Raw genomic sequence first — 115,343 nt, forward strand, 5'->3', positions numbered from 1 at the left:
GGAAGACAGCTTTATTTTGGTCGTTGCAGTCCTTGGACAATCTCAATTGCCACAAAACCATCTGCGATAATTATCACACCCTAGCGTATTGAGTTAGGGTGCAATCTTGATTGGTAAACTAACGCCCAATTAAGTGGTGAACAACGCACTGGCCAAGCTGCCGCATTGCACCGTAAAACACTTTACCTAACGCATAGTAAAACTGCCATGCGTTGAGAATCCACTTGAATTGTTTGTTATGCAAATTCAATAAGATAAGCTGAATTTACTCGATCAAAAACCACAATTGCAATAGTTGAGTGATTCAAGAATCAACCCAAGCAAAAGCCGTGATAAATAAGCCGCAAAAATGAAGTCTGCCTTTCAGCGACAAACTAGGCTTTTAAACCAAACTAACTCAACGAGCAAAGCCTTCAACAAATACAAAATGATCGATTAACTTGCACTTTCCACACTTTGCGCCCGCTAAACTGACAACACCTCAATGCTAAAACCAATTGAGGCAAACAAAGAAATTTGCCTGTTTTACGGTTTGAGTTAACCAAGGATTTGAGGGTAAAAACGCTCATTTGCCGACAACACAAAACGAATAGCCCGAGAAATCCCAAAAGATTGAACCCTTAAATTTACCTGAGTTGCATAACGCCCGGCTAAGGGGTTGACAACGCATAGCCGAACTCAAAAAACACACTGTAAACGCTGAACTTCAATTTTGCACCAAAGCCGCCAAGCGTTGGCAATCCCTCTTGAGCCGTTTGTTATGAAAATTCAATAAGATAAACTGACTTTACTCGATCAAAAGCCACGATTGCAATGGTTGAGTGATTCAAGAACCAACCCAAGTAAGAACCTTGATAAATAAGCAGCCAAAACAAAGCCCACCTTTCAGCAACCAACCAAGCTTTTGAATCAGACAAACTCAACAAGCAAGACTTTCAGCAAGTGCAAAATGCTCGAATAACTTGCTCTTTCCACACTTTGCGCACGCTGAATTGGCAACAAACCAGCACCAAAACTCATTGAGGCAAACAAAGAACCTTGCCTGTTTTACGGTTTGAGTTAACCACGAATTTGAGGGTGAAAGTGCTCATTTGCCGACAACACAAAACGAATGGTCAGAGAAATCCCAAAAGATTGAATCCCTAAATTTACCTGAGTTGCATAACGCCCGGCTAAGGGGTTGACAACGCACTGCCGAACTTAAAAAACACACTGTAAACACTGAACTTAAATTTTGCACTAAAGCCGCCACGCGTTGGCAATCCCTCTTGAGCCGTTTGTTATACAAAATTAGCTTCGAACTTATTACACTTAATTTCAGTTTCTCGCGACAAAACTTTTGCGATTTCAGACGGTTCATAGAAATGCTTTGTATTAAAGCGCACCAATGGATGATGTCCATCTAGGACTTCATTTACATACTGATCGCGTTCCTGCCTTTTTTTCCAATTATGCGTAGAATCATCGAGTTCGATAACTGCTAGAATTTTTGTGGTCTTATCTGTTATGACAAAGTCCATTCGCTTTGCCCACGTTCGAGAATTATGCTTAAAATCAACAGGTTTAACCAAAGCCATTAGTGATACTTGGCTATGAATTACATACTCCGAAGGAAGAGCTTTTTGTAATGCAAAATAGAGTTTCCGCTCATTTTCAGTTGCTAAATGGCTTTGCTTTTTATGCTCAATTTTTACATTAGATGGAATAGGTACGTCAGTTAATTCAAATTTAGCTTTACGCTTGCTCGCAGTTTGATTTGGCGAATCCCATGAAGCTGGCTTCGGCGTATTATTTCCTTTAAGTTTCCATACAATGTAGCCAAACGCTACGATGATAATTATTTCAAACATCTACGCCTATTTCTCCTTTTTGTATAACGCCCGCCTAAGGGGCTGGCAACGCATTACCACTAAACTCAAACACAACAACTGCAACCACCGCGGCTCATTGGGACTGGAAACGCCACGCGTTGACAGTCCCTCTTGAGGCGTTTGTTATGCGCGTGCTTCAGACCAAACAGCAAATTCATTACCACTTGGCTCTGCAAAATGAAAACGACAACCACCAGGAAACTCAAAGATAGGACGGATGATATGACCGCCATTTTTCACGACTTTTTCTAAAGTAGCTTCAATGTCTGAACTATAGAAAATTAACAGTGCGCCACCATTTTCAGTCCGGCCAGAAAGCTCAGCTTTGAAAAAACCACCATCTAAGCCTTCATTTGAGAAAGCTGCATATTCAGGCCCATAGTCAACAAAGCTCCAACCAAAAACCTTTGAAAAGAACGCTTTCGTTGACTCTAAGTCTTTCGCTGCAAACTCCACATAATTGAGCTTTTCATGCTGGTTCATTGTTAACTCCTGTCAATTTTTCCAATTAGCGCATAACGCTGCGTTAAGGGGTGAATGCCGCATAAACCAAGCTTCCGCATACCACTTTCACCACCAAAACTCACTGCAAACCAGAAATGCCACGCGGCATGAATCCCGCTTAAACGCCTTGTTATGCTTAAGCTTCAATGGGTTACGTTTGACCAGAACCAAGATTAACTCGACTTTGATTTACACACAAAAGCCAAAACGTAGAAAACCGAAATGAATCATAGTTTTGATAATCAGGCTCGGAATTTTGGCAAATCTGGTTTGAAGTTTGAAAACCTAGAAATGGATTTCTGATTGAGCCAACCGCCCTAACCTCGCGCTTGCCCGAGAATTGATTGAGGCAATTCTCAGAGTTTTTAGCGCCAAAGAATAAGTGTCCGGAAAACAGCGCCCACTGGAGCCGACTTGCCGAAAAACTCGAAACAAACAAGCCTGGGGAACAAAGAAAAATCATAAACCACTGATTTTACGTGATTAAGCATAACGCCCGGCTAAGGGGTTGACAACGCACCGCCGGATTCAAAAAACACGCTGTAAACACTGAACTTCAATTTTGCACTAAAGTCGCCACGCGTTGGCAATCCCTCTTGAGCCGTTTGTTAGGCCAACCGATTGACAATGATACTTTCAAAAACAAAGAACAGGCTTTTTTGCAAACTTAAAACTAACTAACCGATTCATTTATAAACCAAAATTCTGAATCAGCAAAGAAACCAAAAAAACTCAAATTAAGCGATTTGGAAGAAAAGTGACGAGCGTAGCATGCTCGGCGGACGTTTGGATGCTGAAGGTTATTTTGCCGCTAAACTCACAACGATAAACAACCCAACGCGATCAAGAAACAACAAATATGTGATGATTATTTATTGTTTAAATTCAGCCATGAAAACATGGAATTTACTGTTCAATTCAAACTCGATTTAGCTGATAAAAACTCACTTTGCCTAACGCCCGCTTAAGGGGCAGACAACGCTACTACCAACTTACCGCATAGCACCGTAACCACACAAACCAACGCATAGTAAAAATGCCACGCGTTGGCTGTCCCTCTTGAAGCGTTTGTTAGCTGAATTTCTCCATAACAAAGTTGCGCAGCTTTTTACCGCGAACTTCTATGGTTTGTTCTTGTATCACCTTGAAACCAAATCTCTCGTAAAACGGACGAGCTGTAATACTCACCTCAGAATAAAACTTAGTAATTCCTTGTAATTCACCCATTCTGAGTACATGTTCCATTAACTGTCGTCCGACTCCTTGACCTTGATGTTCATGGTGACAAAAGAAATGATCAATTAATCCATTTTCTTGAAGATCACTATAACCAACAATTTTTCCATCAATTTCAGCAACAAAAGGTGATAGCGAGTTCATTTTTTGTTGCCAAATCTCAGAAGAAAAACCATCTGGAGCCCATGCTTCAACTTGGTCTTGCGAATAATCACGTAAGTTCACATTACGAACCGTATGATAAAAAATAGCCCATAAATCAAGTGCATCTGATTCTTGATACTTTCTAATTTCGATCATGCTGATATTTACCACCATTCAGCTAACGCCGCGTTAAGTAGTGAGCAACGCTAACCACGAAACCTAACCATACCACCTTAAACACAAAACCCAACGATGGAATGAAAAATGCCATGCGTTGGGAATCTGTCTTAAACGCTTTGTTATATTTTTGGCCTAAATGAAGTACCAGAATCATTTTTTCTGTCTTCTTCTAATTTCTGTTTATAGATAAGGTATTGGTCATATGCTTCCTGATACTTTAACTTCGCATCTTCATCAATCGATAAAGAGAATACACTAGCTAACTCATCTTCTTGAATGTTGCTAAGGATTGCTCGAAGTGCTGAAACCCGATCCTTGAAAGTTATATAATTAGTTGTATTTACCATCACATCTAAAAGGAAAGTCGATAAGGATAATACATCGTCTACAGCACTTGTTTTCTTAGGCTCACCATACACTGCGATATCTTTGACATTTTTAACAGCTGGAATTCTCGGGTTAGAATTTGTTTTTTGAGTATTGCAATTATAAAAAATATAAACTGAATTTAAATTTTTAGCTTGTAAGACACGAAATTGATAACCAGTATTTTCATTATACTGTGATATATCACCTTCCACCGTAGTCACTCTTTTAGCCTGAAAGTAAATTGGGCATATTATTAGGTCATCATTATCATCTTTCCATTCAAGTAGTAACGCAAAATCTGCACCAGTGACTTTTTCTCGATTTTGAACTTGCAGCTCAACCTCACTCAAATTGATGTGTGTTCCATCAAGATATAAGTGTTCTTCGTACTGTTCCTGAACCTTAGATGCACAATGGTCAATATTAGCTGTTAGCTTACCTGTCAACGAAGTCTCAGTTCTAGGTGTTTTACATTGCTCAATTAGCTTTAATTCAGCGTTTTGCAAAGATTGATACATAGCCCAAATACCAAAGCTTTTCATCGATGTCGGGTTTGAAAGGAATAGATGGTGGTATTGCTTAAAGTCTGCATTGTCTCTAGACAACATAACAAGAGTAATTTGACCGTTACTGCGAGAAATACTAGAGCAGGAATTAAATACTTGTCTAGTTTTATCCCACCATTTCGGATATTGATTGTATGTTTCGTTGATAGCTGAAGAGCAAATATTTTGCTCAAAACCATTGATTACATTAAGTCGTTCATCTGCACTTTCCATCATTGTGAAAGAGCTTCCATCAAAGTAATTGTTCATATGTCCTCGTAATAAATATAACGCCCGGCTAAGGGGTTGACAACGCACTGCCGAACTTAAAAAACACACCGTAAACACTGAATTTCAATTTTGTACTAAAGCCGCCACGCGTTGGCAATCCCTCTTGAGCCGCTTGTTAGCTGCTGCACTTTAGCCGGAGATTGACTACCCAACGGCCTAATTTAAAACACATTATTATTTTCAAACGACAAAGTAAAACGGACAACTGAGAAACTAAAACCTAATCCACGAAACGCACTTGGCAAAGAAGAAATAACCGAGAAACTGACGAGCTTCTAGGACTTGAATTTACAAAGAATTCTTTCGAAGAAGCCAACAACCAAGTGCGCGAAATCAACTTAAGCGCGAAAGAGCTTCAAAACCAAAGAAGCCACACCAAAGAAATAAACAAACACACCACTTCCCGTAAACAGACTTCGGTTAGTTCAACCGCTTCACGAACAGTGCCACTGGCGAGATACGCGGAAAAGTGCTGACTTTCAGGTGTAAAGCTAGAGCCTCAGACTAAGAAAAATAAACGCTTAATTTTATGGTTTTTCTTAACCTCAGCTAACGCCGCGTTAAGGGGTGAGTGCCGCATAAACCAACCTTCCGCAAACCACTTTCACCACCGAAACTCACCGCATACCAAAAATGCCACGCGGCACGAATCCCTCTTTAACGCTTTGTTATGTTTAAGCTTCAAGGGCTTACGTTTTACCAAAACCAAGATTAACTCAGCGTTGATTCACAAACAAAAGCCAAAACCTAAAAAACTGAAATGACTCATAGATTTGAAAAACAGACTTCGAATTTTGGCAATTCAAGCCCGAAAACTTGTAGTCAAAATACTGATTGAGCCAGCCGCACCTACCTCGCGCTTACTCGAAAATTGACTGAGGCAACTCTCTGAATTTCCAGCGCCAAAGAACAAGTGTCCGGAAAACAGCGCCAAACGAAACCAACTTGCGACAAGCACAAAACCAACAAGCCGAGGGAGCAAAGAAAAGATACAACCAACTGATTTGACGTGATTAAACATAACGCCCGGCTAAGGGGTTGACAACGCCTCACCGAACTCAAAAAACACACTGTAAACACTAAACTTCAATTTTGCACTAAAGTCGCCACGCGTTGGCAATCCCTCTTGAGCCGTTTGTTATATTCGATTCACTTAACCATGATAGGCTACATATCTAACCCTGATTGCCATAATGATCCACGGCGAAACTAAACATGACTTTAATCAAAAAGAACGTGCTGGTGATTAAGAACCAAGTGGGTAACGGTAAAAACATAAGTAATAACAAACCACTACACATTAGATTTGCAGAAATGAACAGTTGGATACGATTGTCCTTTAAAGCATTTACCACTAAGGCGGATATTATTGTGTAGGCCCAGATTAGAAACGCATACTCGAAGGGTGCAGAAAGAAGCCACGCTATTGCTAAGATATGAATATGTATAGCAATAAAAAGAAAGCGTCCCTTGCTCCTTTCTGCGTAGAACTTATTTGTGCCTCGGCTAAAATTTGCAATGCACCCAGCCAGCACATCACCAATTAGAATGAAACCTAACACTGTCAACCAACCATTTTCATGGGCTATAGGACGATAAAGCTGGGAATAAATTAGAAAACTACCAAATAAGGCAAATATTGCCGTACAAGTAATTTCAATTAAAGATTGCTTTTCACCAAAGACCTCATGAAGATACTTGGGGATTTCAATATATTTCATCCTTTGTCCTTAAAAAGTTCACCGATCAGCTTGTGGAATATAACGCCCTGCTAAGGGGTGAGCAACGCAATACCGAAGCCGCCGCACACCACCTTAATCACTAAATTCAACGCATAATAAAAATGCCACGCGTTGCGAATCCCTCTTGAGCAGTTTATTAGCCAGAAAACACCACATATAGTGCTTGCAATCAAAACAACGCACTACATATGGTTAAGTCACATTTCCAGATGAAACCCAATGAAATAACCACAAACTTAATAATGTTACATTGCAACACATACCATAAGTGATAATGTGACATCGAGCCAATAACTTGAGGATTTTGAATGCCTACATTAAGTGTGTCTGAGTTTTCTTTAATCGTTGTAACTTCGGGAAGGCCAAAGCAGACAAGGGTAAAAAACATCGCTAACCGCGAGCCTTATGCTGCATTTCGTGACTACTATGGTCCATTACGAAACTCGATTAAACGTCTTTTCATTGCAAAGCGACATATTTCTCACCTTTACACAATATGCAACCGTCAAGAGGGAACTAAAAAGCAAAAATATGAAATGATCGTCAATACTTTTAAAGATTGGCAATCTGGTAAAAATATTAAGGCTTTTGATCCACCAAGAGAACACTACAACTTTTCACAAACGAGCATCACTTGTAACCCTGAACTCCATGTTGTGTTAAACGGTCAACCACGCCTAGTTAAGCTCCATTTCAGTAGTAGTGACAAAATGACTCAGGAAAGAGCAAATATCATCTGTGCTTTGATGGAGGAGTCAATTAATGACAGTGGTTTTGAATATTCAGTCCTAGATTTAACTTCTGGCAAAGAGTACTTCTTCAATGGTAACTACGAAAAAATCTATGACAGAATAAATAACGAGATCAAGGAACTTGAGAAATTTTGGCTAGAGGTAGCTTAAAATGTGTGGCATGGATGCCCATTTTTTTGGCTAACGCCCGGCTAAGGGGTTGACAACGCACCACCGAACTCAAAAAACACACTGTAAACACTGAACTTCAATTTTGCACTAAAACCGCCACGCGTTGGCAATCCCTCTTGAGCCGTTTGTTAAATTACAATTGCTTGTAGAAGTAAACTGTTGCTTCTAACTTTCCGCTAGAACTACGCGCAAACTCTGGAATTTGACCAGCTTCGATGTAGCCAATCGAACGATATAGTAAAGAAGCCACATCACCTAAGCGAGTATCCAAAACGAGTAACTGCAAACTAAGCTCTAATGCCGTTTTTTCCATCAGTGACATTAATTTCTTACTGACACCTTGGCCACGAGCACTTGTTTTAACCATCAATTTTTCAACTTCCCCTCGATGTAAACCATTTGCTTTAGAGCATAGAGAAAGTTGAACTGCACCGATGATGGCATTTTCATCTTGAGCAATAAATAAACGACGCTTTCCTGACTTTAAATCCGATTCTACCTCACTCCAGTATGACTTGATTTCTTCTCTGTCGATCGGAGTTAAAAAACCGACTGAAGCACCACTCTCAACACAATCTATAAGCAATGAATTTAACTGAACTGAGACGCTAGAGGTTGAATTAATTTCCTTTATTTCCACTGAACTATCCTTGTAATTTAACGCCCGGCTAAGGGGTTGACAACGCACCGCCGAACTCAAAAAACCACTGTAAACACTAAACTTCAATTTTGCACTAAAGCCGCCACGCGTTGGCAATCCCTCTTGAGCCGTTTGTTATGCAAATTCAATAAGATAAACTGACTTTACTCGATCAAAAGCCACGATTGCAATGGTTGAGTGATTCAAGAAACAACCCAAGTAGGAGCCGTGATAAATTAGCCGCCAAAACAAAGTCCACCCTTCAACAACAAACCAAGCTTTTGAACCAGGAAAACTCAACAAGCAAGACTTTCAGAAAATGCGAAATGCTCGATTAACTTGCCCTTTCCACACTTTGCGCCCGCTAAATTCACAACAAACAAGCACCAAAACTCATTGAGGCAAACAAAGAACCTTGCCTGTTTTACGGCTTGAGTAAACCACGAATTTTAGGGTAAAAATACTCATTTGCCGACAACACAAAACGAATGGCCGGAGAAATCCCACAAGATTGAACCCCTAATTTTACCTGAGTTGCATAACGCCCGGCTAAGGGGTTGACAACGCACCACCGAACTCAAAAAACACACTGTAAACACTGAACTTAAATTTTGCACTAAAGCCGCCACGCGTTGGCAATCCCTCTTGAGCCGTTTGTTATGTGAATTTTTTCAAGCACCCAAAAGAGGAAAGTTTTTACGCTGCTGATAGGTTAAAGCTAGCTCTAAACAGGATTTGATTGCTGCTTCTGGCAACGGTTTCGATAAGGACAGCACTATTGCTCTGTTTCCCTGAAACTCCAGTTCTTCACAATACAATTCCCGAAATGTATCGACTAGCTTAGTTTGGCAATTAAAAAACAGGTAATAATTATTAGGAGACTTCAGCTTCCAATCCATTCTTAGTGGACTGCCTGTTTTTACGCTGTAGCTTGGCTCACCCCATTTTAGAGATTCATCGACATCACCCAGATCCAATTCAGATACGATTTGAAAGACTAGATTTCGCAGTTCCTCTAATCTAATACGAACATTTTCCGGATATTCATCGAAGCGATCTTTGACTATCTTGTCCATTGAAATCTCCCATTCACATAACGCCCGGCTAAGGGGTTGACAACGCACTGCCGAACTTAAAAAACACACTGTAAACACTGAACTTCAATTTGGCACTAAAGTCGCCATGCGTTGGCAATCCCTCTTGAGCCGTTTGTTAGCTGCTGCACTTTAGCCGGAGATTGACTACCCAACGGCCTAATTTAAAACACATTATTGCTTTCAAGCGACAAAGTAAAACGGACAACTGAGAAACTAATACCTAATCCACGAAACGCACTTGGCAAAGAAGAAATAACAGGAAAACTTGACGAGCTTTTAGAACTTAAATTTACAAAGGATTCTTTCGAAGAAGCCAACGGCCAAGTGCGCGAAATCCATTTAAGCGCGAAAAAGCTTCAAAACCAAAGAAGCCACACCAAAGAAATAAACAAACACACCACTTCCCGTAAACAGACTTCGGTTAGTTCAACCGCTTCACGAACAGTGCCACTGGCGAGATACGCGGAAAAGTGCTGACGTTCAGGTGTAAAGCTAGAGCCTCAGACTAAGAAAAATAAACGCTTAATTTTATGGTTTTTCTTAACCTCAGCTAACGCCCGGCTAAGGGGTTGACAACGCACCGCCGAACTTAAAAAACACACCGTAAACACTGAACTTCAATTTTGAACTAAAGCCGCCATGCGTTGGCAATCCCTCTTGAGCCGTTTGTTAGGTTTTTGAGCTGAAGCTCATGTGATAATAACCACCAAATTCATCATCTACTTGCGACACAATTGCAAAACCTTGTGACAAATAGAACTCAAGTGCCTTTTGATTTTGAACCATACATTTAAGACTCAAATAGCCATATTTTGCTTTCGCACCGTTAAGTAATATTGAGCCAATACCTTGACTCTGATATTCGCTGGAAACATACAGATGATGAACAAATTTGTCAGGTTCCCAAATCGAGATGAAACCTGCAACTTTACCTAAAGCCTCAACTAGCCAAATTCGTTCACCTTGAGTATCACGATCAAAGTCTTCTAATCGAAAGCTGTCCGTCTTGAGCCATGTAAAACCATCTCTTCTAGAGTGAAGATAGATCTTCCTTAATGATTCCAGATTACAAACACTAAACTCTTTGATTTCCATGTATAACCTTAAACCTAACGCCCGGCTAAGGGGTTGACAACGCATAGCCGAACTAAAAAAACACACCGTAAACACTGAACTTTAGTTTTGTACTAAAGCCGCCACGCGTTGGCAATCCCTCTTGAGCCGTTTGTTAGGCCAACCGATTGACAACGATACTTTCAAAACCAAAGAACGAGCTTTTTTGTAAACTTAAAACAAACTAACCCATTCATTTATAAACCAAAACCCTAAATCAGCAAAGAAACAAAAAATTCAAATTAAGCGATTTGGAAGAAAAGTGACGAGCGTAGCATGCTCGGCGGACGTTTGGATGCTGAAGGTTATTTTGCCGCTAAATTCACAACGATAAACAACCCAACGCGATCAATAAACAACAAATATGTGATGACGATTTATTGCTTAAGTTCAGTCCGAGAACATGGAATTTACCGTTCAATTCAAACTCGTTTTAGCTGATAAAAACTCACTTTGCCTAACGCCCGGCTAAGGGGTTGACAACGCATAGCCGAACTCAAAAAACACACTGTAAACACTGAACTTCAATTTTGCACTAAAGTCGCCAAGCGTTGGCAATCCCTCTTGAGCCGTTTGTTAGGCCAACCGATTGACAATGATACTTTCAAAACCAAAGAACAAGGTTTGTTTGAAAACTGAAAACCAACTAAGTGATTTATTTATAAAGCAAAATCTCAAATCAGCAAAGAAACCAAAAAGCTCAAATTGAGCGATTTGGAAGAAAAGTGACGAGCGTAGCATGCTCGGCGGACGTTTGGATGCTGAAGGTTATTTTGCCGCTAAATTCACAACGATAAACAACCCAACGCGATCAAAAAACAACAAATATGTGATGACGATTTATTGCTTAAGTCCAGCCATGAGAACATGGAATCCACCGTTCAATTCAAACCCAATCTAGCAGATAAAAACTCACTTTGCCTAACGCCCGGCTAAGGGGTTGACAACGCACCGCCGAACTTAAAAAACACACTTAAACACTGGACTGCAATTTTGCACTAAAGTCGCCACGCGTTGGCAATCCCTCTTGAGCCGTTTGTTATGCAAATTCAATAAGATAAACTGACTTTACTCGATCAAAAGCCACGATTGCAATGGTTGAGTGATTCAAGAATCAACCCAAGCAGGAGCCGTGATAAATAAGCCGCCAAAACAAAGTCCACCGTTCAACAACAAACCAAGCTTTTGAATGAGACAAACTCAACAAGCAAGACTTTCAGCAAGTACAAAATGCTCGATAAACTTGCCCTTTCCACACTTTGCGCACGCTGAATTGGCAACAAACCAACACAAAAACTCATTGAGACAAACAAAGAACCTTACCTGTTTTACGGCTTGAGTGAACCACGAATTTGAGGGTAAAAAAGCTGATTTGCCGACGGCACAAAACGAATGGCCGGAGAAATCTAAAAAGATTGAACCTCTAAATTTACCTGAGTTGCATAACGCCCGGCTAAGGGGTTGACAACGCACTGCCAAACCCAAAAAACACACTGTAAACACTGAACTTCAATTTTGAACTAAAGCAGCGACGCGTTGGCAATCCCTCTTAAGCCGTTTGTTAGGCCAACTGATTGACGCCGACACTTTTAAAACTAAAGAACGAGCTTTTTTTGTAAACTTAAAACAAACTAACCGATTCATTTATAAACCAAAATGCTAAATCAGCAAAGAAACAAAAAATTCAAACTGAGCGATTTGGAAGAAAAATGACGAGCGTAGCATTCTCGGCGGACGTTTGGATGCTGAAGGTTATTTTACCGATGAATTCACAGCGTTAAACAACCCAACACGCTCAAGAAACGACAAATATGTGATGATTATTTATGGCTTAAGTTAAGCCACAAAACATGGAATTTACTGCTCAATTCCAACGCTATTTAGCTGATAACAACTCACTTTGCCTAACGCCCGCTTAAGGGGCAGCCAACGCCACGACCAACTTTCCGCATAACACCGTAACCACAATGACCAACGCATAGTAAAAATGCCGCGCGTTGGCTGTCCCTCTTGAAGCGTTTGTTAGTTGCACAGCGCGCGCTGAATTTTGTGCTTGTTAGTTTCGATGTAATCTATGTCATTAAGGTAAGATTGTAGATGCCCTTCCTCAATGTTTGTCGCAAATTGCTCGTCGCCACTATCTGCTTCTTTTCGCATAAAGTTCACAAGGGCATTTAATCGCCGAACCATTGCATCCGCAAGCTGCTCTCTTTGACTATATGTAGCATCGTAGCTATCGCAGAATAACCTTGCTCTTAAAAGTTGTTCTTCCATTGTGCCAAGGCCATCAATGCTGTCCGTTTTAAAAGGTGCCCAACAATATATTGAATAAGCTAAGTCCCACACTCTTGAAGCGGGGTGTGCTGTGTCAAAATCAAACACACCAACTACTGAATTTCCTGAAAGTGCTACATTGTACGGCGTGAAATCACCATGACATATAACTTCGAATGGCTCTCGTGGGTCGAGCATCCACGGTAAATTTACGATGTCGTTATTACTGACAAACGATGCTGTTGAGTCATGAATTTTTCTAAGCAATTTAGCTGCTGATCTCAAAGCTTCTGACGTTGCAATAGCACCAACTAATGGATAATTATAAGTATCACCAACAACGAAACTTAATTTTTCTTGTTTCCCTTCAATGCCAAGAAATCTAGGCGACTCTGTTAAGCCTGAGCTTTGTAAATGCGTTAACAGCTTATGAATTGTTGGGCTCCATAACTGTAATGGTCGATAAATAATTTCACCATCACGGTAAATTGCAGACTCTCGCCCACCTGATAATTCTTCCATATTTCTCCTTTAGCAACTAACGCTGCGTTAAGGTGTGACAAGCGCTTGCCATACTGTGAGCGAAGCGAAACCGGCAAGCGTTTGGAATCACTCTTAAACGCTTTGTTATGCGATTTTTGCGCACATTATGTATTGAGGACCCGCTAGACCACCCAAATACTGTTCAAAACCGTTTTCAAAGCCACCTTTTTCGTAACACACTTTTGCTCCTGGATTTTTGCAATTAACTGTCAGGTAAATCCAATTGAATGCTGAGTAGTGGGCTTTTAAGTAGGGAAAGAGAGCTTTGACCGCCTTCGTGCCTAACCCTTTACCTTGCTGACTAGTGTCAATAGCAAAAGCTCTTAATCCTAGCCCATCTGACGGACAAAACTTATAGTTAGAAGAATAAGCAACATCCAATTTGAAGAAACCGACTACTGAACCGTTGTTTTTTATGACATGCAAATGAGTTGTCTCACTTGCACTTGATATGAATTCATCAGCTGTACCAGCAAACTTAACTTGTTCATCAGCTAAACGTATAAGCTTAATTGCCCCAATATTTGATTCGTTAATCTTCTCTATTTCTACCATTTTGCTTCCATACAATTGAATCGCATAACGCCGCGTTAAGTGGTGAGCAACGCCGACCACCACACCTAAAATATTGTGCCGTAAACACTAAATTCAAATCAAACCGAAAATGCCGAGCGTTGCGAATCTGCCTTAAACGCTTTGTTATGCGTGCGGCTTAAATTTCTTCGTCATTCCTTGGCTGGATGGAGAAACAAGCTTGTACCCTAATTTCTCGTAAAACACTGGCTCATCTGCGATCATTGAAACATAAGAGCCTTCAAGAGCAACCGACGACAAATAGTTATCTATATGCTCCATGACCTTCCGGCCTAACCCTTGGCCTTGATAGTTCGGATCAACTGCAACATCCACGACTTCAAAGTTACATGCGCCGTCTCCAACTACCCGCCCCATAGCAATTAGCACATCATCATCTCGAACCGAGATAGCGTACAAGCTATTTGGCAAAGCAATAGTGGCAGCTTTTAACGACTTTGGAGACAGCCCTGCCTTCACTCTCATTTCACAAAATTCTGACGGGCTAGGGACTTTTGCTTCGTATGTTATTGTCATGATGTACATCTCCTTTTATTACATTCGGAGTATACACAAGACAACTGTATAAATAAACATGTAAAGTGAGTTTTTGATTAGTACGCATAACGCCGCGTTAAGGTGTGACAAGCGCTTGCCATACTTGAGCGAAGCGAAACCGGCAAGCGTTTGGAATCACTCTTAAACGCCTTGTTAGGCAAATTTTATAGATATGCACCGACTACTGACATGCAGTGCTGAACTGTGCTTTCTTTTTCACCGACTGGCGCAACATAATGAATTGCCGATTCAGCGTCCGCCCTACCTGATAACTTGCTAATTACCCACGCAGCCAAGTACTTTGATGACAAACAACCACCCGCTGTCGCAAGATTACCTTTAGCATAAAAGGGTTGCTCTAAAACAGTAACTCCTGATTCTACAACCCAAGGTTTCGTTGTTAAATCGGTACAAGCTGGTATTTGATGCAGTAAACCAAGTACTGACATGAGCAACGTACCTGAACATTGTCCACCAATTAACTGAGTATCAGGGTTTAGCTTTAGCCTCGAAAGTATATCTCTGTCTTGAGCGACATCACGTGTTAGCACACCGCTGCCAAATAATACGACGTTGGCACTATTAGCAAACTCAAGAGGTTGTTGGGATTGGATTGTAACTCCGTTCATTGAAGTGACGTATTGAGATGGACTCGTTATTTGTACATTCCAACCAGCGTCTTTCATGCGGTTCAAAATACCCGCTGCTATAAATGAATCCAGTTCATTAAATCCGTCAAAAGTTAGTACAGCAATGTCCATATTTACTCCTATTTGCCTAACGCCCTAATAATGGGCAAAAAATTGTTGGCTAAAATGTTGAGGAACGAAAACAGCCAACTGTTTTTTGTCCTTATTAATTAGCTTGTTAGGTACTTTTTACGCCCATAACTTCACTACGATATTTATTGCGTGCATCTTCACTCAATACTTTAACTGAACTCGGGCGTGATTTCCCTGAGTTTAAATATTCATCCCAGTAATTAGGTTTGAACATAGTATTCCATGGAATTAAGCCAAAACATGCAGCTAAGAACTCCGAATATAAGCCTGAGTCAGATGTCACGGCACCAATATAGTCATCTTCTGCAAATGCTTCATTCGGGAAATCTGCTTTCCTTACGATAGGTTCACACTTAGCTATTGACGCCCATGTTCCGTTATTTAAGTCTTGTTTCCATGTTGCGCCAAGAGACAAAATATCGCTTCGTTTTAATGTTGGAATAGTCTCAGGTAGCTCTTTAAATTGATAAGAAAAAACTGCGATATATACGACATTAGGCATCATTAAATCTATCGCTTGGCAAATACCAAAACTTCCGTCTTCCAATGGAATTCCATACACGCTTCCTTGTTCCCACCGAACTCGTTTAAAACTCATAATTTTGATAAGTACCTAACGCTCGGCTAAGGGGTTGACAACGCACCGCCGAACTTAAAAAACACACCGTAAACACTGAACTTTAATTTTGTACTAAAGCCGCCACGCGTTGGCAATCCCTCTTGAGCCGTTTGTTATGTGAATTTTTTCAAGCACCCAAAAGAGGAAAGTTTTTGCGCTGCTGATAGGTTAAAGCTAACTCTAAACAGGATTTGATTGCTGTTTCTGGCAACGGTTTCGATAAGGACAGCACTATTGCTCTGTTTCCCTGAAACTCCAGCTCTTCACAATACAATTCCCGAAATGTATCGACTAGCTTAGTTTGGCAATTAAAAAACAGGTAATAATTATTAGGAGACTTCAGCTTCCAATCCATTCTTAGTGGACTGCCTGTTTTTACGCTGTAGCTTGGCTCACCCCATTTTAGAGATTCATCAACATCACCCAGATCCAATTCAGATACGATTTGAAAGACTAGATTTCGCAGTTCCTCTAGCCTAATACGAACATTTTCCGGATATTCATCGAAGCGATCTTTGACTACCTTGTCCATTGGAATCTCCCATTCACATAACGCCCGGCTAAGGGGTTGACAACGCACCGCCGAACTTAAAAAACACACTGTAAACACTGAATTTCAATTTTGCACTAAAGTCGCCACGCGTTGGCAATCCCTCTTGAGCCGTTTGTTATGTTTTGTGTCCGAACCTCTTTACCAAACCAGAGCAAATGACAGCCAGCTTAGCATCACTATTTACTACGTGTTGACGCGCGTCTTCGAATAAGCAATACACTTCACCCTCTTCGCAAACCTTACCTTTCTCCAAAACATCTAACACTTGCATGTTCCACAAGTAGTAATCGTTCGGATCAAAACCTGAGTTTTGAAAATATAGACCTACGATTAACTCCATTTGACGAATATTAGCCATCAACCGCCGTCTGCGCTCTCGACTTACTGTCGGATAATCACCTCTTTGGCTCTGTATATCATCTAAGATCTCGGTACATAGATCTGTGTATTCAATTGATAATTGAGCTAGTTCTTCAATCTTCTTTAGCAAGTACTCTTGGCGCGCTCTGCGCTGAGAAAAATACTGATTTGTGAGCAATACGCCAACGGCCAATAATGCAGAGAATGCAAAAGTAACCAACTTAACTTGGTCTTCCTTAGCCGAAAATAGTTCTATTAAGTACATTTCATCCTCGAAAAACATAACGCCCGGCTAAGGGGTTGACAACGCATAGCCGAACTCAAAAAACACACTGTAAACACTGAACTTCAATTTTGTACTAAAGCCGCCACGCGTTGACAATCCCTCTTGAGCCGTTTGTTAGGCCAACCAATTGACACCGAGACTTTCACAACCAAAGAACGAGCTTTTTTGTAAACTTGAAACAAACTAACCGATTAATTTATAAACCAAAATGCTGAATCAGCAAAGAAACAAAAAACTCAAATTGAGCGGTTTGGAAGAAAAGTGACGAGCGTAGCATGCTCGGCGGACGTTTGAATGCTGAAGGTTATTTTGCCGCTAAATTCACAACGAAAAGCAACCCAACGCGATCAAGAAACAGCAAATATGTGATGATTATTTATTGTTTAAATTCAGCCATGAAAACATGGAATTTACTGTTCAATTCAAACTCGATTTAGCTGATAAAAACTCACTTTGCCTAACGCCCGGCTAAGGGGTTGACAACGCACCGCCGAATTCAAAAAACACACTGTAAACACTGAACTTCAATTTTGCACTAAAGTCGCCAAGCGTTGGCAATCCCTCTTGAGCCGTTTGTTAGGCCAATAGATTGACAACGATACTTTAAAAACTCAAGAACAAGGCTTGTTTGAAAACTGAAAACCAACTAACCGATTCATTTATAAACCAAAATTTCAAATCAGCAAAGAAACCAAAAAACTCAAATTTAACGGTTTGGAAGAAAAATGACGAGCGTAGCATGCTCGGCGGACGTTTGGATGCTGAAGGTTATTTTGCCGCTAAATTCACAACGAAAAGCAACCCAACACGATCAAGAAACAACAAATATGTGATGACGATTTATTGCTTAAGTCCAGCCATGAGAACATGGAATTCGCCGTTCAATTCAAACCCGATTTAGCTGATAAAAACTCACTTTGCCTAACGCCCGCTTAAGGGGCTGACAACGCAAAGCACTGAACTTAAATTAACAGCCGTAATCACAAATGTTAATTTGAACTGAGAGCACCACGCGTTGGCTGTCCCTCTTGAAGCGTTTGTTATGCTACCTTTTTGCCATTGGATGGCTTGGATTCAATTGAAGAAGATCCCACAAGTTTCCATACAAGTCTTCAAACACTGCTACCGTTCCATAGTCTTCTTCTGTTGGCTCGCGGACGAAGTTAATACCAATCGATTTCATACGCTTAAAGTCACGCCAGAAATCATCAGTATTTAGGAACAGGAATACTCGACCACCTGCTTGATTCCCAATGAAATCATGCTGCTCTGGCTTCGAAGCTCTGGCAAGTAACAACGTAACACCATGAGAATTTGGTGGAGCCACAACCACCCAACGTTTGTCTTGTTCAGGTTGATGAGTATCTTCAATAAGTTCAAATTTGAGTTTGTTTACATAAAAATCAATGGCTTCATCATAATCTTTTACAACTAAAGCAATATGGACAATGTTCTGTTTCATAGTATTCCTTATTGAAGATTTCGACTGGTAGCATAACGCCCGGCTAAGGGGTTGACAACGCATAGCTGAACTCAAAAAACACACCGTAAACACTGAACTTCAATTTTGTACTAAAGCCGCCACGCGTTGACAATCCCTCTTGAGCCGTTTGTTAGGCCAACCAATTGACACCGAGACTTTCAAAACCAAAGAACGAGCTTTTTTGTAAACTTAAAACAAACTAACCCATTCATTTATAAACCAAAATGCCAAATCAGAAAAGAAACAAAAAAACTCAAATTGAGCGATTTGGAAGAAAAGTGACGAGCGTAGCATGCTCGGCGGACGTTTGGATGCTGAAGGTTATTTTGCCGCTAAATTCACAACGAAAAGCAACCCAACACGATCAAGAAACAACAAATATGTGATGACGATTTATTGCTTAAGTCCAGCCATGAGAACATGGAATTCGCCGTTCAATTCAAACCCGATTTAGCTGATAAAAACTCACTTTGCCTAACGCCCAATTAAGGGGTGAGCAACGCTACCACCCAACTTAAAGCATTGTGCCATAAACACTAAATTTGAAGTAGAACCAAAAATGCCAAGCGTTGGGAATCCCTCTTAAATTGTTTGTTATATGCGTGCTACAATGAAGCAACCAAAGCATTTGTTGAAACCACTTGAGCAAACGGAACACTAAGCGCCGCCATATAAGCAGCCTGGACGTCAGAAGCCAAGACTTGCTTACCGTCAAACTCTAAGCTCTTCGTTGCACAACCATCTGATATGACTGTGCATTTATAACCCAAATCAAATGCTGCTCTTGTCGTTGTATCAATACACATATGTGTCATTGCACCGCAGATTACAAGCTCATCAACCCCTTGTGAGTTAAGAAGTTCATTTAAATTAGTTTCTCTAAATGAACTAGGATAATTTTTAACAATCACTGGCTCACTCTCCATCGGCTCAACTAGTTCGTGTATTTTGCAACCAAAGGTATTTGGTATGAAGAAGGTTGCACCTTCACGCGTTGCTATGTGCTGAATATGAAAAACTGGTAACTCTTGCTCTCGAAAGTAAGAAAGCAGTCGAGCACAATTGCGAGCTGCATCTTCCATACCCTCCAATTCCATAGCACCACCTAAGAAGTAGTCGTTCTGTATATCGATTAGCAATAATCCTTTACTCATAATTTTTCCTAGCCTATTTACTGATTTATAGTTGAAAGCATATAACGCCCGCTTAAGTGGTGAGAAACGCTACCACGACACTTAATTATTACACCGTAAACGCAAAAGCCAAATCAAACCAAAACCGCCACGCGTTGCGAATCCGTCTTAAAGCGTTTGTTAACTGTATTTTTCGACCATGTGCAGTTCGATCATATATAGAGCTACCAAAGAGATTGTCACAACGTTACACATATGCAAGTATCTAGAATATGAGATATTTCGCTCAGCTCCAGTACCACCACTTTTAAACATTACTACCTCTCCATCTCGCCAAATTGAGGCATGATGAGAACCATTTCTGAGGCTAGAATCTAGCTGTTCAGAAAAAGCTGCAAACTCCGCTGTATCTTTAAAAGGGTTATCTCGCTTAGCCTTTTCGACATCTTTTATATACTTGGCTAAAGTCATTTGCTTGAATTCATCAAACTGCCGATCAGCATGTAAATTATTAAGGCACGCAAACACAGTAAAGTTACTGGTTAGAGCCTCATACACTTCACCATAATAAAGCTTAATTTCATCAAAGTTCTTTGAACCAACCATCATATCGTCAACGTCTTCGTTCCAAATTCTAGCTCTATCAACAAGTTGCCCTAAAATGTCCCGATATCGAAAGAAACTAGTTAGGGTAGAAATGTAACGGTTTTGATTTTCTTTCTTAAGGTTATCACTGTAGTACTTATAAAAATCATCTAACTTACCTTGTTCAAATAGACTATCAATTATGCCCAAAATAGGTTTTGAAATATCATTTACTCTTGGGTAATAAAGAGAGTCGAAAAATTCGTTTAGAACATCATTGGCACTTTTACATTCACAGCCACCAAACTTGTGTTTTTTCCGCTCTTTATTGTAACCCACGATTAGTTTGTCAATATGCTTTTCTTTCCCCTCGCTCTCAGAAAGATTTACAATCGCTTTAACTTTATTCCAAAGATTAGCTGCATTCGGAATGTCAAACTGAGTTGCAATATCTTGAAATTTTCCCGGAACAGCACGAACATGACGAGCAATTAAGTTTACCGCCTGAAGCGAAGGGAAACTCATACGTTCATGATATTTATCGACAGGAAAACAGCAGTTTGGGTGTAGGTTAATCACAGTTTTAGAATCGTCGATGTCTACAAATGTACAATTTTCGACGACTTCTATATGTGCATTTGGTGCCTTGGCTCTGACAGCCACTCCAATTGGTTGCAAGCACTCTAAGCAGTCAAAGCTATGTTTTTGATATGAGTCATAACCGACTCCTATTCGAACGAAATACTCGCTAGCACATATAGCGCAAATTACATTTTGTGAAATTACCATCTTACTCCTCGATACAGTTAACGCCCGGCTAAGGGGTTGACAACGCATAACCGAACTCAAAAAACACACTGTAAACACTGAGCTTCAATTTTGTACTAAAGCCGCCACGCGTTGACAATCCCTCTTGAGCCGTTTGTTAGGCCAACCAATTGACACCGACACTTTTACAACCAAAGAACGAGCTTTTTTGTAAACTTAAAACAAACTAACCCATTAATTTATAAACCAAAACCCTAAATCAGCAAAGAAACCAAAAAAACTCAAATTGAGCGATTTGGAAGAAAAGTGACGAGCGTAGCATACTCGGCGGACGTTTGGATGCTGAAGGTTATTTTGCCGATGAATTCACAGTGATAAACAACCCAACGCGATCAAGAAACAGCAAATATGTGATGATTATTTATTGCTTAAGTTAAGCCACAAAACATGGAATTTACTGCTCAATTTCAACTCGATTTAGCTGATAAAAACTCACCTTGCCTAACGCCCGCCTAAGGGGCTGGCAACGCATTACCACAAAACTCAAACACAACAGCCGAAACCACCGCGGCTCAATGGGACTGGAAACGCCACGCGTTGACAGTCCCTCTTGAGGCGTTTGTTATACGCCTATTTCAGTACACCCGATTGAACTGCGTCATTGAGCCTAGACTCGACTTCTCGCCACAACAAATTACTACCTTTGGAAATGCGTTCGCCATTAAAAGCAAAAACTTTTTCTTTGGATATATTGTGTTTTTTCCAGCCATGACCTTCACCATGAATGTTGTGAAGTAAAGGTGGAACTCGGTCGATTGCCTTAGCAAAGCTTGCTTCGGGGCTTACACCTTCTTCAAACTCGTCCCAAAGATTAGAAAACTCTTCTCGGCTTGCTTCTGGTAAAAGTTGAAATAACTTCTGTATGCATGACCTTTCTAGTTGTTTGTTTTCTTCTGTTTCAGCAGAGTAAATAACCGTATCACCTGCCTCAATTTCAGCCAAGTCATGGATGAGTAGCATTTTCATGACACGAACAATATCAACTGGTTCATTAGCAAAATCTTTGAGTAAAAGAGCACCCAGGCAAACATGCCAGCTATGTTCTGCTGAGTTCTCATATCTATCTAACCCTACAGGTTTAGTTTGTCGTTCTATCGATTTAAGCTTCTCGACCTCTATCATAAAGTCGATTATTCCCTTAATTTCTTCCACGCTAAGTCCTTTTTGATGCTCAATATTTGATTGGCGTATAACGCCCGGCTAAGGGGTTGACAACGCACCACCGAACTTAAAAAACACACCGTAAACCCTGAACTTCAATTTTGTACTAAAGCCGCCACGCGTTGGCAATCCCTCTTGAGCCGTTTGTTATGTGAATTACCTACCGAAGCCTGTTGTTTTTGTTAAAGCGCCTAACTTTGGCTCGCATATTCTTCATTGGTGATGACGTGTTGAACTGGATCATTCGACCAAATGTCCATTGTTCATACCACGTCGTTTCATACAATTCTTCATTGCTTAAACTTGCGACTAACAAGATCAGCTTGTTTATTGTTGAGTCTAACTCCTTAAGTAAGTCCTCGTATTGCCAATCACGGTACTGATCGTGAAAACTGACCGCCAACAATCCAAGCTGATTCCACTTATAACCCGTGTCAGGAAAATCGACTGGCAAACCTTGTGACTTCAAACTGTGCCATTTCAAGACCAAGTTTCCCCAACCAACAAGATAAGCGACAGTGTCACAAACGCTAATTTGTGTTCCTTTTAAGTTACCTTCAATTTCACACTTACGTGCCATTGATGCAGGAACACTCAGATAATCGTCCATAAGTTTCGGGAATATAGAATTTATAGCTGTGAGCAACTCATCTTTTGATTCTGGAACTGAAGACATTATTTTCCCCCATTCACATAACGCCCAATTAAGTGGTGAACAACGCACTGGCCAAGCCGCTGCATTGCACCGTAAAACACTTTACCTGACGCATAGTAAAACTGCCACGCGTTGAGAATCCACTTGAATTGCTTGTTATGTGAATTTAGCTATGAATTCAAAGTAAACCACCGTAGAAATGAAGAGATTTGAATAAGTTACGTGAAAAACCAATCCTTACCAAAACCTAAATTTCACAGCGATCTTAGCCGAAGAAAGCCACTTACAGAATCAACAACAAAGAAAGCACCCTTTCAGCCACAACAAAACCTTTTGCTTCACCAGGCTTTCAGAGCTGAACTTCAGCAAGTGAATCAGTCAAAAAAGCATTTCAATTTAAGCGATTTGAAACTGACGAAACTCAACACAAACCAGATCCAAAACTTAATTGAGGCAACCCAAGAACCTTGAAAATGATCAATCTCAGATTGTTCAAGAATCCATTTCGACCAAGCCAACTTGCCGAAAACACGGAACGAATTCTCAATGAAATCGTAGCTTTGACCTTAAAAACTCATCAAACACATAACGCCCGGCTAAGGGGTTGACAACGCACTGCCGAACTTAAAAAACACACCGTAAACACTGAACTTCAATTTTGTACTAAAGCCGCCACGCGTTGACAATCCCTCTTGAGCCGTTTGTTAGGCCAACCGATTGACAACAATACTTTCAAAACCAAAGAACAGGGCTTTTTTACAAACTTAAAACAAACTAACCGATTCATTTATAAACCAAAACCCTAATTCAGCAAAGAAACCAAAAAACTAAAACTGAGCGGTTTTGAAGAAAAGTGACGAGCGTAGCATGCTCGGCGGACGTTTGGATGTTGAAGGTTATTTTGCCGCTAAATTCACAACGATAAGTAACCCAACGCGATCAAGAAACAGCAAATATGTGATGATTATTTATTGCTTAAGTTTAGGCACAAAACATGGAATTTACCGTTCAATTCAAACTCGATTTAGCTGATAAAAACTCACTTTGCCTAACGCCCTAATAACTGGCGCGTAGGTTGGTGTTGTTTTTGCCATGTTTTTCTTTTGCAAAAACAATGACAACCGTTATGCGTCCAGTTGATTAGCTTGTTAGCACAGTGCTATTGCAAAGTGTCGAAAAGTGCTTATTCCTCTAGAAAAGCAAACGTGTTAATGTTAATAGAGAAGAACAAACTATTCAGTGGCGTATTATGAATTATCAAGAAATACCTTTCGAGATTCTTAAAAAAAATAAATCACCAAAGATATGGGATGATTATATTTTAGAAACATACAAGCTTACCAATAGATTTTCAGAAATTAAGGAAGGACACAAACTCCTTAATGAATTAAATTTAGCTCATGCGTATAAAGAAATAGCGAAAACTCTTTACGCATCTAGTATTGAACCTAACTTAATTCCCCAATTTCATGAGTATTCAACTGTAATTGGAGCTGCTGGTGAAGCATTAATAGAGTTACTCATTCCTGACAATGAACTGCCTGTTAACAATAACGGGTTTGATGTTGATTTCAAAGGAAATTATATTGAAATTAAGAGCACTTTAGTAGAAAAAGTTTCAATGTCTCCATCTCAGTATAATACATCGGATTACTTGGTAATAATTAAGTTTCACAAAGGAAGCGGGAAGTTTAACTGTGCTTGGTTAGCACCAATGTTAATAGTTAAAGCATATAAAAATAAACGATCCCCTGATAGTGACCAACTTGCTACTGTTAATACCGAAAGAAGTACATGGGTCCGAGGGTTAAAAATCACACTCCCTAGGATTCGTCGATTTTTTATTGAACAAGATGAGATTTTGTCAACATTCAAACCTTGTGATAAATGTTATAAAGCGATAGTTCAACCTGATAATTCAATAAATTTTAGAGCGATGGCCGATCCGTGTGGAACCTGCGCTTGGGAAGAAAGATACATCTACTTTACGAAGAGTACCCCTTACTCAGAACTGAAGGAAAATATATTTATCAATAAAAGACAACAAATCCGAAAAAAAACACAGGAACCTCATGTTAGACCTAACTTCACATTATCTGAGCTAAAGAGCAAAACTTTTATTGAACGATCGTGCTCAATCAGAGCGATTATCAAAAACGATCGAGTTGGATTGTATTTTGGCAGATATTCGTTACCTAAAACTACAGGGTGTGTCAAAGGAACAGAAGTTTATCGGTTTAATGAACTATATGACTATATGTTTGAATTTTTAAATGTCGATGAACAAATTAATGAATTCTCCATAATGTATAAAAGCAATGGAAAAATTGATTGCTTAGTTCGAACTGGTTTGGCGCCAGTAAAACCAGGATTTATTAAAAAGTCCTTTTTACCAGAAGATTTACCAAAACCATTGCGAGATGCCTTAACTCTAACACAAAGAGTTTTATATACTCTGACTAATGGCACTCAAGAAGAAAGTAATAAACTATATAACAAACTGATGGCTATTCAACTGTAGCTGAAGGCACTTGCTAACGCCAAATTAAGCTGCTACCAACGCACAATGTTACTTTCAGTAATGCACCGTAAACACAAAACTCATTGGAACTAATAAAGCCACGCGTTGGTAGTCAGGCTTGAATTTTTTGTTAGGTATTACTATTTCGCATTTTCTTGCTTGGCAAAGAATCACTAGATTAACGCATTGTGATAAATACAACCCAAGCCTTTTACTCATTTTCACAGCCAAATGTGATGAACTTAAAACAAGTAACTTATTCATTCAATTGAGAAAACCAAAGCGCTTTTGAGCCAGTGAAACATTCAACCAACCTGCTTCATTTTTCAATGAAGCAACCCACGAATTTTGACATGAGAAACCGCTGAAGAAACTCGATGATTTGGGCAGACGAAGCTGATTTGCTGACATCCGTAAACGAATGGCTAGAGAAATCCCCAAATCTTTTCCCCAATAATTACGCTTTTCTCTTCGTAAACCTAACGCCCAATTAAGGGGTGAACAACGCCCCCACCCAAACCTAAAGCATTGTGCCATAAACACTAAAACTGAAGTAGAAGCAAAAGTGCCAAGCGTTGAGAATCCCTCTTAAATTGCTTGTTATGTAAATTCTAAAGTTGAATGATTGCCGTTCCAACACCCGTACTTCTAGCATTAGTAAATAGTTGATTATGGTCACCTATATACAAGTTTGCTACTGCGTCATATGTGGATTTGCTCTCAATCGTCAGTGGCTCTAGGACTACTGTATACTCATAACTATTGCGCCCAGAAATGACTTCATATTCCTCACCATTGGTTATCAATTGCGAAATAAGGAAGTTATTTGAGTTCAGTCTAATTTTACCTTTGAACTGCGGGTCTGAGTGATAATAGATTTTGACCGATAACTTACGTTCCAGCTTGGCATTTAGCAACTCGATTGACTTAACAATACGCTCTTGTTGAGCTTTTATAAGGGCGAGCTTCTCTGATTGTTTAGTTATTAAACTTTGGTTTCGATTCTCGCTGGCGGCAGCTCGTATGCCAACTTCATTCTCGAACTCTTCTAACTGAGAGCTCAATACGTATTCTTGAGCTTTAAGCTTAAGTAGGACTTCGGCGTTAACAACATGATTTGAGTTAAAGGATTTCTCTGTGGTTACAACGTATTGTCCCAGCCTCAAATCTTCACTGAGATGTCCTTGTTCTTTTATTTGGGCTATTACAGTTGGTGTAATAAGTGAGCCAATGATGGCATCCTTAAAAAACGCAGCAATGCCCAAAGCTGCTGATATGACTAAGCCAACTATTACTTCTTTCGAAATCTCTTTCATTTTCCACCATTTACATAACGCTGCGTTAAGGGGTGCAGGCCCGCAATACAATGTTTCTGCATTACACCTTAATCACGAAACTTAACGCAAACCAAAAAAGCCACGCGGGCCAAATCCCACTTTAATGCCTTGTTATGATTACGGTTTAAGAAAACTTCCATGACAAAGAACCGCCGATTTTACGGCATTGCTCAAAACCATTACCAAGTCTTTAAGCTAACTTGACCGACAAATGCGATCAACTTAAAGCTCGTGATTTTGCTAATCCTAAGCCATCTAATCAAAGCGCCTTTGAACCAGTAAAACCTTCAAACGATATTTCCACAGTCCTGTAATGAAGCAACCCACGAACTTAGTTCGCGCGATGCCAGAGATAACAAAGAATTTTGGATAGTTGAACTCAAATTGCTGAAAATCGATAAAGCTAAAAAGCAGGAGAAATCCCCAATCTTTTCCTCAAGATAGCCGTTTTGCTTTTGTAAACATAACGCCCGGCTAAGGGGTTGACAACGCACCGCCGAACTTAAAAAACACACTTAAACACTGAACTGCAATTTTGCACTAAAGTCGCCACGCGTTGGCAATCCCTCTTGAGCCGTTTGTTATGCAAATTCAATGACATAAACTGACTTTACACGACCAAAAGCCACAATTGCAATGGTTGAGTGATTCAAGAACCAACCCAAGCCAGAGCCATGATAAATAAGCTGCCAAAACAAAGTTCACCTTTCAGCAACAAACCAAGCTTTTGAATCAGACAAACTCAACAAGCAAGGCTTTCAGCAAGTACAAAATGCTCGATAAACTTGCCCTTTCCACACTTTACGCCCACAAAATTCGCAACGCGCCAACGTTAAAACTGATTGAGGCAAACAAAGAACCTTGTCTGTTTTACGGCTTGAGTGAACCACGAATTTTAAGGTCAAAAAGCTCATTTGCCGACAATACCAAACGAATGGCCGGAGAAATCCCAAAAGATTGAGCCCTAAATTTACCTGAGTTGCATAACGCCCGGCTAAGGGGTTGACAACGCACCGCCGAACTCAAAAAACACACTTAAACACTGAACTTCAATTTTGCACTAAAGCCGCCACGCGTTGGCAATCCCTCTTGAGCCGTTTGTTAGGCATGATTTCCAATATGTGCATAATATTCATCATGGCACTTATCTCGCTCAAGAATTGCGTCACGTACATGTTCAGGGTACTTGCTTAATGCATTACAATAGACGCTGATTTCATAGTCTTTACGACTTAGTGCACCTTTTTCAATTGTTGAATTTATTTCTTCGCCTGATAAACAAGTAGCATTCGCGACAGCTTCTCTTGCATTGCTATATTGGAGTTCCCCTTTACTAACGAGCTTAGTAAGGGGATCTAAGGTTAAACTTAAACTTGGAAGCTCATGCCACTGCAATACATCGAACCTACCGTCCCCAGCTTTGATAAAACGAATGACATCGGTTTGAAACATGTATAGCTCGTCACCGTAGTTACTTGGATGAGCATAGCCAAGAGTGCTACTACGCCACTCACTATATTCTTCTTTCTTTTCTGAGGGGCTGAAAGCTTGTACGCGCTCAATATTTACACAAAGGTCAAGATCTCCTACTTTTGACTCACTGCGCGCTAGACTTCCCAATAAAACCACATCTGAAACACGATAATATTTTGAGTAGTTAGCATTCCAATATTCAACTCTATCAAGAAATTGTTGGAGCTTATTTAGAGCTGTCGAAAATGACAATTTAGTTTTATATTTCTTTGGCAAAATCTTCCTCCTCATGCCTAACGCCCAATTAAGGGGTGAGCAACGCTACCACCCAACCTAACGCATGTACCGTAACCACTAAAATTGAAGTAGAAGCAAAAATGCCAAGCGTTGGGAATCCCTCTTAAATTGTTTGTTATGTGTAATTTTCTATGTACTTCTTTAATGACTCTATCGATTCAAACAAAGGACTAATTGGAAGGTTAAGATTTAGCTTTTCAATTTCGACTGCCGAAGGTCCATAGCATTTCTCAAAGTCACTCCAACTGCTCTTGCGAACCCGCTTTACGACTTGAAAGTCTAGTAGCAACTGAGAAAGCGCTTCGGGACTATACCCCTCAGTCTCAGCAATAAAATGTTGTGTAGCCGGACGTTTACCTTGAACCAGTGCCAAATAAAATCGAGCGATGTCATTAACATGGATATATTGATTGTAACCTTGAGATGGTATCGCTACTTGGAGAGTTTGGTCAGATAAGGAGTCTACAATTCGCTTTAGCTGACAGCTTTTACCACCATAAACCAAACTAGGACAGTAAACGACATGCCACTTCTTTTTGATAGCGCAACCTATTGTAACTGTGTCCGGTTCCACCGCGGCTAGAGGCTTAAGCCTAAATTCTTTGAGGTCATTGTTAGACGCATTGCCAAATAGCCAAACGCCCGATGTGTGGATTTTTGTCGCACCTTCAGCCGCTAGTCTATCCAACTGCGTTAACAGCTTGGACTCTATATCAGCTATTTCATCCGGCGAAAATTCTGACCAATGTGGGCGAGCACAATTTATAACGATATCAAAGTAACCAGAGAAATCTGATGGCACCTTGGTAAGCTTCCGAGCAGGAGGTAAGACACCACTAAACCTGCTGTAAGTTGAAACCTCAAAGCCACTTTCGACAAACATCTTAGTCACGTGGCTACCAATATACCCATTGGATCCTGATATAAGTACTTTCATTCTTTCCCTGAACTCTCGATTACACATAACGCCCGCTTAAGGGGCAGACAACGCTACTACCAACTTACCGCATAACACCGTAACCACAAAAGCCAACGCATAGTAAAAATGCCACGCGTTGGCTGTCCCTCTTGAAGCGTTTGTTATGTACGTGGTTGGTTCTATCCCCAGAAACACCCATAAGTATCGTCTTCTAGTATTTCCAAGAAAGCTTCTAGAAGTTGAATCTCTGGGATTGGCTCATACGAATGCCATTTTTGGTCGGATTTCATCCAGTAAATTTTCCACGCGTCACGCGACTTATAATATTTGACTTTGGCTACTGGGCACTCCATTTCTTCGGATGGATCATTCCACTTAGGACGTATCTCGAAGATTTCGATGACCTGCCCCTCTAACCGATACCCAATATCAAGTTGATTGCGGATCTCTTCTGGCGGTCGACAAGAATCAAGGTACTTCTCCACTGCCTTTCTGTAACACTGTTGCTCAATTTCTGAAAATGCCATATCTACCACCTAACCCTTTAATTAAGCTAAGTTTACGACCTAATTTCATACGTTGGCTAGGTTAATTTTCGAGAAAGTACATAACGCCCGGCTAAGGGGTTGACAACGCACCACCGAACTCAAAAAACACACCGTAAACACTGAACTTCAATTTTGTACTAAAGCCACCACGCGTTGACAATCCCTCTTGAGCCGTTTGTTAGGCTAACCAATTGACACCAACACTTTTAAAACCAAAGAACAGGGCTTTTTTACAAACTTAAAACCAACTAACCGATTCATTTATAAACCAAAACCCTAAATCAGCAAAGAAACAAAAAACTAAAATTGAGCGATTTGGAAGAAAAGTGATGAGCGTAGCATGCTCGGCGGACGTTTGGATGCTGAAGGTTATTTTGCCGCTAAACTCACAACGATAAACAACCCAACGCGATCAATAAACAACAAATATGTGATGACTATTTATTGCTTAACTTAAGCCAGAAAACATGGAATTTACCGTTCAATTCCAACTCGATTTAGCTGATAAAAACTCACTTTGCCTAACGCCGCCTTAAGCGGTAAGTAATTGTTGGCTACAATGTGAAGCGAAGCGGAACCGAGCCAACTGTTACGAATCCGACTTTAAGGCCTTGTTAGCACTCAATTGCTTATACCAATTCACAGCCAAATTACCCATTACAACTAAAAAGCCAACACTTAAATAACCTAAAAACAGTACAAAAGTAGTTGGAGTTATTTTTAAATCAAACCCAGCTGCTACAAGTAATAATATATTTGCAACAATACTAGAAACAAAAATCATTGTGCTTACTGAATTTACATTTTTAAGACGCTCAGCGGAAGCTTGGAGTGAAACCAAGGCAACAACAAACCAGTGATAATTTGTATAAACTTCTTCCTTTGCAATAAAGCTATAAATCATAGTAAAAATGAAACCGAGCATTGGTAACAAGGCAACCGAATTTAAAAATTTACTCATAACTCCCTCTTGAGTGCTAACGCCCGGCTAAGGGGTTGACAACGCGCCGCCGCACCCAAAAAACACACTGTAAACACTGAATTTCAATTTTGCACTAAAGTCGCCACGCGTTGGCAATCCCTCTTGAGCCGTTTGTTAGGCCAACAGATTGACAACGACACTTTCAAAACCAAAGAACAGGGATTTTTACAAACTTAAAACAAACTAACCGATTTATTTATAAATCAAAATGCTAAATCAGCAAAGAAACAAAAAAACTCAAATTGAGCGATTTGGAAGAAAAGTGACGAGCGTAGCATGCTCGGCGGACGTTTGGATGCTGAAGGTTATTTTGCCGCTGAATTTACAACGATAAACAACCCAACACGATCAAGAAACAACAAATATGTGATGATTATTTATTGCTTAAGTTAAGCCACAAAACATGGAGTTTACCGTTCAATTCCAACTCGATTTAGCTGATAAAAACTCACTTTGCCTAACGCCCGCTTAAGTGGTGAGCAACGCAATACAGATGCTTCCGCACACCACCTAAATCACTAAACTTAACGCATGGTAAACATTCCACGCGTTGCGAATCCGTCTTAAAGCGTTTGTTAGTTGAAAATGTGTAGTAAAGAGCCTTCCCACATCCCGAAGCCAGCATAAGTAAAAACAAGTAAACCAGTAATCAAAGGAAAGAAATAATCCGTAACCACTGTTGTCAAAAGAATAAGGCGCAATACACCAACAACCTGATATTTGAAGATGCTCCTCCGGAGAACCTGCACGGTTTTATTTTTAACAAATTGGTCTCCATACTGATCGTCTAAATGCTCTTCTTGATAATTCAAAACCCAATTATTTCGCTTCATTGAGTAGTAATCACTTTGGCTTACCAAAAACCTACCACTCGCATTTGAACTTGCTAGCTCACGTAAATATACATTTGAGTATCGTTCCACCTCCCTGCGCCAAATCCCGACAAACGTCTTGAGTTCATGTTCGATGAAATAAACCATAAAACGATAGAAGAAATACCCCCACATACCCCATAAGAACATGTAAGTTATTTCTGGCTTCTTAAACCCACTGAAACTAATTCCAACAATGCTGAGTTGTGATATCTGAACTTGTGCCATAAAACAAAAAAGTAGCACTCCACTTATTGTGTACAAGTTTCTTCTTTGGCGGATAAAACCGTCGTTCATTCTCATTCCTTTTCAACTAACGCCCGGCTAAGGGGTTGACAACGCACCACCGAACTTAAAAAACGCACTGTAAACACTCAACTTCAGTTTTGAACTAAAGCCGCCACGCGTTGGCAATCCCTCTTGAGCCGTTTGTTATGCAAATTCAATAAGATAAACTTAACTTACACGACCAAAAGCCACAATTGCAATAGTTGAGTGATTCAAGAATCAACCCAAGCAAGAGCCGTGATAAATGAGCTACCAAAACAAAGTCCACCTTTCAGCAACAAACCAAGCTTTTATGTTAGGAAAACTCAACGAGCGAAAACTTCAGCAAGTACAAAATGCTCGATAACATTGTCCTTTCCACACTTTGCGCCCGCTGAATTGGCAGCAAGCCAACGCTAAAAATGATTGAGGCAAACCAAGAATCTTGTCTGTTTTACGGTTTGAGTTAACCACGAATCTGAGGGTGAAAAAGTTCATTTGCCGACAACACAAAACGAATAGCCGGAGAAATCCCAAAAGGTTGAGCCCCTAAATTAACCTGAGTTGCATAACGCCCGCTTAAGTGGTGAGCAACGCAATGCCGATGCTTCCGCACACCACCTTAATCACTAAAATCAACGCATGGCAAAAATCCCACGCGTTGCGAATCCGTCTTAAAGCGTTTGTTAGCTGTTTATTCTTCCACGAGTGTTTTAGTCAAAAATGAAAGCGACGAATCCATTGGATAGTTGTCCAGTACCATTTGACACTTGTAGCCTTGCTTTTCGTAGAAAGGCTTCGCTTGAAAGCTAAGAGTATCGACAAGGGCGGACTTACAACCTTTAGATACGGCATACCCCTCTAACAATTTGATCAACTCACTACCCACTTGCTTACCACGTACTGAATCATCAACCCAAAGGAATTTAATAAGCAACCAATTACCCCAAAGGTCAGCAATAATACCACCAACTTTCTTCTCGTCTCTCAGCGCATAATAGCCAACCTGAGACTTCGAAATGCCTTCCAAGAATGGCGTATTATGTTTGATTAAACCACCACGAACTTCATTGATATCGCTATCTGACGGTTCAATATCTAGTTTATATTCCATGTACATCCTTGCTTGATTTGACTAAAAACAGCTAACGCCCGGCTAAGGGGTTGACAACGCACCGCCGAACTCAAAAAACACACTTAAACACTGAACTTCAATTTTGCGCTAAAGCCGCCACGCGTTGGCAATCCCTCTTGAGCCGTTTGTTAGGCCAACCGATTGACAATGATACTTTCAAAAACAAAGAACAGGCTTTTTTGCAAACTTAAAACTAACTAACCGATTCATTTATAAACCAAAATGCTGAATCAGCAAAGAAACCAAAAAAACTCAAATTGAGCGATTTGGAAGAAAAGTGACGAGCGTAGCATGCTCGGCGGACGTTTGGATGCTGAAGGTTATTTTGCCGATGAATTCACAGCGATAAACAACCCAACGCGATCAAGAAACAGCAAATATGTGATGACGATTTATTGCTTAAGTTAAGCCACAAAACATAGAATTCACTGCTCAATTTCAACTCGATTTAGCTGATAAAAACTCACCTTGCCTAACGCCGCGTTAAGTGGTGAGCAACGCGACCACAATCCTAAACCATTGCACCTTAAACACAAAACTCAACCTAGAATCGAAACTCCCAAGCGTTGGGAATCCGTCTTAAACGCCTAGTTAGCTGCTGCACTTTCGCTAGCAAATTACGCCAAAATGCCTAATCTGAAACACATTATTGCTTTCAAACGGCAAAGTAAAACGGACAGCTGTGAAATTAAAACCTAATCCACGAAATGCGCTTGGCAAAGAAGAAATGACCGAGAAAATCACCATTCCTAAGCATGGTAATTTGCAAAGAATTCTATCGAAAAAACCAACGACAGAGCACACGAAATGAATTTAAGCATTCATGAATTTCAACAACAAAGAAGCTGCGCCAATGAACTTAACAAACACAACACTTCCCGTAAGCAGACTTCGTTAAGTTCAAACACTTCCCGAAAAGTGCCACTGGCGAGATAGTTGAAAAGCTGAGATTTGTCTGGTGTGTAGCTAGAAAACCGAAAGCCTTTCCACCCTAAATTCACCGTTTTTCTTAACCCCAGCTAACGCCCGGTTAAGGGGCTGACAACGCAAAACACTGAACCTAAAATAACAACCGTAATCACACATGTTGATTTGAACAAAAATCGCCACGCGTTGGCAGTCCCTCTTGAACCGTTTGTTATATGGCTACCCAAAAGACAATATTTTAGTTAACCAGTTGGTTAACTTATAAATAACTTCTACGGTTGCATCAAACTTGTCGACCGCTGTCATAAACGTTGCGATGACAAGTAAAAAAGTTAACAACAACATCCTATTCTGGATACTAACTTGTGTCTTTTGAATCTCTTTTTGATGCTCTTCGTTTCGTATATTTTCTTTGGTCTGAGTAAAGTAATGAATGCCTTTACCTTTCATTTTGTACAGAGGGTTAGACTCATTAGCATGGCTGACTCTGATAATTTCTCCATCCTCTACACATGCTTCCAAGATCCAATCAAGCGATTGTGAAAATTTCCTGTGAAGCTCATAGTCGAATATGCTTTTTTGACCCAAAATCAGCTCAACTAAATCACTTTTAGTAAACGTCCCTTGGGTTAAAAATTTATCACTAGACATTAAGCTCTCGTATATTTCGTACTTAGAGCGCAAGGGTGTACGCAGTCTTTTGGAAATGCGCCAAGAACGAAACTTTTGACGAGCCTTTGAAAAGAAAATGCCCAAGTACACTAGGCGCCATTTGCGCCATAATACCATTTGCACAAGCTTAGCTGGTGTACAGTGAGTATTTTCGTCTCTCCAAAAGCCTAAGTAATATGTAACGTCAATACGCGCATGCTTTAGTGCAGCTTCTGATACATAACATTCAGTTTTCTGGTTGTCTTCTAAGAACCTGTAGCCCTTAATCAATTTGTTAGCTTGCAGTCCATTTTTTAGAGGGATAAATCTATATAGTAATCTCTGGCTCCCCACTCTTTCGTTGGACATTGAATTTAACTGTTCTGCCGCACCTTTAGGAAAATATACATTGGTCTCATAAAAATCATTGTTTTTTGCAGCTTCGCTAGAAAGCGAGAACAGGCTTGGACAAGAATTTTTGGCAAAATAAGCCAAAGCCCAAAACTTTATTCGTTCAGTTATCAAAAAGACTCCTAACTCTGATTGCCATATAACGCCCAATTAAGGTGCGACAACGCTATAACACCCAAGCTAAACCATTACACCGTAAACACAAATTTCAAATCGGAGTGAAATCGGCAAGCGTTGGGAGTCACTCTTAAATTGTTTGTTAGGCTATTTCTCACCGATGACACCAATACAAAACCTAACTTGAGTATTCACTTCATGAAAGAAGCCATCTTGAGACAAATATTCGGATAGTTCTTCCAGCTTTTTTGTCAACTCAGGTATATTATCTTTTGCCATTCGAACCCAATCAACAGGTTGCTGATTAAATGAGTTGATATTTAAGACACCTTCAACAGGAAGTCCAATTTTAGGGAAATTATAACCGTTTAATATTTTCATTGAACAAAAAAGAGAGCATTCTACCAAGCTTTGATTTTCATCTGACACACCAATTTTTTGTCTTAATAGTGACTGTAGATTCGGCGTTAGAAAAGACACTTCACGATAGGCTCCACTAATATCGCCTTCATATTCTTCAGACATTCCATCATTGTAAGAAAAGGATTTAGCATATGCGGATAGTAGCAAATCAATTACAAATAAAGCTTCATCATCTAAAAATATTTGATGTTTTGCTATTAAGGATTGGAGTTCATTGTATAACGAAGGTGATATATGCTTATCTAAACCGTATCCGGGGTCATAGTCCTCAAACCAATCCTCTTTAAGCTCATAGATTTTAGTTAAAATTTCTGTAAACGCTTCCCTTTGATGATCAAAGAATAGAGACGTTCTCAGTTGATTTATTTGATTATCATGTTGAATTTCGATGATTTTCTTGCTCAATTCATTTTTATGGTCTGCAAGTTTCTCTGAATATTCAAAAGAAATTGACTGCTTTAGACGTTCGGAAATCCAATTTCGAAAAAGCCAAACTATAGCTCCTCCGCCAGTAGCACCAAATACAAAGTTTATTAATTCTTCCAACTCTAACTCCTAATAGCCTAACGCCGCATTAAGTGGTGAGCGACGCTAAACACCAATGTCTCGACAAACCACTTAAATCACAAAAACTGAATTTACACAAAAAACACCAAGCGTTGCGAATCCGTCTTAAATGCTTTGTTATGTAAATTCAACCACATAAACCAAAGTTACCACGAAAAACCAAGCCTGTACTACTGAAGAAATAGACAAAAAAAAGAACCCAACCGTGTTCACGAATTTGCGAAGTCAGCAATGTTACAAACCAAGCCGCAACAAACGCTGAATACTGATTATCAGCGCCTAAAAATGCTTTTAAGCCAGGGGAAATTCAACGAAAGAAACCATCAGAAAGCACTGATTCTCGTTTGCCTTGCACTTTCCACACTTTACACCTGAAAAACTAACCTCGCACCGACTTTACAGCTGAATGAGGCAACTCACGAATCTTGGCATGTTTTACGGCTAAATTAGCAAAGAATCGAGACAGAAAGAGCAGATTTTGCCGACGATACGGAACGATGGCTTAAGAGATCGCAAAAACAGAATACTGCCAATTTTACCCGCTTTACATAACGCCCAATTAAGGTGTGAAGCACGCACCCACGATACTCAATTTAACCGCCGTAAACACTGAACTTAACTCAAGCCAAAAATGCCAAGCGTGCTGAATCACTCTTAAATTGTTTGTTAAGCCTGGGTAGCTAACAAGTCAACACAGTCGAGTTTTTGAGAAAATTCTTCACACTTTGCTCTCCAAGAAGAATTGAACTCGTCAAAATTACTGTCCGAGCCGCAGTCCCAGGTATTTAGTGTCTCTACAATTGCCCATGCTGAAGGTTCTGTGCTCAGCACTTCATCATATAAATAAAATGCAACTATACGATTTAATTCACGATTTGTAGAGCTAGCTTCAAGTAACTCCATATTAGACGATAACCAATCAGTAAACTCTTTACTGGTTTTAAAAGTCTGAGTCGCCTTAGCTCTCAGGTTTTGCACATAATCATCTATTGAGCCTGCAAAACTAGGGGTTGCTTTCCCTAACGTGAACTCTGTCCAATGTTCAGCCATATAAGACAACACAGCAAGAGAGGCTGCCTCACAGAAGCTTTCTTCTAGCCATTTAAATTTATGATTTCTTTGTTGACTGTGATTAGAGTACAAATGACAGATTTCGTGGGCTAATTGGTAAGCAACTTGAGCCCAATACACACCAGAATCACACGATAGGGTGATAACAAAGTCTCCATCAACTTTGTCGTAATGAGCTAAAGGATAGCCCTGTAGAGGATTATTATAGGTACGGATATCGCAGTCCAATTCATGACCAACAAAATTAGCAAATATCTTGTATGTAAATGTTGCTATTTCCTGTACTGGAGCCAACGATTCAACACCCCAATCACCAATTATTTTTATCATTGTAACTCCAACTTTATAGGAAGAGGCTTAACGCCCGGCTAAGGGGTTGACAACGCATTGCCGAACTCAAAAAACACACTGTAAACACTGAATTTCAATTTTGTACTAAAGCCACCACGCGTTGGCAATCCCTCTTGAGCCGTTTGTTAGGCCAACCAATTGACACCGACACTTTCACAACAAAAGAATGAGCTTTTTTGTAGACTTGAAACAAACTAACCGATTCATTTATAAACCAAAATGCTGAATCAGCAAAGAAACAAAAAACTCAAATTGAGCGATTTGGAAGAAAAGTGACGAGCGTAGCATGCTCGGCGGACGTTTGGATGCTGAAGGTTATTCAGCCGCTAAATTCACAACAAAAAGCAACCCAACGCGATCAAGAAACAACAAATATGTGATGACGATTTATTGCTTAAGTTAAACCACAAAACATGGAATTTACCGTTCAATTTCAACTCGATTTAGCTGATAAAAACTCACCTTGCCTAACGCCCTGTTAAGGTGTGAGCAACGCAATGCCGATGCCACCGCAAACCACCTTAAACACTAAACGCAACGCATAGTAAAAATGCCACGCGTTGCGAATCACTCTTAAACAGTTTGTTAAGCCTATATTTTCGCTTCTAGTTCAACGACTTGAGTATACAGACCAGTATGACAACCAGATTCGATATCCATTAAGGAAGAGCGCAGCCTGTCATATCTTGGGTTACTTTCAAAATCTGAGGCTGTAATGTGCTTGAACAAATTATATGGCTTATCTTTTTGTGGTGACTCATCTAAATAGTCACCCTCAAAGTCTGGTACATGAACTAGCGTTTGAACCCTACCATTAGTAGCGTCAGCAGCAAGTCTAATTTTTTCATTAATAGTCCACATAGCATTTTTCTTACCATTGCTGTTAAGCTTGGTATCCAAATCGTGTATAGCCACTGCGTTTGCGCCGAATTGGTCGAATATTTTGATAAACGTAGGGATGTTTGCTTTACCTCGACAGTTTATTACACAGTGTGTCATAACCAGATTATGTCGTTTTATCTGGTCTTGATACGCTAAATATTCTGTGTCTCCCTCCACTAGTAAAGCAGTATCATAGAAGAAGAACTCGTTGACTGTTGGGCAACAACGATTCAAAAACTTTAAGTTGTCTTTTTCATCTGGTGAAAATGCTGATTTATCCGTCTGGTAGTACAAAACATCATTAACTAGGTTTGAAACCTTGATGAGAGTCGTATGATCTTTCGTTAAATCAATAAAAACTGGAGAGTGCGTTGTACATATTACCTGCCATCCATCTAACTCTGCTAACGCATAAATTGCCTCACATGCCGATCGAATAACTGCAGGATGCATGTTGATTTCTGGTTCATCAATCAACAACACTTTAGGTTTGTCGGCAGCGATAGCTGTACGACCTTTTTTCAGTAGTCCTTGAGAGCTGAGTGTTTTTATTGCAGCCCACAAAAATGAACGCTGGACACCTGAACCTTGATTTGCAAGCGGCGCTGAGCTTCCATTATTTTCGAAGATGAACCGACTACCCTCTTTGATTGCTTTTTCTGGATCGAATTTACCAACCCCCGCTTCAAAGGTAACATTCATGCCTTTAAACATCTTATCAACTTCAGTTTGGATGCTAGTGCTAATTGACGAAATTTCACACTAGACAGCTCTGTTTCGACTTCTTTGGCAAGTGCATCAATTTCAGCCATGATCTTGGCTACTTTAGATTTATCTTGCTTTATCTTAGCTGCGGCATTTTTGGAGATTAATTCTTTTACCACCTGCTCGAGAGCTTCGGTATTATCAGTAGGGTTGATTCGTATAGGCATTGGGAGACGGCTACTAAGGATTGTATTCCAACCACCACCGCCACCAGGTTTAAACGCATTAGTTTTATTACTAAAGCTGAACTTCTTTGCTTTTTCATCAGCTTTAGACCAAACAAATTTAAACTTTGCACAATCACCAAATTCTGGGTCAGCAGTAATTAGCCATTCTTGACCAATACTATCCAGATCATCAGAAGATATATCAGTAAAGACACCTGTGATAGAAATCGGCAACGAGTCGCTTTGATTATGGAAGTAATCAAGTGAAAGTGGAGCCCCTACAGAGAAGTAGGCTTCATAAGCATCTAACACTGTTGATTTTCGGCAGTTATTTGGACCGATTAAGATAACCACATTATCTATTAGTACTTTAACTTCCGACTTGATACCTTTGAAGTTTTCGATTAACAATGCTGATAATTTCATTTTTATCCTTATTATTCCTAGCCAGCTTGATGCTGCTTATATAGGCTTAACGCCCTGTTAAGGTGTGAGCAACGTAATACCAAAGCCGCCGCAAGCTACCTTAAACACTAAACGCAACGCATAGCAAAAATGCCAAGCGTTGCGAATCACTCTTAAACAGATTGTTATGCCACTCGCCAAATTGGGGTACTAGCTGCACTAAATAGCACGACTTCTTTAGGCGCAAGAAAAGTTCTAGCATTTGCTATCGTGCGTTGATTTTGTTCTGAATTTTCATCACCAAAGATACTTACATAAAAACGCTCGATGCCACTATTTTTAAGTTCATCAAAGATGTGTTTATCTGATTCATCGAATGAATGACCATAGATAAACATCGATCCCTCTAGATATTGTAACTGTCTAAAACAATAATCCAGATATGGATTGTGTTTGATCTTTTCCGCCTTTTTGAAATACGTTGGTTCAGAGACGAATAGCGGAAATTTATTCTGTCTTAAGTTTGCTCGGACTTGCTCAACAATACCGCTCTCTGCATCATTATTATATGCATGCTTTTTGATCACAGTACCCGTATCGTAAAGGTGCAACGCGCCATGTAAGAAGAACACTTGTTGATTGACATCTCCACGATAAGGAGTCCATGTTTCAGGCCACCTGAACCCATCATCAGTGCGGAAAGCCTCTGGCTCAATTTCAGATTTGTTTCTAGCCCAATACATAAGTAAGTCATAATTTAGAGTAAAGATGTTCTTAAACTCATGTAAAAAATGTCGAGCTAGCTCATATTCTTCATCAGTTAGTCGGCTAGGTAAACTTGGATGGCAATCCGTAATAGCTTGAATCAACGATTCTTTTAAAACTTCAGTATCACCACGAATTTGCTCGATCAGTTCTCGGTCACCATTGTATGCCTCTAGTACATCTGCTGAAGCGAGCATATTGAACATTACCGTCTCAAAGTCATAAGTCTCAAATTTGTTGAATATTGACTTAATTGCCTCATCACGGGCACCAAAGTTTGCTTGCTCAAACAGATATTTATAATTGAATACTTCATAGTTCCAAGCCTGAGAGAAACCATTTCCTAGCAACACGTGCCTACTTGGCTTGACTGTCGCGTCTAATGCTTGCGCAAATGTAATCATTATTACTCCAATATGACGTTGAATTTATTGTTATCTACTAGTGGCATAACGCTCAATTAAGTGGTGAACAACGCACTGACCAAGTCACTGCATTGCACCGTAAAGCACTTTACCTGACGCATAGTAAAACTGCCACGCGTTGAGAATCCACTTGAATTGCTTGTTATGTGAATTTTACCGTGAATTCAAAGTAAACCACCGTGGAAATGAAGAGATTTGAATAAGTTACGTACAAAAACGATGCTGACCAAAACCTAAATTTCACAGCGATCTTAGCCGAAGAAAACCACTTACAGAATCAACAACAAAGAAAGCGCCCTTTCAGCAACCGCTAAACTTTTTGCTTCACCAGACTTTCAGTGCTGAATGTCAGCAAGCAAATCAGTCAAAAATGCATTTCAATTGAAGCGATTTGAAACCGATAAAACTCAACACAAACCAGATCCAAAACTCAATTGAGGCAACCCAAGAACCTTGAAAACGATCAATCTCAGATTATTCAAGAATCCATTTCGACCAAGCCAACTTGCCGAAAATACAGAACGAATTCTCAATGAAATCGTAGAATTAACCTCAAAAACCCATCAAACACATAACGCCCAATTAAGGGGTGAACAACGCTACCACCCAACCTAAAACATTGTGCCATAAACACTAAATTTTAAGTAAAAGCAAAAGTGCCAAGCGTTGTGAATCCCTCTTAAATTGCTTGTTAGTTGCCGACCTATTTAAAGCTGTTCATCTCGCGACGACTTACCGGCATACGAGCATCAGCGGTTCTCAGCTGGCGTTTAAAGCCACGGTTCCCACGCACGACCTCATTGCCATTCTTATCCACCGTTTTAAGTGTATCGACAAGTATATTTTTGTATGTACCTTTAATCTCATATTCGAATGAAACTAAATCGGTTTTAAACACCCATTGTTGTGAACCAAGGGCAAGAAAGCTGTAACTTTCACCGTCAACAACTAAATAATGTGCATGTAGAGCATTCGTATTCCCCCCGCGGCTAGGCGGACGACTTTTCTCTTTGAGGTACTTACTATAGTTTTCTATTTTCTTATTTGTAATTATACTCATTTAAGCCTCTATTTCCTCGTAGGCAACTAACGCCCAATTAAGGGGTGAGCAACGCTACCACCCAACCTAAAGCATTGTACCGTAACCACTAAAACTGAAGTAGAAGCAAAAATGCCAAGCGTTGGGAATCCCTCTTAAATTGTTTGTTATGCAAATTTAGCTGATTGATACGCGCAAACTGATCTGCCCATGGCTATTAGATAGGTTTTCAAAGTTGTAACCTTGTTTTAAAAGGTTCATCGCTAGAATTTCCTTTAATATCCCCTGTTCGACTGTAGACAACTTACAGAAGCGCATATTGGGAGTAGCTTTGCTGTCGATTGTAATCACTGCTGAGTTAAAAAAGCCTTTATCAGCAAGAGCAAAGAGAGAGTCAGATAAGTAACTTTCCACCTCAAAGTACGCAAGACAAGTATGGTCTTCTGACATAAATAGCTCAATCAGAGCATCAGTAACACTTTTACTGTGAGCACTCAATTCATCAGCTGGTTTTAAATTTGTTGATATCATTCTTTTCTCAATTTTTACGATTTGCATAACGCCCGGCTAAGGGGTTGACAACGCACCGCCGGACTTAAAAAACACACTTAAACACTGAACTTCAATTTTTCACTAAAATCGCCAAGCGTTGGCAATCCCTCTTGAGCCGTTTGTTATACCGTGATCCGATGCACATTGTAGGAACTTCTTTATCAATTGCCATAGTGCCGTATAATCGCGGCCAAATTACACCACAACAATCCATCAGTGAGTTGCAAATGTCCAAACTATTTTTCAAAGGTCGAATCGATGCTAGACAAAACCACGTCATTTCAGGCTACAACGTAAACCGTGATGTAAAAGCAGGCACTGACGAGGCTCCAATCAATGTTGTCGTCCCAACCGAGGCTCGTAAAGCAGAGATAGAAATATTACTTTCTAAGCACTCAATAGTGGCTGATATTGTCATTGACTCAAAGCAACCAGAGAACACTGTTGAGCTTGATACGCTATTAAACAAACCTAAAACGATTACCTATGACAAAACACCAAACCGTAATGAACCGTGCATTTGCGGAAGCGGGAAAAAGTATAAAAAGTGCTGTGCTTAAACCCTCGATAATTACGTCCAAAGCCGTCTTCTGACGGTTTTTTTATAAACTAGAAACTATACGATGCTCTGCGCGTAAGTTAAAACGGTATAACGCCCGGCTAAGGGGTTGACAACGCACCGCCGAACTTAAAAAACACACCGTAAACCCTGAACTTCAATTTTGCACTAAAGTCGCCAAGCGTTGGCAATCCCTCTTGAGCCGTTTGTTATGCAGTTTTTTAACCAATACTCAGTATAGAGAACGAATTGCTTAGCCAAACTTATCTTTAGCTGCCACAATTCGCACTGTCATTTACTACCAATTGGTTCATCATGAAACTTTTAGTTCGCAATCTATCTCGCTCTACAACTGAACAAGAACTTCGTGTTTTATTCTCAGCTCATGGCTCCGTAGCCGAATGTACACTTGTTTTAGACCAAGTAACGGGTCAATCAAAAGGCTTTGCTTTTGTCGAAATGACAAACGAAAACGAAGCTAATGCTGCAATTTCTAGCCTAAACCTTTCTGACGTAGCTAAAAGCAAAATCAGAGTAAAAGCCGCAGAATAAACACCTTACATACAAAAAGAGTAAAGCTCCGTCAGTTCAAATACATTGGGCTGACGTTTTTTAGTTTCCGTTGAACCTGTAGAACTGCATAACGCCCGCTTAAGGGGCAGACAACGCTATTACTGACTTTCCGCATAACACCGTAATCACACACACCAACGCATAATAAAAATGCCATGCGTTGGCTGTCCCTCTTGAAGCGTTTGTTAGCATTATCTAGCCTAATTCGGATAACTCTTGTAGAAGCGACTCCAATTTACGCTCTTCTTCTTGAATTTTATTTTGGTATTTCCTGACTTTGTTATCCTTGCCACTTCCCTTTGCTTCTTGTAAATCTAAGTTATATTCGGCAATTTTATCTTTAGTTTCTTTAATTTCGTCAGCTAAATCTTGCTTAAGTTTTGTGTCACTACAATTGGACTTGGCTTCCGCTAGGGCAACTTTTAGTCCTTCTATCTTTTTTTGATTATTAGCTAACTGAGCACTTTCTATTTGCTGCTCAATCTCACAATACTTTCTTTCACACCCAGAAAAACCTGAACAGTTCAATGAAGCAAAACTATAAAATGACAATATAGACAGTACAACACCGGAAGCTTTTAACATTAAATTTACATTTGCTCTTTTCATTAACACAACTAACTTTAATCAATTTTACAAGGGATAATTAAACTACAAAATGGTGAATTGTCACACAACTATTATACGCGATGATTGATTTCTACCATTTGAATATGACTTTTAAGTCCTCAGAATGCTAACGCCCGGCTAAGGGGTTGACAACGCACCACCGAACTAAAAAAACACACTTAAACACTGAACTTCAATTTTGAACTAAAGCCGCCAAGCGTTGGCAATCCCTCTTGAGCCGTTTGTTAGCTGCTGCACTTTAGCCGGAGATTGACTACCCAACGGCCTAATTTAAAACACATTATTGTTTTCAAGCGACAAAGTAAAACGGACAACTTAGAAACTAAAACCTAATCCACGAAACGCACTTGGCAAAGAAGAAATAACAGGAAAACTGACGAGCTTCTAAGACTTAAATTTACAAAGAATTCTTTCGAAGAAGCCAACAACCAAGTGCGCGAAATCAACTTAAGCGCGAAAGAGCTTCAAAACCAAAGAAGCCACACCAAAGAAATAAACAAGCACATCACTTCCCGTAAGAAGGCTTCGGTTAGTTCAACCACTTCACGAACAGTGCCACTGGCGAGATACATGGAAAAGTGCTGACTTTCAGGTGTAAAGCCAGAGCCTCAGACTAAGAAAAATAAACGCTTAATTTTATGATTGTTCTTAACCTCAGCTAACGCCCGGCTAAGGGGTTGACAACGCACCACCGAACTCAAAAAACACACTTAAACACTGAACTGCAATTTTGCACTAAAGTCGCCACGCGTTGGCAATCCCTCTTGAGCCGTTTGTTATACAAAATTAGCTTCGAACTTATTACACTTAATTTCAGTTTCTCGCGACAAAACTTTTGCGATTTCAGACGGTTCATAGAAATGCTTTGTATTAAAGCGCACCAATGGATGATGTCCATCTAGGACTTCATTTACATACTGATCGCGTTCCTGCCTTTTTTTCCAATTATGCGTAGAATCATCGAGTTCGATAACTGCTAGAATTTTTGTGGTCTTATCTGTTATGACAAAGTCCATTCGCTTTGCCCACGTTCGAGAATTATGCTTAAAATTAACAGGTTTAACCAAAGCCATTAGTGATACTTGGCTATGAATTACATACTCCGAAGGAAGAGCTTTTTGTAATGCAAAATAGAGTTTCCGCTCATTTTCAGTTGCTAAATGGCTTTGCTTTTTATGCTCAATTTTTACATTAGATGGAATAGGTACGTCAGTTAATTCAAATTTAGCTTTACGCTTGCTCGCAGTTTGATTTGGCGAATCCCATGAAGCTGGCTTCGGCGTATTATTTCCTTTAAGTTTCCATACAATGTAGCCAAACGCTACGATGATAATTATTTCAAACATCTACGCCTATTTCTCCTTTTTGTATAACGCCAAATTAAGCTGCTACCAACGCACAATGCCGCTTTCAGCAATGCACCGCAATCACAAAACTCATTGAAACTGATGAAACCACGCGTTGGTAGTCAGGCTTGAATTTTTTGTTAGGTATTACTATTTCGCATTTACTTGCTTGGCAAAGAATCACTAGATTACCGCATTGTGATAAATACAACCCAAGCCTTTCACTCAATTTGGCCGCCAAATGTGATCAGCTTAAAACGAGTAACTTATTCATTCGATTGAGAAAATCAAAGCGCCTTTGAGCAAGATTAACCTTCAACCAACCTTCCCCACTTTCCAATGAAGCAACCCACGAACTTTGACATGGGAAAGAGTTGAAGAAACGCGATGATTGGGACAGGCCAAGCTGATTTGCTGACATCCGTAAATGAATGGCTTAATAAAACCCCAAATCTTTTTCCCAAGAAATTACGCCTTTCTCTTCGTAAACATAACGCCAAATTAAGCTGCTACCAACGCACAATGCCACTTTCAGTAATGTACCCTAATCACAAGACTCATTAGAGCTGATGGAGCCACGCGTTGGTAGTCAGGCTTGAATTTTTTGTTAGGTATTACTATTTCGTATTCATTAACTTGGCAAAGAATCACTAGATTACCGCATTGTTATAAATGAAACCCAAGCCTTTTACTCAATTTGGCCGCCAAATGTGATGAACTTAAAACGAGTAACTCATTAATCCAATTGAAAAAATCAAAGCGACTTTGAGCCAGTGAAACATTCAGCCAACCTACTCCATTTTCCAATGAAGCAATCCACGAATTTTGACATGAGAAACCGCTGAAGAAACTTGATGATTTGGGCAGACCAAGCTGATTTGCTGACATCCGTAAATGAATGGTTGGAGAAATCCCCAAATCTTTTCCCCAAGAAATTACGCCTTTCTCTTCGTAAACCTAACGCTGCGTTAAGGGGTGCAGGCCCGCAATACAACGTTTCTGCATTACGCCTTAATCACAAAACTTAACGCAAACTAAAAAAGCCACGCGGGCCAAGTCCCACTTTAATGCCTTGTTATGATTACGGTTTAAGAAAACTTCCATGACAAAGAACCGCTGATTTTACCGCATTGCACAAAACCATTACCAAACCTTTAAGCCAACTTGGCCTACAAATGCGATCAACTTAAAGCGATCCCATTCAGCCAATTAAACCGCAACAGTTACAACGACTTTGAGCCAGTGACATCTTCAACTCGTATTTCCACAATTCTACAATGAAGCAACCCACGAACTTAGTTTGCGCGAGGCTAGCAATGGCAAAGAATTTGGGCAGATGAACCAAAATTGCTGAATATCGATGAAGCTAAAAAGCCAGAGAGATCCCCAATCTTTTCCTCAAGATAACCTTTTTGCTTTTGTAAACATAACGCCCAATTAAGGTGTGAAGCACGCTACCACAACACTCAAACTGGACGCCGTAATCACTGAACTAGACCCAAACAAAAAGTGCCAAGCGTGCTGAATCACTCTTAAATTGTTTGTTATAAGCGTGTTTCGTTTTACCACATTCTATCTAAATCTTGTGCGTATAAAGAAATAGCTCGCTGATACTCTTTAATTGCGTCACTGTTCGTGGTTGATACTAAAAGCTCGAGTAGTAATGATGTTGCTTCTTTATGACGTCCTAAGTTGTAGAGACACATGGCATAGAAAGGCTGAACTTCAATAGAACTAGGGTACTCTTTTAGAGTTTGCTCAAAATAGCTTAACGCCTCCGAATACATGCCAAGACTTCGATAGGTACTCGCTAGCCCGAATAAAGCATCGAACCTTTCTACCGACGATAACAGACCTGAAAGAGATGACAGATAATGAGTAACCGCTTCTTGCTCTTTACCTTCGTTGTCGTATGACCAAGCAATTTGCAGGTGAGCCCTAGCAGAATAAGTTTCATCGTTTAACAGCGTTTTTAGCAAAGCTCTCGACTCTTGGTACTTAGCCTCTTTCCGCAATTTAATTGCTTGTTTGATAATACTTTCCATAATTTCCCTCGAAGCTTATAACGCCGCATTAAGTGGTGAACAACGCGACCACCCAACCTTAAACCTTGCCACATTTAGCACTGAAGCCGACCTAGACTGAAATTGCCAAGCGTTGAGAATCCGTCTTAAATGCTTTGTTATGTAAACGTATGCACAGTACCCGTAGACAAGAAAGTATACAATGAAAAAGCTGAATAAGTTACGAATAGCAAAGGAAAAATAAAGTCAGAAGAGTAAACCCAAGCATTATGCGCGTTGATGAATTTAGAACGGTATGACTTTTCAATTAGACTGCGCTTGTAGTGTATTTCATGAAACTCGCCAGATAGAGTACCGACATCTTCATCGTACTCATGATCATGTTTATCATGTTCTGCATTTATTTCAGCTTGCGTCATTCCAAGAGTATCCCCACGTAAGTCTTTACCCCTGTAGGTAATCCAAGCAGGTAACAGTTTTTTAATTATCTCAAGGGAAGCATGCACAATAAATTTGATTTGCATAAACATCAGGATAGCAAGGAGAAACCATCCTGCCACAGTTTTATTACCCTCTAAATCTAGACCTATAATTTCTATTTTTCCCGGCAATGCGCCAGTCATTGAAATGAAAAGAGCGATACCCGATAGTATCAGCGCCTGAGTTTTTAATTTTTCAACTTCACTACTAAATTTAAACACTTACTGCTACTTTCCTCGATATTGATAAGTTTACATAACGCCCGCCTAAGGGGCTGGCAACGCATACCACTAAACCCAAACACAACAACCGTAACCACCGCGGCTCAATGGGACTGGAAACGCCGCGCGTTGACAGTCCCTCTTGAGGCGTTTGTTATGTGTGTGTTTCTGATGCCCACCCTTCCATTTAAAGGGGTAGCGAAAGGCATTTATGCCAAACAGCATTCGATAAAAAGCCATCATATGCACAAGACTAAGATGCTTCATATCGATATATTTCGGCTCTGAACTCTAGCTACGCTATTGATTAATATCTCTTGTTTTTCGCTATTTGTTGCACTACTCCAACGACATATCTCGTCAAGAGTCCTACCACAACCTATGCAGATGTCTTTGTCATCTAAACAACAATGACGAACACAAGGACTTTTATATGAACACGTTTCAATTGGTTCAGCTCTTTTAACGTTTTGATTTTCAGACATAGTGCACCTCACGTCTGAATTATAAGCGCAGAGCTGTGAAAAACTTCCAGAAAAACACATAACGCCCGGCTAAGGGGTTGACAACGCACCGCCGAACTCAAAAAACACACTGTAAACGCTGAACTTCAATTTTGCACTAAAGTCGCCACGCGTTGGCAATCCCTCTTGAGCCGTTTGTTATGTGAACTGCTACAACAAGCGACTATAAAAAATGCTTAATTCATCAAGGTAGGTTTCACTAACATCATCTTCGTTCCAAGCCCATAATTCTTTGGGAACGAGTTCGAACACCTTGTGGTGAGGTGCATTTAAAGTGGGGACACAATAAACAGGAAGATATAACCTGTTAATTTTGATTTTATAACTAAGTTCGCTGTCTTCAATGAGGTTAAATTGATCAGCTGTTATATCAACCAAAATACCTTCACTTTCTACCCACCAATGCCCAACTTCACCGCCACGCTTTTTAGATATACCAAAGACAAGGTATATAGGCTTACTGTAGCCTTTTTGGGTTAAGTGGTAGCAGAACAACATTGAAGCATGTTTACAAGCATTAATTGGAAAGTCAGAACCAAAATAGAACCAGCCTTTACCGACAACTGATTCTATTTTACTTCTTACCCAAGCCGCTTCTTCGTGAAGGTTTATCATTTTTCTCCTGTTCACATAACGCCCGGCTAAGGGGTTGACAACGCACCGCCGAACTCAAAAAACACACTGTAAACACTGAACTTCAATTGTGCACTAAAACCGCCACGCGTTGGCAATCCCTCTTGAGCCGTTTGTTAGGCCAACCGATTGACAACAACACTTTTAAAACCAAAGAACAAGGTTTTTTACCAACTTAAAACCAACTAAACGATTTATTTATAAACCAAAATGCTGAATCAGCAAAGAAACCAAAAAACTCAAATTGAGCGGTTTGGAAGAAAAGTGACGAGCGTAGCATGCTCGGCGGACGTTTGGATGCTGAAAGTTATTTTGCCGATGAATTCACAGCGAAAAGCAACCCAACGCAATCAAGAAACAACAAATATGTGATGGCGATTTATTGCTTAAGTCCAACCATGAGAACATGGAATTCACCGTTCAATTCAAACCCGATTTAGCTGATAAAAACTCACTTTGCCTAACGCCCGCTTAAGTGGTGAGCAACGCAATACGGAGCTTCAGCACACCACCTTAATCACTAAAATCAACGCATAATAAAAATGCCATGCGTTGCGAATCCGTCTTAAAGCGTTTGTTATAAACTACTTACGCTCGGGGCTTTGGTTTTGCGACGGCTTGACTTGAAACTTGGCTTACATTAAAGGTTGAGTGGATATCTGGTTCATTAAACACAATAACATCTTTGGACTTAAACCCATCATCTTCATCTTGCAAGTAAGTACGAATATTTTTAATTAGTTGCCTAACGTCTTGAGAGCCCGGCTTTTGAGCTAACGAATTAGATAATTCCTCAGCTAGATCCTTGGGTAGCCAAATAAATGCCTGAAAAGATAATTTATTTAATTGATGATAATCTAATTTTTGTCCCTTTCTAATCCATTCAGCCAATAATTCAGCAACAATCTCTCCCTTTAGCCTGATTTCTTTTTGGCTTTCAACCTCTAACATTTTCAGGTCATATTCATGCTTTATTGAAGCTTTCAGTCGCTCAATTAACCAAGACCTACAAAGGTAAGCAACAATAGCTAATAGTGTTACTGTTGAAACTGACCCCAGTAATCCTAACAAAAACTCTTCCACAGAACCTCCTTAGTTTATAACGCCGCATTAAGGTGTGAGCGGCGCTTGGCTATACTTGAGCGAAGCGAAAATGCCGAGCGTTGCGAATCACTCTTAAATGCTTTGTTATATGCCTGTTTTTGAATAAACTGCCGTGCCACTCAATTCACCTGATGGCAATCTTCGGTCGTTACGTAAAATGCCTTCAAAAGCATACCCGCTTCGCTCTGCTACCATTCGACTTTTCAAATTCTGTTCAGCAGCTTTGATTTCAACTCGGTTAGCGTTTAGCTCATTAAACGCGTATGACTCTATTGCTTCCACTGCTTCAGAAATGAAACCATTGCCAACACTTGAACTACGCATCCAATAACCAATTTCAAAAAACGGTACTGATTTATCGCGAATAATTAACCCTATTGCACCAAGAACGCGCCCTGTACTTTTTTCTATGATTGAATAACGTAACTCACCTTCAAAATTCTCAAAGTTATTGATGGCTTGTTGCATATTTTCAATTGATTCAGCTTCTGTTAACGCATATGGAACCCAAGGAAGGTAGACACCGAGTTCATTTTGGCTTTCCCTTATCGCTTCAAGCATCAGAGGTTGATACTCCATTGAAGGGGGGAGTAGTTTAAGTCTATCTGTTTCCATATTTACCAATATCCAATTAAGGCTTATAACGCCCTGTTAAGGTGTGAGCAACGCAATACAGATGCTCCCGCATACCACCTTAAACACTTAAACCAACGCATAGTAAAAATGCCACGCGTTGCGAATCACTCTTAAACAGTTTGTTAAGTTTCAGTTTGCTGCACAAACTCATTGTAGAATTTCATTGCATCCTCTTCAGAGCCCAAAGCGGTGCTGATGAGCATTTGTAAGCTCCACAAACGTCCCGGAACGACTTCATCTAAGTCTAAGTCAGCAGGATAACTCTCAGGGTCGATGGCCATTTCTAGGTTTACAAACCACCAAATTTCTATCTTCCGCAATAAGCCCACCATATCATCAAAGCTTTTTGCTACATCAAAGTCGCAGCCTTGGGAAGCGAACTTAAATAGTTCATGCGTCAGTTCATTACGATGACGTTTAATACGCTCATATACTTCAATATCAGCGTCATCAATAGCGTCATGTTGCTTTAACCATAAAAGCGAAGCATAGGTTCGACTACGGTTTAGCTTTAAAACTTTGAGCTTATAATCATCGCTAACAAGTGGGCCGTTTTCATCAAAGCCATTTGTAAAGAACTCTCTAATTTTATCTTCGATGCTACTTTTTAGCATCTCGAATGCCATCGAGTGTACAGAAGCCGTGATTATATTGTTCTTGAGCGACACTGGATTGAGAAATCTTTCCCATGACGCTTTTACTTCTTTATCCATTGCACCTGAACTCCAATGAAACTTAACGCCCAATTAAGTGGTGAACAACGCACTGGCCAAGCCGCCGCATTGCACCGTAAAACACTTTACCTAACGCATAGTAAAACTGCCACACGTTGAGAATCCACTTGAATTGCTTGTTATGTGAATTTTACCGTGAATTCAAAGTAAACCACCGTAGAAACGAAGGAATTTAAATAAGTTACATACAAAAACGATGTTTACCAAAACCTAAATTTCACAGCGATCTTAGCCAAAGAGAGCCACTTACAGAATCAACAACAAAGAAAGCGCCCTTTCAGCAACCGCTTAATTTTTTGCGTCACCAGATTTTCAGAGCTGAATGTCAGCAAGAAAATCAGTCAAAAGGACATTTCAATTAAAACGATTTGAAACCAACGAAACTCAGTACAAACCAGATCCAAAACTCAATTGAGGCAACCCAAAAACCTTGAAAACGATCAATCTCAGATTATTCAAGAATCCATTTCGACCAAGCCAACTTGCCGAAAACACAGAACGAATTCTCAATGAAATCGTAGAGTTAACCCTAAAAACTCATCAAACACATAACGCCCAATTAAGGGGTGAGCAACGCTACCACCCAACCTAACGCATTGTACCGTAAACACTAAATTTGAAGTAGAAGCAAAAATGCCAAGCGTTGGGAATCCCTCTTAAATTGCTTGTTATGTGATTTTTACCGTAAATTCAAAGTAAACCACCGTAGAAATGAAGAGATTTTAATAAGTTACGTACAAAGACGATGCTTACCAAAACCTAAATTTCACAGCGTTCTGAGCCAAAGAAAGCTACTTGCAGAATCAACAACAAAGAAAGCACCCTTTCAGCAACCGTTAAATTTTTTGCTTCACCAGACTTTCAGAGCTGAATGTCAGCAAATGAATCAGTCAAAAAGACATTTCAATTAAAGCGATTTGAAACCGACGAAACACAACACAAACCAGATCCAAAACGCAATTGAGGCAACCCAAGAACCTTGAAAACCATCAATCTCAAGTTGTTTAATAATCCATTTCGACCAAGCCAACTTGCCGAAAACATGAAACGAATTCTCAATGAAATCGTAGCTTTGACCTAAAAACTGACCAAACACATAACGCCGCGTTAAGTGGTGAGCAACGCATACCGCCACACTTAAAATATTGTGCCGTAAACACTTAAACTGAAGCAAACCAAAAATGCCAAGCGTTGCGAATCCGTCTTAAACGCTTTGTTATGAGAATTTTATGTTAAGACAAAGTTCTACTTTAAATGATTTGATATATTCACTCTACTTTACACTTAACAACGCACTTAAACATGGATAAGCCAAATATAATTGATATAATTCATAGCTTTACTACGATTGAGCAAGCTTTAGATTATTTTGAAATTGACTTTACACAGAAGTTTATCGATAACAATCGAGTGCAAGTAATGAAACTTTTTAACGGCTATTTGATTATGACAAAACCTGATGACTGGTTTTCAGCAAGAAGAGCATTGAAGAACGCCTATTGTAAAACCCAGCGCTCTTTGCTTAGTAAAGAAACCCGTCAAGCATGTCGTGGCTGCACTACATGCCAGAGACGATAATCAGCCGAGTCTCATAACGCTGCGTTAAGTGGTGAGCAACGCGACCACAATCCTAAACCATTGTGCCTTAAACACAAAACTCAACCTAGAACCGAAACTACCAAGCGTTGGGAATCCGTCTTAAACGCCTAGTTAGCTGCTGCACTTTCGCTAGCGAATTACGCCAAAATGCCAAATTTGAAACACATTATTGCTTTCAAATGACAAAGTAAAACGGACAGCTGTGAAATTAAAACCTAATCCACGAAATGCCCTTGGCAAAGAAGAAATGACCGAGAAAATCACCATTCCTGAGCCGGTAATTTGCAAAGAATTCTATCGAAAAAGCCAACGACAAAGCACACGAAACAAATTTAAGAATGCATAAATTTCAACACCAAAGAAGCCGCGCCAACGAACTTAACAAACACAACACTTCCCGTAAGCAGACTTTGTTAAGTTCAAACACTTCCCGAAAAGTGCCACTGGCGAGATAGTTGATAAGCTGAGATTTGTCCGGTGTGTAGCTAGAAAACCGAAAGCCTTTCCACCCTAAATTCAACGTTTTTCTTAACCCCAGCTAACGCTGCGTTAAGTGGTGAGCAACGCGACCACAATCCTAAACCATTGCGCCTTAAACACAAAACTCAACATAGAGCCGAAACTCCCAAGCGTTGGGAATCCGTCTTAAACGCCTAGTTAGCTGCTGCACTTTCGCTAGCAAATTACGCCAAAGTGCCTAATTTGAAACACATTATTGCTTTCAAACGGCAAAGTAAAACAGACAGCTGTGAAATTAAAACCCAATCCACGAAATGCTCTTGGCAAAGAAGAAATGGCCGAGTTAATCACCATTCTTGAGCATGGTAATTTGCAAAGAATTCTATCGAAAAAGCCAACGACAGAGCACACGAAACGAATTTAGGCATTCATGGATTTCGACAGCAAAGAAACCGCGCCAATGAACTTAACAAACACAACATTTCCCGTAAGCAGACTTCGTTAAGTTCAAACACTTCCCGAAAAGTGCCACTGGCGAGATAGTTGAGAAGCTGAGATTTGTCTGGTGTGTAGCTAGAAAACCCAAAGCCTTTCCACCCTAAATTCACCGTTTTTCTTAACCCCAGCTAACGCCCAATTAAGGTGCGACAACGCTATAACACCCAAGCTAACCCATTGCACCGTAAACACATATTACAAACCGGAGTGAACTCGCCAAGCGTTAGGAGTCACTCTTAAATTGTTTGTTATACGCTGCGACTTAGTCTGAGAATATTTCTATCATTTCGTCTATTGGTAATTCGTTAGTTTGGCTAGCTTCGCCAACAAGATAAACAACGCTGCCTATAGTTTCTATCGTTTTGTTGCCCTCTCTTTTAGGTATATCACCTACCTTTGGTACCGACGGCTTCTCAACCACATCCTTGCATACAATGCTTTCACACCCAGAATTTTTCTCTTCGAGTGCAATATATTCAGGAACTTCATACCCAATTGGTATTATATTTGATGCGCTATATGACATAGCTGAAAATAGAGTAATTGGCAAAACCCATAATTGCATGACACTTCCTAAAATCATTCATTTAATTTATAAACTATATCTGAAGATATCAATTGCGAACAGTGTTTTTTATTAATCGTATAACGCCCAATTAAGGTGTGAAGCACGCGACCACGACACCTAATCAGACCACCGTAAACACTGAACTTAACCCAAACCAAAAGTGCCAAGCGTGCTGAATCACTCTTAAATTGTTTGTTATAAGCAATTATTTGCCCACTTTATCTACAGCTTTCTTTGCAAGGTCTAACAACTCTGATGCTGGCAAGTCTTTCTTAGGATTTGACTTTTCCAAGGTCGAGCTTGGGTTGAAATCAATTGTGTTAATCGTTGTTTGTGCAAGTTGAACAAGTAACGAGTCTTTTTCATCACTTTCAGCGAGCTTTTCAATTTGGCGCTGGTGCCCTACAAAAGTTTTAGTTACGGCTTCCTTGTGAGCGTATTCTTGCTCAAGGCGCTTGTTCTGCGCCTGTTGCTTGCTGGCGAACAGAGCTAGCCATATCAATGGACCAAAGACCATTAAGCGTTTGCCTAAGTCATACAAATACTGAGAGCCTTGACTGGAAATTGAAGCTGCATCTAAGCCGAGATAAATCATGAAACCAATAGTTAAAATAAATAAAATAGCCCAACCATTTTTAGGCAGCTTGTATGAATCTTTTTGGTCTTGGAATGCTTTAGCAAGTTCAACATTTGTTGCACCAGTAAGAGCCCCTTCAATTTGAAGTAAAAGTTCTTCCGCTTTAGTTCTATTGGTTTTTAGACTTGATTCATAGTCTTTTGCTAAAGTTCTTAGCTTTGACTCTAACCCATCATTTTGATGACCATATAACAGCTCGGAAGATTGGTTGAAGGATTTCATCAACGCATAGCATTCATCGTACACACCCTTGATATCAGTGTGTATAGATTCAATGCTTGGGACTAGACCATCATGAGAATTTGTTATTAGCTCATATTTTTCTTCTGTGTTCTCTAACAGCGCGCTAATTTCTTCTAGTTTTTTGTTTGCTTCTTCTCTGGCGTTTAGTACCTCAGATTGAATCGATATACCATCATCATCGTCCTCCAAAAGAAGCACTCTCATTTCTTCAATTTGATCACGCTTCTCTTTAATTTCAGCAATTAGGGCTTCAAATTCGTCTTTGATTTGATTACGTAGACGAGTAAATGAACTTTTTTGACCACTACTTAAATTTTCCATTACTACATACTTTCCTAAAATTGCTTATAACGCTATCTATACAACAAAATGCGACCTAATTTACCACGCTACCGCCACTTATCATGAACTTTGATAATTAGAAATCTATCATATAAATCTTTTTTATCAGATGGTTAGTTGAATAAAAACTGCGTCAGACTTCACATTAGACGACTTTATGCAACTTAGTTTGTTGACTAAACCAAAAACAATAATACTGTATATAAAAACAGGCAGTTTTGTTGGGAAAATATGAAATCACAATTTATTTTAAGCATTAAAGAATATATGCAAGCGCGACACTATGCAAAGAAAACTATAGAGGCATATTTGCACTGGATAACACGATTCATCTACTTCAATAACAAAACACATCCAATGAGAATGGGTAGTAAAGAAGTTGAGATGTTTTTAACTGACTTAGCTGTTAATGGGAAAGTAGCCGCGAAAACACAAGCGTTAGCGCTAAACTCTCTCCATTTTCTGTACCGTGAAATCATTAAAGAACCGCTATCAATTAGCATGAATTTCAAGAAATCTCAACTTGCTCAGAAATTACCAGTAGTGATGACAAGAACTGAAATTAAGCGGTTTTTAGAACATATTGAGCCACGATATCAATTGCAAATTATGCTCTTATACGGATCAGGGCTGCGGCTGATGGAATGTGTCAGACTCCGAATACAGGATATTGATTTAGATTATGGTGCGGTTCGGGTATGGCAAGGAAAAGGAGGAAAAAACCGCACCGTCACACTTGCTAAGGAGCTTTATCCACAACTAGCTGAGCAACAAGCATTAGCTAAGCGTTACTATGATAAAGATATGCAAACCAAAGGTTATGGAGGAGTCTGGTTACCCAATGCGTTGAGAGAAAAATATCCTTCAGCTCCTTATGAGTTTAATTGGCACTACTTGTTTCCATCTAATTTACTTACCTTAGATGAGAATAGTGGGTTGAAACGAAGGCACCATATTAATGAGTCGGCATTGCAGCGAGCAGTTCGGAAAACCGCTCATGATGCTGAGATACAAAAGTCAGTTTCATGCCATACGCTAAGGCATAGCTTCGCGACACACTTGCTAGAAGCGGGAGCGGACATTAGAACAGTACAAGAACAATTAGGGCATAGTGATGTAAAAACCACTCAGATTTACACTCACGTACTGGATAGAGGCGCCAGCGGTGTATTAAGCCCATTGTCGCGCTTATAAATAAGTGCAATAAAAAAGGAGAGCATACTTGCCCTCCTTTTCTTAAACCTTCACTGCTAAATTAAAGAGCAGTTTTTGCTTTTTCAACAAGCACTGCAAATGCAGCTTTGTCGAATACCGCGATATCAGCAAGGATCTTACGATCGATCTCAATAGATGCTTTCTTAAGACCGTTAATGAAACGGCTGTAAGATAGACCATTTTGACGAGATGCTGCGTTAATACGCGCAATCCATAGCTGACGGAACTGACGCTTTTTAGTGCGACGGTCACGGTAAGCGTATTGACCAGCTTTGGTTACAGCTTGGAAAGCTACGCGGTAAACACGTGAACGTGCTCCGTAGTAACCTTTAGCTTGTTTTAGAACTTTCTTATGACGTGCACGAGCTTGTACACCACGTTTTACGCGAGGCATTATGCTTCTCCTAAACTAAACGATAAATAAACTAAAAAGAATTAAGCGTATGGCAACATGCGCATAACACCAGCCACTTCACATTTTGGAAGGATTGAGTTAGGGCGTAGTTGACGCTTGTTCTTAGTAGTACGCTTAGTCAGGATATGACGTTTTGTAGCGTGCTTAAATTTAATACCGCCAGCAGTTTTCTTAAAACGCTTAGCTGCACCTTTGTTGGTTTTCATCTTAGGCATGATGAATAACTCCGCATTGTAGTAGTTTAAATAACATGTAATTAGGGCGAATAACACCCCACCGTCTTTCAACGGCGAGGTCTCATTACTTGTAAGCCGTTAATTACTTCTTTTTAGGGGCAAGCATCATGATCATCTGGCGTGCTTCAATTCGACTCGGGAAAGACTCAACTACTGCAATTTCAGCAGTATCCTCTTTCAAACGATGAAGAACATCAACACCGATGTCTTGGTGCGCCATCTCACGGCCACGGAAGCGAATAGTAACTTTCACTTTGTTGCCTTCTTCTAGGAAACGGATCAGGTTGCGTAGTTTTACCTGATAGTCTCCAATATCAGTCCCAGGACGGAATTTAATTTCCTTAATCTGGATCTGTTTTTGCTTCTTCTTCTGCTCTTTAGCAGTCTTGCTCTTTTCAAAGAGGAACTTGCCATAGTCCATCACACGACAAACTGGTGGCTCGGCGTTAGGGCTGATCTCTACAAGATCCATACCAGCTTCTACAGCAGCTTCTAATGCTTCGTTGATTGATACAACACCAACGGATTCACCATCTGCGCCAGTTAAACGAACTTCACGAACGCCACGAATTTCACCGTTTAAACGGTGCTGGTTTGGTTTGGCCGGCTGTTGGCCACGTCTTCCGCCTTTAATAGTTTATTCCTCCAGATTGAGCTTACGGCTAGAAACTTCGGCTTGGATATACGCAATAAAGTCATCCAATTTAAATTTACCTAAGTCCTTGCCCCTGCGGGTACGTACTGCGATCTCTCCGGCTTCCATCTCTTGGTCACCACAAACAAGCATATACGGTACACGCTTTAAAGTGTGTTCGCGGATTTTAAAGCCAATCTTCTCATTTCTCAAGTCTGCTTTGGCTCTAATTCCACATTTTTGTAGTTTTTGTGCTACTTCCTGAGCGTAAACTGACTGTTTATCAGTAATGTTCATAATTACCGCTTGTTCCGGCGCTAACCACGTAGGGAAGAAACCTGCATACTCTTCGATAAGGATACCGATAAAGCGCTCAAGTGAACCCAAAATTGCACGGTGAATCATAACCGGAACAAGACGCTCGTTACTTTCGCCAACATATGTCGCGCCTAGACGAGCAGGTAAATTGAAATCCAGCTGCACTGTACCACATTGCCACGCACGATCTAAGCAATCATGCAAAGTAAATTCAATTTTAGGGCCGTAGAATGCGCCTTCACCTTCTTGAATTTCAAATGGGATATCCATTGCCTGCAGTGAAAGCTTTAATGCTTCTTCCGATTTATCCCAAATTTCATCACTACCAACACGTTTTTCTGGGCGTGTAGACAGTTTAACAACGATGTTATCAAAACCGAACGTCGTGTAGGTGTCGTAGACCATCTTGATACAAGATGTCACTTCTTGTTGAATTTGATCTTCGGTACAGAAAATATGGGCGTCATCCTGAGTAAAGCCACGAACACGCATAATGCCATGTAATGAACCTGATGGTTCATTGCGGTGGCAAGATCCAAACTCAGCCATACGCAATGGCAGATCACGGTATGATTTCAAACCTTGATTAAATATTTGAACGTGGCCTGGGCAGTTCATCGGTTTAATTGCGTATTCACGGTTTTCAGATGACGTCGTGAACATGGCATCCGCATATTTATCCCAGTGACCAGAACGCTCCCATAGAACTCGGTCCATCATTAATGGACCTTTTACTTCTTGGTAGTCGTACTCACTGAGTTTTTGGCGAATGAACACTTCAAGATCACGGAATATAGACCAACCGTTATGGTGCCAGAATACCATCCCTGGAGCTTCTTGCTGCATATGGAATAGATCGAGTTGCTTACCAATTTTACGATGGTCACGTTTAGCCGCTTCTTCTAAACGCGTTAAATGGGCTTGAAGTGCTTTCTTGTCATGGAATGCTGTACCATAGATGCGCTGTAGCATCTTGTTATCACTGTTACCACGCCAGTACGCGCCAGCAATGCTAAGCAGGGTAAAGTGTTGGCAGAAGCTCATGTTAGGTACGTGAGGACCACGACACATGTCAATGTATTCTTCATGATGGTATAGACCCGGTCTGTCATCACGAGCCACATTCTGATCCAAGATTTCCATCTTGTATGTTTCACCGCGAGCTTCAAAAGCATCACGGGCTTCCTGCCAACTGACTTTCTTTTTGACAACTTGATATTTTGTCTTGGCAAGCTCTTTCATGCGCTTTTCGATTTGCTCTAAATCATCTTGCGTGAGTGATTGCTCAAGATCGATATCATAGTAGAAGCCGCTGTCGATCGTCGGACCAATTGCCATTTTGGCTTGTGGATAAAGTTGCTTTAATGCATGGCCAAGTAAGTGCGCACAAGAGTGGCGTACGATCTCTAAACCATCAACTTCATCTTTTGTCGTTATAATTTCAAGGCTAGCATCATTTTCAATAAGATCGCACGCATCGACGCGCACACCATCGACACGACCTGCGATCGTTGCTTTTGCAAGACCAGGGCCGATAGAAGCTGCAACTTCCATTGTCGATACAGGGTGTTCAAAATGACGTTGACTGCCGTCAGGAAGAGTAATAATAGGCATGTATAATCCTTACAGTGGTGTTGCATACCAAGCAACACGTGTTGAGTTTGATTGAAAATAACCCATCGAAGCTCACTCGGTAACACGAATACCGGAACTTCAATGAAGTGAAGATTTTAACTAGCTCACGCTAGAAATGCAAAGGTCGAATAATCTAAATCAAAAGAAAAAGCCCATGATAAATATCACGGGCTTTGGAGTTTCAATAATTGATTATGCTTCAGCGCGACGAGGACGGCTTAGTGTACCCGCGTTGGCGTTGGAATTAGCACTAGCGTTGCCGTGACCACGTTCACCACGGAAGTTACCACGATGGTCGCCACCACGGTTGCGGTCAAAACGACGCTCACCATCACGACCAGTCGCCGCTGCACCGTCACGGTTGCCACGGAAGCCACCTTCACGGCCACCACGACCTGCGCCAGCCGCAGGAGCACCGCCTTCACGATTACGGAAGCCACCGTTTCCGCCTTCACGACGGGCACCACCACCGTTACCACCTTCACGACGACCACGAGACTCGCGGAAGTCATCAAAGTCACATACAACGGCACCGACTTCTTTTTGGCGAATACGCAGTTTACGCAATTTGCCTTCAACATCTGAAGACATTGATTTAGGAAGCTGTACGAATGTATGGCCTTGAGCAAGTTTAATTGCACCAATTGAACCTTTGGTTAAACCAAGTTCATTAGCTAAAGCACCAACGATGTCTTTCACTTGCACGCCTTGCTCACGGCCGACTTGTAACTGATAAGTATCCCAGTCATTGCTCGCAGTACCATATTCGCGGCGACCTTCGCGTCCATCACGGCTATCGCGACCGCCTTCACGACGTTCACCACGCTCACTACCCTCTTTACGATCACGACGACGTGATTTTTCACGCTCGATCGCGTCGACCATTGGATCTGGGCCGACATAGAACAGTGGACGATTGCCTTGTTGACGCTTCAGTAAAATGGCCGCCAGTGTTGTGGCATCAATCTCTAGGCTTTGTTGAAGTTTTTCAATGAGCTCAACAAATTTGTCTAAAGCAGTATGACCTTTGTCAGCTTCTAGCTCTGCACCCAGTTTGATGAGACGAGCTTCCGCAACTTTGTCACGCATTGGAAGTTGAATCTCTTCCATTTGAGAACGAGTTACGCGCTCAATCGTACGCAACATACGAATTTGGTTCGTGCGAACTAGAAGGATCGCTTTACCTTTGCGTCCAGCACGGCCAGTACGGCCAATACGGTGGATGTATGATTCTACATCGAATGGGATATCATAGTTGAACACGTGTGTAATACGTGGAACATCAAGACCACGAGCAACAACGTCTGTCGCAACAAGAATGTCGATTACACCCTGTTTGATATGATCAACCGTGCGCTCACGCAGTGATTGCGGAATATCACCATGAAGCGCTGCCGCTTTAAAGCCACGAGATAATAACCAATCAGCTAAACGCTCGGTGTCTTGACGAGTACGTACAAAGACGATTGACGCATCGGTTTCTTCTGTTTCAAGAAGACGAGCCATCGCTTCATCTTTTTCAACACCTTTAACAACCCAATATTGCTGCTCTACTTTCGCAACAGTTTGGTTTGAACCTGCTACGTCAACACGAGCTGGATCACGTAGGTAACGGTCAACAATCGTCTTCACCATAGGAGGCATAGTCGCAGAGAACAGCACGCGTTGAGCGGTGCCAGGTGCTTGTTCCATGATCCAAGTTACGTCATCAACGAAGCCCATTTTGAGCATTTCATCAGCTTCATCAAGGACGAAGGTATGACATTCGTCTAAATGAAGGCGATCACGAGTGATCAAGTCTTTTACACGACCAGGTGTGCCAACCACAATATGAGCACCATTTTTCAGAGCGCGCATTTGGTCAACAATAGAAGCACCGCCATAGATTTCAAGTACTTTAAGGCCTTGAATCTTTTGGCCAAGGTTTTTGATTTCTGCCGCAACTTGGATAGCAAGTTCACGAGTTGGTGCCATCACAATTGCTTGTGGCTTGTGTTGAGAAAGGTTTAATTTGTTCAGTAGAGGTAGAGAAAACGCAGCCGTTTTACCTGTACCTGTTTGTGCTTTACCTAGCGCATCTCTTCCTTCAAGAAGAAATGGAATAGCAGCAGCTTGGATAGGAGTTGGAGAAACGAAACCCATTTCATTTAGAGCAGAAAGGATTGAGTCGTTTAGGGCTAATTCACTAAATTGAATTACAGAGTCTTGCATGGAGATCCCACTAGATTAATTAACAAAAGGTCCCACGTGCTCTACCAATTCCAATACCGATCCATTAAAAAGAGCTGAGTTCCGTTCAGATGCGGATAAGTCTTAAAACGCATCAAGCCGCTAGGGACATATAAGGGACGCGGATTATTCCCTAAAAGCATAAAAAAAGCTAGTAAAAATTGAATTACATCACAAAAATTCGTTATAAATGACCATTAAGCTCATTAATTCACCCGAAACGAACACAGAAGCTGCATTTACAGCGCACTGTTAAAGCAGACTAGCAAAAATAACGCTTTCGGTAGTAATCATCCCGCTCAATGATTATAGTGTGCCCAATCGCATTTGTTAGAAAAAGAAACATGTTTCAAGATAATCCGCTCCTTGCTCAACTCAAGCAACAAATCCAAGAGAACTTGCCTAAGAAAGAAGGCACGATAAAAGCCACTGAAAAAGGCTTCGGCTTTTTAGAAGTTGACAGTAAGAACAGCTTCTTTATTCCGCCTCCGTATATGAAGAAATGCCTACACGGAGATAAAGTGGTGGCCATCATTCGCACTGAGAATGAGAAAGAAGTGGCTGAGCCTCAAGAGCTGCTTGAGCCTTCATTAACTCGCTTCATTGGCCGTGTAAAGCTGTACAAAGGTAAGCTGAATGTCACGCCCGATAACCCGCAACTAAAAAGGCAATCGCTGAAAGCCAAGGTGCAAAAAGGATTAAACCCTGAACATTTCTCTGAAGGTGATTGGGTTGTTGCACAGCTTATTAACCATCCACTGAAAAACGATAGCGATTTTATGGTTGAAATCACCCATAAAATTACGGATGCCAACGATAAGATTGCGCCTTGGTGGGTGACTTTAGCTGAAAATGACCTGCCTAACAGTGAGCCGACTGGTATTGAACATTGGCAGCTCAAAGATGATGCCGACCTACAACGCATCGATATGACCCACCTTCCTTTCGTGACCATCGATGGGGCATCAACTAAAGATATGGATGATGCACTGTTCGCCCAAAGAACCCAGAACGGTGACTTCACATTAACCATTGCCATTGCAGACCCAACCGCATACATCACGCCAGATGACGAGATGGACAGTGTCGCGCGTGAACGGGGTTTCACTATTTATCTCCCTGGCCGCAATATCCCAATGTTGCCACGTGATTTAGCCGATGATTTGTGTTCGTTGATGGAAAATGAAGTTCGCCCTGCCCTTTGCTGTACCGTAACAGTGACTAAAGAAGGTGTGATTGGCGATGACATTACCTTTTTTGCGGCCAACATTAAATCGCATGCTCGATTGGTTTATGATCATGTATCAGATTGGTTAGAGACGGGCACTTCTGCCGATTGGCAACCAAGTGACCAAATCGCTTCCGTTGTGCGTGATTTGTATGATTTTTCATTAGCGCGCGCACAATGGCGCGAAACATACGCGGTCGTGTTTACTGATCACCCTGATTATCGATTTGAACTGAGTGAAGACAACGACGTAGTGGCAATTCATGCGGATCTTCGCCGTAGTGCTAACCGTCTTGTTGAGGAAGCGATGATAACCGCGAATATCTGTGCGGGAAAAACGCTCAAAGCGCATTTTGGCCAAGGCGTGTTCAATACGCACGCGGGGTTCAAACCCGAAAAAATTGCCGATGTTGTCGAATTAGTCAACCCAACGGGTGAGCTTGAATACACTGCCGATAACTTAGCGACTCTAGAAGGCTTTGCCTCTTTACGTCGCTGGTTATGTAAGCAAGAGACCCGCTATCTGGATAATCGTATCCGCAAGTATCAAGCTTACAGTGAAATAGGAAACCAACCTCTTCCGCATTACGCAATGGGTTTGGATATCTATGCCACTTGGACTTCTCCTATCCGTAAATATGGCGATATGATCAACCATCGTATGTTGAAAGCACATATTTTAAACAAAGAGCCCGTACAAACACCGGATGGAACCGTTGGTGAAGAGTTGGCACTACACCGCAAACACCACAAAATGGCCGAACGTAACGTAGGCGACTGGCTCTATGCTAGAACGCTAGTAAACGAACCGAGCAAAGGCACCCGTTTTACGGCTGAAATTTTTGATATCAATCGAGCTGGCATGCGCGTACGTCTTTTGGAAAATGGCGCAGCCGCATTCATTCCTGGTTCTTTAATCTTAGACAACAAAGAACGTATTGAATGTAATGCGGAAAGTGGAACGCTGCTTGTCGATAAAGAAGTCGTCTTTAAGCTCGGTGATACGCTCGAAGTCGTGCTCGCAGAAGTGAATATGGAAAACCGCAGTCTGATTGCAAAACCGACTCAGGTTTTCGAACCGTTACCTATACCTTCAGAAGCTAATACCACTACCCAAGGGGAGTGATTTTAGCAGCATAGACATTTCTATCAGGCATTCTTCGGAGTGCCTTTTTATTGCTTATTGATCACCAAAAGTAAGATTTAGGATCTTTTTCAATTTCGCGGATCAACGCCGTCAAATCCGTTGTTTTAGGGAGAAAAGGATACGGCAACCAATCTTCAATTTCTTTATCGGGATCCGTATTGGGAATATACAGCGCCCATTTAGCTTCTTCCCAAATCACTTTCGCCACGATACTTGAATAGTCGCAATGCGTTGAATCTAATTTGTAATGGTGTTTGATGAAGTGCACACCGTTAACGATCGGCTCAAAACAGGATTTGCCTAATTCAACAGACACACTTTGGTTACGATTATGGCAAACAAGCTCTGCTCTTCGTTCTAGTTGACGTTGCAACAAATTCACTACCGCCATTTTACCCTCGCTCAAACACGGCTTCCTGACATCTCGACTATAGCTGACTTCGCTTATCTCTGATATGAAAAACCGTAAGGCTACAAACCACTTACCTTTGTGGTTCACAAAAGTGTCATCTATACGACATATTATGGTGGCTCAATTTTTCTAAATAACCATATTGGAGCCACTATGTTTCGAGTCGCGCTTGCTACACTGCTTTCAACTTTGCTACATACCCAGTTTGCCTTCGCAAGTGAAGTTAATATTTCTGGCTCGACCTCGGTCGCTAGGATCATGGAAGTATTCGCCGAGGACTACAATACCGCACACCCTGAAACTTATATCGCGGTTCAAGCCGTAGGTTCGAGTGCTGGCATCACATTACTGAAAAAAGGTGTCGCAGATATCGCCATGAGCTCGCGCTACCTCACAGAAAGTGAGCAAGATGAGACGATGAGCACCCTACCGATTGCCTATGATGGGTTGGCTGTTGTAATCAATCGCTTAAACAGTATTGAAAATCTGACTCGTGAGCAGTTATTTGATATTTATAAAGGGAAAATAACCAACTGGAAACAAGTCGGTGGTGCTGATCAAAAAATCGCAGTTGTGACCAGAGAAGCATCATCAGGTTCCCGCTATAGCTTTGAAAGCTTATTAGGCCTGACTCGTGTGATTAATGATCGCTTAGTGTCAGACATCAGTTCCAATAACTTAGTGGTCAATAGCAATAGTATGGTTAAAACACTGATTAACCATAACCCTCAAGCGATCGGTTTCATCTCTACGGGATCGGTAGATAAATCGATTAAAGCGATAAAATTTGAGGGAGTAGAAGCCACTGCAAAAAATATTGTCACTCATGAATATAAACTTTCCATGCCATTTTTAGTGGTCTATTACCCTGAAAAAATCACTAAAGAGACTCAAGCTTTCATTGCATCTTTAAAATCAGCGGAAGCAAAGGCTCGCATAGAAGAATATGGTTATATTCCTTTGAAAAACAAATAAATACAAAAAGGAGAGTGATCGACTCTCCTGTTTCTATGTCATTTTTCTAAAGTTAAAAATGGAGTTGGATTACTGAAACCACGACACAGCCTGGGCGACGAATACCTTCAATTTCCACTTTAATTTCTCTCTCGATCTCCAAACCTTTTTTGATTGGCGTAACTTTCAATAGAGTACTAATCGCTCTTACTCGGTTTCCTGATTTCACTGGATACGGGAAACGAACTTCATTTAAACCGATATTCACCACCATTTTTGCGGTCGGAAATATTGGTTTGTCAGGATCAACGCTATCCGTCAATTTAGGTAACAAGGCCAAGGTCAAAAAGCCGTGCGCAATTGTGGTCCTAAATGGAGAATCAACTTCCGCTTTTTGAGGGTCGGTATGAATCCACTGCATATCCTCGGTTACTTGACCAAACTGGTTAATGCGCTCTTGATCAACCACCAGCCATTTACCCGTATGAATGACTTCACCAATCTGAGTCTGGAGCTGTTTATACAGACGTTGCGCTTCAGGTTTGAGTATCAAGGGTTCGGCAATAGGAGCATCTTCATTCACTGCTGGTTGGTGAAAATCTCTAACCCAAGAAAACAACTGGCGACTGTTTGTTTTATGTAGAAGCTCGCCCCAGTACTCACGTACTGAAGGTGATACCCACTGCATAAGCTCAGAGGAGTACTTGTTCATTGAATCGCCACGATGCTTAAAAAGATTCTCGACTTTCATCTAAACCTCGGTGATTAGTTAGAATGCCCTTGGATTGAGGTAATTTTGAAGTACTTCACACTTAGCTGCAAACACTTTCGAGCGTACAACCGTTCCCTGAAACACACAAATTACATATAAATCAATCAAATAAAAATAAAACACCATTTTATTAGATAACTAGGTTGTAGAGTATATAGCTCATAAAATCAAGGGAAGCGGTAAAAACAGTGCTTTACTGTAACTGAAAACGTTATTGCGGTTAGCCAAACCGAGTCGATGACTCAACTTATTGCTTTACAATATTATGGTGGCTATCTATTATGCGCACCACACGGAGAGATGGCTGAGTGGTTTAAAGCACCGGTCTTGAAAACCGGCGATGGTTAATAGCTATCCTAGGGTTCAAATCCCTATCTCTCCGCCAAATACCAAGAAAAAGCCTTTGATTATCAGAGGCTTTTTCTATTTATAGCATTTGGAAACTTTAGATGATTAAAAACTCATGTGTCTGGAAGATGCAATCATGTTTGGTCATCGCCTCTTCCTCAATACATCAAGAACGAATCACACGAATACCGATAGGTAAGAGACATAGCCCGCGCACTATGCGTTTCAATCAACCGTAGAAGAGACCGAAGCCAACAAATCTGTTGGGCTGGTCCAGGTATAAACCCACTCTTTAATATCTTGCCCACAGGGAGACCGCCATAAACGCTCTCCTTTAGGTCGACCAGCTAAGTAGTCGTAAAATTCGATGGCTTGCTTATTGTCTGCCATCACTTCCAAATACACACCGCTATTAGGGAAATACTGCTCAAACCATGCCGCCATATCTTGAATCAACTGGCGACCAATCCCCCTTCCTCGATAATTTTCATCAATGTGCAGAGACTCGATAATGCTGCCTTTGTCAAAATCGTGGTTACCAAAGGCGCAGATAAACCCACACAGCAGCCCCCCCTCTTCAATCAGTAGGACATGTTGATTAAATGGTGGATTGATTAAGCGAGTTTGCCAAATCAGTAAACGGTCTTCTAGAACGTCGTTATCAAGGTACTCTTTGCCTAATATGCCTTGGTAGTGAGTTCGCCAACTTTGAGCGTGTAGCTGAGCAATTCTTTCAAAATCGCAATATTCAGCTGCTTTTATTTCCATATTCTAGTCCTTATTACTTCCTGTAAGGATTAACATCGTCTTTCATACTATTCGGTTCAAATAGAAAAGCAAAATATACTAGTCACAATCCCTTAAAAGAATCATTAAACCTCTTTGACTTACAGTTGTTCGCTGATATTCTAGCGAACAACTGTAAGCTCAAGGACTTTAATCATGGAATCGGCATCAAAACCACCACTTATTTGGATAAACATCGTCATTTTTAGCTTCAGCTTGGGCTTAGCGACGATTGCAGCCCCTTTGTATGGATGGCAATTTGGCTACGGCATGGAGCATTGGCTTTGGTTGATGATTTGTTTTTCCTTTTGCAACCTTTCCATTACCGCGGGCTATCACCGTTTATGGTCACATAAAGCCTATGAAGCACATTGGGCACTGAGATTATTGTTTGCATTAGGTGGGGCGTTTGCACTGCAAAACAGTGCGCTACATTGGTCTTCTGATCACCGAGTTCATCACAAGCATGTAGACAATAATGACAAAGATCCTTATTCAGCCAAACGTGGATTCTGGTTTTCACACATAGGTTGGATGCTGCGTCACTACAATAAAACCACGTACGATGACTACTCCAACTGCCGTGACCTGCAAAAAGATAAGATCGTCATGTGGCAGCATAAGTATTATGTGCCTTTGGCACTCGCAATGAACTTGGGCGTTCCTTTGATCCTTGGTTTTATTTATCACGATATACTGGGCATGTTACTGATCGTGGGTGCACTGCGTTTGGTGCTCAATCATCACACGACATTTTTCATCAATTCGCTGGCTCATATATGGGGTAGCCAGCCGTATACTGATAAAAATACAGCCCGCGATAACGGTATTTTGGCTTTCTTCACTTTTGGCGAGGGCTACCACAATTATCACCATATTTTTGAAAACGATTATCGTAATGGGATTTATTGGTGGCAATACGACCCAACAAAATGGCTGATCAAGCTGTGTTCGTGGCTTGGGTTGGCTGGTAAACTGCGCACTTCTCCCCCCCTTAAGGTAGAAAAAGCGAAAGCGTTAATGGCATTAAGCCATGCGCAAAAACAGATCGCCGCGTTGCCCAATCAGCAACTCGTTATGGCCAGCATACAACGTGAATTTGACGCTTTAGTCATGCAGTTGCAAGAGTATTATGAATTAAAGAAACAGCTGATCGAAAGTAAAAAAAACAATATGGTTCGTAGATATGAACACTCCCTATTGATGCTGCGCTATCGACAAGTGAAGCAACAATTAGCACTACAAAAATCCAATTGGCAGCTCATTGTGCGTCAGTACTCCTAAATTCATACTTTACAGATTTGATGAAGCCATGCCTTAAGTGGCTTCATTTTTCTTAGCTTAAATTATCCCCCCTCTAACAGAACTTCTAGCCGCATATTTGCTAAATGAATAGTTAGAACGACTAAAACATATTCAAAGTTAAAGAATTTTCAACTAGGTTATCAATTGATAATTTTATTGTTTTAGATCATCTAAAGCTCAACTTGCTCTCGTGCTACAGCATTCTTTTCGGTAAATTCCTTGTCATAAATTGATACACGTTTTTGCAATATTGTTCATAATTTCAGGAGACTTAAATGCTAGAGCTTTTAATTGGCTTGGCGGTAACAGTAGCGGTGGGTTATTTCATTGTTAAAGGTTACAAGCCAGCCGGTGTGTTACTCACCGCAGGTATCGTTTTACTGCTATTAACTGGCGCACTTGGCTATTCAGTGCTGCCAGCCAAAGTACCCTCAACCGGTAACACAGTAACGGATGCACTCGAATTCGTGAAATACATGTTACGTTACAGTGGTGGCGGTTTAGGCATGCAAATTATGTTGCTGTGTGGTTTTGCTTCGTACATGACACACATCGGCGCCAACAATGTGGTTGTAAAACAGTTTTCTAAACCTCTTTCGGTTATTACATCCCCTTATATCTTGCTGGTTGCTGCTTACATTGTGGCATGTTTGATGTCTTTAGCGGTGAGCTCAGCAACGGGTCTTGGCGTACTGTTAATGGCCACTTTATTTCCGATGATGGTAGCGATGGGGATCTCTCGTCCGGCCGCAGTTGCGGTATGTGCATCTCCTGCTGCGATCATCCTTTCCCCGACATCCGGTGATGTGGTTATTGCGGCGGAAAAATCAGGCCTACCTTTACACGTTTTTGCCGTGGAAACGGTTCTTCCTGTTTCGATCTGTGCCATTATCGTCATGGCGATCGCGGCCTTCTTCTGGAACAAATATCTCGATAAGAAAGACAACACACCGATGGAAAAAATCGATGTTTCCGCCATCGAAGTGAAAGCACCGGCTTACTATGCGGCTCTTCCATTCTTACCTATTGTGGGTGTGTTCTTATTCAACGGAGAAACCATTCAAGGTTTGAGCCTTGATATTTACACCATTGTGGTCGGATCCATCTTCATCGGTGCATTGGTTGACTTCGTGACGAAGCGTTTTAAAGGTAAAGAGACGTTAGAAGATCTAGAATCATGCTACGCAGGCATGGCCGAAGCATTCAAAGGCGTGGTGATGTTATTGGTTGCTGCGGGCGTGTTCGCGCAAGGTTTGATGTCGATTGGGGCGATTGATAACCTGCTTCATCTTGCAGAAACCGCAGGCGCAGGCGGCATAGCCTTGATGCTGATTTTGACAGGCCTTACCGTAGCAGCCGCTATTGCGACGGGTTCAGGCAACGCTCCGTTCTACGCCTTTGTTGAGTTAGCGCCATCGTTGGCGGCTAAATTGGGCGTGAACCCAGCCTTTCTCATTATCCCGATGCTGCAAGCTTCAAACCTTGGACGCACCATTTCACCAGTATCAGGCGTCGTTGTAGCAACAGCTGGTATGGGCCAAATCAGTCCATTTGAAGTGGTAAAACGCACTTCCGTTCCTGTCATCCTCGGCTTAATCACGGTCATTATTGGTACAGTAATCCTTGTACCGATGACAGCATAACATTGACAAACAATCAGGGCGTTCAACAGGACGCCCTTTTTTCAAACCGCTATTTCCAAATAGGTGTTATTTACTCTCGCTATAGCGTTCCAAGTATAAAATCGTTGCTGCCGTGCGCGATGGGACGCGTAGCTTCTTCAGTAAACTCTTCATGTGCACCTTTACTGTCGACTCAGAAATGAACAGACGATCCGCAATTTGTTTATTCCGATACCCTTTCGCGACCTCTTTTAAAATCTGAGTTTCACGGTCGGTTAATGCCTCAAAAAGATCTTCATGCGTATGGCGTTCGGCAAGGTACTGAGTAACAAACTCGCTGTACGCTTTTACACCCGTCGCGGCCTGTCTAAGCAGTTCCACCAGCTCATCTGGTTCTGTATCTTTAAGAAGGTAGCCATCAGCCCCCGCTTTCACCATAGCTTCAATATCGAGCGCACTGTCTGATACCGTTAAAATAACGATGGTAGCGGTTGATTCATCCGCACGAAGCGCTGTTAACGTATCGAGCCCTGACATGCCTTTCATATTCAAATCAAGCAGAATGAGATCCGGCTCGATGTCATGTGCCAAAGCGATGGCTTCACTGCCGTTACAAGCTTCAGCAACCACTTCAAAGTCATCTTCAAAACTCAATAGCTGGTTGATACCACGTCTCATCAAAGGATGGTCATCTACCAACATTACTCTACATCTCGTCAAAATTTGTATCCTTTGAACGTTTATATTTCAATATAACTTCACACCCAGCATTGGGTGCGGAGGTTACTGACACTGCGCCATGCAGCCGCGCCGCTCTTTCTTGCATAATGCTTAATCCATAGTGATTGAGCCTAGCACGCTGTTGATCAAAGCCAACCCCATCGTCTTTGATCGTCACCATCACCTGATCGTCTAATTCATCACAGTTGACTTGAATGACATTAGCTTGAGCGTGTTTGATAGCATTGATAGTCGCTTCTCGGATCAATTGCAGTAAATGCACTTGTTGATGCGCATCTAAATCAATCGATGACAAATTATTATTAAGCACTATCTCCGCCGTAGTTTGCTCGCCAAGTTCCTCTAGCATGCCCTTGAGCGCTTGACCAAAATTGCCTTCTTTAATCGTTAGCCTAAAGGTAGTTAATAACTCTCTTAACTGGGTGTAAGCGCCCGACAAACCTTGATCAATATCTAAAATGATTTGCTCTTTTTTCTCTGCAGCGTGCGGGGTCTCTGCTCGGCCAATCACGCGTTTTAATAGTGATACTTGTATCTTCAGATACGAAAGCGATTGAGCTAACGAATCATGCAGTTCCCGTGCGATGGTGGCGCGTTCTTCCATCAAGATCAACTGCTCGGCTTGTTTCTGTGCTTGATTATAATAAATGGCACGCGACAATATTTGTACGAAGTTATCAATCAAGGCGCTATTTGGACAAGGCAAGCTGTATTGCAGATACAAGTAACCCAGTTGCATCCCATCTAAGCTCAGCAAAAGCGGAGAAAGGGAGAATCCATTGCTCTCACCTTCGGATAAGCGCGTACTTTTACCCGCGTCATCACCAATTTCTAACTGGGCAAATGTGACCCCTTCAATGGTGACCAAGTGTTGCAAAATCGCTTGGAAATTATCTTGGCTAATGCGCGACGCGGTTAACTCTTGCGAGCAGTCATACAACACTTGCAGTGCTTGGTTGGCATTTTGCAACTTATGGGTTTTCTCATTCACCGCTTGCTCTAAACCAAGGTACAACTTACCAAGATCGGTGGCCATTTTATTAAACGTGCGGGTTAAGATCCCCATTTCATTATGGCTGGTGACATTGAGCGATACATCAAATGAACGGTTTTGGATCTGCTCACTGGCGGTCACTAGCGAACGCAATGGCCCCACCACTTCCTTACGAATAAAATGCACCACAAACAATGAGATACACAACACACCACCCAACCCCATGCCGCCAAACCAAGCCAGTTGGATCAGCTTTTGTTCTGAGAAGTGCTGCAACTTAAAGACAAAACGGTCGATTTGGCTGACAAATTTCGCTACCTCATCAAGATAGCGGTCTTTGTTCTCGCTATTTAACAAGCTTTTCAGTTCGTGCCAACGAATGATCAACTGATAATAATCTTTGGTGATGTCGTTTGGCACAGGCCAACGCTGCAATGCTTTCATTGATGGTGAATAAAGCGAACGTTCAAAAAGATAAATGTGAGATGAATAATCCACCGAGTTACTTTGAATATCATGTGCCAATCGATAGCTTTGCATACGCATTGAACCAGCCACGTTAACCGCTTCCGCATCATTGAGTGAGGAAGCGAGTGTAAAAATGGCGTAGCCTGTGATGGCAACCGATAACAGTAAAATCGACACCATGGCTTTGGCAATGGTGCTGGTGACCGACTGTTTGGATCGTTTTCTCAAAACATCTCTCCGTGAACCTCTCCTTGCCTATTGTATCTGATTGGGCACCGCTGTCGTTAAAGCCATTCAATATGTGATCACTCGCGCTTGAATTTATTGATCTAAAACAACATGACTAGCCAATTACCTCCTTGGGGGTATTTATAGAAATAGGACAAAAACTACAATTTGTGTATGGATAAATGAAGATTTGTTAACAAATACAGGAATGCACTTTGGTTGATCTCTCGAAAAGGCGTTTTTTTTCTCGTAATCAGGTCGATGACACCATTGTCCGCTTGCCTTGGATTGCTCACCCCCTCTCCTTTTCAGATGAGTGCACTCGCTGCGGCCGCTGCCTAGACGCGTGCGAAACAAAGATCATCACCTTAGGTGATGGCGGCTTCCCAACCATAGATTTTCATATTGATGAGTGCACCTTTTGTTATCAGTGCGCGCAGAGCTGCCCAGAGCCAATTTTCGCACCGCGCTCAACACAACCGTGGCTGGCTAAAGCAAAGCTCGAAGAAAGCTGCTTGGCTAAACGCAATGTGGAGTGTCGTAGCTGCGCTGAGTCATGTGAAGCCAGCGCTATAACGTTCAATTTAGTGATCGGAAAAGTGGCGCAACCGAATGTCGATATTGATGCCTGTAACGGATGTGGCGCGTGCGTTTCCATCTGTCCAACCTCAGCCATCCGTGTGAGCAATATTAATAATAATGAGAGATAAACATGTCACTCAATGAAGTACATATTTCAAGTTTGATCGTTCACGTCGTACCTGAACATTTAGCAGCGCTCAAAGCGACAATCGAATCGTTTGAGAACGCCGAAGTGTATGGCCAAAGCAACGAAGGGAAAATGATCGTCGTTTTGGAAACGGAAAATCAAGGCTTCGTTACTGACACCATCGATGCGATTAACAACTTACCACATGTTCTCAGCACCGCTTTGGTTTATCACCAAATAGAAAGTGGGCTGGATGACACGGATACCAACACTGGAACACAACATTCCCACATTGAGGATGACGTATGAAAATGACAAGACGCGCGTTTGTGAAAGCAAACGCAGCCGCATCCGCAGCCGCTATCGCTGGTATTACTCTACCCGCCAGCGCAACAAACTTGATTGCCAGCTCAGACCAAACAAAAATCACTTGGGATAAAGCGCCTTGTCGTTTCTGCGGTACGGGCTGTTCAGTATTAATCGGTACCCAAAACGGCAAAGTGGTTGCCACACAAGGTGACCCTGAAGCGCCCGTTAACAAAGGGTTGAACTGTATTAAAGGATACTTCCTTTCAAAAATCATGTATGGCAAAGATCGCTTAACACAGCCACTGCTGCGCATGAAAGATGGCCAATACCATAAAGATGGAGAGTTCACGCCAGTGTCGTGGGATCAGGCTTTCGATGTGATGGCTGAAAAGTGGAAACAAGCTCTAAAAGCGAAAGGGCCAACCAGTGTTGGCATGTTCGGTTCAGGCCAATGGACCGTGATGGAAGGTTACGCCGCCGTTAAACTAATGAAAGCGGGCTTTCGCTCTAATAACATTGATCCGAACGCTCGTCACTGCATGGCTTCAGCCGTTGTTGGATTTATGCGCACCTTTGGTATTGATGAACCGATGGGCTGCTATGATGATTTTGAACACGCTGATGCCTTTGTGCTTTGGGGTTCAAACATGGCCGAAATGCACCCGGTTCTTTGGACTCGTATTACCGATCGTCGTTTAAGTCACCCACACGTTAAAGTAAATGTCCTTTCGACTTATTATCATCGTTCGTTTGAGCTGGCCGACCACGGTTACATTTTCCACCCACAAAGTGACCTTGCCATCGCCAACTTCATCGCCAACTACATCATTCAAAACAATGCGGTGAACTGGGATTTCGTCAATAAACATACCCACTTCAAACAAGCGACTACGGATATTGGTTATGGCCTGCGTGACGAGCACCCATTGCAAGTTAAAGCGAAAAATGCAAACTCCGGTGATGTTACTGCGATTGACTTTGAAGCTTATAAAGCCTCGGTTGCACCTTATACGGTTGAAAAAGCCGCGCAAATGTCAGGCGTTGCCGAAGATAAACTGATCGCGCTTGCAAAACAGTACGCTGACCCTAACACCAAAGTGATGTCACTGTGGACTATGGGCATGAACCAACACACTCGCGGTGTTTGGATGCAAAGCTTGGTCTACAACCTGCACTTACTGACAGGCAAAATTGCCACACCTGGCAACAGTCCATTTTCATTAACAGGTCAACCATCCGCTTGTGGCACGGCACGTGAAGTCGGAACCTTTTCTCATCGCTTGCCTGCTGACATGGTGGTGGCAAACCCCAAACATCGCGCGATTGCTGAAAAAACATGGAAGCTTCCGCAAGGCACCATTCCTGAAAAACCGGGCTTTCACGCCGTACAGCAAGACCGAATGCTCAAAGATGGCAAACTCAACGCTTACTGGGTGCAGTGTAATAACAACATGCAAGCAGGCCCGAATATTAACGAAGAACGTTTACCGGGTTACCGCAACCCAGAAAACTTTATCGTCGTGTCTGACCCGTATCCAACAGCCACAGCGCAAGCGGCCGACTTAGTGCTCCCTACCGCAATGTGGGTGGAAAAAGAAGGCGCTTACGGCAATGCTGAACGCCGCACTCAAGCTTGGTATCAGCAAGTTGGTACTGTGGGCGAAGCAAAATCAGACTCATGGCAAGTGATGGAGTTCTCTAAACGCTTCAAAATGGAAGAAGTGTGGCCAGAAGAATTGCTCGCCAAAGCGCCACAATATCGCGGTAAAACCCTGTTTGATGTGCTGTTCAGAAACGGACAGGTTGACCAATTCCCGCTTGAAGAAGCGCGTGAACTGAACGATGACGCACATCACTTCGGTTTCTATGTACAAAAAGGGTTATTTGAAGAGTACGCCAGCTTCGGACGCGGTCACGGCCACGACTTAGCTCCTTATGATACCTACCATAACGTTCGCGGCTTACGTTGGCCAGTTGTGGATGGCAAAGAAACGTTATGGCGCTTTAAAGAAGGCTCTGACCCTTATGCGAAAAAAGGATCTGATTGGGATTTCTACGGCAAACCGGATGGTAAAGCGTGGATCATCTCCGCTCCTTATGAAGCTCCGCCGGAATCACCTGATGCCGAATTTGATATGTGGCTGTGTACAGGCCGCGTGTTAGAACACTGGCACACCGGCACTATGACGCGGCGCGTGCCTGAACTTTATAAAGCCGTACCCGATGCGCTCTGTTACATCCACCCAGATGACGCCAAAGCGCGTGGGTTACGACGTGGTGATGAAGTATTGATTTCCAACAAACGCGGCGAAGTTCGTGTTCGTGTGGAAACGCGCGGCCGAAATCGTCCACCGCATGGTTTGGTCTTTATCCCATTCTTTGATGCTCGCATTTTGATTAACAAGCTGATTTTAGATGCTACGGACCCACTGTCGAAGCAGACAGACTTCAAAAAATGTCCGGTAAAAATCACTAAAGTAGCGTAAGCCAGTTAATGAATGCATCGGCTGCTCTATGGGGGGCCGATCTCAGAATGAGCCATTAGGCGGAGAATTTAAGATGAAAAAACTACTGATCGCCCTTTTATCTTTTGGGGCTTTATTTGGCCAAACGGTACAGGCGGAACTGAATAACCCCGGCGGAAACGGTGGGCTGGAATCGCTGCGTGGCGCAACGCAACTTGAAGAGACTCGTCCTGCAGACGACTTTAAGAAGTACCCAAGAGATCAAGCGCTTGAAAGCGAATACGTCTATCAGCCACCTTTGATCCCGCATAACATTCGTGGCTACGAAGTGTCGCTAAACGCCAATAAGTGCCTTGCTTGTCACAGTTGGAAAAATGCCAAAGAGATGGGCGCAACCAAAATCAGTGTGACCCACTATGTTAACCGTGAAGATGCGGTGCTAGCTGACGTCTCACCGCGCCGTTATTTCTGTTTACAGTGCCATGCACCGCAAGCCATTGCGAAGCCTTTGGTGGAAAATGAGTTCAAATCCGTTGATTCACTTCGCTAATCGTAGCCAGATAATAACTTAAGAGGCTATTTATGAAATTATTAAAAGCGTTTTGGAAAAGGCTCACAAGCCCAAGTAAAGCGGCCGTTGGCATCGTATTGTTCATGGGGTTTGCAGGTGGTCTGCTATTTTGGGGCGCATTTAACACCGGTATGGAAGCAACAAACTCAGAAGAATTCTGCTCAGGCTGTCATGCACCGATTGTGGCAGAGATCCAAGAGACGATTCACTATTCTAACCGTTCCGGCGTACGTGCTATCTGCTCTGACTGCCATGTTCCCCATGAGTGGACAGACAAGATTATCCGCAAAGTGCAAGCATCCAAAGAGTTGTTTGCTCATGTGGTGTTAGGCACCATTAGCACACCCGAAAAGTTTCAAGCACGTCGAGCACATCTCGCGGAGCGTGAGTGGTCACGATTGAAAAATAATGACTCATTAGAGTGCCGCAACTGCCATGAGTTCGAATACATGGATTTTTCAGAGCAAGGTCCACGCAGTGCCAAACAGCACTCTACCGCCCTTGCTAGTGGTGAAAAAACCTGTGTCGATTGCCATAAAGGTATTGCACATAAACTGCCAGACATGCAAGGCGTTGAAGGCTGGCAATAGGAGAATTAACCCATGAGTACATTAGAATCGGTGATTTGGCATATTCTTGGTTACAGCGCGATGCCTGTTATTATCTTTGGCGGCTTTGCGGTGGTTGCCGCCATTTCACTTTGGTTGCTGTCACTGAGTAAAGATAAAGAACTATAAATTACACTTCCTACCGTAATTTATAGTCAACTACCAATAAAAATCCGCCTGTGCATAAGGCGGATTTTTTTACTTCACTTTAAATGACATGCGCAGAAATACTAAGGCGCGGAATCCACCACTACAGGCAAGTAATGTTTAGGTTCAAGTTTCAACCACTCTGGTAACACAGTCCCGATTGAGATTGAAGACCAAGTTCCAGAAATAATACCGATGAACATTGCAATGGCAAACCCTTCAAGCGGCTCCCCGCTCATTAACCACAATGCGGAAACGGTGAGTAATGTCGTACCCGAAGTCACCATAGTGCGTGAGAAAGTCGCAATCACGGCTTGGTCGGTAATCTCTTTGGTTGGCGTGCTTTGCTTAGCCACGAGCAGTTCACGAATACGGTCGGCAATGATAATAGAGTCGTTCAATGAATAACCTAATACCGCCAGTACCGCCGCAAACACGGTTAGGTTGAACTCCATCTGTGTCAGGGCAAAGAAACCGAGCACTAAAATAACGTCATGCAGCAAGGCCAACAACGAGCCGCTCGCTAAACGCCATTCAAAGCGGAAACACAAGTAACCTAAGATACACAGTAAGCAGATCATCAACGCTAAACTACCTTGCTCCACCAGATCTTGCCCCACTTGCGAGCCGACCATACTGTTGCTCACCACCGTCACATGCTCAGAGACGTCGCTGAGCAAAGTTGGAATGTTAGGCGTCTCTTGATCACTTTCAGGAAGCGCGTAGCGGATAACCCAACGCCCCTCTTCACCTGCTTTGGTGAGCATCGTTGAATCTCCTAATGTAGGTTTCAACGCTTGCAGTAACTCTTTGTTGGTGAGGGTTTTATCGACCGTGACTTCAGTGACCATCCCACCAGTAAAATCCAAACCCATGTTGAGGCCTTTCACACCAAACGCCACTAATGAGATCAGCATCAATGTCACAGAGAGTACGCTCGTGATGTAACGAATTGGACGAATATGGTTTTTCAAATAATCAATCATGTTTATACCCTTACATCACGACGAGCATCTCGTCCCCAAATGAGATTGATAACCGCACGCGAAGCAAACACACCGCTGAACATACTGGTCATAATGCCGAGCCCTAAGGTCAGGGCAAAGCCTTGGATTGGACCATTACCGATCGAATACAGAATCACAGCGGTGATCATAGTGGTGACGTTGGCGTCAAGAATGGTGCTAAAGGCGCTGCTAAACCCAGAATCAATCGCTTGGGCGAAATTACGTCCTTCTGCAATTTTGTCTTTGATACGTTCAAAAATTAGCACGTTGGTATCGACGGCCATGCCAACCGTCAAAACTAGACCTGCAATCCCCGGCAAGGTCAGCACAGCACCCGGCAATAAGGCAATCAGACCAATGAGACACACCATGTTAAACAGCAACGCCGCGTTCGCCACCCAACCTAAACGGCGATACCAAAGCGCCATAAAAGTCAGCGTTAATGCCATACCTAAGGCTAATGCGGCAAAACCATTTTGAATATTTTCTGCGCCCAATGAAGCGCCGATGGTACGCTCCTCTACGATAGTCACAGGCGCGGTTAATGAACCAGCGCGCAGCAATAAAGCCAGCTGCTGTGCTTCTTCCATCGAACCTGCACCAGTGATTCTAAATTGGCTACCCAGCTGCGATTGAATGGTCGCAACACTGATCACTTTTTCGCTACGCTCTGTTTCGCCACGAGCATTGGTGGTGTATTCACGGTACACGGTCGCCATCGGTTTACCGATATGCTTGGATGAAAAATCACTCATGATTTTGCCACCAGCGTGGTCAAGCGAGATGTTGACCTCAGACATTCCCACTTGGTCAATACCTGCGCGCGCATTAACAATGTGATCGCCGGTTAATACAGGGCGTTTAGTAAGTACAACATTGCGGCCATTTTCATCTTTTAGCACAATGTCTTGCGACGTAAACGCTTCGCTGGGTGATTTCGCCTCATAAAAAGCAAGGCTCGCCGTCGCACCAATCACGTTTTTCGCTTGTGATGGGTCTTGCACGCCCGGTAATTCGATACGAATGCTGTGTTCACCTTGGCGCTGAACCATGGCTTCAGTGATGCCTAGCTCTTCAATGCGATCACGCATAATCTTGAGGTTCTGTTGCAGCGTCGTTGATTGGAAATCGACTCGATTCTGTTTTGAAGGCTTGATCAGCAGTTGATCAGAAGAGCGTTGAATATCCCACCCTGAGTAAGTCTCTTTAAGAAATGCATTGATTTTATTGAGATCTTCCGCTGAATTGCTCATTACTTTGAAGCCATCAATACCTTCAGAACTAACTTTCACGCTGCGAAGACGCTCGTCACGCAGCTTATCTTTCACGGTATCGATCATGCTGTCACGTTGCTCTTGGAACGCTTTATCCACGTCAACGTTCAGCAAAAATTGCACACCACCACGCAGATCCAACCCTAGTTTAATCGGGTTAAAACCTAAATTTGTCAACCATATTGGTGCAACCGAAACGTAAGAGAACGTAATACTGTCTTCTTTTTCAATCATGCCATCGAGTAATTCTCTGGCGTGCGTTTGCTGGACTTCATCAGCAAAGACTAAGGTCGTTTTCCCACCTTGCTGCTGTATGTTTTGTACCGCAATATCGTTTTTTTCGAGTAGATGAGTTAATTCCACGACTGAATTAAGCGTCTCATTTTTAGAGGAGACTTGCAGTTGAATAGACGGCTGTTCGCCGTACCAGGTGGGTATAGCGCTCAAGGCAAGCACAACCAAAGTGGCGGCCAATACGATATACTTCCACGCAGAATAGTGATTAATAAGACGTGCTGACGCCTTTTTATTTTGTGTTTTTTTCATACCAATCCTCTCAGCAAAGCTGAGTTGTTATTACTTTAAATAAACAAGTTAAATGAACAAGCGAGTGACTTTGTCACTTGATATAAAGTAAGAGGGATCAGTACTGGCTATTTAACGCCACATACATGGCATTCGTTTCTTTCCAACCAGAAATTCTGTGGTTAGAACTATAGGGGCGAGCTTGCCATGCCGCCAACTCAGCGACAGGAAAAAGATAAAGCCTAAAGGGAGCGACGGTGACGTCGTAATTGGGTGTGTTATCGACAAAAGTGGGGCCATCGTATTCAACGACTCGGGAAGTTACCCCCCAACGAGACGCGGTGACGATTGCAGCAGAAGTGTCTGAGTGAAGCGATTTTGATACGGGTGGAGCCGTTTGTTTATCTTGTTGATCAGAGATAGGTTGTTGATGAACAATCGCCGTGAGCGACGTTTTTTCACCATGTTGTTGGATAACTTTACGTTCAGCGTGGCTGTGCGTTTCACTTTCAATTAAATAGCCGAACGCTTGCGAAGGCAGAACCACCGCGAGAAGCGTAAACCAGACATATTTAATAAAGTGCCAATGCATGAAAAAATCATTCCTCTCAACTCAAGCAGGCATCATATTCCTGACAACGATAAGCCTCAAGTAAAAAGATCTAAATGCTCTTACCACTTTAGCTAATGAGAAGCGTAAAATATTTCTTTGCTTTGTATATCAAAGTAAATTTTGTTGGCTAACTTGCGGCCACCACAATACACAAAATAAACCTCACGTTCTTGATATTTGAGTGACTTTACCCAACCACCAAGCTCTTCAAAATCTTCTGGTACGCAGGTTTCATTTTTCAGCAGCTCATCGGTTTTCTGCACAAAAGCCGTTTCATAGAGTTTAAAATCATCCGAATTCGCAATGTACTGCGTGACCGTTTTACGGCGCTCCTCTGCCGTGATCAGCGGGGCTTGCTCCACTAAACCATCCAAAGGTATCCACTCCGCGACTTCCGGCCCGTTTTCCTCATAGACAAAATAATCGGTAATGCGGCCAAAACCTGCTTTGCGCTCCAAGATTTTAACCTTATCACCACGGTATAGAACTCGCTCAACAAACGCTTGTGCATCGGGCTTTTCTCTTACTCCGAGCCTTGCTAAATCGACATATAAATCATTAACGAGCGGTTTTGGTGGCAAGGCCGTTTTAGGAGCCGTCTCAGTAGTTGGCACTTGTTCTTCATCGTTCGAACTCGACGAATCGGCCTGCAGTGCTTCTTGCTCGGGAAGATAATAAAGAAAGTAATAGCCAGCGCCTGCGCCCGCCAGCCCAAGCAGCAATAATAGAAACATCAGCATTTTTTTCATCTTGCTGCCCATTCCTTTCTTGTTGTGCGCAACCTTGTTCGGCGCGGCACGCTTTAATTGTTCGTTAATTATAGTTGAAATCTCCGAATGTCATTTTTACTCACTATTCGAACCCATAGCGATACTAACGACAGCCTAATCCTGAACTTGATGCTATGCGTCAATCTTCTGCAAAATCAGTCCCTTTTATTGGGTGAAGCTCCCACTATCATCATGAACCATATCATTATCAAGTTCATGAATCGTACCGATACGACAGCGCTTACCAGCTATTTGGCTCCTTTTAAAACAGGAGCCTTTTTTCTTAGATATGCCTAATCACAATCAAGCCACATTCCACCACTTTAACCAAACATCAACACATCACCATGTTGAAGCACTTCTAATTTAGGACCGAGTAAATGGATGGTACCCGGCAATTCTGGGGTTCGCTGACCGTCAAACTTAAGTGTTACATGCCCAAGCTCCGCAAGATTTTGGTTCGCCACACTGCCGACTGCCGTCACAACAAAACCGAGATCCCCAATTAATAAAGTGGTGTTGTGGTCAATCAATCCATACAACGAAGATCCAGAGTGTATGAAGCAATATTCCTTCACCGCATCAGGGGCGCTCGGGCCGAATAAAATCACCATATCATCATGCAGTGAGTCTTTAGCATAATCGCCAGCGGACAAAATCGTCGTTTGATACTGAAGCATATGCCCTCACTGATAAATGAAGAATGAGATAAGCCAAGCAATCAGCACCGTTGGCGCACCTGTAAGAAAACGAGAGTAAAGTACCGAAGGCACACCGACCTGTACCGTTTCGGGCTTAGCGTCTGCAAGGCCAAGCCCTACAGGGATGAAATCACAAGCAGCTTGAGCATTTATGGCAAACAAAGCGGGTAATGCTAAGTGCGGTGGGATATTTCCCATACCGATCTGAGTCCCGATAAGTACACCGATCACTTGCGCAATCACCGCACCTGGTCCAAGAAAGGGTGACAGAAACGGAAATGAACAGATCAAGGCAATCGTCAGTAAACCGATCGGGTTCCCTGCTAATGGCTCCAAAGTATGAGCAATTAAATCACCTAACCCAGACGCGAGAATAACCCCAATCAACATTGAAACAAACGCCATAAAAGGCAGAATGGTTTTAAGTACGGTATCAATGGTTTCACGCCCAGCCTGATTAAAGGTCGCCATCACCGAGCCCATACCGATCCCCACTTTAGCCAGTAAGCTATCTGTTTGTTGGCTAAGCTTCTTCGTCGTGTCAATGGATTGGGGCTGAGATAGGATTGGCTCACAAAACGTAGTTTTGTGATCATCTACCAAGGAAAAACAACCACTGCGTATGCCAGATGCATAAATATCTTCCTGAATATATTGTGCCAAAGGGCCACTTTGGCCTGTAGCATGGATATTTAATGTCGGAATACCTTTTTTGGGATAAAGCCCACAACGCAATGTGCCACCACAGTCAATCACTACACAAGCGACTCGTTCATCGGGAACAAAATGTTCAAAGCCGTTAACCGCTTGCATGCCCGTCAACGCCACCATCTCATCAATAAAATGGGGACGAGTCCCTGCTGTGATGTAGATGATCTTCTTGTCAACCTCAACCGGAATGAATAGCGGGCCACCCCATCCACCCTGCCCTCGGTTTACTTTCAATACCGTCATCATTTTTCCTCAACCACGTTAAGATCGACTTTATCACTGAATACTACACCTTGTTGTCTAGCCACAAACATAGTCGTCATATCGGTTACCCAACCGCGTAAAAAGTTGGTCACTAAGCCAACCAGCAAATAGGAAATAGCGAGAGGACCGAGCGATAAGCCCTGTTGAGTGATCCCAGCGGCAATGCCTAGATAAATAAACAATTCACTAGGATTTACATGAGGGAACATACCATTCATGGTGTGGCAACTGTAGGAGGCAGAGGCATAATAAGAAGGTTTGTACTTTTCAGGTAAGAAACGCCCTAGGCTGAGCACCATGGGATTACAAAAAACAAAGGTTCCTACTGTCGGCAAGAGCAAATAGCGAGATATAGGATTAGACGCACTTTTCTGAGCTAACACTTCTATGCGCTGTTGGCCAATAAAACGGATCAGCGCATTCATGGCAACTAATAAACAGATCAGCACTGGGAGTACTTGTGCCACCATTTCGCTAAACACTTCACCGCCTTTCTCAAACAGACCAATAAACCATTCCGCTCCCTCGATTATCCAATCCATACCTTCGGCTCTTAAATTATGTGGGGATAGTTGGAGTGTTTCCGTTATTGATATATTGAAAAAGAGGCAAAAGAGAAAAGCGTGAATTCAATCACCGATAACTTTTATTTTAAAAGTAAAAAATTGAAATCGGCGACAAAATAAAAAGAAAGCCAACTGGCCTCCTTTCATAAATGGGGTTTATGGAGTGACTTAGGAGCCAACGGTGATCACTTGGATACCTTTCTCTTCCAAATACGTCCGATCCTCTGCTGCGATAAGGTTATCTGTGACAACTATATCGATTTTATCTAGCGGAACCACCACGTTAGGACTACGACGGCCAAACTTACTTGAATCGGTCACGACAATGATCTGATTGGCTGCTTGGCACATCGCCTGGCTGACTTGATACGCTTCGTTGTAGGTTGTTGTTCCCTGCGCGAGGTCAAAACCATCAGCACCAATAAAGAGTTTATCGAAAGAAAACTGTTTAAATGCTTGCTCTGCCAGCGTGCCATGGAAAGACGCTGATTTTCGGCGATACGTTCCGCCCGGAACCAATACAGTATGTTCCGCATCCAAATTCGCTACTGCGTTTACGATGTGAATACTGTTCGTCATCAATGTCAGTGACATCACCTGTTCAAAATGCGGCACCATCTGCAGTGTGGTACTGCCACAGTCCAGAATGATCGAATCCCCATCCTTGACCAGTTGTGAAGCGGCTTTAGCGATTAAGCATTTACGTTCAAGGTTCACCGTCTGCTTTTCATCCATCGAACGGTCTTCCAAAATGACGCTATTAGCGATACAAGCTTCAGCTGCTCCGTAACGGCGAATAACAAGCCCTTCTTCCTCTAACGAACGTAAATCACTGCGTATTGTAGCTCCTGATGTTTCAAAGGTATCGGCCAGATCATTCACTGACGTTTTCCCATTAACACGCAGATAATCCAGCAACTGCGCTCTTCTGTTATCTAAATTCATAGCATCAACTTCATTATTAAACTGATAGCAGTTTATAACAGTTCCCTTTCAACTTAAAAGTAAAAGGGGGAACATTCTTTCATTACTGCCTAGAAATTGCGACGTTTAACGCTTCTTGAACATTAGAATCCAGTTGAAATATGAGTGATTCAGGGATAGGTAGTGATTGACCAATGAGTTGATCTAGGGTCTTTGGTCTAGCAAATACAGAAATACCCTTCATCACTTGGGCATCTACAACATGCTGATCTTCATCTTCAACCAACACCAGTACGGTACGCGGTTTCCATCGGCTTTGGGTGCGGCCTATCTTGACTTTCCCTTTGTGAGTCATAGATTGAAGCATCCGATTAAAAGATCGAATCTGCAAATAACCTAAGACGATCTGTATCATCCAAGCTCCTGCAGCAAAATAAATAAGTACCGTTGTTGAGTCCATCTCATACCTCTTGTCAAAAAGGGGCAAGCATAACGCCTGCCCAATATAATCTGCCCTTATTCTAGGAGCATAGGGCTTAATCCATGGGGGATGGATTAGAACATTACCTGACCACCCGTGATATTGATCGATTGACCAGTACAATAGGCGGCTTCATCGCTGGCGTAAAACTTCAGTACATTGAGAACATCCTGATATTCACATCCTGCCTTAAGTGGCACTTTATCGATATAAATCTGTTCAACCTCTGATTCCGGTACACCCAATTTTTTCGCATACTGAGGTAGCAGTGATTGGAACATAGGGCTTTTCAACAAGTTACCCAACATCAAAGAATGCACCGTGATTTTGTGTTCCGCTAAATCTAACGCAAGTGACTGAGTCAGGCCAACCCCACCAAATTTGGCCGCTGAGTAACCACTGTTATGCTTTGAACCGACTTTACCCGACTTTGAGTTGATCTGAATAATGCGCCCACCACGTTGTTCACGAATCATTACTTTTGATACTTCTCGTGCACAGAGGAAATACCCCGTTAGGTTTACGTCAATCGATAGCTGCCAAGCAGTCAGTGGGAAACCGTCAATCTTGCCAGCCTGAGCCACACCAGCGCTGTAAACCAGCAGATCAATCCGTCCAAAAAATTCATCTATTTGCCTAACCATATTCACTACACTTTGCTCTTTGGTGGCATCTACCTCCACACCCAGTGCTGTAGCCTGGCCGTATTCTTGATTAATTTTATTAGCCACCTTTTCAGCACTGCAACCATTTAAATCGGCGACCGCAACTCGGTAACCTTCATTAGCCAAACCTAAGCACAGAAATTCACCTAGAGTCTGACCACCACCAACCACTAACGCAACTTTACTCATAACTTACACCTTACTTAGAGGGTGCCCCATCGTAGGCATAGAGCACCCATACTGACTATTAATTTAAAAAGACAATTTCATCACCGCAGCGCACTTGCTGAGGTCGTTCACCATTGACATGAAGACAACCCGGATATTCAGCTTCAACTAAGGCATCAAACCGTATGGTAATGTGCCCAAGTTCTGCAAGGTTTTGATTGACCACCTCACCAACCGCTGTAATCGGATACTGATACCTTCCCAATTGCATCACACCACCGGGTTTGATATTCCCCTTGAGTGCGTCATGCGAGTGGATGAAGCAATACTCTGCCGCATCTTTTGGGGCAATATTACTGAAGATGATCATCATATCGTCTTCCAACGCACTATTGGCAAACTCACCAATGCTCTCGATCTTGACTTGATATAGTGGCGACATTGCTCACCCCCTATTGATAGATAAATAGAGACACAAACCAAGCCAGTAGAACGGTAGGTGCGCCAGTAAGGAAGCGTGAATACAGTACCGAAGGAACACCTATTTCAACGGTTCTCGGCTTAGCTTCTGCCATACCCAACCCAACTGGGATGAAATCACAAGCCGCTTGAGCATTGATGGCAAATAAAGCGGGCAACGCGAGATGTGGTGGTATATTGCCAAGACCAATTTGGGTGCCGACTAATACACCAATAACTTGAGCGATAACCGCACCGGGGCCAAGGAATGGAGAAAGCAACGGGAACGAGCAGATCAACGCGAGCGTTACTAACCCTAGTGGATTTTGCGCCAAAGGCGTCAATACATGCGCGATCACATCACCCAAACCAGAGGCAATGATCACCCCAATCAGCATGGAGACGAATGCCATAAAAGGCAAAATCGTTTTCAAAATGGTGTCAATGGCTTCACGCCCAGCTTGGTAGAAGGTCGCCATCACCGAACCCATCCCAATGCCGATCCGAGCCAACAAGCTGTCACTTTGCTGAGTTAGTTTTTTACTCGTATCGTATTTGTTTGTCGCCAAATTCTCGTTCGAGAGTTCATCTCTTAGTGGTGGTTGCATTGATCCCCCCTCGCTGCCTACTAGCTGAATGTCACGCTCACGCACACCCGATACATAAATATCTTCGGTGATGAATTCAGCCAATGGTCCGCTTTTACCCGTAGCGTGAATATTAACTGTCGGTATCCGTTTTTTTGGATACAAACCGCAGCGCAATGTTCCACCACAGTCGATGACCGCTACGCCAATGTCTTCATCGGGCACACTAGTTTTAAAACCATCAACCGCTTCATAACCGGTAAGCTCAACAATACGGTCGACAATTGCAGGGCGAGTACCACCCGTAATGTAAAACACCTTTTTATCGGCTTCGATCGGCAACTCCAATGGGCCACCCCAACCGCCACTACCTTTCTGTATACGTAATACTTTCGTCATTTTTATTGCCCCATTAACCTACGTGAACCTGACGCTCTAACTGAACACCCTGTTGACGTTCAACAATAGTTGTAGTGAAGTCAGTGACCCACCCACGGAAGAAATTAGTCACCATACCAACCAACAAATAGCTAACCGCAAGAGGTCCAAGCGGCAGACCGAGCGTTGTCAGGCCACTAGCAATACCTAGATAGACAAACAACTCACCAGGGTTAATGTGCGGAAACAAACCATTCATCGAGTGACAGCTATATGAAGCCGCCGCGTAATAGGAAGGTTTATAACGTTCAGGTAAAAAACGACCGAGACTCAATGTCATCGGGTTACAGAAAATGAAGGTGCCGATAACTGGCAATATCAAATAGCGAGAGATCGGATTGCCAGCACTACTCTGTGCCAGTTTCTCCACTCGTTCTTGACCCACCAATCGGATAAGCGCATTCATCGCCACCAGCAGTGCAATTAGTAAAGGTAAAATACCGGTTACCATCCCCGTAAACACCTCTCCTCCTTTTTGAAATAGTCCGATAAACCATTCCGCTCCGTGAATTATCCATTCCATAATCAAACCTCATTGTTGTTATTGGCTTAGTGTCAAAGTACGTATTTATACTTCCACTTTACATTTCAAATTAAAAGAATTGGCTTTCATTTTAATGACGATGATCACGAAATAATTTTCACAACGAAAACAATAACAACGAAATAACAAGGGATGAACACGAATTAACAACCAAGAGGCATCACCCATTCCTGAGCGACTTTAAACACTAAAAATCAATAACCCCAAAACCCAAGCAAAACATAACTTATTGTATTTTATAGACATTAAATACAATAAGCTTTTATTAGGCCGTATTCGACAGGTATTATCTGACCGTAAAAACGCCACAACTCATCAGTGTCATGATTAAAATAACTACAGACAATCCTTAAAGCAGTTTAATCAGAGCCACGCACTAATTTTCAAACCAAAAGAAAAAATAGAAATATCACAAGCCTGCTTTCAGTATAAAAACCCATAAAGCAGGCTGTAAGCGCTACTGAATCACGCTTTACATTTTTTGAGACGGTGGCTCGATATCAAACAGGAAGAATCCGAGAGCAAGAAAGAGTTTTGGTAGGGAAATTGATTAAAAATTTAAACTGGCCTTAACCTCTCATTGACACTACCTCAACTCGTTTTTGTCACTCTGCACACCACAAATAAAGGTGATAACAAAAAGAGGATGGACTATGGTGTTTAGCGAAGAGGATCGCCAAGCCTTATACAATGTATGGATGTCACAAAAGGCTAAAATGCATTTGACTCAGATGGAGATGGCTAAGCGACTTAACCTTACTCAACTTGAGTTCTCACATCTTTTACGAGGGGATAGCTCTTTATCGATGACGTTTATCAGTCAATTCTGTCGTCATCTACATATTGAGCCGCACAGGGTACTACCGAGTTTGAAACAGACCGCCACCAGCGAGGTAAAAGCGATCTGTTTAAAAAACCGAATAAGTGTTGATGGTGATATCCAGCATGTTTCTATAGAAGGTAATCAGGTGATCATTGAATACATTCATTATGCCTAATTATTGCGCTACAGCGACTTGTTCTTGCACTAACGGCTCAGAGCGGTAATTCTCACCGGCTAAAATATCGTAATGAATCACTGTGTCGTTATTAAATTTCGAGAAATCGTAGTAGACGGTGTAGGCGTTTGATTCTGGTTCCTTGGTTTTAATTATATCATTTACGAAATAAAAACAAGTCATAGCTCCTGACCATCTATCTTTGCTTGCCCATTGCCAAATTTTGGCATTACATTCCTTTGCTTGTACGATTGAATTAATATCAATCACCTTATCATAGCTATTTGTTGGAGAATAAATTCGCAATTCAGCAAAACCATTTTCATCAAAATTGTTGTACACATGAATAGAAACATCTCTTAAGGCAACCGTACACTGATTACTATCTACTACTGATTTATAAGGTAAACGCAATTCATATCGGCTCGGATCGTCTGAAAAATCATAGGTATATTTTTTATCAATTTTCCCTCCCTGATGCGCTTTACGGCCAAACATATCATAAGAATAGGTTTTACATTCATCACCGGTGACCCAATATGCAGCCCAAGCAACTACTTGAGCATCGGTTGGTTTCTTCCCTGTAATAGTGATATAAGGTTCATCTGGTTCATTACCCCAGATTTCATCATTATTCACGAAGAAAGTTTTAAATGAAGGATAAAGGATAAAGGATAAAAAAATTACCATCACCACAATCATTATTAATATTAACTTTCTCTTTTTCATATTTGTTCCTTGATAAAATCAGGTAAAGATTTATTTGCCACCAATAACTTCTCGGTAGGCATTACTTGAGGGTTATTCATTATTTGCGAGAGTTCAGATTTAATTTTACGATATCTTGTAAGCATATTTTCCGTTAGCGTTTGCCTTCTTTTTAAGTAAAGGTACTTAGCTTTATTTACATCAGAATACTGCCATGTTCCGGACATTTCTGCTTGCTGATTTTTTACATCCATCAGTTCGTTTGATAAAGTTTTTTTCTGTTCATCCAGAAAGCTGATCGCTTGTAAGTAATGTTCTTTTAATGGCACATGAAGTAATAAATGTAAAAGTTTAGCTAAATTTGGAATGTACTCAGCCATACCATGCTCATTCACCTGTTCTGACAGAGACACATTATTATTAATTTTGTCTAGTAGTGGAAAGGAATCATTATCGGCTGCACTAATAGCATCTAATATGGGCATATGTGTTTGACGTGGGCTTAGTAGTACTTGCTCAGAAGGTTTTTCATAAGTTAATAGCTGCGTAAGTTCGCCGTGGTGGTGGTAATTATCATCATCGCCATCTGTCGTCTCAAAGATTTTTTCAACCGTTTTTGCACCTCGTACATGAAACATTTTTAATATAGCAACATAAAGGTTGTCTTCTGTATCCGCAGTATTGACCCACTTCCAAGGAACTTGAGGTACCAAATCATGATTATTCACATGTCGATAGTGCGTAATATCTTTGTAGCGAGATACAAAACTATGTGTTCCCGTCCGCGGCATTCCGTAGGTATATAGGCGTAAAGAATTGGAATTATAAGCCTGTTTAATTAATGCACTTAGAATAAGTGCGCCAGCACCACCTAAACTATGACCACAGATATAAAAACTTTTATCCTTGTGTATGTTGAGATGTTCTTCTATCAGTTTCCATAATGTTAGCGCATATCGATAAAACCCCTGATGAACATAGGTTCCCCCAAATTCTTCTATAGAAACTTGCGCTGCATCGATATTGGTTCCAACCATATCTTTGATTAAAGAGGAGTCTGTAATCTTCTGCACCGCAGGGATAGCATTGACAACCGCCCCAAAGCCATCAATATTTTTCACAATTTCCCATGTACTACCAGAATTTGAAGGTTCACCATTAGAAATATAAGGCTCTGTCCCCCTAACTCCAACAATGACAGTGTTGTGGTTAAATAAAATATATCCCTCAGCACCAACCTCCTTTTGTGCGTAGTATGTAAAATCGAGGGCTTGGCTATAGGGAACCTCTTCAACTAACCAGTTAACGGACATATCAGCGGCATGTGTTGGCTTAATTTTCTGTTTCAATGTCCGAATGACCGCTTTAATTGATCCGTCATTAGCCGACGTAACTTTATCATCTAAATTGGCCTTATCTGTCGCATAAGCCAATTTGGACAACAACGCAAAGGTATAACTATTCACCAAACTAAATTCATCTGTATCAATAATTACTGGCATATAACTGCGCAGTGCTTTGATTTCAAAAACGTAACTTTGGTTGTGGCTAAGGCTGAACCCTGCTTTTTCCGCAGAGGCATTGGTATCTATCCCTTTATGATGCTCTTGCAAAAACTCATCTTGAGGGGCTTCATCCCAAAAATCACCTATGGTAGTGCTGTGATACCGTTTCGGGCTTTGCTCAGCAGCATCACGCTCTGCCGATGCGCGGGTTTTCACTGGCGACTCTTGCCCTTCTTTACGGCTGGCGTACTTTTCGACTTCGCTTAACAAAGAGGCTTGGCTGACGGAAGCGCGCCATTCACCTGCGGCAATATTTGCAAATAATACTTTACCGGCGCTGGTGGTTTGCGTGTGTGTGTTGGAGGTAATTTTGTTCGTAATAGTGACGGCAAGGCCATCAATCGGTTCATCGTTTTCACTCATGAACTCCAGTTCCAACCAGTTTTTCTCGGGGTTGCACTGCACGCAATGGTTAAATGAATCCATGATTATTCCTCATGTTGTAATTGGCGACTTAAGGCATGCAGAGCGTATTTAATCTCTTCATTTTGATTGTCTTTGATCAGTTCTATCATGCTAGGCTGAGCCAAGTATTCGTTGCCCATGATCGCCGCGATGGCCGCGCTCATCACACGATACGTTAAGGTTTGCTCAGCAGCAGAGAGAAACGGTGTGAGCATGGAAGCGATATCACGCCCTTGGGTTAAGTGCTGGTCCATTGCCTTGGGGAAATGCTGCCATAACCAAGATTCAAGGTTAGCTTTTAACAAAGGTAAGTTCTCTTGTTTATCAAGATGATGCGCTTTTATTACCCACCAAGAGCCTTGCTGAGCATTAAATGGCGCGTGCGAGGTGTTGTTAAACGTGACTAAGTGGCCTTGATCTCGATCGTGGCCTTGTTCTCCATCACCTAATGCAGCCAATTGATTGATATTGCCCAAAAACTGGTTCACTTCTGATTGGTCCATTCGCGCTAACATAGCAATAATGACCGACCTATCGTAAAAGCGAAACATCACTTCCTCGCCCTCTAATCCGGCAATTAATAAACTGCGAAGATGCTGCAAAACTTCATCACCCACGGCATGACTTGACAGCCCAATACCCTGTTCAAGTAACGCTTCAGGGAGCGATAATACCGATTCAGAAACAGGGATTAACCATGGAGAGAGTGCCATCACCTCAGTAAACATTGCACCATAAAACAGAGGCACGGCTTCTTCAAATCCAAAGCCCCCATTTTGCTGTAAGGCCTGCTTATGAAGCTTGCGATCAACTAACCAATAGCGATGATTTGGCTGCTGTTGAAACCAAGAGAGGATCATGACGGTTTCCCCTGCGTAGAGCATAATCTTACGGCTGGCATATGGGCTTGCTCTGCGTTTAATAACGCTTGGTAAGAAATGGTTCGAAGAGCGGCTGGCATGGTTTGGTCCTTTTTCGTGAATCGCATCGCATAATGTAATGCCTCACTAAGCAAAAGCAATGCCAGTGTTAAATTATTATATTTCAATAGGTTAACTTTGGCTTTTGACTACTTGAGCAATAAATTGCTCCGCTGGGCAAAAACTTGCTTAACCAAGCACGATCTGACCGAATTTTTGCTCGGTTCAGTGCTCTCTCACCGACAAGAGATGTAACTGCACGAGCGTCGTCAATCCTAAGCCATCTCATCATTGACAGAACACGTAAAGTTCACCGCACAGCTTAGATTCCAGCCTCGCCAATTAAATGTTAACATCATCACATCTAAAACTGCGGTGGTTATCAGTAAACCTTGTTGATGATTCTCATAAACATCAATAAAAACTCTCTTCCTCCACCAGCAGAATTTTTACATTAAAAGGCAGTTTTCAAATGGTTAACAACACAATTCAATGGTTTCCGGGACACATGCATAAAGCACGTAAGGAGATCGAAGAGGTCATTCCGCAAGTTGATGTGATTATCGAAGTGTTGGACGCTCGTATCCCGTTTAGCAGCGAGAATCCACTTATCTCCCATTTGCGTGGTAATAAACCGTGTGTGAAGGTACTCAATAAACGTGACCTAGCAGACCCTGAAATGACGCAATTGTGGATCGACCATTTTGAGAAAGAACAAGGGGTGAAAGCAATGGCGGTAACCACGTCTAACCCTCAAGAAGTGCATAAAATCATGGAGCTTTGCCGTAAGTTGGCACCACATCGTGAAGAAGTGGGGAAAAATATTCGCACCATGATCATGGGCATCCCGAACGTAGGCAAATCAACCATCATCAATACGTTAGCTGGTCGCGCTGTGGCTCAAACAGGTAACCAACCCGCCGTTACGCGCCGCCAACAACGTATCAATTTGCAAAATGGCATTGTGCTGTCCGATACTCCGGGAATTTTATGGCCTAAAGTGGAAAACCCACACAGTGGTTTTCGCCTAGCCGCAACGGGGGCAGTAAAAGATACTGCAATGGAATATGAGGATGTAGCCTTTTATACTGTTGAGTATTTAGCGCAAGCTTATCCTGAGCGTTTGCAAGAGCGTTATCAAATCGATGAGCTACCTCAATCTGACGTGGAATGGATGGAAGAAATTGGCCGCAAACGTGGTGCTCTGCGCCCCGGTGGCCGTATTGATCTGCACAAAGCTTCGGAAATCCTACTGCATGAATTGCGCCAAGGTATTCTGGGCCAAATTACTCTTGAACGCCCTGAAATGATCACCAAAGAGTTAGTGGAAGTGGAAGAACGAGCGGCCAGAGAAGCCGAGGAAAAAGCAGCCAAAAAAGTAGAGCGTCGTAAACGTTATTTGCGTAATAAACGCTAAATTCCTCTCGGATCCCTTCTACGCTACACCTCATTTCTACTATTACCATCAGGGCGGTCAATGATCGCCCTTTTCATCAGAACAGACAACTGCATGCTGTTTGCTATTTCTAGCTGACATTATCATGACAAATCAATACAGGTTTTTATGCGCTACTTCTATAGCATGAAGGAACCTTCTGATGACACTCAAGTCATACCACCATTGTTTATTTTCTCCTTAGATATGGAATTGTTCATGAAAAAGCGTTGGGCCATCGCGGTAATTAGCGCCGCCTTAATCAGCGGGGGCTATTACCTAACTACCAATAGCAATGAATCTCTCTCGGCTTTCCCCACTCTGACGGTCGAACAGGGAAATATTGCCAAACAGGCAATCGCTGTTGGCCAAATCGTGCCAGCTCACTCGGTATCTATAAAATCGCAAATTGAGGGGATTGTCGGTGAAATTTATCATCGGGTCGGTGAACAAGTTACCTTGGGCACGCCTTTGATCAAAGTGCGTCCAAATCCAACACCGCAAGCGTTAACCGACGCAACCACCGCTTTAATGCAAAGTGAGGCGAGCTTAGATTCCGCCAAACAGACGCTGGCAAACTTGCAGCAGTTAGTTGAACAAAAGATTGTGCCGGAAAACTACGGTGAGCTAATCCAAGCAAAATCAGAGCTGAAATCAAAACAAGCCGAAGTGCAACAAAAAAGGCAGAACCTTGAGCTGATCCGCAGCGGTGAAGCATCGGTTGGCGATTCGAAACTCACGTCCACACTCGTCGCCCCCATTGATGGCACCATTTTAAACCTAAAAGTGGAAGTGGGAGAGCCGATCATTTCCACTGCCTCAAGCCAAGCGGCAACTGAAATGATGTCGATTGCCGATATGAATGACATGATTTTCAAAGGCAGTGTCAGTGAACATGATGCGGCGCAACTCGCCGCAGGGATGGCCGTCAACTTAACGTTAGCACCGTATCCAGAAGCGGAAATCAGCGGCGTATTAAGCAAAGTTGCGGTTCAATCTGATAAGTTGAATAACCCTAGTGATACCAAAACGACTAGCTTTGATAATGGATTTGAAGTGGAGATTAACCAGATTCGCTTTCCTGACAATATGGTGATTCGCTCGGGCTTTTCTGCTACCGCACAGATTACATTAAAGAGCGTGGAAAACGTCATCACCATTCCAGAACGCGCATTACGATTTAGCGGTGAAAAACCTGAAGTCTTGATTCCAGATCAGTCAGAACAAGGTTACCAAGTGCGCGCCGTAACCTTAGGTTTGTCCGATGGCATTAATGTGGAAGTGATTGCGGGTTTATCAGCGGACGATGTGATCATCGACAACAGTTTATTCGGAGGCAAAGATGACCACTAAGCGCCCTTTTCAACGTAATGCGCTAGCAGCCGCGCTAATGACGTTCTGTGGCGCGGTGACTTTTTCAGCTCACGCCATCACTATTGAACAAGCTTGGCAAGCCGCCAAAGCTTTTGATCCTACTTATTCACAAGCGCAGATACAATCTCAAATCAGTGAAACAGAGGTCCGAAGTACCAAAAGTGCCTTGCTGCCTTCTTTTAGCCTCAGCGCGGATACCTCATGGGATGACGATGGCAACAACACTAAAGGCTATGGTGCCACATTAAGCCAAACCATTTGGGATAGCGCTAATTGGGCACAGCTCGACCAATCTCAAGCAAGCTATGTGGCATCACAATTAAAAGTGAAGACTGCACATAATGAGCTGGCTGCAACATTACTGTATGCCTATCTCGATCTCGCCAGCGCACAAGGCGATCTACAACTTGCTGAGCAAAAGTTCGTAGAAGGTGCAAAACTGCTGAAGATTACCGAGCAGCGCTACAAAGCAGGAAAAATTCGATCAACGGCATTGGAAGACATGCGTGCTAACCACGTCGATGAGCAAGCCGATATACTCAGTGCGCAAGCCGCTCTAGAAGAGAAAAAGTCAGCCCTTATCGCGCTCATCAATCAAGACCCACAGCACATTGACCAAATTAAAACGACCGACCTCATTGAACCGCCAATGCAGGTCAGCAGCGAAACTGAATGGTTAAAGCTTGCGCAGAATAACAGCCCTGAGTTATTGGCTGCCCAGCAGGAAGTCGCCGCTTCTGAATTTGGCCGAGATGCAGCCAAAGCCAAATATTATCCCACCTTATCTGGCAGTGTTTCTTACCAAGACAATGATCAGGGTCGAGATGGAGATCTCAGTGCAGGTTTAAGCTTAAAAATTCCGTTGGATTTGAATGGTTCCACGCGCGCCACGGTCGATCAGGCTGCGCTGCAAGTCTTAAGCGCCAAGCAAGTACTGCGCAAGGTAGATATCGAGATTAAACGCAAAATTCAAAGTGGCTTTAACCAAATCCATCTGGATTGGCGACAAGTGGAGATGGCTCAGTTACAAGTCAGCTCAAGAGAGCAAGCTTTAAAAAGTAAACAAACCGTTTATGAGTCAGGAATGACTGAAGCTTCTGATTTGATTGACGCCCATAACGCTCTGTTTAACAGTAAAAACAGTCTACAACGGCGATTGTACCAATATTGGAAGCAGCGGATTGGCCTGCTGCAAGCTGCTGGGCAGTTAGATGATGACGTGATCGCTTCGCTCTCTCAGGCTCTGCACTCATGATCTCAAGCCTACAGCAAGTCGTGCAAACGCTGCTTGCCCATCGGCTACGCAGCGCCCTCGCGGTCATTGCTATCGTTTGGGGTATTGTTTCTGTTTTAGTGCTCGTTGCCTTAGGTGAAGGATTTTATCGCGTCAATACACAATCTTTCGCGCTGTTAATGAGCGATACACAAATGGCTTTCCCCAGTCAAACCACCAAACCTTGGCAAGGCCTTGCGGCAAGACGAGCGATTACCCTTTCAGAGCCGGAAATGCGCGCTTTGGCACAGCACCCAAACATCAGCGCATTATCAGTTATCTACGGAAAATGGGATGCTAAAGTGACGAATGTAAAAGGCCGAATGCTTCCCGGTTACGTCAGCGGGATCGACTCTCAATTTTTAGCATTGCGCAACTTGCAACTGACCGCGGGGTCACGCGGCATTCACGCCAGCGATCAGAAAAACCATTCCCGAATTGCGGTGGTTGGTTGGCAGTTGGCACAAGTTGGTCAGCTATCTATTGGTGATACGATCAAAGTCAATACCATTCCCTTCTCGGTTGTCGGTATTACTCAGCAGCAAGAAGGGGGCATTTCTATAAACAATGAAAACAGCCAAGTGATGATCCCAAGCAGCGCTTTTACTGATCTTTGGCAAAGTGAGCCTGAATTTTTCCTTGTGCAACCCGCCGCAGGGATACCAGCAGCGGTATTGCGCATGAACATCCTCTCTTTCTTCGCCAAACAGAAACATTTTGATCCGAGCGATACTGAGGCCATAAACCTACCTGACTTCAGCAGCGGCGCTCAATTTTTCAATGCCTTGTTTCGAGGTATACAACTATTTTTAGGGGCAAGTGGAGCGATGACGCTTGCGGTCGGCGCTTTGGGCGTCGCCAATATCATGTTCCTTTCTGTCACGGAAAGAACGCGGGAAATTGGTGTGCGTTTAGCCATTGGCGCAACACCGAAGATCATTTTGCGCCAGTTTATTTTAGAAGGTGGGTTGCTAGTGGCATTAGGTGCAGTGTTCGGAATGCTCCTCTCCTATCTGGTGGTGCTATTACTGAATTACATCGGCTTACCTGATTGGCTCGGCGAACCAGTCATCACTGTGCCGGCTCTAGGCTGGTCACTGCTCGTCACTACGTTGTTTGCACTGCTGGCCGCTTATTTCCCAGCAAAGCGTGCCGCCAATCTCACCCCCGTCATCGCCTTAAGTGCGAGGGCTTAATAATGATGTTACCTATCAGGCAAATTTATCAAGAGATGGCGGCCGAAAAACTGCGCTTGCTACTCACTATTTTAGCGGTGGCTTGGGGCACACTTTGCATCGCCACCATGCTCGCAACAGGCGAAGGATTACGCCAAGGGCTGACACGCTCATCACAAAGTGGCAATGGCAATTTACTCTATGTGACCGGGGGTTATGCCAGCCAGACCGCCGGACGCTTTTTTGAAGGGAAAGCCCTCTCTTTGCAAGCGGATGATGTTGAGCTTGTTCGCGCACTGCCCTTTATCCAACGCGCTGAAGTCAGCGCACAATGGGATAAACGCGTCAGCAATCAAGACAATGGCACCTGGCAGCGCCCACTAGCGGTTAACCCAGAATATCAGTCCTTAACTGGTATTGAGATAGCCAAAGGAGGGCGATGGATCAACCCGCTCGATAATCAACAGCAGCGTAAAGTGGTTGTACTCGGTTATAACGCCGCAGTGCAATTGTTCAATTCTGAGGATGGTTGGAGTTGGCTGGAACCCCAGACGCTGAGCATAAACCCCGTAGGTCAATTGATAAAAATAGGTGATGAAAACTTTACCGTTATCGGCGTGATAGCGCAGACAAGTGCAGAGGTAGAACAAGGAACCCCTATTGACTACGCGGTCTTTGTGCCTTTTCGCACTTGGCAACGTTTTAACCCCAACGCAACGATTGCAGCGATCAATGTGCAGCTCAATGCCACGGTTGATCGCGAAAAAGCCGCGCAAGTGATTAAGCAAGTGATCGCCAGAAAGTACGGTGCCAGTGCTTCAGACACGCAGATCTTGCAAGTCGAAGACATGCTATTGAGGCAAAAAAGCATGCGCCGTTTCTTATTCGGTCTACAAGGCTTTTTGGGCATTATTGGGCTTATTACCCTCGGCGTAGCAGGCATTGGTATTGCCAATGTCATGTACGCCACGGTAAAACGATCCACGCGAGACATCGGTGTACGAATGGCCGTCGGAGCTACGCCAACCACTATCAAACTCCATTATTTAGTGCAAGCCTTGCTCACGATGTCACTTGGAGGTTTAGCTGGCTTAGGATCCACTTACGGGCTGATCACCTTATTAAGATACGCCCCCTTAGAAGGCAATATGCTGTTTGAGCAATTAGGGAAACCCTTACCCGAACTGTCGTTTTCGATTGTCTTTCTTGTGATCGCGGCGCTGGCGATTGTCGGTGTGATTGCCGCGTGGTTTCCCGCCAATCGCGCGGCTAGCATTACGCCATTAGAGGCATTACAAAGTGAATAAACAAAACTTACCGAACCTTGTTCAATTGACCAATATCAGCAAGCACTATCGCAGTGGTGAAGAGTTGGTCAAAGCATTAGACGGCGTTTCGCTATCGATTCAAAAAGGCGAATTTCTCTCTATTCTAGGGCCATCAGGCTCGGGTAAATCAACCTTAATGAATATCCTCGGTTGCTTGGATGTTCCTACATCGGGTGAATATCAGTTGGACGACAAGGCGGTCGCCTCGCTCAGCAGCCATCAATTGGCTCATATTCGTAATCAAAAAATTGGCTTTGTTTTTCAAAGTTTCAACCTGCTCGAATACGCTAATGCTCTCGATAACGTCGCCCTACCCTTGGTCTATCGCGGAGTAAAATTAAAAGAGCGCCGAGCACGTGCAGCAACACTATTAGAAAAAGTGGGGCTTGGCGATCGCATGCAGCATAAACCCAACCAGCTCTCGGGGGGGCAAAAACAGCGGGTGGCGATTGCGCGCGCGTTGGTCAATGATCCGCAAATTATCTTAGCCGACGAACCGACAGGTGCGTTAGATTCAAAATCAGGCGCTGAAATTGAAGCCCTGTTCAATGAGCTTCATCAAGAAGGACGAACGCTTATTGTCGTCACTCACGATCTCGCATTAGCGAAGCGAACTCACAGAATAGTGAATATCAAAGATGGGCAGATTTTATCTGATGAACGCGTTGATCACGCAACAAGGCAGCCATAGCTCAACGCATTATAAGAAGTTATAAAGTGAACGAGAAAGACGAAGCCGTTCCAGTTCGCCTTTCTTAGTTCATTTTTTCTTTGTTCTTTCTTTGTTGGTTTTTTCTTTGGATCCTATTGAGAGATACCCGCCAATTTCAGCAATACCGCTTCTAGTTGATCCCATGGCATGAGCTGTGAGTCAATCACTTCTAAGCGTGATTCAAACCCTTCTAAGCTCATCTCATTCACTGAAACGACTCCTTGGTTGATGTTGAAGGCGTAACATCCTTTATCGGTATTGACGACCGCCTTAACACGCTCAGCGGTCAGGGCACTCAGCATAGAAAAAAGCTCATCAAAATCAAAATGGTATTCAGCGCCGATTAACCAACCACAACTGAAATAACCTTGGCCCCGATTTTCTTTGCGCACAAACGCTTTACCCGGCTGTAACGCAAACTGTGGTTCTAACGAAGCATGATGATGGTGATGCGCTTCAATATGAGTAGAAGCTGCGCCGTGAAGACGTTCAATATCTAATAATTCTAAAGGCAACTCACCTTGCTTGACTAACTTGCTAAAAATCTTCGCGGGTGATTGATCAGTCACCCAGTCATTAAACGCATCCACATCAGCACTAGTGCATTGATCCACTTTATTGCCAATCACCACATCACCACTGGCCAATTGGTCATTAAAATTTTGGTTGGATGTGTATTTTTCATTACGCAAGTTGCGCGGATCCACTAAAGTGATCGTGGCTTTTAAATCGACATACAGTGCATATTGATCAGAAGTTAAAGTTGCCACCACTTGCTTAGGGTGCCCAAGCCCTGTTGGCTCAATTAATAGACGATCGGGCTTTTGCCTAAGTAAGGCGTTAATTCCAACAGACATAGGAACACCCGCGGTACAGCACATACAGCCGCCCGGTACTTCTTTGATCAGCGCGCCTTGGTCAGACATCATCGCCCCATCAATACCAATTTCTCCAAACTCATTGACCAACACCGCCCACTTTTCATCAGCAGGTTTATTCTTCAATAAATTCAAAATGGCCGTCGTTTTTCCTACACCAAGAAAACCGGTAATAATGTTAGTTGGTACTTTTTTTGTCATGTCAGCACTCCTTTTGCGGCAGTATATACCGAAATAAGAAGCCAGTGCATGGTTTGCCAGTTAGACAGGAACAATGAGCCGAGGTACATAAACGACAAAAGGCGCACTACGGTGAGCGCGCCTTTCCCCTCGTAACTCAATCGTGAGTTCGCGAATCGGGAGGACTATAGATGCAACCCGATCATAAACGAGGACATAGAATTGAAATATTGCTGATTCCATCCAAATTGTAGGTAAGGCTTGAATTCCTCCCTGTACGATATCTGAATCTGCCTTACGCTTTAACTATGGTTCATTTGGCTGGCTTAGCAAGGTTCAATCTCTGTTTTTTAACTCATTTTTAACTCAGATCTCGTTTTTAGTAGAGAATCTCTCCATCTTCCAGATATGGAAATCTACATTGCAGCTTTGACGCTATAGTTAATCACTTTGGCGCGTATAATTCTGTAACAAAATATGTTCACATTTTACCAATCGAGGCCCTTTTTTACATGACCAAAAGAGAGAGATTGAAACAGTCACTGCTTGCAAAAGTTCCAAAAGATACGATTAACCAATTTCTCTCTAAGGACAAAACACCACTCTCAATCCTTTTTCTTTCGCTCATTGTCGGTATTCTTGCTGGGATTGTTGGTACTTACTTTGAGGCCGCTGTGCACTTGGTTTCGGAAACACGCACCGAGTGGTTAAAAAGTGAGATTGGTAATATCTTACCCTTGTGGTTGGCCGCTTTTCTTATCAGTGCAGCGTTGGCGTTTATCGGTTATTTCCTTGTGCACCGGTTTGCGCCCGAAGCCGCCGGTTCTGGCATTCCTGAAATTGAAGGCGCGATGGATGGTATGCGCCCCGTTCGTTGGTGGCGAGTACTGCCAGTGAAGTTTTTTGGCGGTATGGGCGCCTTAGGTTCTGGTATGGTTTTGGGACGTGAAGGGCCCACGGTTCAAATGGGGGGAGCCATTGGCCGAATGGTGTCGGATATTTTCCGCATCAAAAATGACGATACCCGCCACTCACTCTTAGCCTCTGGCGCAGCTGGAGGCCTAGCTGCCGCATTTAATGCGCCGCTGGCGGGCATCATGTTTGTGATAGAGGAGATGCGCCCGCAGTTTCGCTATACCCTCATTTCAGTACGTGCTGTTATTGTCTCTGCGGTGGCGGCAAATATCGTCTTTCGCGTGATTAATGGCCAACATGCTGTGATCCAAATGCCGCAATATCAAGCACCAGAGCTGGCTTCACTGTGGCTGTTTCTGCTGCTTGGGGGACTGTTTGGTATTTTCGGTGTGCTATTCAACCGTTTAATCACACTATCACAAGATATTTTTGCCAGAATTCATCGCAATGATCGTAAGCGATATTTACTCACGGGTTCATTATTGGGAGGCTGTTTTGGCTTAACTTTATTGTATATTCCTGAATTGACTGGGGGTGGCATCTCACTGATCCCTAATATCACCAATGGTGACTACGGTGCCGCTATCTTGCTGCTTTTGTTCATTGGTCGTATTTTTACCACCTTGATCTGCTTTGGTTCTGGTGCTCCGGGCGGGATTTTTGCACCAATGCTGGCATTAGGCACGCTGTTTGGCTACGCCTTTGGCCTGATTGCGCAAGAACTGTTACCACAATTAGCGATTGACCCAGGAATGTTCGCCATTGCAGGCATGGGTGCACTGTTTGCCGCAACGGTTCGCGCACCCATTACAGGTATTTTATTAGTTATTGAAATGACCAATAATTATTATTTAATTTTACCGCTGATTATTACTAGCCTTGGCGCGGTTATTTTCGCTCAATTACTTGGCGGCCAACCCATTTATAGCCAGTTGCTTCATCGCACCTTGAAAAATGCCAAGCTGCAACAACAAGATCTTCCACCAAAAGAGTAATCGTGAGACTCATGAATATTGACTCCGCTGCGAATTGTTATATCTAAGTAACAAATTAGAAAGTGAGATGTTGCACCACAACTCGATAAACTTGATAATGCGCTCGTTTGCTGGCTGCTAGAAATACATTATTCATTTTCTAGAGCAAATGATGACATGGAGTTTATCGTTGAACTGGAAAAGGTTAATTCAAGTACAAAGCACACCGCCCTCTCAAGCGGCGCTAGCATTAGGTGTGATCAGCCTCGGGCATGCGTGGGCGCTTTATATTCCCTCGGTCGGTCTCATTATTCGCCCCTATTTGGCACTGCTCGGTGCATTATTACTGCTACCTGTCTTGCTAAAATACCTCACCAGCTTCAAGACATTCATGGAGGACATTCGCCACCCTCTTTCAGGTAGCTTGATGGCTCCAATGAGCATGACTTTACTGATCTTAAGTGATTATCTCGCTTTAATTTCACCGCTCATTGCTTATCCTATTTGGTTTACCGCGCTCTTGCTGCACTTCACCATGATGCTGCTTTTCTTCAGTTTTCAGGCCATGAACTTTAAAATCAGCCATATTGTACCAAGCTGGTTTCTTTATCCGGTTGGGTTAATCAGTAGCTCGCTCGCTGGCACGCAATTTGGCCACACTGTCTTTTCAGAAACACTCGTCTCTGTCTGTATCGCTATCTATTTTTTTATGCTGCCGTTAGTGTTATATCGTTTGGTGTTTGCTGGAATGTTACCTAAACGCGCACGCCCAACACTCGCGATTATGGCTGCACCTATTAACCTCACCCTCGCGACGTATTTGGTCAACTTCCCTCATCCTGATCCAATATTAACAGGCGCACTGGCTGGCATTGCCATCACCATGACACTACTTATTTACCTTTGCTATATCCGTCTGCTCAGGCTCAAGTTTCAACCGTCTATTGCTGCTGTGACCTTCCCTTCTGTCATCAGTGCTATCGCCATGCATCGTTTAACCACCTTCTTTGAAGGACAGTACCCGCAATGGCACTGGTTACATCAATTTGGGTTATTTGAATTGACTATTGCTACTTTCTTAGTCGTTTGGGTTTCTATTGGTTATATAAAAATGTATTGGCCTGAATTATTTGCTAATAAATAAAAACCTAATATTTATCTTTAATTAAAAATTAATTAGGGCTGGATAAGCCTAGGCAATGACGAACAATATAAAAGACACTATACCTTAATTTGCAATAGTAGCCAAAATAATAAAAACTCACTCGTGACAATTTTAAATTAATATTCAATATATCCTTTGTCAGCTGGCATTTAATTAAAAACATATAAAGGATATAACCATGAATTCACGTAAGTGGAAACACGAACTACCGGCTTCTATACAATCTAGAATTGACTATTTCATCAATGATTTGATTAATGCAAATGCTAACGGAAAACACCTAGTCCTAGGGAAAAGGCCAACAAAAAACGACATAGTGTTACAAAGTAATGATTATTTAAGCTTGGCTGATCATCCATTAATTAAAGCACGGCTGAAAAACGCCATCGATAAAACACATGATAGTGTTTTTATGTCCGCTATTTTCCTACAAGATGAAGAGTCTAAACCTTCATTAGAAACGAAATTTGCAGAATTTGTAGGCTTTGATAGTTGCCTTCTTTCTCAATCAGGATGGAATGCTAATACAGCCTTGTTGCAAGCCGTGTGCGGGCCACAAAGTAACGTCTACATTGACTTTTTTGCTCACATGTCAATGTGGGAAGGTGCTCGCTATGCTAATGCCAATATCCACCCATTCATGCACAATAATTGTGATCATTTGCAAAAACTGATCGCTCGACACGGCCCAGGGCTCATCGTGGTTGATTCGATTTACAGCACTATCGGTACGATTGCACCACTCACCGATTTGGTCACTATCGCCAAAGAGTATGGATGCGCCATTTTAGTTGATGAGTCGCATTCACTTGGCACACATGGCGAAAAAGGTGCAGGACTTGTCAGTGAATTAGGGTTAACTGCAGAGGTTGACTTTATTACAGCTAGCCTTGCGAAAACATTCGCGTATCGCGCTGGCGCTATTTGGGCGAATAATAATGTGAATCACTGTATCCCTTTTGTGGGTTATCCCGCTATTTTTAGTTCAACTATTTTGCCTTATGAAGTCGAAGCGTTAGAAGCGACATTGGACATTATCAAATCAGCCGATTCTAAAAGAACTCAGTTGCACCGCAATGCACACACACTGCGTCGTGGACTAAATAGTATAGGGCTAAGCGTACGAAGTGAGTCCCAAATCATAGCGCTAGAAACCGGAGATGAACGAAATACAGAAAAAGTTCGCGATTATTTAGAAGAGAATCAAATATTTGGTGCTGTTTTTTGCAGGCCTGCCACTTCAAAGAATAAAAACATTATTCGGCTTTCGTTAAATAGTAATGTCACTGACTCACAAATTGACACCATATTAACCGTGTGTGAAAGGGCCCAAAATGATAGCAGTCTCTATTTCAAGTAAGTCACGCATCGACATACTAAACCAATGGTGCAATCTCAAATAAGAAGGATAAGGTAAGGAATAACCCTAGGGTTTACCTAGGGTTATTAAATCCAGTGACTTAATTTTTTTAACAATAGCGTTTTATCCGCTGGTTTTAAAACGTAATCATTCATTCCTGATGTACGGATTTTTTCTATCGTTGAAGGGCTATTGTCACCCGTGTGCCCAATAATAGGCACTTTACTGTAAGAAGCGGTGGATGAACGGATAGATAAAGTGGCCGAAATACCATCCATAATCGGCATTTCAATATCCATTAACACCAAGTCAATTGAATTATTGGCCAACATTTGTAATGCTAATTCCCCATCGCTCGCTTGCAGTACTTCATACCCTTGCTTTTCTAGCAACAGAGCGGTGAAGCTACGTAAGGAGTGGTTATCATCGACCAACAAAATTCGTTTTTCATAATCATATTGTTTTAACGGGATAACATTTTTATCGGCAATAAGCTCTTCCGTTTCAAAGAGTAGTTCATCAATAATCGCCGATCCATCCAATAACAATTTGTGCTTTTCAATTGGGTAAATGGTTAAATGACGCTCCATCGTCAGCGCGTAACGCTGATTTTGGTCATATAAATAGCAAACTTTTGCTTGTGTAAAATGCAGTTTAGGTTCCAGTTTGGTTAAGTAATCCGGCGTTTCATCCAACGTTTGCAGATCCACAAAGATCAGATCAAACTCAAATTCAAACTCTTCTCGACGCAAAGCACTCTCAGGCTCTAAGACATTAAGCTGGAAACCAAGATAGAACGATTTCTCACTGAGATAACGATTCACTATGCTCGTTTTGCCAATATAAAGCAGAGATTTCGCCTTCATTAGATCGAGTTTAATATTAGCAACGGCTTGCGAATCATACTCGGGAAACGTTAAGGTAAACTCCGTCCACTCTCCAAGTTCAGAACGGCAGATAATATCCCCTCCAAAAGCATGCATTACTTTACGACAAAAGGGTAACCCCAGACCATAGCTGCCATTTTTACCGAAGGTATAAAAGTCTTTAAAAATATCGTCCAGCAAATGAGGTTCAATACCAACACCATTGTCTTTCACTGTAATTTGGTGGCAATTCTCACTTGATTTCAAGGTGATATGGATATTAAACATATCGTTATTTTGATAGTAGAACGCATTCTTGAGTAGATTGTAGAGCACGTATTTTAACAGTGTACTGCTGCCTAAAAAATCAAAGTCATCCACTACCTTAAGAGTCACTGCCTGCCTGTCTTCTGGTCTTTTATAAGAAAAACTGCGCAGTGCCTCTTCTATAACAGGCTTTACAGCATGCTTTTTAAAGGTCGATGTTGAGACCCTATTTTGATCAATCGAAGTTAACAGCAAATCAATGGTCTCATTACCGGAGCGAATGACTTCATCAGCATCTCTTAATAGACCAGCAATCAGATCTAAATCTTTAGACGGTAGCATATAAGATTCTGATTTGGATGCAGTAGGATTGGGCAATACCGAACCCATTACTTCAATTGACGCTTTTAACGCACTTAATGGATTTCTCATTTCATGCGCAATCCCTGCGCCAAAAGACTTGGCAATCGACACCTTCGCTTCATGTTCAATTTGGTTACGAAAATAGAACAGGTTACCAAAAATGTAAGTAAATAGAAAAATCGGTACGTACGGCCATTCCACCATCACTCGCAGTTCCGCGTCCATTACGCCATAAGTCACAAAGTAAGCACATGCTAATGCAATGGCGGCTTGAATCAGCATAACTTTTGTTTCGTGGACTAAGAGGATATGGAGGAAAATAGACGCCATGAACGACATCGCCCAGATCGTTGACCAATCGTTCATCAGCATCATGTAGCCAAAAAAGAATGGCAAACAAAATCCTATTGAAAACAAGTAATAGTAAGGTAAGTAGTGCTGTAAATGTTTCGGCGTTGAATTGCGAAAAATAATCCCCGCAAATAAAATGGCGCAAATCGCCCGTAACTCCATACTTTCATAAGGTTGTGGAAAGAGATAAGTCCACACGTAATAATAGAGGGGAAAACCAATGAACCCCATCCATCCCACAAGGGTGAGGTTCGGCTCAGCGTACTGGTATATTTTTTTTACTACGTCCATGCAACCTTACCAAACTGATATATTCATTTTTATAATCATCATTATGCATAACCTGGTCTTTTTAAACGTCGAAGTGAGTCACACTCGCCACGCTATGCTTATTAATAACTAGCACAAGATAACCTACATTCCCATTCATTATGCAACAAGTCTTATTGAACTGCCGTTGTTTCTCGCCACATCGACATCAATGCGTAAGGCTATTTGCTCTTTCAGCTCGCTCACGTGAGAAATGATGCCGATCGTTCGGCCTCCTTGTTGTAAGTCGACAAGGGTTTGAATCGCCAAGTCCAATGACTCAGGATCTAAACTGCCAAAACCTTCATCGATGAACAGTGTATCCAGTTTAATACCGCCGCTGTATGATTGCACCACATCCGATAACCCCAGCGCTAATGACAACGCCGCCATAAAAGATTCACCACCTGACAAGGTCGCCACATCTCGCCATTTTCCGGTGTAGCCATCTTCGACCATCAGATCAAGCCCTGAACCCACATTACCTTTGGCGCGATCTTCTTTACGCTTGAGCAGATAACGCCCCTTACTCATGATCTGCAGCCTCATTGAGGCTTGGATCAGCACATCATCTAACAACACGCCAAGAACAAAGCGGTGTAAACTCACTTTAGCGCCTGTTTTGCCGTTGGCGATATCACTCAAAGTCCCAAATACTTGATACTCTTGCTCTAAGGCTTCATTTTTTATATGTAAAATAGCGATTTTTTCTTTCACACTGGTTAAGGCATCCATTTTAGACCGTAACCTGCTCCATTGATCCAGTGCGCTTTGCTGTAACATGGCTACAGCCTCGACCGCGCTTGCATACTCAGCAAGATTGGGCTCACTTTTTTCACTCAGCTCACTGGCTAATGTTTGAAGCTGGGCGTTTAACGTCGTACTTCTTTCGTCAAATTGTTTGATCTGCTTTTCAAGCTGCTCGATATGCTGTGAAGATAAACGTGCCTGTAAATAGTGCTCAGTATCGTCGAACTGGCTCTCAATCAGCGCACTGTGCCACTGCTGCTGTGACTGCATAAACGCATTTTGCCAATGTATCTGGTGTTCGACCGCCGCCGCCAACGCCGCTTTCGCACCAGAAAAATCGGCGTTCGCTTGATTGAAGCGCGCTTTAGTTTCCGCATCTAAACGGTTGAGATTGGCCAATTGTAGCTCTAACTGGGTTAAAGATTCGTTCAAATGCAAACTGTCTTGATACAACTCCGGGATCCCTTGGCTTAATGCAGAAACTTGAGTCTGCTCTTTGGCAACCGTCAGGGTGGCTTGTTCGACTTTATGCTGCTGCGTTTCAGCATTTTGCTTAGCTTGTGCTAACTGCAGTTCTAATTTTGCCAATTGTTGAGCTAATTGCTCTGGATTGAGCGATTCAAGATGAGCAATGGAATGTTCAAGATCGCTTTGAGCTTGCTGCAGTTGTACTAAACTTTGCGTATTTCCAGATAATGACTCCCTCAAACTTGCCATCTCTTGCTCAAGCCGTGCGTATTGGGTCGCTCGTTGCTGTTGCTGTTTTAGCGTTTCTTGCTCTGTGGCCAGTTTGTTTTGCTGTATCGCTCTCGCCTGCTGCACTTGCGCCTTAGTCACCGTTTCTCCGGTATAACGCGCTAATTTAGGATGATCGCAACTGCCACACACCGGGCACTCGTCGCCTTGCTCCAAGGTTCGAGCCAGCTCGGCGGCTTGGTTGGTGTGCCAAATCAGCTCTAATTTATCGGCTTGCTGTTTCGCGTCCAATGTTGCGCGCTGTGCCAAATCAAACTGCTGCTGACTATAGCTCAGTGCAGCTTGCTCTGTGGCTAAACGCTGTTCAAGCTGCTGCAGCTTTAATAAGCGATCAATCTGCTGTTTGATGGTTTCAAGCTCTAAGCGCTGGCCTTTTAACTCAGCCAGCTGCTGGCTAACTCTTTCGCACTCTTGACGCTTAAGCATAATTTGCTGCTCAAACTGCTCAACAGCGGTGCGCAAGTTGTGGCGATTTTGCGTCGCGAGCTCCACTTCACGTAAGGCTTGTTGCAGCGCTTTTTGATGATGTTCTCGCTCAACAAGCTTAGTTTTGATTAGGTTTAAGTCATAAATTTGTTGCATCAGATTCGGCACTATTTTGACTTTTTCTGCCGCGTCTTCTTGAGCCGCTTTAGCTTGTTGCCACTGCTGTTGTGACTGTGTAAGCGCTTGTTCTTTTTCGACTTTTGCTTGGTTGGCCGCTTCTAACTGACGTTGTGACGATTGTAATTCGTAATAGGGTGAATCTAAGCGCGTAGCTTGCAAGGCTTGATGCCTTTGAGCTCTTACCGCATCGATGACTGACGATTGTGCATCGTGATCGGCTTTAAGTTGCACGAGTTGACGCTGCTCTTGAAATTGTTTAGCAAGGGTTTGCGCCGCCTTTTGCTCGCTGCTCGCTGCATCAAACCTTTGCTGGGCATCTAGGTACGCGGCGTGAGCGGCCGTTAATTGGGGTGACAGCTCAGCAATGCACGCTTCAAGGTGTGACTCGCTAGTTGCGTTCACGACGTCCAATGCGCCTTTAATTTGGTGATCAAATTCTTCTTTCGCTTTGCGGATCCCCGCCGCTTTCTCAAACAGCGCTCGTTCAATTTGGCTATAAATGTGAGTTTGAAACAACTGACCAAAGATTTGCTCCCGCTCTTTGGAGTTGGCAGTCAGTAATTCACGAAATTTCCCTTGGGGGATGACCATCACTTGGCGAAACTGTTTTACATCTAAACCGACCAATTCCACCATGGCTTTACCGACGGGATTGGGTTTGTTAGCAAGCAATTTCATTTCGCCATCGACCCATTCAAACAAGCTCGCGGCATGGGATTTTTTTGTTGAGCCTTCACCGCGTTTTTTCGGCACTTCTTGGTCGGGCGAGCGATCAACTTGGTAGATTCGCCCGCCAAGCTCAAACTGGTAGCTGATTTCGGTGAGCGTGTGCGGGTCCGCATAGTCGCAGCGCATTTGATCACCAGTGCGCTCACTGCCTGTCGTTTCACCATACAAAGCGTAGCAAATGGCATCGAGCAGTGAACTTTTGCCCGCTCCGGTTGGACCATTAATCAAAAATAGCGGCGAGGCACCCAAGGCGGTAAAATCCACCACTTCTTTATGAGCAAAGGGGCCAAATGCTTGCAGAGTCAATTGTATTGGACGCATTAGACTTGGGCTCCCGGTTTTAGGGCTTGAATGACGTCGATCACCGCTTGCTCTTGCGCTGCGGTTAACGCTTCTTGCTTAGCTTCTAAGAAAAAATCGCGGAACATATCCACCTCACCGCGTGCCAAACGTGCACGCCCCATTGCTTGATCCACTCCCACCAACATGCCCGGTTTTTCTAAATGCAGTACGTTGGGGTAGGATTGACGCAGTTTTTCCATCGGGTCCAGTATCGCGTGTTTGTCGGTAAGACGAACTAACAGATAATCGTGGTTGTGTGGGTCTGTTTTGCCTTGCTCGATGATCTCCAGCAACTCACCTTCAATAATACGCATGGTATGAGGAGCAGTCAGTGGCACATGCGTGGCGCTGGCAAAACCTTGTTCATCAAATTCAACAAAGGTCGCTCCTTTCTTGTGGTGCTGCTCTGAAAAGCTGTATTTCATTAGAGAGCCAGAGTAGCGGATATACTCTTCCCCCTTTTTCTGCGGTTGGTGCAGATGGCCGAGCGCAACATAATCAAAAGGTACAAAGTGTTGATGACTGACACGATCAGAGCCGCCAATGGACAAAGGACGTTCAGAGTCAGATTCGATAGCGCCATCAACAAAGCAGTGGCTAATCATAACGTGACGTTGTGACGGATTCCACTGCGATGTAATCTGCTTAATGAGGTATTGATGGGCTTCATCATGACTGGTTACGGCCTCTCCAAAGTGGTGGCGAACGACTTCAGGGTCGTTATAAGGCATACCATAAAATGCCACTTCACCAGCAATGGCTGATTTTAGTACCACAGGCTGCATCATCTGTTCAAAATTGCTAATAATGTGCAAGCCCGAGTGTTGCATCTGCTTGGCCGCAAAGCCTAAACGCTTCGCCCCGTCGTGGTTACCGGGGATCATAATTAAGGGGATGGAAAGCTCGTTGCACACGCGGTTGACTATATCATCCATCAATTCAATGGCTGCCGTCGGTGGAACTGAACGATCGTAGATATCTCCGGCGACGATTAAAGCATCCACCCGATTACACTGCAGATACTCAATCAATTGATTGAGTACTGCGCGCTGATCATCTAATAAAGAAACGTTATGAAATTGTCGACCGAGATGCCAGTCAGAGGTGTGAAGAAACTTCATTCCAACCCTAAAAATACCGAAAATCAAAGTGCTTCATAATACGCGATTAACCAAGAAAAGCGACGTAAGATCGAGAAAAACAGAGCTTAGGCTACGTGAATTTTCTTGATGACTTTATAAAAATTAAGCTAAAAAGTGACCATCAATGAATACGAACTTTCAGTTTACGAGGCACCAATTCGATCCCAGCTTGATAACGTTTTGCCGAAGCGTTGAGGGCCAAAGCAAGTGCGCTGTCGGCAATCAGTTCAAACTGCTGCGGCAGAGAGTTAATTTTAATCGGCAAGAAATCAAGTAGACGGTTGTCACCAAATGTCGATAACTTAACCTGATTCATTAAACTTGGGTTTTCAAACAGTACATCTAAAATCCCTTCAAGCAGAGTGTAAGAAGTCGCGACGATCGCATCTGGCATACTGTTATTGGCGATCCATTCATTCACCACTCGTTTGCCCTCTTCTCGATTAAAGTGCGCGCCATAACCGATAACACTGTGCACAGTTTTCGCTCTTAACGCGGCTTCAAAACCCAACTGGCGCTCTTGCGAAATATTGAGCTCTGGTAATGCACCGACCAAACCAACGGTTTTAATCTCCGGCGTTAATAGAGAGTGAGTCAATTCAAACGCGGCGTTGAAATCTTCACTGATCACACAGGCGAAAAATTCATCATCTAACGGGCGGTCAATCGCAATAACCGGAGTACCTGAATGTTGCAACTTGAGATAAAACTCACTGGCGTGAGGAATCGCGCTGGCAACAAACAGTGCATCGATGCGGCGTGAGACCAAGGCATCCACCACCGACATTTCGGTATGCGGGTCATCGTCCGAACAGGCGATGAGAATTTGGTAACCCGCTTGACGAGAGTTCTGCTCTAACAATTTAGCAAGACGCGCGTAACTGGTGTTCTCAAGATCAGGGATGATGAGCCCAAAAGAGCGGCTATTTCCTGCTCGCAAAGCAGAAGCGGCATGATCGGGACGGTAATTATGAGCATCCACCACGGCCATCACTTTCTGCTGGGTTTTTTCACTAATGCGGTACTTCTGCGCTTTGCCATTGATTACATAACTGGCGGTGGTTTTAGAGACTCCCGCTAACTTCGCTATCTCATCTAGTGTCATATCAACCACTCTTGTTCTGTGCGTCGGATCATAGAACTCATTTTTTGATCCTTGATGAAGTTGAATTATACGCTGAATCGATTCAGTATAAAAGCTGAAAGGATTCAGCAAAATTACAAAATGATAACTAAGGCTACATTTGACCATCACTTCATCGATGTAAAGATGACCAAATGTGAGTGTTATAAAAAAATGAGCAGTGTGAGTAATAAATTGAACAGCGCCATTTTTCGTCAAAAATAGGTTTGCTGAATTTTTTTGGGAAAAAAGCTGAAACGATTCAGCTTGAATAAGTCATATTAATAAACTATCACTTAGGTGAAATCCATACTTCAAAGTGATAACGAATTAAGCCGTAAGGCAAAGAGGCCAAAATGCTGCAACTCAATTCCAACAATATTACTTTGGGCCAATCACCCACGAACAAGCAAGAGGCGATTCGAGCTATCGCAGCGGATCTAACCAACAAAGG

At 42.3% G+C, this 115,343-nt stretch carries 105 protein-coding genes, 1 tRNA gene and 1 pseudogene (1 of these 107 running past the window's edge); 30 read left to right on the plus strand and 77 right to left on the minus strand.

The features are described 5' to 3' along the window. A pseudogene (locus AACQ75_RS14765) lies at positions 1-70 on the plus strand (type II toxin-antitoxin system RelE/ParE family toxin); the annotation flags it as partial. A 1,210-nt stretch (positions 71-1,280) separates the two neighbouring features. On the opposite strand, the gene AACQ75_RS14770 reads toward AACQ75_RS14765, so the two are convergent. The 5 genes from AACQ75_RS14770 to AACQ75_RS14800 all read right to left on the minus strand — a co-directional run bounded on the left by AACQ75_RS14770 (position 1,281) and on the right by AACQ75_RS14800 (position 6,861). Beyond that, entirely contained in the window at positions 1,281-1,850 is a 570-nt protein-coding gene (locus AACQ75_RS14770) for a DUF2726 domain-containing protein (protein WP_170888932.1), read from the minus strand. Positions 1,851-1,994: 144 nt separating this feature from the next. After that, the gene (locus AACQ75_RS14775) at positions 1,995-2,354 is read right to left on the minus strand and encodes a VOC family protein (protein WP_170888933.1); all 360 of its coding nucleotides are present in this window, start codon (positions 2,352-2,354) and stop codon (positions 1,995-1,997) included. A gap of 1,092 nt (positions 2,355-3,446) precedes the next feature. Then, a complete protein-coding gene (locus tag AACQ75_RS14785) occupies positions 3,447-3,911 on the minus strand; it encodes a GNAT family N-acetyltransferase (RefSeq protein ID WP_170889025.1) in 465 nt (154 codons plus the stop codon). Positions 3,912-4,054: 143 nt separating this feature from the next. Next, positions 4,055-5,119 (minus strand): hypothetical protein, encoded by a 1,065-nt coding sequence (locus AACQ75_RS14790; RefSeq protein ID WP_170888934.1) that lies wholly within the window; start codon positions 5,117-5,119, stop codon positions 4,055-4,057. Between the two features lie 1,196 nt (positions 5,120-6,315). Next, entirely contained in the window at positions 6,316-6,861 is a 546-nt protein-coding gene (locus tag AACQ75_RS14800; RefSeq protein ID WP_170888935.1) for a hypothetical protein, read from the minus strand. Between the two features lie 329 nt (positions 6,862-7,190). On the opposite strand from AACQ75_RS14800, the gene AACQ75_RS14805 reads away from it, so the two are divergent. Further along, entirely contained in the window at positions 7,191-7,784 is a 594-nt protein-coding gene (locus AACQ75_RS14805) for a hypothetical protein (RefSeq protein ID WP_088733239.1), read from the plus strand. Positions 7,785-7,938: 154 nt separating this feature from the next. On the opposite strand, the gene AACQ75_RS14810 is transcribed toward AACQ75_RS14805, so the two are convergent. The 10 genes from AACQ75_RS14810 to AACQ75_RS14855 form a co-directional block, all read right to left on the minus strand. Next, a complete protein-coding gene (locus AACQ75_RS14810; RefSeq protein ID WP_142567099.1) occupies positions 7,939-8,445 on the minus strand; it encodes a GNAT family N-acetyltransferase in 507 nt (168 codons plus the stop codon). 671 nt (positions 8,446-9,116) lie between these two features. Beyond that, positions 9,117-9,521 carry a DUF1801 domain-containing protein gene (locus AACQ75_RS14815; RefSeq protein WP_047691399.1) on the minus strand — a complete coding sequence of 135 codons (405 nt, stop codon included), beginning with the start codon at positions 9,519-9,521 and terminating at the stop codon, positions 9,117-9,119. Between the two features lie 690 nt (positions 9,522-10,211). Next, on the minus strand, positions 10,212-10,637 hold the full coding sequence (locus tag AACQ75_RS14820; RefSeq protein ID WP_045571622.1) for a GNAT family N-acetyltransferase: 426 nt from the start codon (positions 10,635-10,637) through the stop codon (positions 10,212-10,214). A 2,040-nt stretch (positions 10,638-12,677) separates the two neighbouring features. Then, entirely contained in the window at positions 12,678-13,451 is a 774-nt protein-coding gene (locus tag AACQ75_RS14825) for a phosphotransferase (protein ID WP_170888936.1), read from the minus strand. Positions 13,452-13,556: 105 nt separating this feature from the next. Next, complete coding sequence (locus tag AACQ75_RS14830; protein ID WP_170888937.1) at positions 13,557-14,027, minus strand: GNAT family N-acetyltransferase; 471 nt, start codon at positions 14,025-14,027, stop codon at positions 13,557-13,559. 144 nt (positions 14,028-14,171) lie between these two features. Beyond that, positions 14,172-14,582, minus strand: coding sequence for a GNAT family N-acetyltransferase (locus AACQ75_RS14835; RefSeq protein WP_054963648.1), 411 nt, complete (start codon positions 14,580-14,582; stop codon positions 14,172-14,174). A gap of 185 nt (positions 14,583-14,767) precedes the next feature. Continuing rightward, positions 14,768-15,364 carry a DJ-1/PfpI family protein gene (locus AACQ75_RS14840; protein ID WP_170888938.1) on the minus strand — a complete coding sequence of 199 codons (597 nt, stop codon included), beginning with the start codon at positions 15,362-15,364 and terminating at the stop codon, positions 14,768-14,770. 106 nt (positions 15,365-15,470) lie between these two features. Beyond that, a complete protein-coding gene (locus AACQ75_RS14845) occupies positions 15,471-15,932 on the minus strand; it encodes a hypothetical protein (protein WP_170888939.1) in 462 nt (153 codons plus the stop codon). Between the two features lie 199 nt (positions 15,933-16,131). After that, the gene (locus AACQ75_RS14850) at positions 16,132-16,536 is read right to left on the minus strand and encodes a DUF1801 domain-containing protein (RefSeq protein ID WP_094182979.1); all 405 of its coding nucleotides are present in this window, start codon (positions 16,534-16,536) and stop codon (positions 16,132-16,134) included. A 136-nt stretch (positions 16,537-16,672) separates the two neighbouring features. Continuing rightward, positions 16,673-17,182 carry a hypothetical protein gene (locus AACQ75_RS14855; RefSeq protein WP_170888940.1) on the minus strand — a complete coding sequence of 170 codons (510 nt, stop codon included), beginning with the start codon at positions 17,180-17,182 and terminating at the stop codon, positions 16,673-16,675. Between the two features lie 649 nt (positions 17,183-17,831). Between AACQ75_RS14855 and AACQ75_RS14860 the strand changes: the two genes are divergently transcribed. After that, a complete protein-coding gene (locus tag AACQ75_RS14860) occupies positions 17,832-18,104 on the plus strand; it encodes a hypothetical protein (RefSeq protein WP_170888931.1) in 273 nt (90 codons plus the stop codon). Positions 18,105-18,248: 144 nt separating this feature from the next. Here AACQ75_RS14860 and AACQ75_RS14865 read toward each other — a convergent pair whose 3' ends face one another. From AACQ75_RS14865 to AACQ75_RS14885, 5 genes are all read right to left on the minus strand, one after another. After that, a complete protein-coding gene (locus AACQ75_RS14865) occupies positions 18,249-18,665 on the minus strand; it encodes a VOC family protein (protein WP_017045395.1) in 417 nt (138 codons plus the stop codon). Between the two features lie 626 nt (positions 18,666-19,291). Next, positions 19,292-19,840, minus strand: coding sequence for a cysteine hydrolase family protein (locus AACQ75_RS14870; protein WP_031813865.1), 549 nt, complete (start codon positions 19,838-19,840; stop codon positions 19,292-19,294). A 159-nt stretch (positions 19,841-19,999) separates the two neighbouring features. Beyond that, positions 20,000-21,193, minus strand: coding sequence for a hypothetical protein (locus AACQ75_RS14875; RefSeq protein ID WP_170888941.1), 1,194 nt, complete (start codon positions 21,191-21,193; stop codon positions 20,000-20,002). A 609-nt stretch (positions 21,194-21,802) separates the two neighbouring features. Beyond that, positions 21,803-22,384, minus strand: coding sequence for an HD domain-containing protein (locus AACQ75_RS14880; RefSeq protein ID WP_170888942.1), 582 nt, complete (start codon positions 22,382-22,384; stop codon positions 21,803-21,805). Between the two features lie 169 nt (positions 22,385-22,553). Beyond that, a complete protein-coding gene (locus AACQ75_RS14885; protein WP_170888943.1) occupies positions 22,554-23,069 on the minus strand; it encodes a ClbS/DfsB family four-helix bundle protein in 516 nt (171 codons plus the stop codon). A gap of 1,228 nt (positions 23,070-24,297) precedes the next feature. On the opposite strand from AACQ75_RS14885, the gene AACQ75_RS14890 reads away from it, so the two are divergent. Next, a complete protein-coding gene (locus AACQ75_RS14890; protein ID WP_170888944.1) occupies positions 24,298-25,569 on the plus strand; it encodes a hypothetical protein in 1,272 nt (423 codons plus the stop codon). A gap of 611 nt (positions 25,570-26,180) precedes the next feature. Here the strand turns inward: AACQ75_RS14890 and AACQ75_RS14895 are convergent. The 15 genes from AACQ75_RS14895 to AACQ75_RS14965 all read right to left on the minus strand — a co-directional run bounded on the left by AACQ75_RS14895 (position 26,181) and on the right by AACQ75_RS14965 (position 42,923). Then, positions 26,181-26,885 (minus strand): hypothetical protein, encoded by a 705-nt coding sequence (locus tag AACQ75_RS14895; protein ID WP_170888945.1) that lies wholly within the window; start codon positions 26,883-26,885, stop codon positions 26,181-26,183. 1,122 nt (positions 26,886-28,007) lie between these two features. Then, entirely contained in the window at positions 28,008-28,655 is a 648-nt protein-coding gene (locus tag AACQ75_RS14900) for a hypothetical protein (protein WP_232472896.1), read from the minus strand. 136 nt (positions 28,656-28,791) lie between these two features. Continuing rightward, positions 28,792-29,613, minus strand: a complete 822-nt coding sequence (locus AACQ75_RS14905) for an NAD-dependent epimerase/dehydratase family protein (RefSeq protein WP_170888946.1) — start codon at positions 29,611-29,613, stop codon at positions 28,792-28,794. A gap of 161 nt (positions 29,614-29,774) precedes the next feature. Continuing rightward, on the minus strand, positions 29,775-30,122 hold the full coding sequence (locus tag AACQ75_RS14910; RefSeq protein ID WP_170888948.1) for a DUF3024 domain-containing protein: 348 nt from the start codon (positions 30,120-30,122) through the stop codon (positions 29,775-29,777). A 610-nt stretch (positions 30,123-30,732) separates the two neighbouring features. Beyond that, a complete protein-coding gene (locus tag AACQ75_RS14915; RefSeq protein WP_170888949.1) occupies positions 30,733-31,104 on the minus strand; it encodes a hypothetical protein in 372 nt (123 codons plus the stop codon). A 596-nt stretch (positions 31,105-31,700) separates the two neighbouring features. After that, complete coding sequence (locus tag AACQ75_RS14920; protein WP_170888950.1) at positions 31,701-32,294, minus strand: hypothetical protein; 594 nt, start codon at positions 32,292-32,294, stop codon at positions 31,701-31,703. A gap of 664 nt (positions 32,295-32,958) precedes the next feature. Then, the gene (locus AACQ75_RS14925; protein ID WP_000455864.1) at positions 32,959-33,378 is read right to left on the minus strand and encodes a GNAT family N-acetyltransferase; all 420 of its coding nucleotides are present in this window, start codon (positions 33,376-33,378) and stop codon (positions 32,959-32,961) included. Positions 33,379-34,545: 1,167 nt separating this feature from the next. Beyond that, positions 34,546-35,502 carry a hypothetical protein gene (locus AACQ75_RS14930; protein ID WP_170888951.1) on the minus strand — a complete coding sequence of 319 codons (957 nt, stop codon included), beginning with the start codon at positions 35,500-35,502 and terminating at the stop codon, positions 34,546-34,548. 150 nt (positions 35,503-35,652) lie between these two features. Next, entirely contained in the window at positions 35,653-36,474 is an 822-nt protein-coding gene (locus AACQ75_RS14935; RefSeq protein WP_170888952.1) for a hypothetical protein, read from the minus strand. 687 nt (positions 36,475-37,161) lie between these two features. Then, positions 37,162-37,896 (minus strand): hypothetical protein, encoded by a 735-nt coding sequence (locus AACQ75_RS14940; protein ID WP_170888953.1) that lies wholly within the window; start codon positions 37,894-37,896, stop codon positions 37,162-37,164. A gap of 612 nt (positions 37,897-38,508) precedes the next feature. Next, positions 38,509-39,513: an ATP-dependent nuclease gene (locus tag AACQ75_RS14945; RefSeq protein ID WP_249339363.1), complete on the minus strand. Its 1,005-nt coding sequence runs from the start codon at positions 39,511-39,513 to the stop codon at positions 38,509-38,511. Next, the gene (locus AACQ75_RS14950; protein WP_249339364.1) at positions 39,498-40,157 is read right to left on the minus strand and encodes an AAA family ATPase; all 660 of its coding nucleotides are present in this window, start codon (positions 40,155-40,157) and stop codon (positions 39,498-39,500) included. The genes AACQ75_RS14945 and AACQ75_RS14950 overlap by 16 nt, the downstream gene beginning before the upstream one ends. A gap of 164 nt (positions 40,158-40,321) precedes the next feature. Continuing rightward, positions 40,322-41,305 carry a DUF4917 family protein gene (locus tag AACQ75_RS14955; RefSeq protein ID WP_104040757.1) on the minus strand — a complete coding sequence of 328 codons (984 nt, stop codon included), beginning with the start codon at positions 41,303-41,305 and terminating at the stop codon, positions 40,322-40,324. 724 nt (positions 41,306-42,029) lie between these two features. Further along, positions 42,030-42,386, minus strand: coding sequence for a hypothetical protein (locus AACQ75_RS14960; RefSeq protein ID WP_170888954.1), 357 nt, complete (start codon positions 42,384-42,386; stop codon positions 42,030-42,032). Between the two features lie 156 nt (positions 42,387-42,542). Continuing rightward, positions 42,543-42,923 (minus strand): hypothetical protein, encoded by a 381-nt coding sequence (locus AACQ75_RS14965; protein WP_130248662.1) that lies wholly within the window; start codon positions 42,921-42,923, stop codon positions 42,543-42,545. Between the two features lie 221 nt (positions 42,924-43,144). On the opposite strand from AACQ75_RS14965, the gene AACQ75_RS14970 reads away from it, so the two are divergent. Together AACQ75_RS14970 and AACQ75_RS14975 are read left to right on the plus strand one after the other, a co-directional pair. Beyond that, positions 43,145-43,477 (plus strand): PBPRA1643 family SWIM/SEC-C metal-binding motif protein, encoded by a 333-nt coding sequence (locus AACQ75_RS14970; protein ID WP_088733592.1) that lies wholly within the window; start codon positions 43,145-43,147, stop codon positions 43,475-43,477. Positions 43,478-43,791: 314 nt separating this feature from the next. Further along, on the plus strand, positions 43,792-44,028 hold the full coding sequence (locus tag AACQ75_RS14975) for an RNA recognition motif domain-containing protein (protein WP_088729611.1): 237 nt from the start codon (positions 43,792-43,794) through the stop codon (positions 44,026-44,028). Positions 44,029-44,244: 216 nt separating this feature from the next. Here the strand turns inward: AACQ75_RS14975 and AACQ75_RS14980 are convergent, their stop codons facing one another. The 9 genes from AACQ75_RS14980 to AACQ75_RS15020 form a co-directional block, all read right to left on the minus strand. Continuing rightward, on the minus strand, positions 44,245-44,658 hold the full coding sequence (locus AACQ75_RS14980; protein WP_228209534.1) for a DUF1090 domain-containing protein: 414 nt from the start codon (positions 44,656-44,658) through the stop codon (positions 44,245-44,247). A 797-nt stretch (positions 44,659-45,455) separates the two neighbouring features. Then, positions 45,456-46,025 carry a DUF2726 domain-containing protein gene (locus AACQ75_RS14985; protein WP_017050105.1) on the minus strand — a complete coding sequence of 190 codons (570 nt, stop codon included), beginning with the start codon at positions 46,023-46,025 and terminating at the stop codon, positions 45,456-45,458. Between the two features lie 1,562 nt (positions 46,026-47,587). Further along, the gene (locus AACQ75_RS14990) at positions 47,588-48,070 is read right to left on the minus strand and encodes a tetratricopeptide repeat protein (protein ID WP_046265424.1); all 483 of its coding nucleotides are present in this window, start codon (positions 48,068-48,070) and stop codon (positions 47,588-47,590) included. A 137-nt stretch (positions 48,071-48,207) separates the two neighbouring features. Beyond that, complete coding sequence (locus AACQ75_RS14995; RefSeq protein ID WP_170888955.1) at positions 48,208-48,750, minus strand: hypothetical protein; 543 nt, start codon at positions 48,748-48,750, stop codon at positions 48,208-48,210. Between the two features lie 263 nt (positions 48,751-49,013). Next, a complete protein-coding gene (locus AACQ75_RS15000) occupies positions 49,014-49,295 on the minus strand; it encodes a DUF1289 domain-containing protein (protein ID WP_170888956.1) in 282 nt (93 codons plus the stop codon). 129 nt (positions 49,296-49,424) lie between these two features. Continuing rightward, complete coding sequence (locus AACQ75_RS15005) at positions 49,425-49,889, minus strand: hypothetical protein (RefSeq protein ID WP_170888957.1); 465 nt, start codon at positions 49,887-49,889, stop codon at positions 49,425-49,427. A 606-nt stretch (positions 49,890-50,495) separates the two neighbouring features. Further along, positions 50,496-50,990 carry a hypothetical protein gene (locus AACQ75_RS15010; protein ID WP_339605556.1) on the minus strand — a complete coding sequence of 165 codons (495 nt, stop codon included), beginning with the start codon at positions 50,988-50,990 and terminating at the stop codon, positions 50,496-50,498. A gap of 105 nt (positions 50,991-51,095) precedes the next feature. After that, entirely contained in the window at positions 51,096-51,626 is a 531-nt protein-coding gene (locus AACQ75_RS15015) for a GNAT family N-acetyltransferase (RefSeq protein ID WP_170888958.1), read from the minus strand. A gap of 143 nt (positions 51,627-51,769) precedes the next feature. Continuing rightward, positions 51,770-52,360 (minus strand): hypothetical protein, encoded by a 591-nt coding sequence (locus AACQ75_RS15020; protein WP_025639236.1) that lies wholly within the window; start codon positions 52,358-52,360, stop codon positions 51,770-51,772. Between the two features lie 1,323 nt (positions 52,361-53,683). Between AACQ75_RS15020 and AACQ75_RS15025 the strand changes: the two genes are divergently transcribed. Beyond that, a complete protein-coding gene (locus tag AACQ75_RS15025) occupies positions 53,684-53,959 on the plus strand; it encodes a nitrogenase-stabilizing/protective protein NifW (RefSeq protein ID WP_170888959.1) in 276 nt (91 codons plus the stop codon). A gap of 1,240 nt (positions 53,960-55,199) precedes the next feature. Here the strand turns inward: AACQ75_RS15025 and AACQ75_RS15030 are convergent. Together AACQ75_RS15030 and AACQ75_RS15035 are read right to left on the minus strand one after the other, a co-directional pair. After that, positions 55,200-55,502 (minus strand): hypothetical protein, encoded by a 303-nt coding sequence (locus tag AACQ75_RS15030; protein WP_170888960.1) that lies wholly within the window; start codon positions 55,500-55,502, stop codon positions 55,200-55,202. A 208-nt stretch (positions 55,503-55,710) separates the two neighbouring features. After that, on the minus strand, positions 55,711-56,706 hold the full coding sequence (locus AACQ75_RS15035; protein ID WP_170888961.1) for a hypothetical protein: 996 nt from the start codon (positions 56,704-56,706) through the stop codon (positions 55,711-55,713). Between the two features lie 252 nt (positions 56,707-56,958). On the opposite strand from AACQ75_RS15035, the gene AACQ75_RS15040 reads away from it, so the two are divergent. Beyond that, the gene (locus AACQ75_RS15040) at positions 56,959-57,921 is read left to right on the plus strand and encodes an integron integrase (protein ID WP_017043784.1); all 963 of its coding nucleotides are present in this window, start codon (positions 56,959-56,961) and stop codon (positions 57,919-57,921) included. 61 nt (positions 57,922-57,982) lie between these two features. On the opposite strand, the gene rplT is transcribed toward AACQ75_RS15040, so the two are convergent. The 5 genes from rplT to AACQ75_RS15065 all read right to left on the minus strand — a co-directional run bounded on the left by rplT (position 57,983) and on the right by AACQ75_RS15065 (position 63,391). Further along, a complete protein-coding gene (rplT, locus tag AACQ75_RS15045) occupies positions 57,983-58,336 on the minus strand; it encodes a 50S ribosomal protein L20 (protein ID WP_010319590.1) in 354 nt (117 codons plus the stop codon). Between the two features lie 41 nt (positions 58,337-58,377). Continuing rightward, positions 58,378-58,572: a 50S ribosomal protein L35 gene (gene rpmI, locus AACQ75_RS15050; protein ID WP_010319591.1), complete on the minus strand. Its 195-nt coding sequence runs from the start codon at positions 58,570-58,572 to the stop codon at positions 58,378-58,380. A gap of 103 nt (positions 58,573-58,675) precedes the next feature. Beyond that, complete coding sequence (infC, locus tag AACQ75_RS15055) at positions 58,676-59,227, minus strand: translation initiation factor IF-3 (protein ID WP_170889030.1); 552 nt, start codon at positions 59,225-59,227, stop codon at positions 58,676-58,678. Positions 59,228-59,230: 3 nt separating this feature from the next. Then, the gene (thrS, locus tag AACQ75_RS15060; protein ID WP_010319593.1) at positions 59,231-61,159 is read right to left on the minus strand and encodes a threonine--tRNA ligase; all 1,929 of its coding nucleotides are present in this window, start codon (positions 61,157-61,159) and stop codon (positions 59,231-59,233) included. Positions 61,160-61,372: 213 nt separating this feature from the next. Further along, the gene (locus tag AACQ75_RS15065; protein ID WP_170888962.1) at positions 61,373-63,391 is read right to left on the minus strand and encodes a DEAD/DEAH box helicase; all 2,019 of its coding nucleotides are present in this window, start codon (positions 63,389-63,391) and stop codon (positions 61,373-61,375) included. Between the two features lie 362 nt (positions 63,392-63,753). On the opposite strand from AACQ75_RS15065, the gene rnb reads away from it, so the two are divergent. Next, on the plus strand, positions 63,754-65,763 hold the full coding sequence (gene rnb / locus AACQ75_RS15070; protein WP_170888963.1) for an exoribonuclease II: 2,010 nt from the start codon (positions 63,754-63,756) through the stop codon (positions 65,761-65,763). A gap of 61 nt (positions 65,764-65,824) precedes the next feature. On the opposite strand, the gene AACQ75_RS15075 is transcribed toward rnb, so the two are convergent. Further along, positions 65,825-66,175 (minus strand): DUF3024 domain-containing protein, encoded by a 351-nt coding sequence (locus tag AACQ75_RS15075; RefSeq protein ID WP_026027345.1) that lies wholly within the window; start codon positions 66,173-66,175, stop codon positions 65,825-65,827. A 174-nt stretch (positions 66,176-66,349) separates the two neighbouring features. Here AACQ75_RS15075 and AACQ75_RS15080 point away from each other — a divergent pair, with 174 nt between their 5' ends. Continuing rightward, complete coding sequence (locus AACQ75_RS15080; protein ID WP_026027798.1) at positions 66,350-67,171, plus strand: phosphate ABC transporter substrate-binding protein; 822 nt, start codon at positions 66,350-66,352, stop codon at positions 67,169-67,171. A gap of 52 nt (positions 67,172-67,223) precedes the next feature. On the opposite strand, the gene AACQ75_RS15085 is transcribed toward AACQ75_RS15080, so the two are convergent. Then, the gene (locus tag AACQ75_RS15085; protein WP_013868538.1) at positions 67,224-67,901 is read right to left on the minus strand and encodes a MaoC family dehydratase; all 678 of its coding nucleotides are present in this window, start codon (positions 67,899-67,901) and stop codon (positions 67,224-67,226) included. A gap of 315 nt (positions 67,902-68,216) precedes the next feature. Here AACQ75_RS15085 and AACQ75_RS15090 point away from each other — a divergent pair. Next, positions 68,217-68,307: transfer RNA gene (locus tag AACQ75_RS15090), tRNA-Ser, on the plus strand. A 188-nt stretch (positions 68,308-68,495) separates the two neighbouring features. On the opposite strand, the gene AACQ75_RS15095 is transcribed toward AACQ75_RS15090, so the two are convergent. Then, entirely contained in the window at positions 68,496-69,038 is a 543-nt protein-coding gene (locus AACQ75_RS15095) for a GNAT family N-acetyltransferase (RefSeq protein ID WP_170888964.1), read from the minus strand. Positions 69,039-69,212: 174 nt separating this feature from the next. Here AACQ75_RS15095 and AACQ75_RS15100 point away from each other — a divergent pair, with 174 nt between their 5' ends. Together AACQ75_RS15100 and dcuC are read left to right on the plus strand one after the other, a co-directional pair. Continuing rightward, complete coding sequence (locus AACQ75_RS15100) at positions 69,213-70,340, plus strand: acyl-CoA desaturase (RefSeq protein WP_017050757.1); 1,128 nt, start codon at positions 69,213-69,215, stop codon at positions 70,338-70,340. A gap of 296 nt (positions 70,341-70,636) precedes the next feature. Continuing rightward, a complete protein-coding gene (gene dcuC, locus AACQ75_RS15105; protein WP_019281627.1) occupies positions 70,637-72,004 on the plus strand; it encodes an anaerobic C4-dicarboxylate transporter DcuC in 1,368 nt (455 codons plus the stop codon). A gap of 66 nt (positions 72,005-72,070) precedes the next feature. Here the strand turns inward: dcuC and AACQ75_RS15110 are convergent, their stop codons facing one another. Then, on the minus strand, positions 72,071-72,703 hold the full coding sequence (locus AACQ75_RS15110) for a response regulator (RefSeq protein ID WP_013868534.1): 633 nt from the start codon (positions 72,701-72,703) through the stop codon (positions 72,071-72,073). Beyond that, positions 72,690-74,414: a nitrate/nitrite two-component system sensor histidine kinase NarQ gene (gene narQ, locus AACQ75_RS15115; protein ID WP_170888965.1), complete on the minus strand. Its 1,725-nt coding sequence runs from the start codon at positions 74,412-74,414 to the stop codon at positions 72,690-72,692. Before narQ ends, AACQ75_RS15110 begins: the two co-directional genes overlap by 14 nt. A gap of 215 nt (positions 74,415-74,629) precedes the next feature. Between narQ and napF the strand changes: the two genes are divergently transcribed. From napF to AACQ75_RS15145, 6 genes are all read left to right on the plus strand, one after another. Then, positions 74,630-75,124 carry a ferredoxin-type protein NapF gene (gene napF, locus AACQ75_RS15120; protein ID WP_017046967.1) on the plus strand — a complete coding sequence of 165 codons (495 nt, stop codon included), beginning with the start codon at positions 74,630-74,632 and terminating at the stop codon, positions 75,122-75,124. A gap of 2 nt (positions 75,125-75,126) precedes the next feature. After that, the gene (locus tag AACQ75_RS15125; RefSeq protein WP_013868531.1) at positions 75,127-75,432 is read left to right on the plus strand and encodes a chaperone NapD; all 306 of its coding nucleotides are present in this window, start codon (positions 75,127-75,129) and stop codon (positions 75,430-75,432) included. Then, a complete protein-coding gene (gene napA, locus AACQ75_RS15130) occupies positions 75,429-77,918 on the plus strand; it encodes a periplasmic nitrate reductase subunit alpha (RefSeq protein ID WP_094126834.1) in 2,490 nt (829 codons plus the stop codon). The genes AACQ75_RS15125 and napA overlap by 4 nt, the downstream gene beginning before the upstream one ends. 73 nt (positions 77,919-77,991) lie before the next feature. Continuing rightward, positions 77,992-78,447: a nitrate reductase cytochrome c-type subunit gene (locus AACQ75_RS15135; RefSeq protein ID WP_170888966.1), complete on the plus strand. Its 456-nt coding sequence runs from the start codon at positions 77,992-77,994 to the stop codon at positions 78,445-78,447. A gap of 32 nt (positions 78,448-78,479) precedes the next feature. Further along, the gene (locus AACQ75_RS15140; RefSeq protein ID WP_013868528.1) at positions 78,480-79,058 is read left to right on the plus strand and encodes a NapC/NirT family cytochrome c; all 579 of its coding nucleotides are present in this window, start codon (positions 78,480-78,482) and stop codon (positions 79,056-79,058) included. A 12-nt stretch (positions 79,059-79,070) separates the two neighbouring features. Further along, entirely contained in the window at positions 79,071-79,205 is a 135-nt protein-coding gene (locus tag AACQ75_RS15145) for a TIGR02808 family protein (RefSeq protein ID WP_094166351.1), read from the plus strand. Positions 79,206-79,306: 101 nt separating this feature from the next. Here the strand turns inward: AACQ75_RS15145 and secF are convergent, their stop codons facing one another. The 13 genes from secF to srlA (AACQ75_RS15210) all read right to left on the minus strand — a co-directional run bounded on the left by secF (position 79,307) and on the right by srlA (AACQ75_RS15210) (position 89,899). Further along, entirely contained in the window at positions 79,307-80,209 is a 903-nt protein-coding gene (gene secF, locus AACQ75_RS15150) for a protein translocase subunit SecF (protein WP_170888967.1), read from the minus strand. A gap of 2 nt (positions 80,210-80,211) precedes the next feature. Continuing rightward, entirely contained in the window at positions 80,212-82,050 is a 1,839-nt protein-coding gene (secD, locus tag AACQ75_RS15155; RefSeq protein WP_170888968.1) for a protein translocase subunit SecD, read from the minus strand. A 97-nt stretch (positions 82,051-82,147) separates the two neighbouring features. Then, positions 82,148-82,621: a hypothetical protein gene (locus AACQ75_RS15160; protein WP_088733210.1), complete on the minus strand. Its 474-nt coding sequence runs from the start codon at positions 82,619-82,621 to the stop codon at positions 82,148-82,150. 92 nt (positions 82,622-82,713) lie between these two features. Continuing rightward, positions 82,714-83,391, minus strand: a complete 678-nt coding sequence (locus AACQ75_RS15165) for an SH3 domain-containing protein (RefSeq protein WP_237333147.1) — start codon at positions 83,389-83,391, stop codon at positions 82,714-82,716. Between the two features lie 344 nt (positions 83,392-83,735). Beyond that, on the minus strand, positions 83,736-84,092 hold the full coding sequence (locus AACQ75_RS15170) for a PTS glucitol/sorbitol transporter subunit IIA (RefSeq protein WP_017046963.1): 357 nt from the start codon (positions 84,090-84,092) through the stop codon (positions 83,736-83,738). A gap of 6 nt (positions 84,093-84,098) precedes the next feature. Further along, positions 84,099-85,070 carry a PTS glucitol/sorbitol transporter subunit IIB gene (gene srlE, locus AACQ75_RS15175; protein WP_017045368.1) on the minus strand — a complete coding sequence of 324 codons (972 nt, stop codon included), beginning with the start codon at positions 85,068-85,070 and terminating at the stop codon, positions 84,099-84,101. Then, positions 85,067-85,630, minus strand: coding sequence for a PTS glucitol/sorbitol transporter subunit IIC (gene srlA, locus AACQ75_RS15180; protein ID WP_017045367.1), 564 nt, complete (start codon positions 85,628-85,630; stop codon positions 85,067-85,069). Before srlA (AACQ75_RS15180) ends, srlE (AACQ75_RS15175) begins: the two co-directional genes overlap by 4 nt. A 192-nt stretch (positions 85,631-85,822) precedes the next feature. Further along, positions 85,823-86,599, minus strand: a complete 777-nt coding sequence (gene srlR, locus AACQ75_RS15185) for a glucitol operon DNA-binding transcriptional repressor SrlR (protein ID WP_013868510.1) — start codon at positions 86,597-86,599, stop codon at positions 85,823-85,825. An 82-nt stretch (positions 86,600-86,681) separates the two neighbouring features. After that, positions 86,682-87,038, minus strand: a complete 357-nt coding sequence (locus AACQ75_RS15190; protein WP_013868509.1) for a transcriptional regulator GutM — start codon at positions 87,036-87,038, stop codon at positions 86,682-86,684. Positions 87,039-87,133: 95 nt separating this feature from the next. Then, positions 87,134-87,913 carry a sorbitol-6-phosphate dehydrogenase gene (gene srlD / locus AACQ75_RS15195; RefSeq protein WP_170888969.1) on the minus strand — a complete coding sequence of 260 codons (780 nt, stop codon included), beginning with the start codon at positions 87,911-87,913 and terminating at the stop codon, positions 87,134-87,136. A 58-nt stretch (positions 87,914-87,971) separates the two neighbouring features. Beyond that, positions 87,972-88,334: a PTS glucitol/sorbitol transporter subunit IIA gene (locus tag AACQ75_RS15200; protein ID WP_013868507.1), complete on the minus strand. Its 363-nt coding sequence runs from the start codon at positions 88,332-88,334 to the stop codon at positions 87,972-87,974. 10 nt (positions 88,335-88,344) lie between these two features. Then, the gene (gene srlE, locus AACQ75_RS15205; protein ID WP_017046962.1) at positions 88,345-89,337 is read right to left on the minus strand and encodes a PTS glucitol/sorbitol transporter subunit IIB; all 993 of its coding nucleotides are present in this window, start codon (positions 89,335-89,337) and stop codon (positions 88,345-88,347) included. 13 nt (positions 89,338-89,350) lie between these two features. Next, positions 89,351-89,899, minus strand: coding sequence for a PTS glucitol/sorbitol transporter subunit IIC (gene srlA, locus AACQ75_RS15210; protein WP_212755039.1), 549 nt, complete (start codon positions 89,897-89,899; stop codon positions 89,351-89,353). A gap of 674 nt (positions 89,900-90,573) precedes the next feature. Between srlA (AACQ75_RS15210) and AACQ75_RS15215 the strand changes: the two genes are divergently transcribed. After that, complete coding sequence (locus AACQ75_RS15215) at positions 90,574-90,918, plus strand: helix-turn-helix domain-containing protein (protein WP_026027796.1); 345 nt, start codon at positions 90,574-90,576, stop codon at positions 90,916-90,918. On the opposite strand, the gene AACQ75_RS15220 is transcribed toward AACQ75_RS15215, so the two are convergent. Genes AACQ75_RS15220 through AACQ75_RS15230 form a run of 3 tightly spaced genes read right to left on the minus strand, consistent with a single transcriptional unit; the run spans position 90,919 to position 94,480 of the window. Continuing rightward, positions 90,919-91,647: a hypothetical protein gene (locus AACQ75_RS15220; RefSeq protein ID WP_170888970.1), complete on the minus strand. Its 729-nt coding sequence runs from the start codon at positions 91,645-91,647 to the stop codon at positions 90,919-90,921. Then, positions 91,644-93,617: a lipase family protein gene (locus AACQ75_RS15225; protein ID WP_170888971.1), complete on the minus strand. Its 1,974-nt coding sequence runs from the start codon at positions 93,615-93,617 to the stop codon at positions 91,644-91,646. The genes AACQ75_RS15220 and AACQ75_RS15225 overlap by 4 nt, the downstream gene beginning before the upstream one ends. 2 nt (positions 93,618-93,619) lie before the next feature. After that, complete coding sequence (locus AACQ75_RS15230; RefSeq protein WP_170888972.1) at positions 93,620-94,480, minus strand: DUF4123 domain-containing protein; 861 nt, start codon at positions 94,478-94,480, stop codon at positions 93,620-93,622. Between the two features lie 508 nt (positions 94,481-94,988). Here AACQ75_RS15230 and ylqF point away from each other — a divergent pair. From ylqF to AACQ75_RS15260, 6 genes are all read left to right on the plus strand, one after another. Next, positions 94,989-95,933, plus strand: coding sequence for a ribosome biogenesis GTPase YlqF (gene ylqF / locus AACQ75_RS15235; protein WP_013868498.1), 945 nt, complete (start codon positions 94,989-94,991; stop codon positions 95,931-95,933). A gap of 225 nt (positions 95,934-96,158) precedes the next feature. Next, positions 96,159-97,304: an efflux RND transporter periplasmic adaptor subunit gene (locus tag AACQ75_RS15240; protein ID WP_013868497.1), complete on the plus strand. Its 1,146-nt coding sequence runs from the start codon at positions 96,159-96,161 to the stop codon at positions 97,302-97,304. Next, positions 97,294-98,580, plus strand: coding sequence for a TolC family protein (locus AACQ75_RS15245; RefSeq protein WP_170888973.1), 1,287 nt, complete (start codon positions 97,294-97,296; stop codon positions 98,578-98,580). Before AACQ75_RS15240 ends, AACQ75_RS15245 begins: the two co-directional genes overlap by 11 nt. Then, a complete protein-coding gene (locus AACQ75_RS15250; protein WP_170888974.1) occupies positions 98,577-99,794 on the plus strand; it encodes an ABC transporter permease in 1,218 nt (405 codons plus the stop codon). The genes AACQ75_RS15245 and AACQ75_RS15250 overlap by 4 nt, the downstream gene beginning before the upstream one ends. 2 nt (positions 99,795-99,796) lie before the next feature. After that, on the plus strand, positions 99,797-101,080 hold the full coding sequence (locus AACQ75_RS15255; RefSeq protein ID WP_170888975.1) for an ABC transporter permease: 1,284 nt from the start codon (positions 99,797-99,799) through the stop codon (positions 101,078-101,080). Continuing rightward, positions 101,073-101,792 carry an ABC transporter ATP-binding protein gene (locus tag AACQ75_RS15260; RefSeq protein WP_017045357.1) on the plus strand — a complete coding sequence of 240 codons (720 nt, stop codon included), beginning with the start codon at positions 101,073-101,075 and terminating at the stop codon, positions 101,790-101,792. Before AACQ75_RS15255 ends, AACQ75_RS15260 begins: the two co-directional genes overlap by 8 nt. Before the next feature lie 113 nt (positions 101,793-101,905). On the opposite strand, the gene AACQ75_RS15265 is transcribed toward AACQ75_RS15260, so the two are convergent. Beyond that, positions 101,906-102,892: a CobW family GTP-binding protein gene (locus tag AACQ75_RS15265; protein ID WP_170888976.1), complete on the minus strand. Its 987-nt coding sequence runs from the start codon at positions 102,890-102,892 to the stop codon at positions 101,906-101,908. Between the two features lie 491 nt (positions 102,893-103,383). On the opposite strand from AACQ75_RS15265, the gene clcA reads away from it, so the two are divergent. From clcA to cqsA, 3 genes are all read left to right on the plus strand, one after another. Then, complete coding sequence (gene clcA / locus AACQ75_RS15270) at positions 103,384-104,781, plus strand: H(+)/Cl(-) exchange transporter ClcA (RefSeq protein WP_013868492.1); 1,398 nt, start codon at positions 103,384-103,386, stop codon at positions 104,779-104,781. Positions 104,782-104,929: 148 nt separating this feature from the next. Next, positions 104,930-105,904, plus strand: a complete 975-nt coding sequence (locus AACQ75_RS15275) for a TDT family transporter (RefSeq protein WP_013868491.1) — start codon at positions 104,930-104,932, stop codon at positions 105,902-105,904. Between the two features lie 199 nt (positions 105,905-106,103). After that, positions 106,104-107,285 (plus strand): alpha-hydroxyketone-type quorum-sensing autoinducer synthase, encoded by a 1,182-nt coding sequence (gene cqsA / locus AACQ75_RS15280; protein ID WP_017050024.1) that lies wholly within the window; start codon positions 106,104-106,106, stop codon positions 107,283-107,285. 86 nt (positions 107,286-107,371) lie between these two features. Here cqsA and AACQ75_RS15285 read toward each other — a convergent pair whose 3' ends face one another. The 4 genes from AACQ75_RS15285 to cra form a co-directional block, all read right to left on the minus strand. Beyond that, positions 107,372-109,423, minus strand: a complete 2,052-nt coding sequence (locus AACQ75_RS15285) for an ATP-binding response regulator (protein WP_170888977.1) — start codon at positions 109,421-109,423, stop codon at positions 107,372-107,374. A gap of 138 nt (positions 109,424-109,561) precedes the next feature. Next, complete coding sequence (locus AACQ75_RS15290; RefSeq protein WP_170888978.1) at positions 109,562-112,603, minus strand: SbcC/MukB-like Walker B domain-containing protein; 3,042 nt, start codon at positions 112,601-112,603, stop codon at positions 109,562-109,564. Continuing rightward, a complete protein-coding gene (locus AACQ75_RS15295) occupies positions 112,603-113,745 on the minus strand; it encodes an exonuclease SbcCD subunit D (RefSeq protein ID WP_170888979.1) in 1,143 nt (380 codons plus the stop codon). Before AACQ75_RS15295 ends, AACQ75_RS15290 begins: the two co-directional genes overlap by 1 nt. A 142-nt stretch (positions 113,746-113,887) precedes the next feature. Next, the gene (cra, locus tag AACQ75_RS15300; protein ID WP_170888980.1) at positions 113,888-115,018 is read right to left on the minus strand and encodes a catabolite repressor/activator; all 1,131 of its coding nucleotides are present in this window, start codon (positions 115,016-115,018) and stop codon (positions 113,888-113,890) included. A 227-nt stretch (positions 115,019-115,245) separates the two neighbouring features. Here cra and fruB point away from each other — a divergent pair, with 227 nt between their 5' ends. Next, a protein-coding gene (gene fruB, locus AACQ75_RS15305) for a fused PTS fructose transporter subunit IIA/HPr protein (protein WP_170888981.1) crosses the window boundary here: on the plus strand, positions 115,246-115,343 show its 5' end (the start). It continues 1,045 nt past the right edge of the window; the window shows 98 of its 1,143 coding nt (coding positions 1-98); its start codon is at positions 115,246-115,248; its stop codon lies beyond the right edge, outside the window.

Origin of the sequence: Vibrio sp. B1-2, from assembly GCF_963888445.1 — a bacterium.
Taxonomy (GTDB): Bacteria; Pseudomonadota; Gammaproteobacteria; order Enterobacterales; family Vibrionaceae; genus Vibrio; species Vibrio anguillarum.

Excerpts from the sequence above, each read along its gene's own strand:
- AACQ75_RS14895 (WP_170888945.1), bottom strand. The coding sequence starts at position 26,885 with ATGAAAGAGATTTCGAAAGAAGTAATAGTTGGCTTAGTCATATCAGCA.
- AACQ75_RS15100 (WP_017050757.1), top strand. The coding sequence starts at position 69,213 with ATGGAATCGGCATCAAAACCACCACTTATTTGGATAAACATCGTCATT.
- AACQ75_RS14990 (WP_046265424.1), bottom strand. The coding sequence starts at position 48,070 with ATGGAAAGTATTATCAAACAAGCAATTAAATTGCGGAAAGAGGCTAAG.
- AACQ75_RS15160 (WP_088733210.1), bottom strand. The coding sequence starts at position 82,621 with ATGCATTGGCACTTTATTAAATATGTCTGGTTTACGCTTCTCGCGGTG.
- rnb (WP_170888963.1), top strand. The coding sequence starts at position 63,754 with ATGTTTCAAGATAATCCGCTCCTTGCTCAACTCAAGCAACAAATCCAA.
- AACQ75_RS14940 (WP_170888953.1), bottom strand. The coding sequence starts at position 37,896 with ATGATAAAAATAATTGGTGATTGGGGTGTTGAATCGTTGGCTCCAGTA.
- AACQ75_RS15230 (WP_170888972.1), bottom strand. The coding sequence starts at position 94,480 with ATGCTCTACGCAGGGGAAACCGTCATGATCCTCTCTTGGTTTCAACAG.
- AACQ75_RS14980 (WP_228209534.1), bottom strand. The coding sequence starts at position 44,658 with ATGAAAAGAGCAAATGTAAATTTAATGTTAAAAGCTTCCGGTGTTGTA.
- AACQ75_RS14855 (WP_170888940.1), bottom strand. The coding sequence starts at position 17,182 with ATGTACTTAATAGAACTATTTTCGGCTAAGGAAGACCAAGTTAAGTTG.
- ylqF (WP_013868498.1), top strand. The coding sequence starts at position 94,989 with ATGGTTAACAACACAATTCAATGGTTTCCGGGACACATGCATAAAGCA.
- AACQ75_RS15225 (WP_170888971.1), bottom strand. The coding sequence starts at position 93,617 with ATGGATTCATTTAACCATTGCGTGCAGTGCAACCCCGAGAAAAACTGG.
- AACQ75_RS15165 (WP_237333147.1), bottom strand. The coding sequence starts at position 83,391 with ATGAAAAAAATGCTGATGTTTCTATTATTGCTGCTTGGGCTGGCGGGC.
- cra (WP_170888980.1), bottom strand. The coding sequence starts at position 115,018 with ATGGTCAAATGTAGCCTTAGTTATCATTTTGTAATTTTGCTGAATCCT.
- AACQ75_RS14915 (WP_170888949.1), bottom strand. The coding sequence starts at position 31,104 with ATGAGTAAATTTTTAAATTCGGTTGCCTTGTTACCAATGCTCGGTTTC.
- AACQ75_RS14910 (WP_170888948.1), bottom strand. The coding sequence starts at position 30,122 with ATGGCATTTTCAGAAATTGAGCAACAGTGTTACAGAAAGGCAGTGGAG.
- AACQ75_RS14885 (WP_170888943.1), bottom strand. The coding sequence starts at position 23,069 with ATGTCTTCAGTTCCAGAATCAAAAGATGAGTTGCTCACAGCTATAAAT.
- AACQ75_RS15245 (WP_170888973.1), top strand. The coding sequence starts at position 97,294 with ATGACCACTAAGCGCCCTTTTCAACGTAATGCGCTAGCAGCCGCGCTA.
- AACQ75_RS15065 (WP_170888962.1), bottom strand. The coding sequence starts at position 63,391 with ATGCAAGACTCTGTAATTCAATTTAGTGAATTAGCCCTAAACGACTCA.
- AACQ75_RS14825 (WP_170888936.1), bottom strand. The coding sequence starts at position 13,451 with ATGGAAGAATTATCAGGTGGGCGAGAGTCTGCAATTTACCGTGATGGT.
- AACQ75_RS15035 (WP_170888961.1), bottom strand. The coding sequence starts at position 56,706 with ATGGAAAATTTAAGTAGTGGTCAAAAAAGTTCATTTACTCGTCTACGT.
- srlR (WP_013868510.1), bottom strand. The coding sequence starts at position 86,599 with ATGAATTTAGATAACAGAAGAGCGCAGTTGCTGGATTATCTGCGTGTT.
- AACQ75_RS14925 (WP_000455864.1), bottom strand. The coding sequence starts at position 33,378 with ATGGAATATAAACTAGATATTGAACCGTCAGATAGCGATATCAATGAA.
- AACQ75_RS14905 (WP_170888946.1), bottom strand. The coding sequence starts at position 29,613 with ATGAAAGTACTTATATCAGGATCCAATGGGTATATTGGTAGCCACGTG.
- AACQ75_RS14800 (WP_170888935.1), bottom strand. The coding sequence starts at position 6,861 with ATGAAATATATTGAAATCCCCAAGTATCTTCATGAGGTCTTTGGTGAA.
- AACQ75_RS15285 (WP_170888977.1), bottom strand. The coding sequence starts at position 109,423 with ATGGACGTAGTAAAAAAAATATACCAGTACGCTGAGCCGAACCTCACC.
- rplT (WP_010319590.1), bottom strand. The coding sequence starts at position 58,336 with ATGCCTCGCGTAAAACGTGGTGTACAAGCTCGTGCACGTCATAAGAAA.
- AACQ75_RS15030 (WP_170888960.1), bottom strand. The coding sequence starts at position 55,502 with ATGCAATTATGGGTTTTGCCAATTACTCTATTTTCAGCTATGTCATAT.
- AACQ75_RS14870 (WP_031813865.1), bottom strand. The coding sequence starts at position 19,840 with ATGAGTAAAGGATTATTGCTAATCGATATACAGAACGACTACTTCTTA.
- AACQ75_RS14790 (WP_170888934.1), bottom strand. The coding sequence starts at position 5,119 with ATGAACAATTACTTTGATGGAAGCTCTTTCACAATGATGGAAAGTGCA.
- AACQ75_RS15080 (WP_026027798.1), top strand. The coding sequence starts at position 66,350 with ATGTTTCGAGTCGCGCTTGCTACACTGCTTTCAACTTTGCTACATACC.
- napA (WP_094126834.1), top strand. The coding sequence starts at position 75,429 with ATGAAAATGACAAGACGCGCGTTTGTGAAAGCAAACGCAGCCGCATCC.
- AACQ75_RS15290 (WP_170888978.1), bottom strand. The coding sequence starts at position 112,603 with ATGCGTCCAATACAATTGACTCTGCAAGCATTTGGCCCCTTTGCTCAT.
- AACQ75_RS15295 (WP_170888979.1), bottom strand. The coding sequence starts at position 113,745 with ATGAAGTTTCTTCACACCTCTGACTGGCATCTCGGTCGACAATTTCAT.
- AACQ75_RS15275 (WP_013868491.1), top strand. The coding sequence starts at position 104,930 with ATGATGACATGGAGTTTATCGTTGAACTGGAAAAGGTTAATTCAAGTA.
- AACQ75_RS14955 (WP_104040757.1), bottom strand. The coding sequence starts at position 41,305 with ATGATTACATTTGCGCAAGCATTAGACGCGACAGTCAAGCCAAGTAGG.
- AACQ75_RS14865 (WP_017045395.1), bottom strand. The coding sequence starts at position 18,665 with ATGAAACAGAACATTGTCCATATTGCTTTAGTTGTAAAAGATTATGAT.
- dcuC (WP_019281627.1), top strand. The coding sequence starts at position 70,637 with ATGCTAGAGCTTTTAATTGGCTTGGCGGTAACAGTAGCGGTGGGTTAT.
- AACQ75_RS15250 (WP_170888974.1), top strand. The coding sequence starts at position 98,577 with ATGATCTCAAGCCTACAGCAAGTCGTGCAAACGCTGCTTGCCCATCGG.
- AACQ75_RS15125 (WP_013868531.1), top strand. The coding sequence starts at position 75,127 with ATGTCACTCAATGAAGTACATATTTCAAGTTTGATCGTTCACGTCGTA.
- AACQ75_RS14945 (WP_249339363.1), bottom strand. The coding sequence starts at position 39,513 with ATGTTTAAAGGCATGAATGTTACCTTTGAAGCGGGGGTTGGTAAATTC.
- AACQ75_RS15145 (WP_094166351.1), top strand. The coding sequence starts at position 79,071 with ATGAGTACATTAGAATCGGTGATTTGGCATATTCTTGGTTACAGCGCG.
- AACQ75_RS14890 (WP_170888944.1), top strand. The coding sequence starts at position 24,298 with ATGAATTATCAAGAAATACCTTTCGAGATTCTTAAAAAAAATAAATCA.
- AACQ75_RS15255 (WP_170888975.1), top strand. The coding sequence starts at position 99,797 with ATGATGTTACCTATCAGGCAAATTTATCAAGAGATGGCGGCCGAAAAA.
- thrS (WP_010319593.1), bottom strand. The coding sequence starts at position 61,159 with ATGCCTATTATTACTCTTCCTGACGGCAGTCAACGTCATTTTGAACAC.
- AACQ75_RS14775 (WP_170888933.1), bottom strand. The coding sequence starts at position 2,354 with ATGAACCAGCATGAAAAGCTCAATTATGTGGAGTTTGCAGCGAAAGAC.
- AACQ75_RS14770 (WP_170888932.1), bottom strand. The coding sequence starts at position 1,850 with ATGTTTGAAATAATTATCATCGTAGCGTTTGGCTACATTGTATGGAAA.
- AACQ75_RS14950 (WP_249339364.1), bottom strand. The coding sequence starts at position 40,157 with ATGAAATTATCAGCATTGTTAATCGAAAACTTCAAAGGTATCAAGTCG.
- cqsA (WP_017050024.1), top strand. The coding sequence starts at position 106,104 with ATGAATTCACGTAAGTGGAAACACGAACTACCGGCTTCTATACAATCT.
- AACQ75_RS15240 (WP_013868497.1), top strand. The coding sequence starts at position 96,159 with ATGGAATTGTTCATGAAAAAGCGTTGGGCCATCGCGGTAATTAGCGCC.
- AACQ75_RS14815 (WP_047691399.1), bottom strand. The coding sequence starts at position 9,521 with ATGGACAAGATAGTCAAAGATCGCTTCGATGAATATCCGGAAAATGTT.
- srlE (WP_017045368.1), bottom strand. The coding sequence starts at position 85,070 with ATGATGACGGTATTGAAAGTAAACCGAGGGCAGGGTGGATGGGGTGGC.
- secD (WP_170888968.1), bottom strand. The coding sequence starts at position 82,050 with ATGAAAAAAACACAAAATAAAAAGGCGTCAGCACGTCTTATTAATCAC.
- AACQ75_RS15015 (WP_170888958.1), bottom strand. The coding sequence starts at position 51,626 with ATGGAAACAGATAGACTTAAACTACTCCCCCCTTCAATGGAGTATCAA.
- AACQ75_RS15215 (WP_026027796.1), top strand. The coding sequence starts at position 90,574 with ATGGTGTTTAGCGAAGAGGATCGCCAAGCCTTATACAATGTATGGATG.
- AACQ75_RS14805 (WP_088733239.1), top strand. The coding sequence starts at position 7,191 with ATGCCTACATTAAGTGTGTCTGAGTTTTCTTTAATCGTTGTAACTTCG.
- AACQ75_RS15020 (WP_025639236.1), bottom strand. The coding sequence starts at position 52,360 with ATGGATAAAGAAGTAAAAGCGTCATGGGAAAGATTTCTCAATCCAGTG.
- AACQ75_RS14975 (WP_088729611.1), top strand. The coding sequence starts at position 43,792 with ATGAAACTTTTAGTTCGCAATCTATCTCGCTCTACAACTGAACAAGAA.
- AACQ75_RS15005 (WP_170888957.1), bottom strand. The coding sequence starts at position 49,889 with ATGATAAACCTTCACGAAGAAGCGGCTTGGGTAAGAAGTAAAATAGAA.
- AACQ75_RS14985 (WP_017050105.1), bottom strand. The coding sequence starts at position 46,025 with ATGTTTGAAATAATTATCATCGTAGCGTTTGGCTACATTGTATGGAAA.
- AACQ75_RS15190 (WP_013868509.1), bottom strand. The coding sequence starts at position 87,038 with ATGGACTCAACAACGGTACTTATTTATTTTGCTGCAGGAGCTTGGATG.
- srlA (WP_017045367.1), bottom strand. The coding sequence starts at position 85,630 with ATGGATTGGATAATCGAGGGAGCGGAATGGTTTATTGGTCTGTTTGAG.
- AACQ75_RS14920 (WP_170888950.1), bottom strand. The coding sequence starts at position 32,294 with ATGAACGACGGTTTTATCCGCCAAAGAAGAAACTTGTACACAATAAGT.
- AACQ75_RS14830 (WP_170888937.1), bottom strand. The coding sequence starts at position 14,027 with ATGGTAGAAATAGAGAAGATTAACGAATCAAATATTGGGGCAATTAAG.
- AACQ75_RS15040 (WP_017043784.1), top strand. The coding sequence starts at position 56,959 with ATGAAATCACAATTTATTTTAAGCATTAAAGAATATATGCAAGCGCGA.
- AACQ75_RS14970 (WP_088733592.1), top strand. The coding sequence starts at position 43,145 with ATGTCCAAACTATTTTTCAAAGGTCGAATCGATGCTAGACAAAACCAC.
- secF (WP_170888967.1), bottom strand. The coding sequence starts at position 80,209 with ATGATTGATTATTTGAAAAACCATATTCGTCCAATTCGTTACATCACG.
- AACQ75_RS15200 (WP_013868507.1), bottom strand. The coding sequence starts at position 88,334 with ATGTCGCCACTATATCAAGTCAAGATCGAGAGCATTGGTGAGTTTGCC.
- AACQ75_RS15075 (WP_026027345.1), bottom strand. The coding sequence starts at position 66,175 with ATGGCGGTAGTGAATTTGTTGCAACGTCAACTAGAACGAAGAGCAGAG.
- AACQ75_RS14850 (WP_094182979.1), bottom strand. The coding sequence starts at position 16,536 with ATGGACAAGGTAGTCAAAGATCGCTTCGATGAATATCCGGAAAATGTT.
- AACQ75_RS15220 (WP_170888970.1), bottom strand. The coding sequence starts at position 91,647 with ATGAAAAAGAGAAAGTTAATATTAATAATGATTGTGGTGATGGTAATT.
- AACQ75_RS15170 (WP_017046963.1), bottom strand. The coding sequence starts at position 84,092 with ATGCTTCAGTATCAAACGACGATTTTGTCCGCTGGCGATTATGCTAAA.
- AACQ75_RS14840 (WP_170888938.1), bottom strand. The coding sequence starts at position 15,364 with ATGGACATTGCTGTACTAACTTTTGACGGATTTAATGAACTGGATTCA.
- AACQ75_RS15265 (WP_170888976.1), bottom strand. The coding sequence starts at position 102,892 with ATGACAAAAAAAGTACCAACTAACATTATTACCGGTTTTCTTGGTGTA.
- AACQ75_RS14965 (WP_130248662.1), bottom strand. The coding sequence starts at position 42,923 with ATGCAAATCGTAAAAATTGAGAAAAGAATGATATCAACAAATTTAAAA.
- AACQ75_RS14960 (WP_170888954.1), bottom strand. The coding sequence starts at position 42,386 with ATGAGTATAATTACAAATAAGAAAATAGAAAACTATAGTAAGTACCTC.
- AACQ75_RS14875 (WP_170888941.1), bottom strand. The coding sequence starts at position 21,193 with ATGGTAATTTCACAAAATGTAATTTGCGCTATATGTGCTAGCGAGTAT.
- srlE (WP_017046962.1), bottom strand. The coding sequence starts at position 89,337 with ATGACGAAAGTATTACGTATACAGAAAGGTAGTGGCGGTTGGGGTGGC.
- srlA (WP_212755039.1), bottom strand. The coding sequence starts at position 89,899 with ATGGAATGGATAATTCACGGAGCGGAATGGTTTATCGGACTATTTCAA.
- AACQ75_RS14820 (WP_045571622.1), bottom strand. The coding sequence starts at position 10,637 with ATGGAAATCAAAGAGTTTAGTGTTTGTAATCTGGAATCATTAAGGAAG.
- AACQ75_RS15085 (WP_013868538.1), bottom strand. The coding sequence starts at position 67,901 with ATGAAAGTCGAGAATCTTTTTAAGCATCGTGGCGATTCAATGAACAAG.
- AACQ75_RS15000 (WP_170888956.1), bottom strand. The coding sequence starts at position 49,295 with ATGTGTTTTTCTGGAAGTTTTTCACAGCTCTGCGCTTATAATTCAGAC.
- AACQ75_RS14835 (WP_054963648.1), bottom strand. The coding sequence starts at position 14,582 with ATGACAATAACATACGAAGCAAAAGTCCCTAGCCCGTCAGAATTTTGT.
- AACQ75_RS15025 (WP_170888959.1), top strand. The coding sequence starts at position 53,684 with ATGGATAAGCCAAATATAATTGATATAATTCATAGCTTTACTACGATT.
- srlD (WP_170888969.1), bottom strand. The coding sequence starts at position 87,913 with ATGAGTAAAGTTGCGTTAGTGGTTGGTGGTGGTCAGACTCTAGGTGAA.
- AACQ75_RS15140 (WP_013868528.1), top strand. The coding sequence starts at position 78,480 with ATGAAATTATTAAAAGCGTTTTGGAAAAGGCTCACAAGCCCAAGTAAA.
- clcA (WP_013868492.1), top strand. The coding sequence starts at position 103,384 with ATGACCAAAAGAGAGAGATTGAAACAGTCACTGCTTGCAAAAGTTCCA.
- AACQ75_RS14785 (WP_170889025.1), bottom strand. The coding sequence starts at position 3,911 with ATGATCGAAATTAGAAAGTATCAAGAATCAGATGCACTTGATTTATGG.
- rpmI (WP_010319591.1), bottom strand. The coding sequence starts at position 58,572 with ATGCCTAAGATGAAAACCAACAAAGGTGCAGCTAAGCGTTTTAAGAAA.
- AACQ75_RS15095 (WP_170888964.1), bottom strand. The coding sequence starts at position 69,038 with ATGGAAATAAAAGCAGCTGAATATTGCGATTTTGAAAGAATTGCTCAG.
- AACQ75_RS15135 (WP_170888966.1), top strand. The coding sequence starts at position 77,992 with ATGAAAAAACTACTGATCGCCCTTTTATCTTTTGGGGCTTTATTTGGC.